This is a genomic window from Paracoccus salipaludis, from assembly GCF_002287065.1.
GTDB classification, from domain to species: Bacteria; Pseudomonadota; Alphaproteobacteria; order Rhodobacterales; family Rhodobacteraceae; genus Paracoccus; species Paracoccus salipaludis.
Map to the genome: position 1 here is coordinate 55,009 of NZ_NSJZ01000005.1, position 111,337 is coordinate 166,345.

Annotated in this window: 107 protein-coding genes and 1 pseudogene (2 of these 108 running past the window's edge); 56 read left to right on the forward strand and 52 right to left on the reverse strand. The window is 70.3% G+C overall.

From position 1 onward, the window contains the following. The 3 genes in view from CK240_RS07955 to CK240_RS07965 are tightly spaced (at most 5 nt apart) and all read left to right on the forward strand, a layout consistent with a single transcriptional unit that may run on beyond the window. Nucleotides 1-893, forward strand: the 3' portion of a protein-coding gene (locus tag CK240_RS07955) for an AEC family transporter (protein ID WP_095639816.1). Its footprint begins 34 nt before the window's first position; 893 of the gene's 927 nt are visible here — the last part of the coding sequence; its start codon lies beyond the left edge, outside the window; it ends in the stop codon at nt 891-893. 5 nt (nt 894-898) lie between these two features. Next, entirely contained in the window at nt 899-1,696 is a 798-nt protein-coding gene (locus CK240_RS07960) for a crotonase/enoyl-CoA hydratase family protein (RefSeq protein ID WP_095639817.1), read from the forward strand. Further along, nucleotides 1,693-2,490 (forward strand): alpha/beta hydrolase, encoded by a 798-nt coding sequence (locus CK240_RS07965; RefSeq protein WP_240517338.1) that lies wholly within the window; start codon nt 1,693-1,695, stop codon nt 2,488-2,490. The genes CK240_RS07960 and CK240_RS07965 overlap by 4 nt, the downstream gene beginning before the upstream one ends. A gap of 53 nt (nt 2,491-2,543) precedes the next feature. Here CK240_RS07965 and CK240_RS19440 read toward each other — a convergent pair whose 3' ends face one another. Continuing rightward, nucleotides 2,544-3,968, reverse strand: a complete 1,425-nt coding sequence (locus CK240_RS19440) for a BON domain-containing protein (RefSeq protein ID WP_167649994.1) — start codon at nt 3,966-3,968, stop codon at nt 2,544-2,546. Between the two features lie 140 nt (nt 3,969-4,108). Next, nucleotides 4,109-5,434, reverse strand: coding sequence for a 4-aminobutyrate--2-oxoglutarate transaminase (locus CK240_RS07975; protein WP_095639819.1), 1,326 nt, complete (start codon nt 5,432-5,434; stop codon nt 4,109-4,111). Between the two features lie 142 nt (nt 5,435-5,576). Between CK240_RS07975 and CK240_RS07980 the strand changes: the two genes are divergently transcribed. Then, nucleotides 5,577-6,302, forward strand: a complete 726-nt coding sequence (locus CK240_RS07980; RefSeq protein ID WP_095639820.1) for a rhomboid family intramembrane serine protease — start codon at nt 5,577-5,579, stop codon at nt 6,300-6,302. Here the strand turns inward: CK240_RS07980 and mnmC2 are convergent. After that, nucleotides 6,299-6,949, reverse strand: coding sequence for a tRNA (5-methylaminomethyl-2-thiouridine)(34)-methyltransferase MnmC2 (gene mnmC2 / locus CK240_RS07985; protein ID WP_095639821.1), 651 nt, complete (start codon nt 6,947-6,949; stop codon nt 6,299-6,301). The genes CK240_RS07980 and mnmC2 overlap by 4 nt on opposite strands. A 46-nt stretch (nt 6,950-6,995) precedes the next feature. Between mnmC2 and CK240_RS07990 the strand changes: the two genes are divergently transcribed. Then, the gene (locus CK240_RS07990) at nt 6,996-8,036 is read left to right on the forward strand and encodes an NAD(P)/FAD-dependent oxidoreductase (protein ID WP_095639822.1); all 1,041 of its coding nucleotides are present in this window, start codon (nt 6,996-6,998) and stop codon (nt 8,034-8,036) included. Nucleotides 8,037-8,137: 101 nt separating this feature from the next. Here the strand turns inward: CK240_RS07990 and CK240_RS07995 are convergent, their stop codons facing one another. The 4 genes from CK240_RS07995 to CK240_RS08010 form a co-directional block, all read right to left on the reverse strand. After that, nucleotides 8,138-8,464: a DnaJ family domain-containing protein gene (locus tag CK240_RS07995; protein ID WP_095639823.1), complete on the reverse strand. Its 327-nt coding sequence runs from the start codon at nt 8,462-8,464 to the stop codon at nt 8,138-8,140. Beyond that, nucleotides 8,461-11,520: a valine--tRNA ligase gene (locus CK240_RS08000; protein ID WP_095639824.1), complete on the reverse strand. Its 3,060-nt coding sequence runs from the start codon at nt 11,518-11,520 to the stop codon at nt 8,461-8,463. Before CK240_RS08000 ends, CK240_RS07995 begins: the two co-directional genes overlap by 4 nt. A 69-nt stretch (nt 11,521-11,589) precedes the next feature. Then, complete coding sequence (locus tag CK240_RS08005) at nt 11,590-12,393, reverse strand: VOC family protein (protein ID WP_095639825.1); 804 nt, start codon at nt 12,391-12,393, stop codon at nt 11,590-11,592. A 71-nt stretch (nt 12,394-12,464) separates the two neighbouring features. Further along, nucleotides 12,465-13,196, reverse strand: coding sequence for a DUF1428 domain-containing protein (locus tag CK240_RS08010; RefSeq protein WP_095639826.1), 732 nt, complete (start codon nt 13,194-13,196; stop codon nt 12,465-12,467). Nucleotides 13,197-13,300: 104 nt separating this feature from the next. Here CK240_RS08010 and CK240_RS08015 point away from each other — a divergent pair, with 104 nt between their 5' ends. Together CK240_RS08015 and CK240_RS08020 are read left to right on the forward strand one after the other, a co-directional pair. Beyond that, nucleotides 13,301-13,966 carry a winged helix-turn-helix transcriptional regulator gene (locus CK240_RS08015; RefSeq protein ID WP_095639827.1) on the forward strand — a complete coding sequence of 222 codons (666 nt, stop codon included), beginning with the start codon at nt 13,301-13,303 and terminating at the stop codon, nt 13,964-13,966. Continuing rightward, the gene (locus tag CK240_RS08020) at nt 13,963-14,436 is read left to right on the forward strand and encodes a VOC family protein (RefSeq protein ID WP_095639828.1); all 474 of its coding nucleotides are present in this window, start codon (nt 13,963-13,965) and stop codon (nt 14,434-14,436) included. Before CK240_RS08015 ends, CK240_RS08020 begins: the two co-directional genes overlap by 4 nt. Before the next feature lie 3 nt (nt 14,437-14,439). Here the strand turns inward: CK240_RS08020 and CK240_RS08025 are convergent, their stop codons facing one another. Beyond that, on the reverse strand, nt 14,440-14,871 hold the full coding sequence (locus tag CK240_RS08025) for an Lrp/AsnC family transcriptional regulator (RefSeq protein ID WP_095639829.1): 432 nt from the start codon (nt 14,869-14,871) through the stop codon (nt 14,440-14,442). A 145-nt stretch (nt 14,872-15,016) separates the two neighbouring features. On the opposite strand from CK240_RS08025, the gene CK240_RS08030 reads away from it, so the two are divergent. Next, a complete protein-coding gene (locus CK240_RS08030; RefSeq protein ID WP_095639830.1) occupies nt 15,017-16,174 on the forward strand; it encodes a type III PLP-dependent enzyme in 1,158 nt (385 codons plus the stop codon). Between the two features lie 45 nt (nt 16,175-16,219). On the opposite strand, the gene metF is transcribed toward CK240_RS08030, so the two are convergent. Next, entirely contained in the window at nt 16,220-17,077 is an 858-nt protein-coding gene (gene metF / locus CK240_RS08035; protein WP_095639831.1) for a methylenetetrahydrofolate reductase [NAD(P)H], read from the reverse strand. An 81-nt stretch (nt 17,078-17,158) separates the two neighbouring features. Between metF and CK240_RS08040 the strand changes: the two genes are divergently transcribed. The 4 genes from CK240_RS08040 to CK240_RS08055 all read left to right on the forward strand — a co-directional run bounded on the left by CK240_RS08040 (nt 17,159) and on the right by CK240_RS08055 (nt 20,537). Next, a complete protein-coding gene (locus CK240_RS08040) occupies nt 17,159-18,046 on the forward strand; it encodes a LysR family transcriptional regulator (protein WP_095639832.1) in 888 nt (295 codons plus the stop codon). Nucleotides 18,047-18,108: 62 nt separating this feature from the next. Then, nucleotides 18,109-18,573, forward strand: a complete 465-nt coding sequence (locus tag CK240_RS08045; RefSeq protein WP_095639833.1) for a DUF4126 domain-containing protein — start codon at nt 18,109-18,111, stop codon at nt 18,571-18,573. Nucleotides 18,574-18,668: 95 nt separating this feature from the next. Then, nucleotides 18,669-19,460, forward strand: a complete 792-nt coding sequence (locus CK240_RS08050; RefSeq protein ID WP_095639834.1) for an inositol monophosphatase family protein — start codon at nt 18,669-18,671, stop codon at nt 19,458-19,460. A 123-nt stretch (nt 19,461-19,583) separates the two neighbouring features. Then, a complete protein-coding gene (locus CK240_RS08055; protein WP_095639835.1) occupies nt 19,584-20,537 on the forward strand; it encodes a DMT family transporter in 954 nt (317 codons plus the stop codon). Here CK240_RS08055 and CK240_RS08060 read toward each other — a convergent pair. Further along, nucleotides 20,485-22,947 (reverse strand): lytic transglycosylase domain-containing protein, encoded by a 2,463-nt coding sequence (locus CK240_RS08060; RefSeq protein ID WP_205957786.1) that lies wholly within the window; start codon nt 22,945-22,947, stop codon nt 20,485-20,487. The two genes, CK240_RS08055 and CK240_RS08060, sit on opposite strands and share 53 nt — an antisense overlap. Nucleotides 22,948-23,063: 116 nt before the next feature. Here CK240_RS08060 and dapA point away from each other — a divergent pair, with 116 nt between their 5' ends. Together dapA and CK240_RS08070 are read left to right on the forward strand one after the other, a co-directional pair. Beyond that, nucleotides 23,064-23,939, forward strand: coding sequence for a 4-hydroxy-tetrahydrodipicolinate synthase (gene dapA / locus CK240_RS08065; protein WP_095639836.1), 876 nt, complete (start codon nt 23,064-23,066; stop codon nt 23,937-23,939). Nucleotides 23,940-23,949: 10 nt separating this feature from the next. Next, nucleotides 23,950-24,279 carry a DMT family transporter gene (locus CK240_RS08070; protein ID WP_095639837.1) on the forward strand — a complete coding sequence of 110 codons (330 nt, stop codon included), beginning with the start codon at nt 23,950-23,952 and terminating at the stop codon, nt 24,277-24,279. Between the two features lie 75 nt (nt 24,280-24,354). Here CK240_RS08070 and CK240_RS08075 read toward each other — a convergent pair whose 3' ends face one another. The 3 genes from CK240_RS08075 to CK240_RS08085 all read right to left on the reverse strand — a co-directional run bounded on the left by CK240_RS08075 (nt 24,355) and on the right by CK240_RS08085 (nt 27,761). Continuing rightward, nucleotides 24,355-25,452 (reverse strand): pyridoxal phosphate-dependent aminotransferase, encoded by a 1,098-nt coding sequence (locus CK240_RS08075; protein ID WP_095639838.1) that lies wholly within the window; start codon nt 25,450-25,452, stop codon nt 24,355-24,357. Between the two features lie 44 nt (nt 25,453-25,496). Further along, the gene (locus tag CK240_RS08080; RefSeq protein WP_095639839.1) at nt 25,497-27,254 is read right to left on the reverse strand and encodes a thiamine pyrophosphate-binding protein; all 1,758 of its coding nucleotides are present in this window, start codon (nt 27,252-27,254) and stop codon (nt 25,497-25,499) included. Between the two features lie 69 nt (nt 27,255-27,323). Then, nucleotides 27,324-27,761: an ion channel gene (locus CK240_RS08085; RefSeq protein ID WP_095639991.1), complete on the reverse strand. Its 438-nt coding sequence runs from the start codon at nt 27,759-27,761 to the stop codon at nt 27,324-27,326. Nucleotides 27,762-27,867: 106 nt separating this feature from the next. On the opposite strand from CK240_RS08085, the gene smpB reads away from it, so the two are divergent. The 3 genes from smpB (at nt 27,868) to CK240_RS08100 (ending at nt 30,447) form a co-directional block, all read left to right on the forward strand. Beyond that, on the forward strand, nt 27,868-28,341 hold the full coding sequence (smpB, locus tag CK240_RS08090; RefSeq protein ID WP_095639992.1) for an SsrA-binding protein SmpB: 474 nt from the start codon (nt 27,868-27,870) through the stop codon (nt 28,339-28,341). Between the two features lie 66 nt (nt 28,342-28,407). Beyond that, nucleotides 28,408-29,262, forward strand: coding sequence for a 3-mercaptopyruvate sulfurtransferase (sseA, locus tag CK240_RS08095; protein WP_095639993.1), 855 nt, complete (start codon nt 28,408-28,410; stop codon nt 29,260-29,262). Beyond that, nucleotides 29,263-30,447, forward strand: coding sequence for an amino acid aminotransferase (locus tag CK240_RS08100; RefSeq protein ID WP_095639840.1), 1,185 nt, complete (start codon nt 29,263-29,265; stop codon nt 30,445-30,447). 96 nt (nt 30,448-30,543) lie between these two features. Here CK240_RS08100 and CK240_RS08105 read toward each other — a convergent pair whose 3' ends face one another. Continuing rightward, entirely contained in the window at nt 30,544-30,735 is a 192-nt protein-coding gene (locus tag CK240_RS08105; protein WP_095639841.1) for a DUF1127 domain-containing protein, read from the reverse strand. Between the two features lie 313 nt (nt 30,736-31,048). Continuing rightward, nucleotides 31,049-31,768, reverse strand: a complete 720-nt coding sequence (locus tag CK240_RS08110) for a 16S rRNA (uracil(1498)-N(3))-methyltransferase (protein ID WP_095639842.1) — start codon at nt 31,766-31,768, stop codon at nt 31,049-31,051. 13 nt (nt 31,769-31,781) lie between these two features. Here CK240_RS08110 and ubiA point away from each other — a divergent pair, with 13 nt between their 5' ends. Together ubiA and CK240_RS08120 are read left to right on the forward strand one after the other, a co-directional pair. Beyond that, entirely contained in the window at nt 31,782-32,738 is a 957-nt protein-coding gene (ubiA, locus tag CK240_RS08115; RefSeq protein ID WP_095639843.1) for a 4-hydroxybenzoate octaprenyltransferase, read from the forward strand. Between the two features lie 64 nt (nt 32,739-32,802). Beyond that, on the forward strand, nt 32,803-34,953 hold the full coding sequence (locus tag CK240_RS08120; protein ID WP_095639844.1) for an OmpA family protein: 2,151 nt from the start codon (nt 32,803-32,805) through the stop codon (nt 34,951-34,953). Between the two features lie 86 nt (nt 34,954-35,039). Here the strand turns inward: CK240_RS08120 and CK240_RS08125 are convergent, their stop codons facing one another. Both CK240_RS08125 and msrA read right to left on the reverse strand, forming a co-directional pair. Beyond that, on the reverse strand, nt 35,040-35,918 hold the full coding sequence (locus CK240_RS08125) for a 50S ribosomal protein L11 methyltransferase (protein ID WP_095639845.1): 879 nt from the start codon (nt 35,916-35,918) through the stop codon (nt 35,040-35,042). Continuing rightward, nucleotides 35,918-36,586: a peptide-methionine (S)-S-oxide reductase MsrA gene (gene msrA / locus CK240_RS08130; protein ID WP_240517339.1), complete on the reverse strand. Its 669-nt coding sequence runs from the start codon at nt 36,584-36,586 to the stop codon at nt 35,918-35,920. Before msrA ends, CK240_RS08125 begins: the two co-directional genes overlap by 1 nt. A 155-nt stretch (nt 36,587-36,741) precedes the next feature. On the opposite strand from msrA, the gene CK240_RS08135 reads away from it, so the two are divergent. Then, nucleotides 36,742-37,710 (forward strand): P1 family peptidase, encoded by a 969-nt coding sequence (locus CK240_RS08135; protein WP_095639847.1) that lies wholly within the window; start codon nt 36,742-36,744, stop codon nt 37,708-37,710. A 60-nt stretch (nt 37,711-37,770) separates the two neighbouring features. Here the strand turns inward: CK240_RS08135 and CK240_RS08140 are convergent, their stop codons facing one another. Continuing rightward, nucleotides 37,771-38,535, reverse strand: coding sequence for a DUF1236 domain-containing protein (locus tag CK240_RS08140; protein WP_095639848.1), 765 nt, complete (start codon nt 38,533-38,535; stop codon nt 37,771-37,773). Nucleotides 38,536-38,722: 187 nt separating this feature from the next. Between CK240_RS08140 and CK240_RS08145 the strand changes: the two genes are divergently transcribed. After that, a complete protein-coding gene (locus CK240_RS08145; protein WP_095639849.1) occupies nt 38,723-40,201 on the forward strand; it encodes an NAD-dependent succinate-semialdehyde dehydrogenase in 1,479 nt (492 codons plus the stop codon). Nucleotides 40,202-40,403: 202 nt separating this feature from the next. On the opposite strand, the gene CK240_RS18655 is transcribed toward CK240_RS08145, so the two are convergent. The 4 genes and pseudogenes from CK240_RS18655 to CK240_RS08160 all read right to left on the reverse strand — a co-directional run bounded on the left by CK240_RS18655 (nt 40,404) and on the right by CK240_RS08160 (nt 43,511). Beyond that, nucleotides 40,404-41,012, reverse strand: a complete 609-nt coding sequence (locus tag CK240_RS18655; protein WP_167649995.1) for a calcium-binding protein — start codon at nt 41,010-41,012, stop codon at nt 40,404-40,406. Then, on the reverse strand, nt 40,979-41,284 hold the full coding sequence (locus CK240_RS19570) for a hypothetical protein (RefSeq protein WP_240517340.1): 306 nt from the start codon (nt 41,282-41,284) through the stop codon (nt 40,979-40,981). Before CK240_RS19570 ends, CK240_RS18655 begins: the two co-directional genes overlap by 34 nt. Nucleotides 41,285-41,370: 86 nt before the next feature. Next, nucleotides 41,371-42,102 (reverse strand): annotated as a pseudogene (locus tag CK240_RS19575) (pre-peptidase C-terminal domain-containing protein); the annotation flags it as partial. A 248-nt stretch (nt 42,103-42,350) separates the two neighbouring features. Beyond that, complete coding sequence (locus CK240_RS08160) at nt 42,351-43,511, reverse strand: thiolase family protein (protein ID WP_095639852.1); 1,161 nt, start codon at nt 43,509-43,511, stop codon at nt 42,351-42,353. An 82-nt stretch (nt 43,512-43,593) separates the two neighbouring features. Between CK240_RS08160 and CK240_RS08165 the strand changes: the two genes are divergently transcribed. Continuing rightward, entirely contained in the window at nt 43,594-43,935 is a 342-nt protein-coding gene (locus CK240_RS08165) for an STAS domain-containing protein (RefSeq protein ID WP_095639853.1), read from the forward strand. Next, on the forward strand, nt 43,932-44,486 hold the full coding sequence (locus CK240_RS08170; protein ID WP_095639854.1) for an ATP-binding protein: 555 nt from the start codon (nt 43,932-43,934) through the stop codon (nt 44,484-44,486). Before CK240_RS08165 ends, CK240_RS08170 begins: the two co-directional genes overlap by 4 nt. Before the next feature lie 3 nt (nt 44,487-44,489). Here CK240_RS08170 and uvrC read toward each other — a convergent pair whose 3' ends face one another. From uvrC to CK240_RS08185, 3 genes are all read right to left on the reverse strand, one after another. Continuing rightward, nucleotides 44,490-46,364: an excinuclease ABC subunit UvrC gene (gene uvrC / locus CK240_RS08175; RefSeq protein WP_095639855.1), complete on the reverse strand. Its 1,875-nt coding sequence runs from the start codon at nt 46,362-46,364 to the stop codon at nt 44,490-44,492. A gap of 298 nt (nt 46,365-46,662) precedes the next feature. Next, the gene (locus tag CK240_RS08180; protein ID WP_095639856.1) at nt 46,663-47,442 is read right to left on the reverse strand and encodes an SDR family oxidoreductase; all 780 of its coding nucleotides are present in this window, start codon (nt 47,440-47,442) and stop codon (nt 46,663-46,665) included. A 105-nt stretch (nt 47,443-47,547) separates the two neighbouring features. Continuing rightward, nucleotides 47,548-48,357 carry a S49 family peptidase gene (locus CK240_RS08185; protein WP_095639857.1) on the reverse strand — a complete coding sequence of 270 codons (810 nt, stop codon included), beginning with the start codon at nt 48,355-48,357 and terminating at the stop codon, nt 47,548-47,550. A 336-nt stretch (nt 48,358-48,693) separates the two neighbouring features. On the opposite strand from CK240_RS08185, the gene CK240_RS08190 reads away from it, so the two are divergent. The 4 genes from CK240_RS08190 to cysW are packed head-to-tail and all read left to right on the forward strand — an operon-like array spanning nt 48,694 to nt 52,391. Next, nucleotides 48,694-49,743: a sulfate/molybdate ABC transporter ATP-binding protein gene (locus CK240_RS08190; RefSeq protein ID WP_095639858.1), complete on the forward strand. Its 1,050-nt coding sequence runs from the start codon at nt 48,694-48,696 to the stop codon at nt 49,741-49,743. Between the two features lie 13 nt (nt 49,744-49,756). Further along, a complete protein-coding gene (gene cysP / locus CK240_RS08195; RefSeq protein ID WP_095639859.1) occupies nt 49,757-50,755 on the forward strand; it encodes a thiosulfate ABC transporter substrate-binding protein CysP in 999 nt (332 codons plus the stop codon). Then, nucleotides 50,752-51,603 carry a sulfate ABC transporter permease subunit CysT gene (gene cysT / locus CK240_RS08200; protein WP_095639860.1) on the forward strand — a complete coding sequence of 284 codons (852 nt, stop codon included), beginning with the start codon at nt 50,752-50,754 and terminating at the stop codon, nt 51,601-51,603. Before cysP ends, cysT begins: the two co-directional genes overlap by 4 nt. Then, complete coding sequence (gene cysW, locus CK240_RS08205; protein WP_095639861.1) at nt 51,600-52,391, forward strand: sulfate ABC transporter permease subunit CysW; 792 nt, start codon at nt 51,600-51,602, stop codon at nt 52,389-52,391. The genes cysT and cysW overlap by 4 nt, the downstream gene beginning before the upstream one ends. A 377-nt stretch (nt 52,392-52,768) precedes the next feature. Here the strand turns inward: cysW and CK240_RS19195 are convergent, their stop codons facing one another. From CK240_RS19195 to CK240_RS08230, 5 genes are all read right to left on the reverse strand, one after another. Then, nucleotides 52,769-53,641, reverse strand: coding sequence for a cytochrome c1 (locus CK240_RS19195; protein ID WP_420818618.1), 873 nt, complete (start codon nt 53,639-53,641; stop codon nt 52,769-52,771). 930 nt (nt 53,642-54,571) lie between these two features. Then, on the reverse strand, nt 54,572-55,897 hold the full coding sequence (locus tag CK240_RS08215) for a cytochrome b (protein ID WP_095639862.1): 1,326 nt from the start codon (nt 55,895-55,897) through the stop codon (nt 54,572-54,574). 11 nt (nt 55,898-55,908) lie between these two features. Continuing rightward, complete coding sequence (gene petA / locus CK240_RS08220) at nt 55,909-56,481, reverse strand: ubiquinol-cytochrome c reductase iron-sulfur subunit (RefSeq protein WP_095639995.1); 573 nt, start codon at nt 56,479-56,481, stop codon at nt 55,909-55,911. 196 nt (nt 56,482-56,677) lie between these two features. Then, nucleotides 56,678-57,601 (reverse strand): glycosyltransferase family protein, encoded by a 924-nt coding sequence (locus tag CK240_RS08225; RefSeq protein ID WP_095639863.1) that lies wholly within the window; start codon nt 57,599-57,601, stop codon nt 56,678-56,680. After that, the gene (locus CK240_RS08230; protein WP_095639864.1) at nt 57,598-59,160 is read right to left on the reverse strand and encodes an MORN repeat-containing protein; all 1,563 of its coding nucleotides are present in this window, start codon (nt 59,158-59,160) and stop codon (nt 57,598-57,600) included. Before CK240_RS08230 ends, CK240_RS08225 begins: the two co-directional genes overlap by 4 nt. A gap of 158 nt (nt 59,161-59,318) precedes the next feature. Between CK240_RS08230 and CK240_RS08235 the strand changes: the two genes are divergently transcribed. From CK240_RS08235 to CK240_RS08245, 3 genes are read left to right on the forward strand one after another with little or no spacing between them, the layout of a single operon-like run. Continuing rightward, the gene (locus CK240_RS08235) at nt 59,319-60,983 is read left to right on the forward strand and encodes an NAD+ synthase (RefSeq protein WP_095639865.1); all 1,665 of its coding nucleotides are present in this window, start codon (nt 59,319-59,321) and stop codon (nt 60,981-60,983) included. A gap of 51 nt (nt 60,984-61,034) precedes the next feature. Next, complete coding sequence (locus CK240_RS08240) at nt 61,035-61,319, forward strand: type II toxin-antitoxin system Phd/YefM family antitoxin (RefSeq protein ID WP_095639866.1); 285 nt, start codon at nt 61,035-61,037, stop codon at nt 61,317-61,319. Further along, on the forward strand, nt 61,316-61,702 hold the full coding sequence (locus CK240_RS08245) for a type II toxin-antitoxin system VapC family toxin (RefSeq protein WP_095639867.1): 387 nt from the start codon (nt 61,316-61,318) through the stop codon (nt 61,700-61,702). The genes CK240_RS08240 and CK240_RS08245 overlap by 4 nt, the downstream gene beginning before the upstream one ends. Before the next feature lie 100 nt (nt 61,703-61,802). On the opposite strand, the gene pncB is transcribed toward CK240_RS08245, so the two are convergent. After that, entirely contained in the window at nt 61,803-63,110 is a 1,308-nt protein-coding gene (gene pncB / locus CK240_RS08250; RefSeq protein WP_095639868.1) for a nicotinate phosphoribosyltransferase, read from the reverse strand. Continuing rightward, nucleotides 63,107-63,700 carry a bifunctional nicotinamidase/pyrazinamidase gene (gene pncA, locus CK240_RS08255; protein WP_095639869.1) on the reverse strand — a complete coding sequence of 198 codons (594 nt, stop codon included), beginning with the start codon at nt 63,698-63,700 and terminating at the stop codon, nt 63,107-63,109. The genes pncB and pncA overlap by 4 nt, the downstream gene beginning before the upstream one ends. Before the next feature lie 175 nt (nt 63,701-63,875). On the opposite strand from pncA, the gene CK240_RS08260 reads away from it, so the two are divergent. The 3 genes from CK240_RS08260 to CK240_RS08270 are packed head-to-tail and all read left to right on the forward strand — an operon-like array spanning nt 63,876 to nt 67,075. Then, the gene (locus CK240_RS08260) at nt 63,876-65,462 is read left to right on the forward strand and encodes an SLC13 family permease (protein ID WP_205957787.1); all 1,587 of its coding nucleotides are present in this window, start codon (nt 63,876-63,878) and stop codon (nt 65,460-65,462) included. A gap of 48 nt (nt 65,463-65,510) precedes the next feature. Then, nucleotides 65,511-66,392: an oxygen-dependent tRNA uridine(34) hydroxylase TrhO gene (gene trhO, locus CK240_RS08265; RefSeq protein WP_095639870.1), complete on the forward strand. Its 882-nt coding sequence runs from the start codon at nt 65,511-65,513 to the stop codon at nt 66,390-66,392. Nucleotides 66,393-66,445: 53 nt separating this feature from the next. Then, complete coding sequence (locus CK240_RS08270; RefSeq protein WP_095639871.1) at nt 66,446-67,075, forward strand: hypothetical protein; 630 nt, start codon at nt 66,446-66,448, stop codon at nt 67,073-67,075. A gap of 14 nt (nt 67,076-67,089) precedes the next feature. Here the strand turns inward: CK240_RS08270 and CK240_RS08275 are convergent, their stop codons facing one another. Together CK240_RS08275 and CK240_RS08280 are read right to left on the reverse strand one after the other, a co-directional pair. Then, nucleotides 67,090-69,372, reverse strand: a complete 2,283-nt coding sequence (locus CK240_RS08275; RefSeq protein WP_095639872.1) for an NADP-dependent malic enzyme — start codon at nt 69,370-69,372, stop codon at nt 67,090-67,092. Nucleotides 69,373-69,456: 84 nt separating this feature from the next. Beyond that, nucleotides 69,457-70,290, reverse strand: a complete 834-nt coding sequence (locus tag CK240_RS08280) for a 2-keto-4-pentenoate hydratase (RefSeq protein WP_095639873.1) — start codon at nt 70,288-70,290, stop codon at nt 69,457-69,459. A gap of 132 nt (nt 70,291-70,422) precedes the next feature. On the opposite strand from CK240_RS08280, the gene mutS reads away from it, so the two are divergent. After that, nucleotides 70,423-73,050 (forward strand): DNA mismatch repair protein MutS, encoded by a 2,628-nt coding sequence (mutS, locus tag CK240_RS08285; protein ID WP_095639874.1) that lies wholly within the window; start codon nt 70,423-70,425, stop codon nt 73,048-73,050. Between the two features lie 19 nt (nt 73,051-73,069). Here mutS and CK240_RS08290 read toward each other — a convergent pair whose 3' ends face one another. Then, nucleotides 73,070-73,813, reverse strand: a complete 744-nt coding sequence (locus CK240_RS08290; RefSeq protein WP_095639875.1) for a DUF1013 domain-containing protein — start codon at nt 73,811-73,813, stop codon at nt 73,070-73,072. Nucleotides 73,814-73,969: 156 nt separating this feature from the next. Here CK240_RS08290 and CK240_RS08295 point away from each other — a divergent pair, with 156 nt between their 5' ends. Further along, nucleotides 73,970-74,596 (forward strand): ribonuclease T2 family protein, encoded by a 627-nt coding sequence (locus CK240_RS08295; RefSeq protein WP_095639876.1) that lies wholly within the window; start codon nt 73,970-73,972, stop codon nt 74,594-74,596. A gap of 39 nt (nt 74,597-74,635) precedes the next feature. On the opposite strand, the gene CK240_RS08300 is transcribed toward CK240_RS08295, so the two are convergent. Genes CK240_RS08300 through CK240_RS08310 form a run of 3 tightly spaced genes read right to left on the reverse strand, consistent with a single transcriptional unit; the run spans nt 74,636 to nt 76,793 of the window. Next, nucleotides 74,636-75,133 carry a hypothetical protein gene (locus CK240_RS08300; RefSeq protein WP_135058810.1) on the reverse strand — a complete coding sequence of 166 codons (498 nt, stop codon included), beginning with the start codon at nt 75,131-75,133 and terminating at the stop codon, nt 74,636-74,638. Between the two features lie 14 nt (nt 75,134-75,147). After that, the gene (locus CK240_RS08305; protein ID WP_095639878.1) at nt 75,148-76,137 is read right to left on the reverse strand and encodes an NAD(P)H-quinone oxidoreductase; all 990 of its coding nucleotides are present in this window, start codon (nt 76,135-76,137) and stop codon (nt 75,148-75,150) included. Continuing rightward, nucleotides 76,137-76,793, reverse strand: a complete 657-nt coding sequence (locus CK240_RS08310) for a COQ9 family protein (RefSeq protein ID WP_095639879.1) — start codon at nt 76,791-76,793, stop codon at nt 76,137-76,139. Before CK240_RS08310 ends, CK240_RS08305 begins: the two co-directional genes overlap by 1 nt. A gap of 101 nt (nt 76,794-76,894) precedes the next feature. Here CK240_RS08310 and rpsU point away from each other — a divergent pair, with 101 nt between their 5' ends. Both rpsU and CK240_RS08320 read left to right on the forward strand, forming a co-directional pair. Continuing rightward, nucleotides 76,895-77,101 carry a 30S ribosomal protein S21 gene (rpsU, locus tag CK240_RS08315; protein WP_011748553.1) on the forward strand — a complete coding sequence of 69 codons (207 nt, stop codon included), beginning with the start codon at nt 76,895-76,897 and terminating at the stop codon, nt 77,099-77,101. 112 nt (nt 77,102-77,213) lie between these two features. Further along, on the forward strand, nt 77,214-77,618 hold the full coding sequence (locus tag CK240_RS08320; protein WP_095639880.1) for an OsmC family protein: 405 nt from the start codon (nt 77,214-77,216) through the stop codon (nt 77,616-77,618). 9 nt (nt 77,619-77,627) lie between these two features. Here CK240_RS08320 and CK240_RS08325 read toward each other — a convergent pair whose 3' ends face one another. The 3 genes from CK240_RS08325 to mscL all read right to left on the reverse strand — a co-directional run bounded on the left by CK240_RS08325 (nt 77,628) and on the right by mscL (nt 79,887). Continuing rightward, entirely contained in the window at nt 77,628-78,764 is a 1,137-nt protein-coding gene (locus CK240_RS08325; protein WP_095639881.1) for an HPP family protein, read from the reverse strand. Nucleotides 78,765-78,921: 157 nt separating this feature from the next. Beyond that, nucleotides 78,922-79,386 carry an Lrp/AsnC family transcriptional regulator gene (locus CK240_RS08330; RefSeq protein ID WP_095639882.1) on the reverse strand — a complete coding sequence of 155 codons (465 nt, stop codon included), beginning with the start codon at nt 79,384-79,386 and terminating at the stop codon, nt 78,922-78,924. Nucleotides 79,387-79,455: 69 nt separating this feature from the next. Continuing rightward, a complete protein-coding gene (gene mscL / locus CK240_RS08335) occupies nt 79,456-79,887 on the reverse strand; it encodes a large conductance mechanosensitive channel protein MscL (RefSeq protein WP_095639883.1) in 432 nt (143 codons plus the stop codon). A gap of 87 nt (nt 79,888-79,974) precedes the next feature. Here mscL and CK240_RS08340 point away from each other — a divergent pair, with 87 nt between their 5' ends. After that, complete coding sequence (locus CK240_RS08340) at nt 79,975-80,676, forward strand: glutathione binding-like protein (RefSeq protein ID WP_095639884.1); 702 nt, start codon at nt 79,975-79,977, stop codon at nt 80,674-80,676. Nucleotides 80,677-80,763: 87 nt separating this feature from the next. After that, a complete protein-coding gene (locus CK240_RS08345) occupies nt 80,764-81,462 on the forward strand; it encodes a Crp/Fnr family transcriptional regulator (protein ID WP_095639885.1) in 699 nt (232 codons plus the stop codon). Between the two features lie 5 nt (nt 81,463-81,467). Here the strand turns inward: CK240_RS08345 and CK240_RS08350 are convergent, their stop codons facing one another. The 9 genes from CK240_RS08350 to CK240_RS08390 form a co-directional block, all read right to left on the reverse strand. Further along, a complete protein-coding gene (locus CK240_RS08350) occupies nt 81,468-81,737 on the reverse strand; it encodes a nitric oxide reductase F protein (RefSeq protein ID WP_095639886.1) in 270 nt (89 codons plus the stop codon). Between the two features lie 2 nt (nt 81,738-81,739). Beyond that, nucleotides 81,740-82,288 (reverse strand): cytochrome c oxidase subunit 3, encoded by a 549-nt coding sequence (locus CK240_RS08355; protein ID WP_095639887.1) that lies wholly within the window; start codon nt 82,286-82,288, stop codon nt 81,740-81,742. Further along, a complete protein-coding gene (locus CK240_RS08360) occupies nt 82,285-84,240 on the reverse strand; it encodes a nitric oxide reductase activation protein NorD (RefSeq protein ID WP_095639888.1) in 1,956 nt (651 codons plus the stop codon). Before CK240_RS08360 ends, CK240_RS08355 begins: the two co-directional genes overlap by 4 nt. Before the next feature lie 66 nt (nt 84,241-84,306). Then, nucleotides 84,307-85,110 (reverse strand): CbbQ/NirQ/NorQ/GpvN family protein, encoded by an 804-nt coding sequence (locus tag CK240_RS08365; RefSeq protein ID WP_240517341.1) that lies wholly within the window; start codon nt 85,108-85,110, stop codon nt 84,307-84,309. 5 nt (nt 85,111-85,115) lie between these two features. Further along, nucleotides 85,116-86,510, reverse strand: coding sequence for a cbb3-type cytochrome c oxidase subunit I (locus CK240_RS08370; protein ID WP_095639890.1), 1,395 nt, complete (start codon nt 86,508-86,510; stop codon nt 85,116-85,118). A 16-nt stretch (nt 86,511-86,526) separates the two neighbouring features. Further along, nucleotides 86,527-86,979 (reverse strand): c-type cytochrome, encoded by a 453-nt coding sequence (locus CK240_RS08375; RefSeq protein ID WP_095639891.1) that lies wholly within the window; start codon nt 86,977-86,979, stop codon nt 86,527-86,529. 110 nt (nt 86,980-87,089) lie between these two features. Continuing rightward, a complete protein-coding gene (locus CK240_RS08380; RefSeq protein WP_240517342.1) occupies nt 87,090-87,971 on the reverse strand; it encodes an FAD:protein FMN transferase in 882 nt (293 codons plus the stop codon). Beyond that, nucleotides 87,968-89,137: an NnrS family protein gene (locus CK240_RS08385; protein WP_240517343.1), complete on the reverse strand. Its 1,170-nt coding sequence runs from the start codon at nt 89,135-89,137 to the stop codon at nt 87,968-87,970. Before CK240_RS08385 ends, CK240_RS08380 begins: the two co-directional genes overlap by 4 nt. Before the next feature lie 38 nt (nt 89,138-89,175). Continuing rightward, nucleotides 89,176-91,407 (reverse strand): NosR/NirI family protein, encoded by a 2,232-nt coding sequence (locus CK240_RS08390; RefSeq protein ID WP_240517344.1) that lies wholly within the window; start codon nt 91,405-91,407, stop codon nt 89,176-89,178. Nucleotides 91,408-91,579: 172 nt separating this feature from the next. Here CK240_RS08390 and CK240_RS08395 point away from each other — a divergent pair, with 172 nt between their 5' ends. The 10 genes from CK240_RS08395 to CK240_RS08440 all read left to right on the forward strand — a co-directional run bounded on the left by CK240_RS08395 (nt 91,580) and on the right by CK240_RS08440 (nt 100,948). Then, nucleotides 91,580-93,622, forward strand: coding sequence for a nitrite reductase (locus CK240_RS08395; protein WP_276304306.1), 2,043 nt, complete (start codon nt 91,580-91,582; stop codon nt 93,620-93,622). Between the two features lie 79 nt (nt 93,623-93,701). Then, nucleotides 93,702-94,487: a uroporphyrinogen-III C-methyltransferase gene (gene cobA, locus CK240_RS08400; RefSeq protein WP_095639892.1), complete on the forward strand. Its 786-nt coding sequence runs from the start codon at nt 93,702-93,704 to the stop codon at nt 94,485-94,487. Further along, complete coding sequence (locus tag CK240_RS08405) at nt 94,480-94,803, forward strand: c-type cytochrome (RefSeq protein ID WP_095639893.1); 324 nt, start codon at nt 94,480-94,482, stop codon at nt 94,801-94,803. The genes cobA and CK240_RS08405 overlap by 8 nt, the downstream gene beginning before the upstream one ends. Next, on the forward strand, nt 94,800-95,990 hold the full coding sequence (locus CK240_RS08410; protein WP_095639894.1) for a cytochrome D1 domain-containing protein: 1,191 nt from the start codon (nt 94,800-94,802) through the stop codon (nt 95,988-95,990). Before CK240_RS08405 ends, CK240_RS08410 begins: the two co-directional genes overlap by 4 nt. Continuing rightward, nucleotides 95,987-96,967, forward strand: coding sequence for a siroheme decarboxylase subunit beta (gene ahbB / locus CK240_RS08415; protein WP_095639895.1), 981 nt, complete (start codon nt 95,987-95,989; stop codon nt 96,965-96,967). The genes CK240_RS08410 and ahbB (CK240_RS08415) overlap by 4 nt, the downstream gene beginning before the upstream one ends. Further along, nucleotides 96,964-97,446 (forward strand): Lrp/AsnC family transcriptional regulator, encoded by a 483-nt coding sequence (locus CK240_RS08420; RefSeq protein ID WP_095639896.1) that lies wholly within the window; start codon nt 96,964-96,966, stop codon nt 97,444-97,446. Before ahbB (CK240_RS08415) ends, CK240_RS08420 begins: the two co-directional genes overlap by 4 nt. After that, nucleotides 97,443-97,931, forward strand: coding sequence for a siroheme decarboxylase subunit beta (gene ahbB, locus CK240_RS08425; RefSeq protein WP_095639897.1), 489 nt, complete (start codon nt 97,443-97,445; stop codon nt 97,929-97,931). The genes CK240_RS08420 and ahbB (CK240_RS08425) overlap by 4 nt, the downstream gene beginning before the upstream one ends. Nucleotides 97,932-97,943: 12 nt before the next feature. Beyond that, a complete protein-coding gene (nirJ, locus tag CK240_RS08430; RefSeq protein ID WP_095639898.1) occupies nt 97,944-99,167 on the forward strand; it encodes a heme d1 biosynthesis radical SAM protein NirJ in 1,224 nt (407 codons plus the stop codon). 22 nt (nt 99,168-99,189) lie between these two features. Then, entirely contained in the window at nt 99,190-100,734 is a 1,545-nt protein-coding gene (locus CK240_RS08435) for a nitrite reductase (protein ID WP_240517345.1), read from the forward strand. Then, nucleotides 100,691-100,948, forward strand: a complete 258-nt coding sequence (locus tag CK240_RS08440) for a hypothetical protein (protein WP_095639900.1) — start codon at nt 100,691-100,693, stop codon at nt 100,946-100,948. Before CK240_RS08435 ends, CK240_RS08440 begins: the two co-directional genes overlap by 44 nt. Here the strand turns inward: CK240_RS08440 and CK240_RS08445 are convergent. Further along, on the reverse strand, nt 100,945-102,384 hold the full coding sequence (locus tag CK240_RS08445; protein ID WP_095639901.1) for a coniferyl aldehyde dehydrogenase: 1,440 nt from the start codon (nt 102,382-102,384) through the stop codon (nt 100,945-100,947). The two genes, CK240_RS08440 and CK240_RS08445, sit on opposite strands and share 4 nt — an antisense overlap. Nucleotides 102,385-102,588: 204 nt before the next feature. Here CK240_RS08445 and CK240_RS08450 point away from each other — a divergent pair, with 204 nt between their 5' ends. Genes CK240_RS08450 through CK240_RS08480 form a run of 7 tightly spaced genes read left to right on the forward strand, consistent with a single transcriptional unit; the run spans nt 102,589 to nt 110,784 of the window. Then, nucleotides 102,589-104,463, forward strand: coding sequence for a TRAP transporter large permease (locus tag CK240_RS08450; RefSeq protein WP_095639902.1), 1,875 nt, complete (start codon nt 102,589-102,591; stop codon nt 104,461-104,463). Between the two features lie 26 nt (nt 104,464-104,489). Further along, nucleotides 104,490-105,506, forward strand: coding sequence for a TRAP transporter substrate-binding protein (locus CK240_RS08455; RefSeq protein ID WP_095639903.1), 1,017 nt, complete (start codon nt 104,490-104,492; stop codon nt 105,504-105,506). Next, the gene (locus tag CK240_RS08460; RefSeq protein WP_240517346.1) at nt 105,475-106,362 is read left to right on the forward strand and encodes an IclR family transcriptional regulator; all 888 of its coding nucleotides are present in this window, start codon (nt 105,475-105,477) and stop codon (nt 106,360-106,362) included. The genes CK240_RS08455 and CK240_RS08460 overlap by 32 nt, the downstream gene beginning before the upstream one ends. A 3-nt stretch (nt 106,363-106,365) precedes the next feature. Then, nucleotides 106,366-107,535 carry an acetyl-CoA acetyltransferase gene (locus CK240_RS08465; RefSeq protein WP_095639905.1) on the forward strand — a complete coding sequence of 390 codons (1,170 nt, stop codon included), beginning with the start codon at nt 106,366-106,368 and terminating at the stop codon, nt 107,533-107,535. Next, on the forward strand, nt 107,532-109,148 hold the full coding sequence (locus CK240_RS08470; RefSeq protein WP_095639906.1) for an acyl-CoA synthetase: 1,617 nt from the start codon (nt 107,532-107,534) through the stop codon (nt 109,146-109,148). The genes CK240_RS08465 and CK240_RS08470 overlap by 4 nt, the downstream gene beginning before the upstream one ends. Nucleotides 109,149-109,204: 56 nt before the next feature. Then, the gene (locus CK240_RS08475; RefSeq protein WP_095639907.1) at nt 109,205-110,023 is read left to right on the forward strand and encodes a PPC domain-containing DNA-binding protein; all 819 of its coding nucleotides are present in this window, start codon (nt 109,205-109,207) and stop codon (nt 110,021-110,023) included. A gap of 2 nt (nt 110,024-110,025) precedes the next feature. After that, nucleotides 110,026-110,784 (forward strand): SDR family NAD(P)-dependent oxidoreductase, encoded by a 759-nt coding sequence (locus CK240_RS08480; protein WP_095639908.1) that lies wholly within the window; start codon nt 110,026-110,028, stop codon nt 110,782-110,784. 3 nt (nt 110,785-110,787) lie between these two features. On the opposite strand, the gene CK240_RS08485 is transcribed toward CK240_RS08480, so the two are convergent. Next, nucleotides 110,788-111,337, reverse strand: the 3' portion of a protein-coding gene (locus CK240_RS08485; protein ID WP_095639909.1) for an ABC transporter ATP-binding protein. It continues 212 nt past the right edge of the window; 550 of the gene's 762 nt are visible here — the last part of the coding sequence; the start codon falls outside the window, past its right edge; its stop codon occupies nt 110,788-110,790.

Here is a 111,337-nt window from a genome sequence, read left to right on the forward strand (position 1 = left end):
TTGCGCTGATCGGGACCGGCTGGCTGGCCGGACGGCTGCGGCTTTTCTCGGCCGAGGCGACGGCGGCGCTGACGAAGTTCGTCTTCTACTTCGCGCTGTCGGCGATGCTGTTCGGCTTCGCCGCCGCGCTGGACATCCGGCAGCTCTTCGACCCGCGCTTTGCGCTGGCCTATGTGGCAGGCTCGGCCGCCCTGTGGCTGCTGGTCGCGGCCGTGGCGCGCGGCCGCGGCGCATCCCCCAGCGAGGCGGCGATGCTGGCCCACACCTCGATCATCGGGAACACGGGCTTTCTCGGGGTGCCGATGCTGGTCGTGCTGCTGGGGCAGGCCGCGGTCGGGCCGGTGCTGATGGTGCTGACCATCGACATGGTCGTGTTTTCCACCCTCATCACGCTGATCGTCGCGGCCGGGCGGCATGGCCGCATCGGCCTGGGCACGCTGCTGCCGGTCCTGCGCGGCCTGATCGGCAACCCGATGATCGTGGCGATGCTGGCGGGCCTGGGCTGGTCGGCCCTGCGCCTGCCGCTGCCTCCGCCCGCGACCGAGTTCCTGACGCTGCTGGGCGGGGCCGCGACTCCGGGCGCGCTTTTCGCCATCGGCGCGTCGCTGGCCTTGCAGCCCGCGCGGCTGCCGGCGACCGCCGCGACGCTCAGCCTCGTCAAGTTGGTCCTGCACCCGGCCGCGGTGGCCCTGGCCGCCTGGGCGCTGGCGGTCGAGCCGACCGCCGCCGGGGTCATGGTCGCCGCCGCAGCCCTGCCTGTCGCGGGCAATGTCTATATCCTCGCCCATCATTTCCGGCTGGCCGAGGAACAGGTCTCGGCGGCGATCCTGCTGTCCACGGCGGCCAGCATCCTGACGCTGCCCATCGTCATCCATCTCATCACGAAAGGCTGAACCTCATGCGGACGATCTCGGACCTGTCGCTCGACAACCTGCGCCTGGACGTTGACGACGACGGCATCGCGACCGTGACGCTGAACCGCCCCGCCAAGCGCAACGCGCTGGACGCGGCCACGGTCGAGGAACTGGTCGACGTGTTCTCGCTTCTTCCGCGTTCGGATGTCCGCGCCTGCGTGCTGCGCGGCGAGGGCACGCATTTCAGCGCGGGCCTCGACCTGGTGGAACATTACCACGCGGACCGCAGCGCCTCGGACTTCATGCATGTCTGCCTGCGCTGGCACGAGGCGTTCAACAAGATGGAATACGGCGGTGTCCCGGTCATCGCCGCGCTGAAGGGCGCGGTCGTGGGCGGCGGGCTGGAACTCGCCTCGGCCGCCCATATCCGGGTCGCGGACCATTCCACCTATTTCGGGCTGCCCGAGGGGCAGCGGGGCCTGTTCACCGGGGGCGGCGCGACGATCCGGGTCGCGGACCTGATCGGCAAGGCGCGGATGATCGACATGATGCTGTCGGGCCGCCTGTACCGCGGGCAGGAGGCCGTGGACGTGGGCCTTGCCCAGTATCTGGTCGATGACTCCGAGGCCAAGGCCTACGAGATCGCCCGCGCCGCGGCCCAGAACCCGCCCTTGTCGAACTTCGCCATCTGCTCGGCCATCAGCCACATGCAGAACATGAGCGCGCTGGACGCGGCCTATGCCGAGGCGGTCGTGGCGGGCGTCGTGAACACGCAGGAGGCCGCCAAGGCGCGGCTGGAGGCCTTTGCCAGGGGCACGGCTGCCAAGGTGAAGCCGCAGTGACCGTGCCGGGCATCACGGACTGGGACGACGCTTATGCCAACATCGTCCACATCCCCGGCGGGGCCGAGTTCCCCGACCGCTGGCTGCGTGACGCCGCCGCCTTCCGCGCCACCCGGGCGCCCGAGGCGGTGGGTGGAGGCGAGTTCCATCTTCCCGAAGGCGCGCCCCGGGGTCTGATGGTCTTCATCCACGGCGGCTACTGGATGAAGTTCGGGCCCGCGTGGTTTTCCCATCTCGCGCAGGGTGCGCTGGCGCGGGGCTGGGCGGTGCTGCTGCCGGGCTATCCGCTGGCGCCCACGGGCACGCTGTCCGGGATGCGGGATGCCGTGGCCGCCCAGGTCGCCGCGGCGGCTGAGCGGGTCGCGGGGCCGATCGCCCTGACCGGACATTCCGCCGGCGGTCACCTCGCCGCGCGGCTGATCTGCGACGACAGCCCCCTGCCCGCGCCGGTGCTGGCGCGCATCCGGCGCTGCCTGCCGATCTCGGGTCTCTTCGACCTGCGGCCGCTGCAGCAGACGGCCATGCGCGGCGACCTTGGCCTGACGGACGAGGTCGCGCGGCGGGAAAGCCCGCTGTTCCACCTGCCCGCCCGCGACCTGGACCTGCACATCTGGGTCGGGGCCGATGAGCGGGCGGTCTTTGTCCAGCAGTCGCGCCTGATCCACGCGGCCTGGGCGGGTTGGCCCGACCGCACCGACCTGACAGTTGAGCCCGGCCGGCACCACCTCGACGTCATCGACGGGCTGGCCGATCCCGCACATCCGCTGACCGAGGCGCTTCTGGGCGGTTTCTGAACGCGAAGGCGGGCGGCCATCGGCCGCCCGCCCGTGTCATCCCTGCCGTCCGATCAGCTGCGGCCCGACGAGCCCGAACCGCCCGAGGTGCCGCCGGACGAGCCCGAGGTCGGACCCGCCGAGCCCGCGCCGCTGGCGCCCGTCGTGGACGAGGCCCCGCTCATGCTGCCCGAGGACGAGCTGGCCGACCCGCTGCCGGTCCCGGTCCCGGCGCCGCCCGAGCCGCCGGAACCCGAGCTGCCCGAGCCCGAGCCGCCCGAGCCGGACCCGCCGGAACCCGAACCGGAGCCGCCGCTGCCGGAACTGCCGGAGGACGCCCCGCCCGAGCTGCCGGAGCCCGAGGACTGGTCCGACGATCCGCTGGACATGCTGCCGCCATAGCCGCTGGACGAGCCGCCGCGCCCCTTGATGCGCAGGTTGTTCTGGACATGGCTCACGCCCATCACGCGCTCGGCGACGTCCTCGGCGCGGCGCTTGTCCTCGCGGCTGTCCACATGGCCGGTCAGCGTGACCTCGCCGCCCTTGACCTCGATCTCGATGTCCGAGGCGTCGATCATGTGGTCGTCCGACAGCCGGTCCGAGACATCCTCGCGGATGCGTTCGTCCGAACGGGAATAGCCCTTGGGACCCCGCCCGCGATGGGACATCCCCTGGCCCTGGCCGCCGCCATAGGCGCCGCGGAACGATCCGTCCTCGCTCCAGGTGTCCACGCCGCGGCCGTAGCCCGCGCCCGCCGCGCCCATGCCGGAGCCCATTCCGCCCCCCATGCCGCTGCCGCGCCGCGCGCCCATGCCGCCGCCGTAGCCCGAGCCGTGTTCGCCCGAATAGGCCGAGCCATAGCCGCCCGAGCCGCCCGAATAGCCGGACGAGCCGAAGTCCGAGCCGCGCCACTGATCGCCGCGCTGGCCGCCACCCTGGCCGCCGCCACCGGCGCCGCGGCCCTGGTCGCCGCCCCCGTAGCCGCCGCCATAGCCCGCGCCGGACCCGCCGGAGGAGCCGCCGCTCAGGTTGCGGCCGGCATAGTCATGGCTGGTGGACGTGCCCCGGCCCGACTGACCGTAGCCGCCTCCACCGCCGTAGCCGCCACCGCTGCCATAGCCGCCCCCGCCGCTGCCGTAGCCGCCGCCATAGGCGCCACGGCCCTGGTCGCCGCCGGAGTCGCGTCCCGAAAAGCCGCGGTTCCCGTAATCGTCGCGGTCGCCCCCGCGGAACCCGCCGCCGCTGCTCTCGCCGCCACGATATCCGCCGCCGCCGTAATCGCCGCTGCGGCCATAGCCGCCGCCGTAATCGCCGCCGCGCGAGCTGCGACCCTGGTCATGGCGGCTATATTCCGAAGGGCCGGCCCAGTCGCGGTCGCTGATCATGCCCGGATGGTCGGGGTCGCCATAGCGGCGGCTGGCCCGCAGCTCGTCATCGCGGTCGTTCCGGCCCGGCTCGCGGCGCCGATAGCCCTGGTCGTAGCGATTGTCGTCTTGCATTGGGAACATCCTCCTTTTGCAGCGCCGCTGTGGCAGCGCCGACACGAGGACAATGTTTTTGCAGCCTGCTTGGTTTGCGGGCAGGACGAAAAAAAGGATGACGGCCCCTCTGCGGCCGTCATCCTCAAGGGCAAGGCCGCTCAGGCCTCCTGCTTGCCGGGCGCGAGGTTCCCGTCCTTCTGCACGTCCTTGCGCGAGGATACGCGGGCCGCGCGGATCGCGTCCTCGAGGATGTCCAGCGCTTCCTCGAAGACCGCATCGGGGACGGTCAACGGCGGCAGGAAGCGGATCACGTTGCCGTGAACCCCGCAGGTCAGCAGGATGAGGCTGCGGCTCAGCGCTTCTTCTCGCACCCGGTTGGTGAACTCGGGACTGGGCTTGTCGGTGCCTGCCACGTTGAACTCCACCGCGTTCATCAGGCCGGGACCGCGGATGTCCACGATCTCGGGCACGTCGTCGCGCAGTGAGGCAAGGCGCTGCTTGAGCCGCTGGCCCAGCCGCTCGGCGCGCTCGGCCAGGTCTTCCTCCTCGATCACGTCCAGCACGGCATGGGCGGCGGCAACGCCCAGCGGGTTGCCGGCATAGGTGCCGCCAAGGCCACCGGGGTTCGGCGCGTCCATGACCTCGGCCCGGCCCGTGACGGCGGAGATCGGCAGGCCGCCGCCCAGGCCCTTGGCCATGGTGGTGATGTCGGCGGCGACCCCGTGATGCTCCATCGCGAACAGCTTGCCGGTGCGCGCAAAGCCGGTCTGCACCTCGTCGGCGATCAGCAGCATCCCGTGATCGTCGCAAAGCTGGCGCAGCTTCTGCATGAAGCCCGAGGGGACGGGATAGAAGCCCCCCTCGCCCTGCACGGGCTCGACGATGATCGCAGCCACGCGGGCGGGATCGACATCGGCCTTGAACAGCTTGTCCAGCGCCGCCAGCGCGTCATCCTGCGACACGCCGTGCAGTTCGTTCGGGAAGGGCAGGTGCCAGACATCGGGCATCATGGCGCCGAAGCCCGCCTTGTAGGGCTGGACCTTGCCGGTCAGCGTCATCCCCATGAAGGTCCGGCCGTGGAACGCGCCGGTGAAGGCCACGATGGCGCTGCGGCCGGTGGCGAAGCGGGCGATCTTGATGGCGTTCTCGACCGCCTCGGCGCCGGTGGTGGCGAAGATCGTCTTCTTCGGGAAGTCGCCGGGGACCAGCCGGTTCAGCCGCTCGGCCAGGGCCACGTAGTTCTCGTAGGGAACGACCTGGTGGCAGGTATGGGTGAAGCGGTCGAGCTGGTCCTTCACGGCCTGCACGACCTTGGGATGCCTGTGGCCGGTGTTCACCACCGCGATGCCGGCGGCGAAGTCGATGTAGCGATTGCCGTCCTTGTCCCAGATCTCGGCATTCTCGGCGCGCTCGGCATAGATCTGCGTGGTCATTCCCACGCCGCGCGAGATGGCGGCGTTCTTGCGGTCGGTCATCGTGGTCATCGGTCGCTCCCTCGGCATCCGGCGGCGCTTCCCGGCGCCGGCCGGCCTCATCTGTAACCTGTGAACCGTCTTGCACAATGGGGTGTTTGCTTGGTCAAGGCCCGCACAGCCGGCCCCATTTCCGACAGCCCGAAGGCAGGCCATGTTCCCGATCCGAGACCACAACCCTTCCACGGGCACGCCCCATGTGACCCGCGCCCTGATCCTGCTGAACGTCATGCTGTTCCTGCTGACGGCGCCCTGGGCGGGCGGCATGGTGGGCCTGTGGGAAGGGCTGGCGCTTTATCCGGTCGCGGTGGTGCATGGCGAGCTGCTGTGGGGCTGGTTCACCCACATGTTCCTGCACGCGGGCCTGCTGCACCTGGGCGGCAACATGCTGTTCCTGTGGATCTTCGGCGACAACCTGGAAGACCAGATGGGTCATCTCGGCTTTCTGCTGTTCTACCTGGGATGCGGGCTGGTGGCCGCGGCCGCGCAGGTTCTGGCCGAGCCCTCCCTCGGCGTGCCGATGGTCGGCGCCTCGGGGGCCATCGCGGGGGTGATGGGGGGCTACCTGCTGATGTTCCCGCGCGCCAAGGTGGACGTGGTGGCCATCATCATCATCTTCATCAAGATGTTCACCATCCCCGCCTGGGTGATGCTGGCCGTGTGGTTCGGGGTCCAGCTCGTGTCGGGCTACGCGATGATCGGAGGCGAGTCGGGCGTGGCCTACTGGGCCCATGCGGGGGGCTTCGTCGCCGGGGTGGTGCTTGCCATCCCCCTGTTCCTGCGGCGCGGCGGACCTGCCTTCTGGCGCATCACCCAAGGCCATCCGCCGCATCCGGCGGTGGAATATGCGCCCAGCCGCATCCCGCAGGTGCGCCGCTAGGGCCTGACCCCCCGGCTCATGTGGCGCTTGCCGGCAAAGCCGGGGGCACGCTCGACGGTGAAGCCTGCCGCCGCCAGCGCCCGGCGGACATGGCCTGCGGCGGTATAGGTGGCGAAACTGCCGCCCGGCGCGGTGTGGCGGCCGATCTCGGCCATCAGCGCATCCGACCAGAGTTCCGGGTTCTTGGCGGGCGAGAAGCCGTCCAGGAACCAGGCATCCGCCGCCCCCTGCCAGGCGGGCAGCGTTTCCCGGGCGTCGCCCTGGATGACCTCGACCGTGACCTGCCCCACGCGGAAGCCTGCCCTGCCCCAGCCTGCACGCAACTCGGCCGACAGCGCGGCCAGTTCGGGGAAGGCCTCATGGGCGCGGGCAAGGTCCCCCGGCGTCATCGGGAAGGCCTCGAAGCTGGTGAAGCGCATGGGCACGGTCGCGACCCGGGCCAGCGCCAGAAGGTTCAGGCCGGTGCCAAAGCCCGTCTCGGCCACGTGAAAGCCGGGGCGCAGCCGCCGGGGAAGGTCATTCCCCGCCAGAAAGACATGTCGCGTCTCCTCCAGCCCGCCGGCGAGGCTGAAGTAGGGGTCGTCGAAGCGCCGCGAGACGGGGATCGCGCCGCGCCAGTCCAGGCCGCTCTGGTCGTCGTGGGTCATCGGCGCTAACTCCTTGCCGCGCGGCTCATGCGGAAAGGATAGGGCGATGGCAAGCACGGTGACGGTGATGGGCGCCGGGATCTTTGGCCTGTCCTGCGCCTGGGAATGCCTGAAGCGCGGCGCGCGGGTCCGGGTGATCGAGGCCGCCCGCGTCGGCGCGGGTTCCAGCGGCGGCACGGTGGGGGCGCTGGCGCCGCACGCGCCGGAAAACTGGAACGCCAAGAAGCAGATGCAGCTTAACGCGCTGGTCGCGGCCGAAGGCTGGTGGGCCGCGATCGCGCAGGCGGGCGGCACCGACCCCGGCTACGCCCGGACCGGGCGGGTCCAGCCCGCCGATCCCGCCACGCTGGACCGCCTGCGCGCCCGCATCGCGGCGGCAGCCGAGGTCTGGCCCGCCCCCTTCCGCATGGAACTGACCGACGCGCCGCAGGCCGCGCTGCTGCCGGTCAGCGAAAGCGGGCTTTATCTCACCGATACCCTGACCGCCCGCCTGTCCCCCCGCCGCGCAGGAGCCGCACTGGCAGCGGCGATCCGCGCCAAGGGTGGCGTCATCGAGGAAAACGCGGGGCCGCAGTCGCCGGATGATAGGGACGGCCCGGTGATCTGGGCCACCGGAGCCGCAGGTCTTGCCGCCCTGTCCGTTGACCTGGGACGCAGCATCGGCACCGGGGTCAAGGGCCAGTCCGCCCTGCTGGCCTACCCGGCCCCGGACGCGCCGCAGGTCTTTGCCGTCGGCCTGCACATCGTTCCGCACGCAGATGGCACCGTGGCGATCGGCTCGACGTCCGAGCGCGACTTCGACGATCCCGCCGGCACCGACGCCCAACTCGACGCGCTGGTCGAGCGCGCCCGCGTCCTCTGCCCCGTGCTGAGGAATGCCCCCGTGATCGACCGCTGGGCCGGTGTCCGCCCCCGCGCGGCCAGCCGCGCGCCGCTGCTGGGCCATTGGCCGGGTCGCCCCGGCCATTTCGTCGCGAACGGAGGCTTCAAGATCGGATTCGGCATGGCCCCCGCCATCGCCGCCCTGATGGCCGAGCTGGTCCTTCTCGACCGCGACCGCATCCCTGACGCGTTCCGCCTGACCTGAGATGGCTGCCTGCCCTGCCGCCGCCCCGCATCCGGGCAGTGGATCATGCAGCCTGCCTCGACCGCGCAACCCTTCCCGGGGCGGCCGCCTTCCGCCCGGTGCTAGTCGCGGGTAAAGCGCCGCCGCGCGTCGGCATGGATGTTGCGCTTCAGTTCCAGCAGGGCGATCTGCCGTTGCAGCCGCTTGCGCTCGACCTCGTCCTCGACCTGGTCCAGCACGGCGCGCTTGGCCTCGATGTCCTTGGCGAACTGCACCTCGGGCGGCAGGAAGCCGCCGTCCGCCATCATCCGGTGCAGCACGTCGTCGGCCGTCTCGCGCAGGCGGACAGGGTCGAGCGGCTTGCCCTCGCCTGCCAGCCCCTGAAGCTCGCCATTGGCCGCCGCCTCGTCGATGCGGCGCTGTGCGATCAGATCGAACCAGTGCGTCAAAAAGTCCTCAGCTGCTCCAGCGCGGCGCGGGTGCGGGCGATGTCCTCGTCCAGATCGGCCAGCTTGCCGCGCGTTTCCTCAATGACCTCGGGATCGGCGTTCTGGGCAAACTTGGGGTTCGACAGCCGGCCCCGCAAGCCCGAGGCGTCCTTTTCCGTCTTCGCCAGTGCCTTCTCGAGCCGTGCCGTCTCGGCGCCCGCGTCGATGACATCCCCGATGGGCAGCGCGAAGGAGGCACCGGGCGCCGCGACCGCGATCATCCCCCGGCCCGCCGTGCCATCGGCGGGCGCGTTCACCCGCGCCAGCCGCTCGAGCAGCGGCGCGTTGGCGGCCAGCGCCGCGCGGGCGGCCGCGTCGGCCTCGGTCACGACCAGGTCGAGCTTCGCGCCCGCAGGCACCCCCATCTGGGCGCGGGCGGAACGGATGCCCTCGATCAGCCCGATCACCCAGTTCATCTCGCGGTCGGCCTGCGCGTCGATCAGCTCGGGCCCGTAGTCCGGCCAGTCGCCATGCACCAGCATGGTCGAGCGGTTGCCGGTCAGCGCCCAGATGTCCTCGGTGACGAAGGGCATGATCGGGTGCAGCATGGTGATCGCCTGCTCGATGACCCAGCGCATGGTGGCACGGGTTTCGGCGGCATGTTCGCCGTCGAACAGCGGCTTGGCGAATTCCACGTACCAGTCGCAGAGCTTGCCCCAGACGAACGCGTAAAGCCCCTGCGCCGCGTCGTTGAAGCGATAGGCCCCCAGCGCCTCGTCCAGCGCCAGCCGCGCCCGTGCCGTTTCGCCCATGATCCAGCGGTTGACCGTGTGCTGCGGCGCAGGCTGTCCCGCGGGCGCGTCAAAGACGCCGTTCATCTCGGCGAAGCGGGTCGCGTTCCAGATCTTGGTGACGAAATTGCGGTTCGCCTCGACATGCTTCGGCCCCAGCTTGGGGTCGCGGCCCATCGCGGCCATGCTGGTCAGGGTGAAGCGCAGCGCATCCGCGCCGAACTGGTCGATCAGGTCTAGGGGGTCGATGACGTTGCCCTTGGACTTGGACATCTTCGCGCCCTTCTCGTCCCGGACGAGGCCGTGGACATAGACGGTGCGGAACGGCACCTCGCCCACCACGGCCAGCTGCATCATCATCATCCGGGCGACCCAGAAGAAGATGATGTCGAAGCCGGTGATCAGCGTGTCGGTAGGGAAATACTTGCGCAGCTCGGGCGTGTCCTCGGGCCAGCCCAGCGTCCCGATGGGCCACAGCCCCGACGAGAACCAGGTGTCCAGCACGTCCGGGTCGCGCCACACGGGATAAACGATGCGGGTCGGATCGCCCGTCGTCTCGTATTCGGCCAAGCCCACGGCAAAGGCGTGCAGCGCCGCGTCCCGATCCTCGACCTCGATCACCGAACCCGCCGCGATGGGGGCAGGCTGGGCGGCAAGCTCGTCGAAGAATTTCGCCCGCACCTCGTCGAAGCTGGCGGCGCAGTGCTGGATCTCGCCCGGGCGGACCAGTTGGTCGTCGTTCAGCAGGCGCAGCATCTCGACCGGGTCAAGCTCGCCGTCACCCTGGTCGTCGCGGAAGTCGGGTGCCTCCAGGTCAAGCCCGTACCACACCGGGATCTGGTGGCCCCACCAGAGCTGACGGCTGATCGTCCAGGGCTCGATGTTCTCGAGCCAGTGGAAATACACCTTCTCGTGCTGCTCGGGGATGATCCGGGTCCGGCCCTGGCGCACCGCGTCGATGGCGGGCTGCACGATCTTGGCGGTGTCCACGAACCACTGGTCCGTCAGCATCGGCTCGATCACCACGCCCGAGCGGTCGCCGAAGGGCTGCATGATCTTCTTGCGCTCGACGTAAGGCGCGCCCTCGGCGTCGGTGACGGCCAGCCCCTCGGCGTTGATCGCCTCGACCACCCGCTCACGCGCCTCGTAGCGGTCGAGCCCGCGCAGCTCCTCGGGGACGAGGTTGACGGTGGAAACGTCGCCCACGTCCTCGCCCCGGGCCGCAGCGGTCGCGATCGCGGCGCTTTCGGCATAGGACAGGCCATCCTCGCGCATCCGCGCCTGACCGTCCATCAGCGCATACAGCGGGATTCCGTTCCGCTGCGCCACGCCATAGTCGTTGAAGTCATGCGCCCCGGTGATCTTCACCGCGCCCGAGCCGAAGTCCGGATCGGGATATTCGTCGGTGATGATCGGGATCAGGCGGCGGTGTTCCCTGGGTCCGACCGGGATCTCGCAGAGCTTGCCGACAATGGGGGCATAGCGCGCATCGTCGGGGTGGACCGCCACCGCGCCGTCGCCCAGCATCGTCTCGGGCCGGGTCGTGGCGATGGAGATGTAGTCCCGCATCTCGCGCAGGGTCACGTTGCCGTCGGCGTCGCGTTCCACGTATTCATAGGTCTCGCCGCCGGCCAGCGGATACTTGAAGTGCCACATCTGGCCATCGGTCTCGCGGTTCTCGACCTCGAGGTCCGAGATCGCGGTCTCGAAGCGCGGGTCCCAGTTCACCAGCCGCTTGCCCCGGTAGATCAGGCCCTTGTCGTACATGTCCACGAAGACGCGGATCACGGCGTCGTGGAAGTTGCCGCCCTCGCCCTGCGGGGCGCCGGGCGCGCCGGACATGGTGAAGGCGTTGCGCGACCAGTCGAGGCTCGCGCCCAGCCGCCGCAGCTGGGCCGTGATGGTGCCGCCGGATTCGCGCTTCCAGGCCCAGACCTTCTGCAGGAAGGCCTCGCGCCCGATCTCGCGCCGGCCGGGTTCCTGCGCGGCGGCCATCTGGCGTTCCACCACCATCTGCGTGGCGATGCCCGCGTGGTCCTGCCCCGGCTGCCACAGCGTGTCGAAGCCGCGCATCCGGTGCCAGCGCACCAGGATGTCCTGCAGGGTGTTGTTCAGCGCGTGGCCGATGTGCAGGCTGCCGGTGACATTCGGCGGCGGGATCACGACCGAGAAGCTGGGCGCCCCCGGTTTCGCGTTCGCGCCCGCGGCGAAGGCGTTGGTCCGGTCCCATTCGGCCGCGATGCGGGCCTCGGCTGCGGCGGCGTCGAAGGTCTTGTCCATGCTCATCGGTCGGTCCCCTTGCTTGGATCGGACTTACCGAAGCAAGGGCCACGGGCCAAGGGGCAAGCGGACGGATCAGCCCGCGTGCTCGCGCGGGCCGACAAGGGCGAACCACGCGCCCTGCGGATCGGTGCAGGCGGCGATGAAGGCCCCGCCCGGCACCTCGACCGGGCCATGGGCGATTGTCCCGCCCGCGGCCTTGACCCGGCCGATCGCCTCGACGATGCCGTTCGCGCCGAAATAGGGCAGCCAGACGGGCATGGGCGCGTTCCCGAGGCCCATCATCCCGCCGATGTCCGTGCCCTTGTGGCGGAACAGCTGGTAGATGCCCATCGACCCCATGTCCATCGCCTCGCCTTTCGTCCAGCCGAAAAGCCCGGCGTAGAAGTCGAAGCCCGCCGCAGGGTCGGTTGTCATCAGCTCGTGCCAGTTCCCATGGCCCTCCTTCGCCTGATCGAAGGCGCCCTCGCCGCGTTCGGCCCTGGCGACGTCCCCGGCGCTCATGCCGTCCATGTCGGGCTCGAGGATGCCGAAGACCGCGCCCTGCGGGTCGGCGGCGATGGCGAAGCGGCCGGTGCCGGGGATGTCGGCCGGGCCGCGCATCACCCGGCCGCCCGCGCGGGTGATCTCTCCGGCGGTCCGGTCGCAGTCATCCACGGCGAAATAGATCAGCCAGTTCGGCGGCGGCGCGGCTTCCTGACCCGCAAGCGACATCATTCCCGCCACCATGTCGCCGCCCGAGCGCGCCAGCAGATAGGTGAAGTCCTTCATCCCCGCGTCGGCGACCTGCCAGCCCAGCACCCCGGCATAGAAGGCACGCGCCGCCTCGAGGTCGCCTGTCCCCAGCTCGTACCAGCAGGGATTGCCCTGATAGCCCATGTCTTTCTCCCCCCTGTCCCGCGCGGCCCCGGCGCGGGACAATGCCGCGCCGGGCTTCTGCATCGCGTCCCTCAGGCCCGGTCGCTGTCGAAGATGGTCTCGAACCCGGCCCAGATCATGCGCTTGCCGTCAAAGGGCATGTCGGGCATCGGCTTGCCCTCCATCGCGGCCCTCATCTTCCGGCCCGCCTCCTCGCAGGTGGCGCGGTCGGGCCAGCCGGCCCAGGACATGACGATGACCTCGCCATCCTTCGCATCCACCGCCCGGTACATGTCGGTCAGCTTGCCATGGGGCACGTCGTCGCCCCAGCTTTCGTGGTTGCCCAGGCAGCCGCTGGGCCGGAACATCTCCTCCCAGGCCGAATGGGCGAGCTTCTCGAACGCGTCGCGGTTGCCTTCGGGCACGGGGGTCAGGAAACCCTGGTAGTAACCGCCGCCCTTGTCGCTGCCATCGGCGACAAGGGACTGGAAGCCCCCGAAGATCATGCGCTTGCCGTCATAGGGCAACTCGCCCATCGCATTCGCGAATTCCTCGCGGTTTTCCATGATGTCGGCCCAGGCGGCGTCCGAGGTCGCCTTGTCGGGCCACTCCACCCAGGCGAAGACCACGGCCTCGTCGTCCCTGGCCTGCACCGCCCGCAGGAAGTCGGTCTGCGTTCCGGGCTGGATGTCCTCGCCCCAGGTCTCGACCATGCGCGCCGCGCCGCGCGACTGCATCAGGGGCCAGCTGCGGCGCAGGCTTTGCAGGTACTTGTCTCGCTTGTCCTTCGGCACGGGAGTGACCGATCCGGTATAGTAAGGCATCTCGCGTCCTTTCCGGTGGGATGTCGTCCGACGGGACTCAGGCTGGCACAACGGTTGCAAAAAGCAACTGAAATGTTTTATCGTGCCAGCAGGAGGCACCCGCATTGGCAGAAAACCGCAAGACCTACGGCGAGGGATGCATCGCCGCCCATGCGCTCGACCTGATCGGCGACCGCTGGGCGCTGCTTGTGGTGCGCGAGCTGATGCTGGGTCCGAAACGCTTCGGCGCGCTTCGTGCAGGACTGCCGGGGGTGGCCACCAACATCCTCACCCGCCGGCTCGAGGATCTGGAGCGCGTGGGAATCGTCCGCCGCCGCAGCCTGCCCGCCCCGGCAAGCGCCCCGGCCTACGAACTGGCGGCAAGTGGCCTTGCCCTGGCCCCGGTCCTGCGAGAACTCTGCCGCTGGGGCGCGGCCATGCCCGGCCACGACCCCGGGCTGCCGATCAGCCCGACGGCGCTGATGCTGTCGATGGAGGCGATGATCCGGCCCGCCGGACGCTTCACCGCCGGCTTCGAAATGGCGGGCGAGGCCTTCGCCCTGACCGCCGACGCCTCGGGCCTGCAGATCCGCCGCAGCGACGCGGGGACCGGAGAGATGAGCTTCGCCGGCCACCCGAACGACATGGCCTCGGCGATCTACGGCCCCGCGCCGCTGGCGGATGTCGTCGCAAGCGGGCGCATCCGCTTCACAGGCGATCTCGGGCGCGGGCAGGCCTTCGTGGACCTGTTCCGCCTTCGCCACCCCGTTCCCGCAGGAGAAGACGCATGACCCGCCTCATCCCGCATCTGTGGTACAGCGCCGAAGCCGAGGAAGCCGCCCGCTTCTACGTTTCGGTCATTCCCGACAGCCGCATCGACCACGTCTCGACGCTGCCCGTCGAAACGCCGTCAGGCCCTGCCGGCAGCGTCACCATTGTCGAGTTCACGCTGGCGGGCCAGCCTGTGACCGGCTTCACGGGCGGGCCGCTGGACCCGTTCAACCACGCCATCTCGCTGATGATCGAGTGTGACACGCAGGAAGACATCGACCGCATCTGGGACGCGCTTCTGGACGGCGGCACGCCCGAGGAATGCGGCTGGCTGCGCGACCGCTGGGGCGTCTCGTGGCAGATCGCGCCCCGGCGCCTGATGGAGATGATCCGCGGCGACGACCGCGCCGCCGCCGCCCGGACCGCCGAGGCGATGCGGGGGATGGTCAAGCTGGACCTTGCCGCACTGGAACGCGCCTTCGCGGGCTGAGCGTCACACAGCCCGGTCGAACTTGGTGGACAGGTGCACCAGGCTTTCCGAGGACCGGACCCCCGTCAGATTGCCGATGCGGTCCAGCACTTCGTCCAGCTCGGACGTCGAAGCGCAGCCGAGCTGCAGCAGAAGATCGACGCGCCCGCTGGTGGAATGCACCTTCTCGACGGCGGGAATGGCCTTCAGCCGGCCGAGGATGGCGGCCTGGGCGCGCGGTTCGATGGTCAGAAGGCAGGTCGCGCGGATGCGCGTGACCCGCGCGGCCTCGCCCAGCCGCAGGGTGTATCCTGCGATCGCGCCCGTGGTTTCCAGCCGTTCCAGCCGTGCCTGCACAGTGGACCGGGCAAGCTTCAGCCGCCGCGCCAGGACGGCGACCGACATCCGTGCATCCTGCCCCAGATGCGCGATGATCGCCCGGTCGGTGTCGTCCATTGTCCCCTCTTGTCGATCTGACGGCGCTGCCGGTCAGATTAACCGGCCCCGCACGACGATCCATCCTTTTCATCGCGCCGAATGCACCCCATAGGGCGCCGTCCGCGTTGAGCGGCCGAACCCCGGGCCATGGAAAGGATTGCGCATGGGACTGACCGAAGGCCACCAGGCCAAGACCGTCTGGGAAAACCCGGCCGAGATCGTCCGCAGCCTGCACCCCGAGAACCCGGTGATGGTCTTCGCGCCGACCGTGCTGCAGGACCGTGCCCGCGCCTTTCTGGCGGGCTTTCCCGGCCTTGTGACCTATGCCGTCAAGTCGAACCCCGACGAGGCGGTGATCCAGAACCTCGTGCAAGCGGGCATCCGCGGATTCGACGTGGCCTCGCCCTTCGAGATCGACCTGATCGGCCGCCTCGCGCCCACCGCCGCGCGGCATTACCACAACCCGGTCCGAAGCCGCGCCGAGATCGCCCATGCGGTCGGCGCGGGCATCAAGGCCTGGTCGGTGGACAGCCGGACGGAACTGGACAAGCTCTTCGAGCAGGTGCCGCCCGAAAACTGCGAGATCTCGCCCCGCTTCAAGCTGCCCGTGCTGGGCGCGGCCTATGACTTCGGGTCCAAGTTCGGCGCGACGCCGGAACTGGCGGCGGACCTGCTGCGCGCGGTCAATGACCGGGGCTACATCGCCTCGCTGACCTTCCACCCGGGCACGCAATGCACCGATCCCCACGCGTGGGAACAGTATATCCGCACCGCGCGCGAGATCGCCGACATGGCGGGGGTCCATCCCAGGCGCCTGAACGTCGGCGGCGGCTTTCCGTCCTGGCGCGTCCACGGGGTCGAGCCCGACCTGCCCGCGATCTTCGATCTGATCGGCCGCACCACGGCGGAAGCCTTCGGGGCGAACGCCCCGGAACTGGTCTGCGAACCCGGGCGCGGCCTTTGCGCCGACGCCTTCGCCATCATCACCCGCGTCAAGGCGGTCCGCGACGGGACCAGCGTCTTCCTGAACGACGGCGTTTATGGCGGCATGAACGAGCTGCCGGTGATCGGCAACCTCGACCGGCTGGAAGTGCTGACGCCCGAAGGCAAGCTGCGCGGCGAAAACAGCCACGGCCGCGTGGTCTTCGGCCCGACCTGCGATTCGGTGGACCGCCTGCCGGGCGAAATCTCGCTGCCCGACAACATCCAGGAAGGCGATTACGTCGTCTTCCATGGCGCGGGCGCCTATTCGGTCGTGACCAACACCCGCTTCAACGGCTTCGGCGAACTGCGCCAGCTGACGGTGATGGGCTTCGACTGATCCGCCACCGGGCGTCACCTCCCTTTCGGGGGTGGCGCCCCGACCTTACGCCACCTTGGCCTGCCGTGGCGCGATCCCGAGGCCCTCGCAGACCGCCAGCGTCATCTGCGGACGGTTGACCGTGTAGAAATGCAGCCGGTCCACGCCGCCCTCGATCAGGCGCCGGCACAGGTCCACCGCCATGTCGACGGCCAGCGCCCGCTCGCCCTCGGGGCCTGCCTTGGCGAAGGCCTCGTCCGCCCAGGCCGGCACGCTCGCGCCGCAGCGGGCGGCGAACTTCCGGGCGCCCGCCCAGCTCTGGATCGGCAGGATGCCGGGAATGATCGGCGCCGAAACCCCCGCCGCCGCACAGGCGTCGCGGAAGCGGAAATAAACGTCCGCGTCGAAGAAGAACTGCGTGATCCCGCTGGACGCGCCCGCCTCCACCTTGCGCTTCAGCCAGGCCACGTCGGCGGCGGTGCCGGGGCTTTCCGGGTGCGGCTCGGGGTAGGCGCCGCAGCGGATGGTAAAGCCGCCGTGCTCGGCGATCGCCTCGATCAGCTCGACCGAGTCCGCGAAGCCTTCGGGATGGGGCGCGAAGCGCGCCGCGCCTTGCGGCGGGTCGCCCCGCAGCGCCACGATCTCGCGCACGCCTGCCTTGGCGTAGTCCTCGACGATCCGCATCGTTTCCGCGCGCGAGGCATCGACGCAGGTCAGGTGCGCCGCGACGTTCAGCCCGTAGTTCGACGCCAGCGCGGTCACCGCCTCATGCGTCAGCTGCCGCGTCGTGCCGCCCGCGCCATAGGTCACGGACACGAAGTCCGGCCCCAGCGGCGTCAGGGCGTTCGCCGTTTCCCACAGCTTGAACGACTGGTCGAGGTTCCGGGGCGGGAAGAACTCGAAGCTGACAGAGGGAGTGGTCATCGCGGGTATCCTTTCACCCTTCTTGTGCCATGACCGGGGCTGTGAGACAAATTCATCTTCCACAACTTCGACATGAATTCCATGCATCTTGAACTGCGCCACCTTCGCACGATCCGCGCGATCCACGACCAGGGCGGCCTTGCCCGCGCAGCCGAGGTGCTGAACATCACCCAGTCAGCCCTGTCCCATCAGGTCCGCGCGCTGGAGGATCAGGCGGGCACCGTCCTGTTCCTGCGCCAGACCAAGCCCATGCGCCTGTCACCTGCGGGGTTGCGGCTGCTGGCACTGGCGCGGCAGGTCCTGCCGCTGGTCGAGGCGGCGGAATCCGAGATGCGCGGCGTCACCCAGGGCAGGATCGGGCGGCTGCATGTCGCGATGGAATGCCACGCCTGCTTCAACTGGCTGCTGCCCGCGCTGGACGCCTTCCGCCATCTCTGGCCGCAGGTGGACATCGACGTGCGCGCGGGGCTGGCCTTCACCGCCCTGCCCGCGCTGATGCGGGGCGAGGCGGATCTCGTCGTCTCCTCGGACCCCGAGGACCTGCCAGGCGTCGCCTTCGAGCCGCTGTTCGATTACCATCCCCTGCTGGTCGTGCCCGCCGCCCACCCGCTGGCGGGGTGCGACTTCGTGGAACCCGCCGACCTTTCCACCGAAACGCTCATCACCTATCCGATGGACCGGGCGCGGCTGGATGTCTTCTCGCATTTCCTCGATCCCGCGGGCGTCCGCCCGGCGGCGGTGCGAGAGATCGAGCTGACCGACGTCATTCTGCTGCTGGTCGCCTCGGGGCGCGGAGTGTCGGTCCTGCCCGACTGGGTGCTGCAGCGAGAGGCCGGCAACCCCGATCTCGTGACCCTGCCGCTGGGTCCCTCGGGCGTGACGCGCAGGCTTTACGCGGCGCTGCGCGAAGAGGACCGGAGGACGGGGTTCATGCAGGACATCCTGCGCCTTGCGCGCGAAGGTCGCTGAGGCACGGGAACCCGATCGCGGCGCGCGGGCGTTCCTGCCCCGGACAATCAGGGAAAAAGCTCATGCTCGCCTCGTTCCTCATGGGCCTCGTCGGGGGCCAGAGATCCATGACCCCGCTGGCCGCCGTCGCCGTCGCGGCCGCCCGGGGCGAACTGCCGCGCGACTGCGCCGCGCCGGACTTCCTGCGGGATCCGGCCGTCGCCAGCGGCGCCGTTGCCCTCGCCCTGGCGGAACTGGCGGGCGACAAGATGAAAAGCGCCCCCGACCGGATCGTGCCGGCGGGCCTTGCCGCGCGGCTGATCGTGGCGGGCTTCGCGGCGGGTGCGCTCGCGCCGCGCGGGCAGTTCTGGAAGGGCGCCGCGCTCGGGGGACTGACGGCGGTCGCTGCCTCCTATCCCGGCTGGCGCGCGCGCATGGCCGCGATGGAGGATCACGGCCAGACGCCCACCGGGCTGGTCGAGGATGCCCTGGTCGTGGGCAGCGCCGTCGCCATCCTGGCGGCCATGCGGCCCGACCCGGATGGCTGAGGGCCCGCGCTTCCCCGGCGTCAGGCGCCTTCACTTTCGGCGGCGGGCGGCCTAAAGGGGCCTGCCCCTCCCCCAAGCCCGTCAAGGAATCCCTCATGGCCAGCGCCAACCTCAACGTGATGATCAAGGCCGCGCGCAAGGCGGGCCGCAGCCTCGTCAAGGATTTCCGCGAGGTCGAGAACCTCCAGGTCTCGTCCAAGGGCCCCGGCGACTTCGTCAGCCGCGCCGACCGCGAGGCCGAGCGCATCATCAAGGAAGAGCTGCGCGGCGCCCGCCCGAACTATGGCTGGCTGGGCGAGGAAACGGGGATGGAAGCGGGCGAGGACCCGACCCGGCGCTGGATCGTCGATCCCTTGGACGGCACCACCAATTTCCTGCACGGCCTGCCCCACTGGGCCGTCAGCATCGCGCTGGAGCACAAGGGCGAGATCGTGGCCGCCGTGGTATTCGACCCCGCCAAGGACGAACTGTTCACCGCCGAGAAGGGCGACGGCGCCTTTGTCAACGACAAGCGCCTGCGCGTGTCCGGGCGGCGCGACATGAACAGCGCGATCTTCGCCACCGGCGTGCCCTTCGGCGCCAAGACCACGCTGCCCGCCACGCTGAAGGACCTGGCGCGGCTGATGCCCATCTGCGCGGGCGTGCGGCGCTGGGGCTCGGCGGCGCTGGACCTCGCCTACGTCGCGGCGGGGCGCGTGGACGGCTATTGGGAACGCGGCATCCAGCCCTGGGACGTGGCGGCGGGCATCCTGCTGGTGCGCGAGGCGGGCGGCTTCGTCGAGCCGCTGCGTGACGATGAAGGCCCCATCGCCGACGCGGGCACGGTGGTCTGCGCCAACCCGCAGCTTTTCGAAGGCTTCGCCGAAATCGTCCGCAGCCGCGACTGACGGACGCGCCAAGCGGCCTTGCGGCATCCCGGGCGGGATTTTCGGCGCAATCCGGCAGGCGGGTGCTTGACACTCGCTCCGCGCGGGTAAAGGCGCAGGGGTGATCCCTGCGCGGTGCCCCCCATGATTCACTCCAAGCCCGGCCCGGCCGCCTCGGCGTCCACCCTTTCCCCGAACCCGCCCGCGGGGCGGAGCGGCGACCGGCAGGGGCTGGCGATCCTGCTGACCTGCCTCGTCAGCCTGATCTTCGCGGTGCAGGACGCGGTGTCGCGCCACCTCGGCGCGGCCTATTCGCCCATCTTCGTGACGATGGTGCGCTACTGGTTCTTCGGGATCTTCGTCATCGCCATGGCGGCGCGCGGTCCGGGCGGATTGCGCGCGGCCAGCCGCAGCCACCACCCGCTGCTGCAGATCACCCGCGGCCTGCTGTTGGTGTTCGAGATCGTCATCATGATCGTTTCCTTCGTGAAGCTGGGGCTGATCGGGACGCATGCGGTCTTTGCCGCCTATCCGCTGCTGGTCGTGGCCCTGTCCGGCCCGGTCCTGGGCGAGCGCATCGGCTGGCGGCGCTGGGCCGCGGTCGCGGCGGGCTTCGCGGGCATCCTCATCATCCTGCAGCCGGGCGTGGGCGTCTTCTCGCCCTGGGCGATCCTGCCCCTGATCTCGGCGCTCATGTTCGCGATCTACGGGCTGCTGACGCGCATGGTCTCGGCCAGGGACAGCGCCGAGGTCAGCTTCTTCTGGACCGGCATCGCCGGGGTGGTCGGCATCACCGCCGTGGGCCTGTGGCACATGGAGCCCCTTGCGCGCGCCGACTGGCCCTGGATGGCCGCGCTTTGCGTGACCGGCACGCTGGGGCATTACCTGCTGATCCGCGCCTATTCCCTGGCCGAGGCGTCCAGCCTGCAGCCCTTCTCCTACACGCAGCTCGTCTGGGTCAGCGTGATCGGCGTCCTGATGCTGGACGAAAGGCTGGCCCCGAACGTGGCCGTCGGCATGGCCATCGTCGTGGGCGCCGGTCTGTTCACCTGGTGGCGGTCGATGCAGCGGACGCGGGCAGGGACAGCGCCCCGCTGACCGCCCCCGCGGGCCATGCAAGCGCAGACACGGGCTCGGGCGAGGCCGCGGGAACCCGCTCGGCCTGCGCGGCGGACGACACCTCGGCCGCCGGCGCAGGTTCCGGCGCGGGATCGGCGGAACCCGCGCCCGCGGAAGGAACGGCGCCCGCCCCGGCGCTCGGCGGCACCGCAGATGCCGGACGGGGCTGCGGCGCGGGCGCAAGGCCGACCTTGGGCGGGTCGAGGCTTTGCGCCACGGCGGCGATCTGCGCCTCGGGCCGGGGCGCCTCGGTCGCGGCCCCGGACAGCGCCCCGGCCACCGCCGCGATCCCCTGCGCGGCCACCTGGCCCGAGGCTGCAGGATCGGCGGCCATCGCCAGGCGCAGCGCGTGGTTCGCCGCCTCGGCCACCCAGGCGGGCGGCGCGGGCGGACGGGCCGACAGGGCCAGCATCAGCGGCCCCTCGGCCCGCTGCGGCTTCGAGACGCCCCCGCGCAGGTCCCAGCTTGGCACGAAGGGCACCGTGTGCCCGGCGATGCGGGCGCGATAGATGGGCAGCGCCTCGGCCACGCGCATGACGTAGTTGCGGGTCTCGTCGAAGGGGATCATCTCGACCCAGTCCACCGGATCGACGCCCTCGTCCCGCAGGTCGCCGAAATCCCGCAGCCAGCGCGAGGACCGCCCCGGCCCGGCGTTGTAGCCCGCCGCCACCAGCGCGACCGAATTGCCGAAGCGGTTGCGCAGCCCTTCCAGATAGGCCGCGCCCAGCCGCGCGTTGTAGCCCGCGTCCCGCGTCAGGCGCGCGAGTTCAAAGGTTTCGCCGATCACGCCCGCCATCTGCCGGGCGGTGTCGGGCATCACCTGCATCAGCCCGCGCGCGCCGACAGGGGACTTGACGGTGTGGTTGAACTCGCTTTCCTGCCGGGCAATGGCCAGGACCAGTTCCGGCGGCAGCCCGAAGCTGCCCCCCTCCAGCCCCGTCAGCGGGTAATGCAGCGCGGGATAGACGCCGCCCTTGACCGCCGCCGCCTTGGACAGCCGCAGCGCGTCCCAAGGGCGGCGCAATTCCAGCATCAGGCGGCCCATGCGGGCGATGTCCTCGGGTCCCGCGCGGTCGGTGAGATGCAGGAAGAAGCGCTGCGCCTGCGCAGGCTCGCCCGCCGCGATCAGCCACAGCCCGGCCTGGAACAGCCGGTTGCCCGACAGGGACGAGCCGCGCCAGTCGGGCAGGGACCGGGTCGCCGGTCCGGTCACGGCCAGCGCGGGCTGCATGGAGGCCCCGATCCGCTCGGCGGCCAACTGGCCGTAATAGGCGGTCTGATGCGCGGCGGCCTTTTCAAAGGCGGCGCGCGCGCCTGCCCCGTCGCCCAGCGCCTCGGCTGCGCGGCCCTGCCAGTAATGGCTCCGGGCAAGCGTGATGGGGTTGAAGCCCGTCACGGGCAGCCGGGCGAAATGCGCGGCCGCCCGGTCGGGCGCGCCCGACCGCAACGCGGCATAGCCCGCGATCCAGTCCAGGTCGACGGCATTGCCGTCGCCCGCCGGCAGGAAGTGGTTGGCGGCAAAGCGTTCGGCCAGCGCCCAGTCCCCCGCGCGCAGGGCGGCGCGGGCGTAATCCTTGCGCGGCCCCGCCCAGGCCGCCGGATCGCCCAGCGCCTCGGCCGAGGTCGAGCGTTCCAGCATCAGCTGCCGCGCCAGGTCCCCCTGCTTGGCGGCCACCCGCCAGCGGAAGCGATCAAGCGCCAGCCCGGCGTCGTTCCGCAGGTCGCCAGGCAGCGCGAGGATCAGCGGGTCCACGCCCGCACGACGGGCCTGCACGGCGATGCGGGCGCGGGCCAAGTCGGCCGTGGGGCCGGTCACGCGCGGCAGCATCCGTTCGGCCGCCGACCATTCGCCCGCGTCCAGCAGCGCCTGCAGGCGCGCGGGGTGATGCGCCGCGACCGCTGCGCCATGGGCGGCCAGAAAGGCCGTCTCGGCCGCGGCATCGAGCGCGGCCCCTTGGGTCCAGAAGCGGGCAGAGGCCTCGGCGCGCCTGTCCTCGGACTGGGCCGCGATCCAGGCGAGGGCACCGTTCAGGGTTTCGGGCAAGCGATCGCCGAACCAGGCCAGAACCTCGGGGGCGGGCAGGTCGGGGCGCAGAAGCGCCTCTCCGCGCCGGAACAGAAGCTCCATCCCCGGCCAGTCGGGGTTGCGCGCGGCAAAGTCGCGGTAATCGGGCCAGGTCCCCTGCCCCGCGCGCAGGCGCTGCCACAGGATCAGGTCGGCGGCGATGGGCCCCGACTGGCGCGCCGCCGTCTGGGCCGCCGTCCAGTCCTTTGCGGCCGCGGCCGCGAGCGCCCGGCGGATCGCGCCCGCGTCCTCGGCCAAGGCGGGCGGAACAAGGCAGGCCGTGGCCAGCGCCAGCGCGGCCAATGGGGGGATCAGGCGGTTCATGCGCGCCAATCTGGGGGCGGCAGGCCGCTGGGGCAACTCACAAGCGCGGCAGGCGCGCTTGGCAACCCGCGCGGCCGGTTGTATGCCGCCCGCGAAACAATCGTCAGGATCGTGCCATGTTCCAAGGGTCCCTGCCCGCGCTCGTCACCCCGCTGACCGGGGAGGGCAAGATCGACTGGCCCGCGCTCGAGCGGCTGGTCGAGTGGCAGATCGAACAGGGCAGCAACGGCCTGGTGCCCGTGGGCACCACCGGCGAAAGCCCGACGCTGAGCCATGACGAGCATCGGGCCGTGGTCGAGGCGGTCGTGCGCCATGCCGCCGGCCGTGTGCCGGTGATCGCGGGCGCGGGATCCAACAACACGCACGAGGCGATCGACCTTGCCCGGCACGCCTGCCAGGTCGGCGCGGACGGGCTGCTGGTGGTGACGCCCTATTACAACAAGCCCACGCAGGCTGGGCTGATCGCGCATTTCGCCGCCGTCCATGACGCGACCGACAAGCCGATCATCATCTACAACATCCCCGGTCGGTCCGTCGTGGACATGACGCCCGAGACGATGGGCGAGCTGGCGAAGCTGCCGCGCATCCTCGGCGTCAAGGACGCGACCGGCAAGCTCGAGCGGGTGTCCTGCCAGCGCATCACCTGCGGGCCGGACTTCCTGCAGCTGTCGGGCGAGGATGCGACGGCGCATGGCTTCAACGCCCAGGGGGGCCGGGGCTGCATCTCGGTCACGGCGAACGTCGCGCCCGCGCTTTGCGCGCGGATGCAGGCGGCCTGCCTTGCGGGCGACTATGCCGAGGCGCTGCGCCTGCAGGACCTGCTGATGCCGCTGCATATCGCGATCTTCATCGAGCCGGGCCTCGTCGGCGCCAAATACGCGCTGTCGCGGCTGGGCATGTGCGGGGAAACCGTCCGCCTGCCGCTGACGCCCCTGACCGCCCCTGTCCGCGCCCGCATCGACGCCGCCATGGCCCATGCGGGACTGATCTGAGGCGGCGGGCATGGCCTATGCCGTCCTGACGATCGCCATCGTCTTCGAGGTGATCGGCACCTCGCTCCTGATGGCCTCGCAGCAGTTCACGCGGCTGTGGCCGACGGCGGGCATGGCGGCGGCCTACCTCGTGTCCTTCTACTTCCTGTCGCAGGCGCTGAACCACCTGCCGCTCGGCATCGCCTATGCGCTGTGGAGCGGGCTGGGAATCATCCTGACGCTGGGAATCGGTATCTTCGTCTTCCGGCAGGTGCCGGACCTGCCCGCCGTGGTGGGCGTCGCGCTGATCCTGGCGGGCGTGGTGGTCATCAACGGCTTCTCGCAGGCGGCCGGGCACTGAGGGTCCGCCCGTCCGATCCGGCGGAGCGATCCGTGGCGCGGTCGCATGGGTATTTGGGTCAGGAAGAAACCCCGCTCAGTTCCCGGCGGCGGCAAGCGCCTTGGGCAGGGCTTCGGCGAAGGCGTCCAGTTCGGCCCTGGACCCGCAACTGACGCGGATGCAGCGGTTCTGCGGCGCGACCCACGGCATCCGCGCGAAGATCCCCTGCGCGCCCAAGGCCGCCAGCACCGCGCGGGCGAAACTGTCGTCGCCGCCGCAGTCGATGGCGACGAAGTTCGTGGCCGAGGGCAGCGCCGCAAGGCCGTTGTCGCGGGCAATGGCCGCGATACGCTCGCGCGCCTCGGCCACCCGGGCGACGGTTCGGGACAGGTGCGCGGTGTCGCCCAGCGCCGCCAGCGCGCCCGCCTGCGCGAGGCTGTTCACGCCGAAATGGTTGCGGACGCGGTCGAAGGCGCGGATCACCTGCGGCGCGCCGATGGCATAGCCGATCCGGGCACCCGCCATCCCGTAGGCCTTGGAAAAGGTGCGCATCCGCAGCACGCGCGGGTCCGCAGGGTCGATCCGCGGCAGGGCGGGCGCGAACTCGGCATAGGCCTCGTCGAGGATCAGCAGGATGTCGGCGGGCAGCGCGGCGACGGCGGCCTCGATCACCTCGGGCGGATGCCAGCCTCCCATGGGGTTGTCGGGGTTGCAGAGATAGACCATCCGCGCGCCGGTCTCGGCGGCCCTGGCCACCAGCGCGGCCGCGTCCTGCCGGTCGTCTCGGTAGGGGACGCGGACCAGTTCGCCGCCGAAGCCGGTGACGTGGAAGTCGAAGGTCGGATAGCCCCCCGCCGAGGTCACGACGCGGTCGCCCGGCGCCACCATCAGCCGCACGGCAAGGCCGAGCAGCCCGTCGATCCCCTCGCCCACGACGAGGTTTTCCGGCTCGCAGCCGCAATGGGCGGAAAGGGCTGCCTTCAGGTCGTGGTTCGTGGGGTCGCCGTATTTCCAGACCTCGGCGGCGGCCTGCCGCATTGCCTCAACGGCCAGCGGAGAGGGGCCGAAGCCGTTCTCGTTGGCGCCCAGACGCGCGCGGAAGGGGGCGCCGCGCTGGCGTTCCAGCGTTTCCGGCCCCACGAAGGGGACGGCATCGGGCAGGCTGGCGGGAAGGGGCGCGAGGGTCGGTGTCATGCGCGGATCAGAAGCGCAAATCCGCCGCCCTCGCAAGTGGTGGTTCAGCGGCCGAAGAGGCGGCCAAGGAAGCCGCGCGGCGGCTCGGGCGCAGGCGCGGGGGCCGGAACCGGGGCGGGCGCGGGCTTCTGCTCGGCCGGGGCCCGGGCGCGCAGCGCGGCCTCGCCTGCCGCGCGCACCTCGGTCAGCGTGGCGCCCGCGGTCAGCGCCTCGGGGTCCAGCCGCAGTTCGATCACGGCCAGCGTGCCTGCCGCCTGCGCGCGCTGGAAGGCCCCGGCGAAGTCCTCGTCGCGTTCCACCATCTCTCCGTGGCCGCCATAGGCGCGGGCCAGCGCGGCGAAGTCGGGGTTGAACAGGTCGGTGCCCGAAACGCGGCCGGGATAGTGCCTTTCCTGGTGCATCCGGATGGTGCCGTAGCGGCCGTTGTTGGCCACGATCACGATCACCGCCGCGCCTTCCTGAGCTGCCGTGGACAGCTCGTTCACCGTCATCTGGATGTCGCCGTCGCCCGCCACGCAGACGACCGTGCGCTCCGGGTGCCGGATCTTCGCCGCCACCGCCGCCGGAAGCCCGTAGCCCATCGACCCCGAGGTCGGCGCAAGCTGCGTGCCCACCCGCTTGAACTGGTGATAGCGGTGGATGAAGGTTGCGAAGTTGCCCGCGCCGTTGGCGATGATGGCGTCCTCGGGCAGGTTGTCCGAAAGCCAGGTCATCACCCGTTCCATCTTCACCGCGCCGGGCGTCTCCTTCGGCTGGCGCCAGGCCTCGTAATTCGCGCGCAGGCGGGCGGTCCAGTCGGACCACTGGCGCGGCGCGGGGGCGTCGGCGAGTGCCTTCAGCGCGGCGCGCGGGCAGGCGGCGATGCCGGGATCGGCGCGCCACAGGTGTCCGATCTCGTCGGGGTCGGGATAAACATGGATGATCCGGCGGCCCTGCGCGGCCGGGCTCATCAGCTCATAGCCGTTCGTCAGCGTGTCCCCCAGCCGCGAGCCGAGCGACAGGATGCAATCCGCCTCCCGCAGCGCCTCGCCCAGCTTGGGGTTCATGCCGACGCCAAGGTCGCCCACGGAATTCGGCAGGCGGTTGTCGAACAGGTGCTGGCGGCGGAAGGGCACCGCGACCGGCAGGCCCCAGGTTTCGGCAAAGCGCGCAAGCCGGTCGGCGTCCTCCTGCGTCCAGACGGACCCGCCGGGGATCACCAGCGGCCGCTCGGCCCCGGCCAGCGCCTCGGTGATCGCGGCCAGTTGCGCGTCCGAGATGCCGGGGACGGGGCGCGGCGCGGGCGTCAGGTCGGGGACGCCGGATTCGGCCGACAGCATGTCCTCGGGCAGCGCCAGCACGACGGGACCAGGGCGGCCCGACATGGCGAGGTCGAAGGCGCGGGCAACATATTCGGGGATGCGGTCGGTCGCGTCGATCTCGGCCGCCCATTTCGCGAGGCCGCCGAACATCTGGCGGTAATCGACCTCCTGGAAGGCCTCGCGGTCGCGGTCGGTGCGCGCGATCTGGCCGACGAAAAGGACCATCGGGGTGGAATCCTGTTTCGCCACATGCACGCCCGCGCTGGCGTTGGTGGCGCCGGGTCCGCGCGTGACAAAGCAGATGCCGGGGCGGCCGGTCATCTTGCCCCAGGCCTCGGCCATCATCGCGGCGCCGCCTTCCTGGCGGCAGACGGTGTTGGGAATGCCTGCGTCGTAAAGCCCGTCCAGCGCCGCAAGGAAGCTTTCCCCGGGGACCGAGAACACCCGCTCGACCCCGTGCGCCTTCAGCGCTTCCGCCAGTATCCGCCCGCCGTGCCGCATCTCGCCCGTCCTTTTCCAACCGTTCAAGCGGCGCGATCCTTGACGATGGCGCCAGCCGCCGCAAGGGCGTCAGCCGCGCGGGCGGCGGCCCTGTTCCACGCGCAGGTCACGCAGCCCTTCGACAAGGATCGCGCTCAGGATGCCGAAGTTCAGAAGGCCGTTGGCCGCGGTCATCCCGCCCATGATCCGCCATTCCGTCGGCAGCAGCACGTCCCCGAAGCCCAGGGTGGTGAAGCACACGACCGAGAAATAGACCGCCGTTTCAAGGTCGGGAAAGGCGCCCAGCGCCCAGAAGGACAGCGCCCACAGCCACACGCCGATCGTCAGAACCAGCATCGCCCACAGGCCCGAGCCGATCAGGACCACGAAGATCTTGGGCCAGTGCGGCTCGGCCACAAGCCAGCTGCGGCCGCGGGCCGAGGCGAGCTCCAGCAGGTAAAGCGCGGCGGCACCCACGGCGAGCGTCGCCACCATCACGATCGAGCCAAGCAGGATCTGCAGCGCCATCATCACCTCGGACGGGTCATGGCACCGGCATAGCCGCGCTTTGTCCGGGGGGAAAGCGGCCAAGACGGTTGCGCGGCAGGCGGCCACCGCCTATCTCACGCCGATCATGGCCCAAGCAAAATCAGACCCGAACTACAAGGTGATCGCCGAGAACCGGCGGGCGCGCTTCGATTACTTCATCGAAAGCGACATCGAGGTGGGCATCGTCCTGACCGGGTCCGAGGTGAAGGCGCTGCGGACCGGCCAGTCCAACATCGCCGAAAGCTATGCCAGCGTGGAAAACGGCGAGCTGTGGCTGATCAACGGCTACATCTCGGCCTACAAGCAGGCGGGCGTCTTCGGGCACGAGGAACGGCGCCACCGCAAGCTGCTGGTCAGCCGCAAGGAACTGTCGCGGCTGTGGCAGGCCGTGGGCCGCGAGGGCATGACGCTGGTGCCGCTGGTGATGTATTTCAACCATCGCGGCGTGGTGAAGCTGAAGCTGGGCGTCGCCAAGGGCAAGAAGAACCACGACAAGCGCGCCACCGAGGCCAAGCGCGACTGGGGCCGCGAAAAGCAGCGCCTTCTCAAGCAGGGCTGAGGGTCCGTTGCAGCGCCCGCGCGGGGGCGCTAAGGCTGGGCCCGCAGAAAGGCGCGAGGGGTGGCCATGACCGACGATCCGAAGACGCTGGTGTCGACCGAGTGGCTCGCCGCGCATCTGGACGACCCCGACCTGCGCATCATCGACGCAAGCTGGCACATGCCTGCCGCCGGGCGCGACGCCCGCGCCGAATACGAGGCCGCCCATATCCCCGGCGCGCGCTTCTTCGACATCGACGCCATTGCCGACAGCCGCAGCCCCCTGCCCCACATGGCCCCCCAGCCCGAGCTGTTCATCAGCCGCCTGCGCGCGATGGGCATCGGCGACGGGCACCAGGTCGTGGTCTATGACAACTCGGACACGCATTCGGCGGCCCGCGTCTGGTGGACCTTCCGGCTGATGGGCAAGACCGACGTCGCCATGCTGGACGGCGGCTTCGCCAAATGGCAGGCCGAGGGCCGCCCGGTCGAGGACATGCCCCCCATCACCCGCGACCGCCACATGACCGTGCAGCGGCAGGCGGCGCTGGTCCGCGACGTGACCCAAGTCGCGGCGGCGGCAAAGCTGGGCGACCACCAGATCGTCGATGCCCGCAGCGCCGCGCGCTTTCGCGGCGACGAACCCGAGCCGCGCCCCGGCCTGCGCGCGGGCCATATCCCCGGCGCCCGGAACGTCCCCTCGGGCCAGCTTTACAACCCTGACGGCACCATGAAGTCCCCCGAGGAGCTGCGCGCCGTCTTCGAATCCGCGGGCGTGGACCTGGCGCGCCCCGTCATCACCACCTGCGGCTCGGGCATCACGGCGGCCAGCCTCGCGCTGGCGCTGGAACGCCTGGGCAAGCGGGACTGGTCCCTTTACGACGGCAGCTGGACCGAATGGGGCAGCTACCCCGACCTCAAGATCGCAACCGGAGACGCCTGAATGTTCGGCAACCTGCAGCCCCAAGCCCCCGACAAGATCCTCGCCCTGATGGGCGAGTTCCGCGCCGACACGCGGCAGGGCAAGATCGACCTGGGGGTCGGGGTCTACAAGGACCCGACGGGGCTGACCCCCGTGATGCGGGCCGTCAAGGAAGCCGAGCGCCGCATCTGGGAAACCGAGACGACCAAGGCCTATACCGCGCTGACGGGCGAGCCCGCCTATCTGCAAGCGCTGTCCTCGATGGTGCTGGCCGATGCCCGGGACGACGCGCGCACGGCGATGCTGTCCACCGTCGGCGGCACGGGCGCGATCCGGCAGGCCTTCGAGATGGCGCGCATGGGCAACCCGGACCTGACCGTCCACGTGTCGGACCCGACCTGGCCGAACCACGTGTCCATGCTGAAGTTCATGGGCGTGCCTTATGTCGAATACCGCTATTTCGACGCCGAAACGCGCGGCGTCGATTTCGAAGGCATGAAGGCCGACATCGCGCGGGCCAAGAAGGGCGACCTCGTCCTGCTGCACGGCTGCTGCCACAACCCCACCGGCGCCAACCTGACGCTGGACCAGTGGGCCGAGATCGTGGCGATCCTGGACAGGACTGGGGCGGTGCCGCTGGTGGACCTGGCCTACCAGGGCTTCGGCGACGGGCTGGAAGAGGACGCGGCGGGCACCCGGCTGATCGTCCGCTCGCTGCCGGACGCGCTGGTGGCGGCGTCCTGTTCCAAGAACTTCGGCATCTACCGCGAGCGCACGGGCCTGCTGATGGTGCAGGTGGCGGCTGCGGCGCAGAAGGACCTGGCGCAGGGTGCGCTGGCCTTCCTCGGCCGGCAGACCTATTCCTTCCCGCCCGACCACGGGGCGCGGATCGTGCAGACGATCCTCGACGACGCGGCGCTGGCCGCCGACTGGAAGGCCGAGCTGGAGGAGGTGCGGCTGGGGATGCTGGGCCTGCGCCAGCAGCTTGCGGCGGAACTGCGCAGCCTGACCGGCAGCGACCGCTTCGACTTCATCGAGCGGCACCGGGGCATGTTCTCGCGCCTGGGCGCGACGCCTGAACAGGTGCGCCGGATCAAGGAAGACAACGCGATCTACATGGTGGGCGATTCGCGCCTGAACATCGCCGGCCTGAACCGCGACAGCGTGCCGATCCTGGCGCGTGCCATCGTCGAGGCAGGGGTCTGAGGGATCGCTGGCGGGGGGTCCGCCCCCCGCTTCCGGACATGAAAAAGCCGGGGTCCGCAAGGCGGCCCCGGCTTTTTGCTGGCAGGGTGGCTTGGCTCAGAGGCCGCGCGCAACCCGCTCGATGTCGCCGCGCGCCAGGCCGATGTCGCTCAGTTCGCGGTCGGACAGGGCGCTCAGCTGGCGCCGGGTTTCACGGACGTCCGACCAGTAGCGGAGGGAAGCGGAAACGCGCTCGAAAATGCTGGGGTGATGCGCCGCAGGGGCGCGGAGGGTGTCGATGGCAGCCATGTCAGAAACCTGTTGTTCTTGCGGCCCGCGCCTATCGCGGGCGATCTTCGTCGATGACGCTGATATAGGCAGATGCCGCCGTTTCGACCACGGACGAAGCCGAAAGCCAGCTATGTTGCCGGCGCATAACCTCTTGTAAGTTATAAATTCTTCACATAGCTCGCTTTTGCGTGAGGCTGCGAAGAAAAAACTCTCGGGTACGGCCGCAAAGAATGAATATTCGGCCTAAGTCCAGTTTCCGCGAACAATCCATCCCGTAGTGGCAATCTTGTCGCAGGCTCGCCCGCCCACCTCACCTGAATGGAACACTGCGTCACCGCCAGTCGCCCAGGCTGGCCTGCCACAAGGCAAGCGCCGCAACCGCCGCAGTGTCCGCCCGAAGGATTCGCGGCCCAAGGCTGATCCGGTGCACGCAGGGCATGGCCGACAGCCGGCGCCGCTCGGCTTCGGACCACCCGCCCTCGGGGCCCACCAGGATCGCCCAGGGGCCGCCCGGCAGGCCCGCCAGCGTCTCGGCCGGGCCGACCAGCGCCTCGTCTGCCCACAGGATGCGGCGGCCCTGGTCCCATCCGTCCAGCAGGCGCGACAAGGGCACCAAGTCATTCACGGCGGGCACGAAAGTGCCCCCGCATTGCTCGGCCGCCTCGACGGCATGGGCCTGCAGGCGGTCGCGGCGGATGCGTTCCGAATTGGTGTGGTCCGTCTGGACGGGCTGGATGCGCGCGGCGCCAAGCTCCGCCGCCTTTTCCACGATGAAGTCGGTCCGCGCCTTCTTGATCGGCGCGAAGACCAGCCACAGGTCGGGCGGGTCCAGTTGCGGCGCCGAAGGCGCCACCAGTTCGACGGTCCCTCCGCGCTTGGCCGCCTGCACCAGCCGCGCCGTCCATTCGCCCTGCCGCCCGTTGAAGACCGCGATCTCGGCCCCCGGGGACAGCCGCATCACCGTCGAAAGATAATGTGACTGGTCCGTGTCCAGGGGCACGGGTTGTCCCGGGTCGAAGCGGTGATCTATGTAAAGCCTGATCTTTCCCATGAGGGCGGACCCTATGCAGTCTGATGTGTCAACGCCACAGGTCACTGCAACGGTTGCGGACGCGCCGAGTGACAACTGGGTGGACCGGCTCGCCCCGCCCGCCTCGAGGCCGTGGCTGCGCCTCAGCCGCGCCGACCGCCCGATCGGGACCTGGCTTCTGCTGCTGCCCTGCTGGTGGGGCACGGGCCTTGCCATGATGGCCGACCGCCCGGCCTGGGTGGACCTGTGGGTGGTTGTGGCCTGCGCCATCGGCGCGGTCGTCATGCGGGGCGCGGGCTGCACCTGGAACGACATCACCGACCGCGACTTCGACGCCGAGGTGGCGCGGACGCGCTCGCGGCCCCTGCCCTCGGGGCAGGTCACGCTGCGGGGCGCCTTCGCCTGGCTGGGGGCGCAGCTGGCCTTGGGCGCGCTGATCCTGTTCACGATGAACTGGGCGGCGGTCCTGCTGGGGATCGCCTCGCTGGCGCTGGTCGCGGTCTATCCCTTCGCCAAGCGCTTCACCTGGTGGCCGCAGGTCTTCCTGGGGCTGGCCTTCAACTGGGGCGTGCTGGTGGCCTTTGCGGCCCATGGCGGCACGCTGCATCCCGCGCCCATGCTGGCCTATGCGGCGGGCATCCTGTGGACGCTGTTCTACGACACGATCTATGCCCACCAGGACGCCGAGGACGACGCCCTGATCGGCGTCAAGTCCACGGCACGGCTGTTCGGCAAGGACAGCCCGCGCTGGCTGCTGGGCTTTGCCGCGGGCGCGGTCCTGCTGCTGGCGGCGGCGGTGGCGGCGACGCGGCCCGCGCCACTGCCCGCGCTGATCGCGATGCTGGGCGTCGCAGGCTTCGCCGCGCACCTGTGGTGGCAGTTGCGGCAGTTCGACCCCGACAGCAACCCGCTGCTGCTGCGGCTGTTCCGGTCGAACCGGGACGCCGGGCTGATCGTCGCGGGGGCGCTGGCGCTGGCTGGGCTCGCCTGATGGACGCAGGCTTTCCGCGTTCCCACATGGGGCGAAGGACCGTCCCCGAACGAAAGGTCCGCTGATGGTCGAACCCACGCCCTCGTCTGCCCGCGCGCGCTGGCGGTCGCGCTTCCTCGGGCTGGTGCTGCTGGGCTGGGGCGCGGCGGGCGCCTACGAGGCCGCGCAATGGTCCGCCCCCCGGGTGGAACGCTGGCTGGCGGACCGGGTCGAGACCGCGCTGGCGGCAGGCGGCTTCGGCTGGGCCCGGGTGACCGGGGACGGGCTGACCGTCCGGCTGGAAGGGACCGCGCCGGACCCGGTCGCGCATGTCCGCGCCGTCGCCACAGCGACCGGGGCTGCGGCCTTCGGCCGGATCGAGGACGCCATCGCCATTCCTCCGCCGGCCGGCTCCGCCCCGCCGTCCTTCCGGATCGAGGTGCTGCGGAACGAGCAGGGCACCTCGGTCATCGGGCTGGCGCCGCGCGACACCGACCGCGAGGAGCTGATCTCCGAACTGGAACACGCCGCCGGGCCGGGCCGGCTGACCGACCTTGTCGAACTGACCGAGCTGCCCGCGCCGGAAGGCTGGCAGGAGGCTGTGGCCTTTGCCGTGCAGGCGGCCGTTCAGATGCCGCGCGCCAAGGTCTCGGTCACGCCGGGGCAGGTCCGCATCGACGCCGTGACCGACGGACAGGCCGAAAGGGCGCGGCTGGAACAGGCGCTGGCTGCCGTCGCGCCCGAGGGCGTAACGCTGGTGACGAACATTACCGCACCGCGGCCGGTCATCGCCCCCTTTGCGCTGGAACTGGTGCGGACGCCCGAAGGCACCCGCCTGAACCGCTGCGCTGCCGACAACGAGGCCGAGCGCGACCGCATCCTTTCGGCGGCGGCCCGGGCCGGCGCGGCGGAAACCGGTTGCGACCTGGGCCTCGGCGCGCCCTCGCCCCAATGGGAAGAGGCGGCGCTGGCCGGAATCTCGGCGCTGGACGCCCTGCCCGCAGGGCGGATGGAGATCAGCGGCACGCGGGTGACGCTGACGGCGCCCCATGACGTGCCGCAGCCCGATTTCGCCACCGCGCGCGACCGGCTGGCGCAGGCGCTGCCCCGCGCCTTCACCTTGACGGCGATGCTGGACCCCGCGCCCGAGACCGCGGACCCCTCGCCCCTGCGCTTCGATGCCTCGCTGAAGGATGGGGGCGTGCGGCTGCAGGGGGCAATCCCGGACGACAGCATGGGGGCGGCGCTGGAAAGCCTGGCAAGCGCCCGCTTCGGGCCCGTGGAAAGCGAACTGGCGGTGCGCGGGGACACGCCCCCGGGATGGACCGCGCGGATCATGGCGGCGGTCGAGGCGATGGACGGCCTTCAGGACGGCGCAGCCAGGGTCACGCCCGATCTGATCCGGCTCAGTGGCACGACCGGCAGTCCCACGGCCGCACAGGCCATCGCCGATCGCCTGGGGGCCCGGCTTGGAAGCGGGGCGGCCTATGAACTTGCGCTGATCTACGACCCGCGTTTGGACCCGGCGGTGGACCTTCCTTCGGGCGAGGATTGCGTGGACGCGCTGAACACCACCATGCAGCAGTCCCCGATCGGCTTCGAGCCGGACGGGGAGGCGATCGCGGGCGATGCGGCGCCGGTGATCGAGGCGCTGGCCGCCACCATGCAGCGCTGCGCGGGCTTCCGCATCGAGATCGGCGGCCACACCGACTCGCAGGGCGCCGACAGCATCAACCAGGACCTTTCCGCCGCCCGCGCGCGGGCGGTGCTGGCGGCCATGGCCAAGGGCGGGATCGACACGGCCAACCTGGCCGCCGTGGGCTATGGCGAAAGCCGCCCCCTCGCCCCCAACGACACGGAAGCGGGCCGCGAGGCCAACCGCCGGATCGAGTTCCGCCTGATCTCTCCCCATCCGGTGAACGAACGGCCCGCTGCGCCCACCCTCACCCGCGGCGTGACCGGAGGCCCTGCCCCGGCGCCCCCGACCCCCGCAGTGCCGGCAGCGGATGCGGCGGGCCCGGTACCCGCGACCGGGGACACGGCCCGGACCGGCTCCGGCCCCACGCCCGACGAGGTTGCCGCGTCCAAGGGCATCTCGATCCGTCCCGAGACGGTCACGCGCGACGGGGCGCGCCTGACCACGCCCGTCCCGCCGCCCCTGGTCGAAGGACCGGTGCTTGCGCCCGAGCCCGAGCCCGACGGCATCCGCCGCCCCCGCGCCCGGCCGGAGGAATAGGCGCGCAGTCGTGCGTGGCGGGGGGGGGGGCGATCTGCGCCCCCTGCGACGCGCCCGGAGCCCCGGTTCACGGGCAAGCGCCCGGCTCAGCCCTCGGCGGGCTTTTCGACAACCAGCGTGGTCCATTCCCCCAGGTCGTCGCGGCGCTGCACCGGCACGCCCGCTTCGGCATAGGCCTCGGCCACGGCGTCGGCCTGTTCAACCAGGATGCCCGACAGGATCGCCTTGCCGCCCGGCGCGAGGTGGCGCGCCATGTCGGGCGCAAGCTCGATCAGCGGCTGCTTGAGGATATTGGCGAAGACGAGGTCATAGGGCCCCGCGTCATGCAGCAGGGGATGGCCGAATCCCTCGGCCATCACGCATTCCACCCGGCCAGCAAGGCCGTTGGCGATCACGTTGGCCTGCGCCGTCTCGACCGCCACCGGGTCGATGTCCGAAGCAAGGACCACCCCCGGCAGCACCTTGGCCGCCGCCATCGCCAGGACGGCGGTGCCGCAGCCGATGTCGGCCACGCGATGCGGCGTCTCGCCGTCCGAAATCATGCGGTTCAGCGCCAGCAGGCAGCCGCGCGTCGTGTTGTGGTGGCCGGTGCCGAAGGCCATGGCGGCCTCGATGCAGAGCGCCTCGGCCCCGTCCGGCACCTTGTCGGCATCATGGGCGCCGTGGACGAAGAAGCGTCCGGCCTCGACCGGGGACAACTCGCGCCGGACATGGGCCACCCAGTCCACCTCGGGCAGTTCCGAGATGGCGAAGGGCTGCGCGCCATGGGCCGCCGCCAGAAGCGCCAGCGCGATCTCGTCGGGGCCTTCGGTGAAATAAACGCCGACCTCCCAGCGGTCCGAGCCGTCCTCGATCTCGAAGACGCCGCTGCCGACGGGCTCGGGGGTCAGGTCCTCGCAGTCCTCGGCCAGGGCCTCGGCGGCCTCGCGGCCCTGAAGGTGCGTCAGCGCGGTCCAGGTCGCCATCAGGCCGCACCGCCGGCTGCCACCGAGCTGCCGCCCGTGGACGAGGGCGAGGGCTCGGGGTTGCCGTCGATCTCGCCCGTGGCCGCCTCGTGCAGCGCGCTGGCCTGCGACGCCTGCACCCCCGTGCCGCGCAGGGCGCAATAGCCGTCCGGCACCTTGTGGAGGTATTGCTGGTGCAGGTCCTCGGGGGCCCGCCAGAAATGGTCGAGCGGCGCGATCTGGGTGGTGATGCGGCCATAGCCCTCGACCGCGAGGCGGTTGCCGTAATCCACCCGCGTCATCTCGGCGGCGGCAAGCTGGCTGTCGGTGGTGGTGAAGATGGCCGAGCGATACTGGTCGCCGACGTCGTTGCCCTGCCGGTTGCCCTGGGTGGGGTCATGATTTTCCCAGAAGAGCTTGAGGATCTGTTCGGTGCTGATGCGGCTGGGGTCATAGACCACGCGCACGACCTCGGCATGGCCGGTGCGGCCGCCGCAGACCTGCTTGTAGGTCGGGTTCGGGACCGTGCCGCCGGCAAAGCCCACCTCGGTCAGGAAGACGCCGGGCTGCTGCCAGAACAGCCGCTCGACGCCCCAGTAGCAGCCCATGCCCAGGACGATCTCCTCGAAGCCCGGGGGCGTGGGGGTGTCGAGCGGGCGGTTGAAGATGGCGTGGGTCGGGGTGGGCATGGCGTGCTCCTGTCGCTTTGGGGATGATCTAGGGTGCGGGGCGGTCCTGCACAACGGCTTGCGCGGGCGGGCGGTTCGGCGCGAGGTTCCGGGTGGAGAGGCCGGACCGGGGCGCTGCCCCGGACCCCGGGATATTTGCATCAAGGAGAACGACCATGCGTCCCGGACCGTTGAACCTGATCACCGACGTCGAGGGGCTGCGGGTCGGCAATGCCGGGGATGCGCGACTGAAGTCGGGCGTGACGGTGCTGACGGCCGAAGCGCCCTTTGCCTGCGGGGTGCACGTGATGGGCGGGGCGCCCGGCACGCGCGAGACGGACCTTCTGGCGCCCGACCGGCTGGTGCAGGCGGTGGATGCGCTGGTGCTGTCGGGCGGCTCGGCCTTCGGGCTGGGGGCCGCCGAGGGCGTGATGGCGGGCCTGCGCGCGGCGGGCCGGGGCTTTGCCGTGGGCGCGGCGCGAGTGCCGATCGTGCCGGCGGCGATCCTGTTCGATCTGCTGAACGGCGGCGACAAGGGATGGGAGGACAGTCCCTATCCGGCGCTGGGGCGGCGGGCCCTGGAAAGCGCGGGCACCCGCTTTGACCTCGGCACGGCCGGGGCGGGAACCGGGGCCATGACGGCGCGGTGGAAGGGCGGGCTCGGCTCGGCCTCGGCGGTGATGGAGGACGGGGCGACCGTCGGCGCGCTGGTGGCGGTCAATGCGCTGGGGTCGGTCACCGCGCCCTCGGGGCAGTTCTGGGCCGCCCCCTGGGAGATGGGGGCCGAGTTCGGCGGCCTGGGGCTTGGCGGGCCGTTCGATCCGGGCGATGAGCCGGTGCCGCAGAAGCGCCAGGGCGAGGCCACCACCATCGCCATCGTCGCCACCGACGCGGGACTGGACAAGGCGGGGCTGACGCGGATGGCGGTCGGGGCGCATGACGGGCTGGCGCGCGCCATCCTGCCCTCGCACACGCCCTTCGACGGGGACCTGGTGTTTGCGCTGTCCACGGGCCGGCGCCCGGCCGACCCGTTCCGGCTGGGCCATGCGGCGGCCTGCGTGCTGGCGCGGGCCGTGGCGCGGGCCGTCTTCGAGGCGACGCCTGCGCCCGGCGACCTCCAGCCCTGCTGGCGCGACCAAAGGTGAGAAGGGGCGAGGCCGCTGGCCCCGCCCCTATTTCGCCCTCAACAGGGAGGCTTCAGGCGATCAGCGGTAGACGTAGACGATGCGGCGGTCCTGGTTCACCAGCACCGGCTGGTCGTTCACGACCACATAGCGATAGTCCGGCTGGCCGGGGATCTCGTACAGCGTGACCGAGTCCGGGATGCCCGCGCCCACCACGACCTCGCCGTCCAGGACCACCGGCTGCTGCGGGTTGGCGGTGATGTAGGTGCGCACCTCGGGCGGCGGCTCGGGCGTCGCGGCATTGCCCGTGGCGCCCCCGATCGCCGCGCCGACCAGCGCGCCCACCGGGCCGCCCACGACCGCGCCCATGGCCGCGCCGCCCGCCGCGCCGACGGCGGTGTTCGGGGCCTCGGCGGGATTGGTCGCAGGCGCCTCGATCACGGTGACGCCGATGGTCTGGCGGTTGGGATAAAGCGGCTGCGGCTGCTCGCCCACCCTGGCGGTCAGGTAGTCGCCATAAGCCCAGCCCTGCTGGTCCTTGTAGGTGACCTGGCACCAGTTGGCGGCTTCGAGGCAGCCCGTGACCGAGACCTCGTCGCCATTGGCGATCACGCCCAGGACCGAGGCCGTCGATTGCGGGGCCGAGCGCAGGTTCAGGTCGGTCGCGGCCGTCGCTGTTGTCGGCGCCCCGGTTGCGGTGACCGCCCGGGCGGCGGGATCGGCGGCGGTCGCCGTGGCGGTGGGGGCGGCGGCATTGGGGGCGGCGGTGGGGGCCGCGGTCTGGGCCGAGGCGGCGCCCGCCAGCGTCAGGGCGGCGAGGGTGGTGGTCGCAAGCAGCTTGCGCATGGACATTCTCCGTCATGGTTCGGGCCGGGGCCCGTCGTGGGGCACAATGCCGGGCGGCGCGCCCGGGTTCATCCGCGCCCGATGACAGGCGCTCACGATCGCGTTCAGACAGGCGCTGGACATCCGCCCCCGCTGGTGCTGACCTTTGCGCGACTCGCAACAGACGCGCGACCGTCCGGAGGACGCCATGACCGCCCATGCCACCGACCTGAAGATGCTGCTCAAGGACCCCTCGCTGCTGGAAACCCGCGCCTTTGTCGCGGGCGAGTGGGTGGATGCCGACGACGGCGCGACCTTCGAGGTCAGGAACCCCGCCCGGGGCGACGTGATCGCCCGCGTGGCGGACCTGAGCCGCACCGAGGTCAAGCGCGCCATCGAGGCCGCGCAGGCCGCCATGAAGGACTGGGCCGCGCGCACCGCCAAGGACCGCGCCAAGGTCATGCGCCGCTGGTTCGAGCTGATGATGGAAAACCAGGACGACCTGGGCACCATCCTGACCGCCGAGCAGGGCAAGCCCCTGCCCGAGGGCAAGGGCGAGATCGCCTATGGCGCCAGCTTCATCGAATGGTTCGGCGAGGAAGCCAAGCGCGTCTATGGCGAGACGATCCCCGGCCACATGGCCGACAAGCGCATCACCGTGCTGCGCCAGCCGATCGGGGTCGTGGCCTCGATCACGCCCTGGAACTTCCCCAATGCCATGATCACCCGCAAATGCGGCCCGGCGCTGGCGGTGGGCTGCGGCTTCGTCGCCCGTCCGGCCGCGGAAACGCCCCTGTCGGCGCTGGCGCTGGCCGTGCTGGGGGAACGCGCGGGGCTGCCCAAGGGCATCCTGTCGGTCGTGACCTCGTCGCGGTCCTCCGACATCGGCAAGGAGTTCTGCGAGAACCCCCTGATCCGCAAGCTGACCTTCACCGGCTCGACCGAGGTGGGCCGCATCCTGCTGCGGCAGGCCGCCGACCAGGTGCTGAAATGCTCGATGGAACTGGGCGGCAACGCGCCGTTCATCGTCTTCGACGACGCGGACCTGGATGCGGCGGTGGAAGGCGCCATGGCCTCCAAGTTCCGCAACAACGGCCAGACCTGCGTCTGCGCCAACCGCATCTACGTCCAGGCGGGGGTTTATGACGAGTTCGCCAAGCGTCTCGCCCGCGCCGTGGACAAGCTGACCGTGGGCGACGGGCTGAAGGACGGCACCACCACCGGTCCGCTGATCAACGCCGATGCGGTCGAGAAGGTCGAGGAGCATATTGCCGACGCCCTGGGGCGCGGCGCGCAGATCGTCACGGGCGGCAAGCGCCATGACCTCGGCGGGTCCTTCTTCCAGCCGACCGTGGTCACGAACGTGCCCGCCGACGCCAAGGTGTCCACCGAGGAAACCTTCGGCCCCCTCGCGCCCCTGTTCCGCTTCGAAACCGAGGAGGAGGTGGTCGCCAAGGCCAACGACACGATCTTCGGGCTGGCGGCCTATTTCTACGCCCGCGACATCGGCCGCATCACCCGCGTGCAGGAATCGCTGGAATACGGCATCGTCGGCGTGAACACGGGCATCATCTCGACCGAGGTCGCCCCCTTCGGCGGCGTCAAGCAGTCGGGGCTGGGCCGCGAAGGCTCGCGCCACGGGATCGAGGACTATCTGGAAATGAAATACGTCTGCCTGTCGATCTGACGGGCAGCAGCAACGGCGCGGCAGGGGACCTGCCCCCTTTCCGCCGCCTTGCCTGCCGAAAGGCCCGGCCCGCAACCGGGCGCCTGAAGGCTATGAAGAATGCAGAACCGCCCGGAAAAGCCCCGGGCGGTTTCGCATCTGCCGAAAGGATGTTGCCTTGGAACGGGACCGGGCGGCCCCGGCCCCGCAGGGTCCGCCGGCGTCAGGCGACCAGCAGGTCGTCCTGCAGCCCGTCGACCGTGATGCCCTCGATCCGCAGCAGCCCGCCCGCAAGATGCAGGTCAACGCCGCCATCGCGCTCGGTGGCTCCTGCGATCAGCGTGGCGGCCGTCAGTCCGCGCGCCGCGCCCCCCTCGATGCGAAGCACGTCGATGTCGTCCTGGAAGTCGAGGATGCGGCCGCCCTGCCCCGCCGCGAAGACGAAGCTGTCCGCGCCGCCGCCGCCGGTCATCTCGTCCTGGCCGCCCCCGCCGGCCAGAACGTTGCGGGCGCCGTTGCCGATCAGGATGTTGTCGCCGGCATTGCCCGTCACCTGCACCGCGCGGCCGCCCCGGACCACGACCTTCTCGATATGGTCGCCCAGGATGATGTCGTCGCCCGTCATCACCGTGTCGAAGCCGCCCGAGGCAGCCTCGACGATGGTGTCGAGGGCGTCGCGCATGTAGGTGTCGTCGCCCGCGCCCCCGACCAGCCGGTCGGCGCCCATGTTGCCGGCCAGCGTGTCGTCGCCCGCCATCCCGAACAGCGTGTCCTGGCCCTCGCCGCCCGACAGGTAGTTCACCTGGCTGTTGCCCACGATGGTGTTGGCCACACGTCGTTGCCGGTGCCCCATTTGGCGAAGGACTGGATCAGCAGCAGCGCCTCGAAATGATCGGCCAGCTTGAAGTCGATGGTCGCGCGGATGCGGTCGATGCCGCCGCCCGCCAGTTCGACCAGCCTGTCCAGCGCATCGACGACGTAAAGGTCGTCGCCCATTCCGCCGACCAGCTGGTCCGCGCCCGCGCCGCCTTCCAGCGTGTCGTTGCCGCCGAAGCCCTGGATCGTGTCCGCGCCGTTCCGGCCCGAGATCCAGTTGCCGACCACATGACGGTCGCCTGCCAGCTGTCGTTGGCATAGCCGTTGTCGACGCCATAGGTGCCGCTGCCGTTGTAGGGCCCCGCATGGCCTAGGCCCAGCGCATGGCCGATCTCGTGCAGGTAGGTCTGGTAGAAATAGCTGTCGAAACCCTGGTTCGGCCCCTCGGCCCAGTCCGAGTCGATGTTGATGTGGACCGACCTGACCGTCGAGCCCCGGTAGTCCGTGACCCGCGCGGATGCGTCGTCGTCCACGTCATTCACGAAATGGATGTTGGCCGCGGCGCCCGCGCCCGAGGTCGTGTCGAAGCGGATGCCCGTCACCTCGGTCCAGGCGCTCAGGGCCATGCGCGCGACCCGCTGCTCGGCCGCGCTGAGGTCCGAGATGTCGCAGGTCAGCGTGTCCCCCGCGGTTGCCGCAAAGCTGTGGCGGGTGGTGCGGAGGTAGTCTTCCCAGAAGCCGTTCGTCAGGTAGCGCGCGATCTCGGTCATCGTGAGGCTGTCCGGACCGGTGCCGGGGCCCGGACGGTCGGACGAATAGCTGATCTGATAGCTGCCCGTGCGCATGGAAAAGCCATCCGCAACCAGATAATAGGTGCCGCCCGCCGCAGGGGTGAAAGTGAACTCGGAATGGTCGAGCGCGCCCGCGTCGTCGCTGTAGCGCACGGAAGAGCCGTAGCGGTCGACCAGGGTCAGGACCGTGTCCCCCAGCGTGATCCCGTCCATCTCGAAGGTGTAGGTCTGCCCGGCCGTCAGCCGCACCGCGATCCAGTCGCTGTCGTAGTAGGTCCCGACGCTGCCCTGGAAGACATCGCCCTCGCGCAGCACATAGGGGGTGCCGCTGCCCGAGGGCGCATCCGCGCCTTCGCGAATGGTGGCCTGAAGTGGCGCATGATCGAGGGCGAGGGGGGCGGGCGCATGGCCCCGGAACGATGCAGCAGTCAATCTAGGGCTCCGGTGAAACGAGGCGGGGGCGGACCGCGCCAATGAACCTGCGGCAGCCCCGTCTCACATAGCCGGACCAGACAAATCAGGCAATCTGCGGCACCCGCGCCCCACCTGTCCTTTCGGACAGGTCACATCAGCTCGACCGCCAGCGCCGTGCCCTCGCCCCCGCCGATGCAGATCGCGGCGACGCCCCGCTTCTTGCCCTGCTGGCGCAGCGCGTTGATCAGCGTCACGACGATGCGCGCGCCCGACGCGCCGATGGGATGGCCCAGCGCGCAGGCGCCACCGTTGACGTTCACCTTGTCGGGCGACAGGCCCATCTTCTGCATGAAGGCCATGGGAACGACGGCAAAGGCCTCGTTCACCTCCCAAAGGTCCACGTCGTCCTTGGACCAGCCGAGCTTCGCCAGCAGCTTTTCCGCCGCCGGAACCGGCGCGGTCGGGAACTCGGCCGGCGCCTGCGCGTGACCCGCGTGGCCCAGGATGCGCGCGATGGCGCCCTCGGGGTTGTCCGACAGCACCAGCGCCGCCGCACCGTCCGAGATCGAGGACGAGTTCGCCGCCGTCACCGTCCCGTCCTTGCGGAAGGCGGGCTTCAGCGTCGGGATCTTGTCGGGCCGCGCGTTGCCGGGCTGCTCGTCGGTGTCCACCACCGTCTCGCCGGCGCGGGTCGCGACCCTGACCGCCACGACCTCGTCGGCGAAGCGCCCTTCCGTGATGGCCGACTGCGCCCGGGTCAGCGAGCGCAGCGCATAGTCGTCCTGCGCCTGCCGGGTGAACTGGAACTCCTCGGCGCAGTCCTCGGCGAAGGTGCCCATCAGGCGGCCCTTGTCATAGGCGTCCTCGAGCCCGTCGAGGAACATGGAATCGATCACCTGCCCGTGCCCCAGCCGGGCGCCGCCGCGCATCTTGGGCAGCAGGTAGGGGGCGTTGGTCATGCTTTCCATCCCGCCCGCGACGACCGTGCGGGCGGACCCGGCGCGGATCGCGTCCGAGGCCGACATCAGCGCCTGCATCCCCGAGCCGCACATCTTGTTCAGCGTGACGGCGGGCACCGACTGCGGCAGGCCCGCGCCCAGCGCCGCCTGGCGCGCGGGCGCCTGGCCCTGCCCCGCGGGCAGGACGCAGCCCATCAGCACCTCGTCCACCTGCGCGCCGTCCACGCCCGCGCGGGACAGCGCCTCGGCGATGGCGGCGGCGCCCAGCTCGGGGGCGGTCAGGGGCGACAGGGCGCCCTGCATCCCGCCCATGGGGGTGCGGACGGCGGCATGGACATAGACGGCGTTCATGGGGATCTCGCGTGCTTACGGTTTGGCAAGGATTCTGCGCTAACCATGCCGGCAAGGACGGAGTCGCTGCAAGGGGCCAGCCATGAACATCACGATCGACGAGATTGACGGCGGCGTTCGCGCCCATGTGGCCGAGCCGCGGCTGGACGCGGCGCTGGCGATCCGCTTCAAGGACCGGCTGCGCGAGGTGGTGAGCCGGCACGGGCCGCTGATCCTGCTGGACCTGTCCGAGGTGAACTTCATGGACAGCTCGGGCCTGGGCGCGATCCTGGCCATCCGGCGCGCCCTGCCGCCCGGCCGGCGGATCGAGCTGACGGGGCTGACGCCCAACGTGGACCGGGTGTTCCGGCTGACGCGGATGGACATGATCTTCACCATCCATGGCGCCGGCGACGCGCCCGCCGCAACGGAGGCGGAGGCATGATCCGCGTCAGCCTGCCGCCGAACCGTTCCCATCCCCCGCGCGGAGAGCCGATGTTCCACCGCATCCTGGATGCCGACACGACCGCAGTCCAACAGGCGCTGATGGACGTCCGCGCGCGCTTCGAGGGCACCGTCCCCGACGACGCCCTGGCCCGGACGGAGCTGGTGCTGGCCGAAGTGCTCAACAACATCGCCCAGCATGGCACCGGCACGGGGAAGGAGCCCCTGCCGGGCGGGCCGCCCCGCCGGACCGTCACGATACACCTGACGGTGACCCGGCACGCGGGGGGTCTGGCCTGCGCGGTGACCGATGACGGGCCGCCCCTGCCGACCGACTGCCTGGCAGAGCCCGACCATCTTCCCTCGCCCGAACTGTCGGCGCTGCGGGCGGGCGGCTTCGGCTGGGTCATCATCCGCGACCTCACCCGCTCGCTGTTCCATTACCGCGAGATGAACCGCAACGTGCTGTGCTTCAACATCCCCCGCAGCGATGGCGGCGACATGCCGGTGCCGGACGGGGGCGCGGACAGCGCGGCGGTCGGCGCGGCCTGACGCCTACCCCTCGGGGTGGAAATGGTCGTGGATCGTCCGCGCCATCGCCGCCGAGATGCCCGGCGCGGCCTGCAGGTCCTCGAGCCCCGCGCGCGCCACCGCCTTGGCGCTGCCGAAATGCGCCAGCAGCGCCCGCTTGCGGGTTGCGCCCACGCCAGCGATCTCGTCCAGCGGGTTCGCCATGGCCTGCTTCGTGCGCCGCGCGCGGTGGGTGCCGATGGCCCAGCGGTGCGCCTCGTCCCGCAGGCGCTGGATGAAATACAGGACGGGATCGTTCATGGGCAGGGCCCGGGGGCGCTGGCCGGGACGGTGGAACTCTTCCTTGCCGTGGTCGCGGTCCTCGCCCTTGGCCACCCCGATCAGGGGAATGTCCTCGACCCCCATCTCGGCCATGATCCCGGCGACGGCGGACACCTGCCCCGCGCCGCCGTCGATCAGCAGCAGGTCCGGCCAGGCATCGGACTGGCGGTCCGGGTCCTCCTTCAGCAGGTGGGAAAAGCGCCGCGTCAGAACCTCGCGCATCATGCCGAAGTCGTCGCCGGGCGTGATCTCGGTGCCCTTGATGTTGAACTTGCGATACTGGCTTTTCATCCAGCCCTCGGGCCCTGCGACGATCATGCCGCCGACGGGGGCCGCGCCCTGGATATGGCTGTTGTCGTAAACCTCGATCCGGCGCGGGACCACGGGCAGGTCGAAGGCCTCGGCCAGCCCTTCCAGCAGCCGCCTTTGCGTGGCGCTTTCCGCCAGACGGCGCGCGAGGCTTTCGCGCGCGTTCCGCAGGGCGTTCGCCACAAGCGCCGCCTTCTCCCCCCGCTGCGGCACGCCCACGGCCACGCGGCGCCCCGCCCGGTCCGACAGCAGCCGTGCCATCAGGTCGGCGTCCTCGGTCCCGTGGCTCAGCAGGATCAGCCGCGGCGGCACCTTGTCGTCGTAGAACTGCGCCAGGAAGGCCTGCATGATCTCCTCGGCGGACTCCGAGCCGCCGGTGCGGGGATAGAAATCGCGGTTGCCCCAGCTCTGGTTGCCGCGGATGAAGAAGACCTGAACGCAGGCCTGCCCCGCCTCCATGTGCAGCGCCACGACATCGGCCTCGGCCACGCCCTTGGGGTTGATCGCCTGCACCGACTGGACGGCGGTCAGCGCCTTGATCCGGTCGCGCAGGGCGGCGGCGCGCTCGTATTCCATCGCCTGCGCCGCCTCGGCCATCTCGGCCCCCAGCCGTGCCTGGACCGCCGTGGACCGCCCCTGCAGGAAGCGTTCCGCATCCGCGACCAGCTCGGCATAGGCGTCCTGATCGATGCGGCCGACGCAGGGCGCGCTGCAGCGCTTGATCTGGTGCAACAGGCAGGGCCGCGTGCGGGACGAAAAGGTCGCGTCCGTGCAGGACCGCAGCAGGAACACCCGCTGCAACTGGTTCAGCGTCCGGTTCACCGCCCCGGCGCTGGCGAAGGGGCCGTAATAGTCGCCCTTTTCCGACTTAGCCCCGCGGTGCTTCTTGATCTGCGGAAAGGGATGCGCCTTGGACACCAGGATGTTGGGGAAGGACTTGTCGTCCCGCAGCAGCACGTTGTAGCGCGGCTTGAGCTGCTTGATGAGGTTCTGTTCCAGCAGCAGCGCCTCGGTTTCCGTGCGCGTGGTCAGGAACATCATGCTGGCCGTCTCGCGGATCATCCGCGCGATGCGCCCCGAATGGCCCGAAGGCCGGGCATAGTTCGACACCCGCGCCTTCAGGTTCCGCGCCTTGCCGACGTAAAGCACCGCCCCTTGCGCATCGAGCATCCGGTAGACGCCGGGGCTGGAATCGAGCCTGCGGCAGTAATCGGCGATCAGCCGGTGGCCGGTCAGAGGGGCTTCGGTCGGGGGTGCTGTGTCGTCCATGGGGCCTAGAAAGTGATTCCTGTCTCAGCCCGCAAGTGCGGGTCGGGCGCAACCGGATTTGTGTCCACGGAATCTGTGGACAACTTTGTGGATCGGCTGCGGACGATGATGCGCCCGGACAGGAATTCCAAGGGATTTCCACTTTTGCATAAAAATTAGGCAGATATTCAGGCCACTGTTTTTACTGAGTTTTTTCTTGAACTCGCCCAAGCCCATGATTCAGCGTGAGGATTCATGAATGTGGCGTGACACCCACCGGACGCGTGGACAAACCGCCGCAGCGTCACCCCCGCAGGGCTCAGGAGCCCAGGATGTCCGGCGTCTGCCAGCCCAGGTGCTGGCCGCCGTCCACGCAGATCAGCTGCCCCGTCACGGCCTTCGCATCGAGCAGATAGAGAAGGGCGCGCGCGATGTCCCCCGCGTCCGCCCCCCGCTGCAGGATGGTGGCGGCACGCTGGCGGGCGAAATGCACGTCGCTCTGCCGGGCGCCCTGCATCGTGGGTCCCGGCCCGATGGCGTTGACGCGCACATGGGGCGCCAGCGCCTGGGCCGAGGTGCGCGTCAGCCACCACAGCCCCGCCTTGGCCAGCGAATAGGTCATGAAGGCGGGCGTCGGCTTCAGCACCCGCTGGTCGATCATGTTGACGACCAGCCCATGCGCCACCGGCTCGCCGTCCCGCGCGGGGGGTGGCGGCAGTTGCGCCGCGAAGGCCTGCGTCAGGACGAACGGCGCGCGCAGGTTGGACCCGATGTGCCGGTCCCAACTGTCGCGCGTGGCCGTTTCCAGCGTGTCGTGTTCGAAGATCGAGGCGTTGTTGACCAGCACCGTCAGCGGCCCCAACGCCTGCACGACCGAGGGGATCAGCCCCTGCGTCTGGTCCTCGTCCAGCAGATCGGCGCGGAAGGCCTGCGCCCGGACGCCGAGGGCGCGGGCCTCGGCCGCGGTGGCCTCGGCCTCGGCGGCGGATCCGTTGTAATGAATGGCGATGTCATGGCCCCGCTCGGCCAGCGCCAGCGCCATCGCCCGGCCCAGCCGCTTCGCGGCCCCCGTGACAAGCGCCACGCCCTCAGCGGCCAAGGCGCAGCCCCAGAAGCCGCGCGATCAGGCGACGGAAGCCGGGGCCGAAGGCCAGCGCCATGGCCACCATGATCAGCAGGAACAGGATCACGGTCTTCAGCATGGTCAGCCTCCCGGCGTCAGCCGCGCGAAGGCGGCGCGCTCGGCGGCCGCGTCGATGAAGTCGTCGGCCGAGATGCCGAAGCGCCGCAGGAAGGGCACCCGCTGGCCATAGGTCTGGAAGCGGACCTTGTCGCCGAACAGGTCGCGCATCACGGGCTCCAGATGGCCGATGCCGTCGGCGAGGCCAAGGTCCACCGCCTCGCGCCCGACCCAGACATCGCCAGTGAAATAGTCGCGCGCAGGGTCCAGCCTGTCACCGCGGCGCGCGCGGACCTGCGCCTTAAAGGCCTCGTGGATCGGCTCGAGCAGGCGGTGCAGGCGGGCCACGTCCTCGGGCTTTTCCGGGCGGAACGGGTCCAGCCAGGACTTGGCGGTGCCGGCGGTATGGACGCGCCGCTCGATCCCGTGGCGGGCGATCAGGTCCGAAAAGCCGAAGCCCGCCGAGATCACGCCGATCGAGCCCAGGACCGAGGATTCATCCGCCCAGATCGTGTCGGCGGCGGTGGCGAGCCAATAGCCGCCCGAGGCCGCGACATCCTCGACAAAGACATGGACGGGGACGTGGTGGCGGTCGGCAAGCCGGCGGATGCGCGCGGCGATCAGCGAGGATTGCACGGGCGATCCGCCAGGCGAGTTCAGCGCGATGGCGACGGCCACGGGCTTGCCCCGGGTGAAGGCGCGCCCCAGCAGGGCCGCGAGCCCCGCGTCGGACAGCCCCGCGCCGCCGCCCGTCCGCGCCGCCACGCCGATGGCGCCCTGCAGTCGGATGACGGAAACGGTCGGGCGCCGGGGCGACAGGAAGGGGATGCGCATGGGTCCGAGATAAGCCCTGCGCCCCCACCCGGCAAGCCGCGTGCGGCGGATGCACGCGCGATGCAGACGCGAGGGGTTTTGCCCGCCTGCCCGTTGCGGCGCGGACGATCTGTCACCGGACCTGCCGCACGGAAGCGCAGAAAAGGAAAACGGTCCGCCCCGGGGCGTCGGGGAAACATTTCGTTCCACGTCGCGTTTAAAGCCGGATCGGCGGGCGCCGAGGGTCCGGCGGCCTGCGGAAAACGGTCCCCGGGCCGCGATTTTGCGTTCCGGGCCAATCCCTTGTTGCACGAGACCATGGGGGTTAGATGCCCTTGACCGGAAGGGAAGGCCGCCATGACCATCGAGATCGCGCAGATGACCCGGAGCTTCGGCAAGACTGCCGTGCTGCGCGGCATCGACCTGACGGTGGCCGATGGCGAGCTTGTGGCGCTGCTGGGTCCCTCGGGATCGGGCAAGACGACGCTTCTGAAGATCATCGCGGGGCTCGACTGGCCTGACGCGGGTCGGCTGACAGTGGACGGGGCGGACTGGCTGAAGCTCGACCCGCAGGACCGCCGCATCGGCTTCGTCTTCCAGAACTACGCGCTGTTCCCGCACATGACGGTGCGCGACAACATCGCCTTCGGCCTGACCGTGCGGCCTAAGGGCCAGCGCCCCGGCCGTGCCGAGATCCGGCGCCGCGTGGACGAGCTGCTGGGCTTCCTGCAGATCGGCGCGCTGGGTGACCGCCATCCGGCGCAGCTGTCGGGCGGCCAGCGCCAGCGTGTCGCCCTAGGCCGGGCGCTGGCGATCGAGCCGACGGTTCTGCTGCTGGACGAGCCCTTCGGGGCGCTGGATGCCGCCGTCCGGCGCGACCTGCGCCAATGGCTGCGCGGCGTCCATGACGCGACCGGCACCACCACGATCTTCGTCACCCATGACCAAGAGGAGGCCTTCGAACTGGCCGACCGCGTGGTGGTCATGGACCAGGGCCGGATCGTCCAGACGGGCGATGCCGCGACCATCCACGATTCCCCCGCCACGCCCTTTGTCGCGGATTTCATGGGCGCGTCGATCCAGTTGCCGGTGACGGTGCAGGGCGGGCGGCTGGCCGCGCCGGGGCTGGACGCGGGCCACCTGCCCGCCCGCCTGCCCGACGGCCCCGCGCGGCTGTTCGTCCGCCCCGAGGACCTGACCCCCGTTCCCGACCCCGGCGGCCCCTGGACGGTGGCCTCGGTGTCCAACACCGGCGCGCATCTGCGGCTGGTCCTGTCGGACGCGGCGGGCACCGAGATCCCTGCCGACCTGCGCCGGCGCAGCCCGCGCGCGGCCCAGATCGCCCCCGGCATGCGGGTCAACCTGCGCCCCGAACATGCCTCTGTCTTTCCTGCTGAAACCGCCTGAAAGGGTTCTTCCGATGAAACTGAGCGCAATCAAGGCGGCGGTGGCCGCGCTGGTGCTGGCGGCAACGCCCGCCCTGGCGCAGGACAAGCTGCTGAACGTTAGCTACGACATCAGCCGCGAGCTGTTCGAGGCGCTGAACCCCGTCTTTGCCGAAGCCTGGAAGGCCAAGTCCGGCAATGACGTGACCATCGAGCAGTCGCACGCGGGCTCGTCCAAGCAGGCGCGGTCCATTCTCGAAGGGCTGCCGGCGGATGTCGTGACCTTCAACCAGGAAACCGACGTGAACATGCTGGCCAAGGGCGGCATGGTCGCGGAAAACTGGCGCGAGGCCTTCCCGAACAACGCCTCGCCCTGGTATTCGGCACCGGCCTTCCTGGTGCGCGAGGGCAACCCCAAGAACATCCGGAACTGGTCGGACCTCGCGCGCGAGGACGTGCAGGTGGTCTTCCCCAACCCCAAGACGTCCGGAAACGGCCGCTACACCTATCTGGCGGCCTATGCCTTCGCGCTGCGCGAGAACAACGGCGACCAGGCGGCGGCGCAGGATTTCGTCCGCAAGATCATGGGCAACGTGCCGGTCTTCGACACCGGGGGGCGCGCCGCGACCCAGACCTTCGTCGAACGGGGCATCGGTGACGTGCTGGTGACCTTCGAGGCCGAGACGCGCCAGATCGCCGCGCAATATGCCGACCGCGGACTGGTGCCGATCACGCCGCCGGTCAGCCTGTTCTCGGCCTTCCCCGTCGCGGTGGTCGAGGAGAACACCGAAAGGAACGGCACCACGGAACTGGCGACCGAATACCTGAACTGGCTGTATTCCCCCGAGGCGCAGCGCATCGTGGCCGAGGGCGGCAACCGGGCGGCCAACCAGGAGGTCGCGGCCGAGTTCGCCGACAGGTTCCCGCAGGTCGAACTGCTGACCGTCGAGGACGTCTTCGGCGGCTGGGACAAGGTCGAATCCGAGCATCTCGCCTCGGGCGGCATCCTCGACCAGGTGTTCACCAACCAATGAGCCTGACTTCCGCCCCGGCCGTCCGGGCGAGGGCCGTCCTTCCCGGCTTCCGCCTGACGCTCGGCACGACGGTCCTGTATCTGTCGATCATCGTGCTGATCCCGATCATCGCCCTGGTCCTGACCGGGGCGGGGATCGGGCCGGCGCGGCTGTGGGCGATCATCACGGCGCCGAGGACGCTTGCGTCCCTGCGCATCACGATCACGGCGGCGGCGGTGGCGACGATCATCAACGCCGCCTACGGGCTGCTGATGGCCTGGGTGCTGGTGCGCTACCGCTTTCCGGGGCGGCGGCTGCTGGACGCGCTGATGGACATTCCCTTCGCCCTGCCGACCGCCGTCGCGGGGCTGTCGCTGACGGCGCTTTATTCCGCGAACGGCTGGTTCGGGTCGGTGCTGGAGCCCCTGGGGCTGCAGGTCGTCTATACGCTGGGCGGCATCGTGCTGGCGATGTCCTTCACCTCGATCCCCTTCGTCGTCCGCGCCGTCCAGCCGGTGCTGGAGGAACTGGACCCCGCGCTGGAACAGGCGGCCGCGAGCCTCGGGTCGCGCGGCTTCACCACCTTCCGGCGGGTGATCTTCCCGGCCATCATGCCGGCCTGGCTGGGGGGCGTCACGACATCCTTCGCGCGCTCGCTGGGCGAGTTCGGGGCGGTGGTCTTCATCGCGGGCAACCTGCCCTTCAAGACCGAGATCGCCTCGCTTCTCGCCTATATCCGGCTTGAGGAATACGACTACGAGGGCGCCGCCGCCATCGCGCTGGTGCTGATGGTGCTGGCACTGGTGCTGCTGTTCGTCTCGAACATGGTGCAGCTGCGCGCGGCCCGCCACGGGGCGGTGACGGCATGACGCGGGTTCTGCTGATCGGCGCGGCGGTCGTCCTGACGGCGATCATGGTCGTCGTGCCGCTGGTCTATATCTTCGTGCAGGCGCTGTCGGCGGGATGGGGGGCTTACGTTTCCAACATCCTCGACCCCGGCACGCTGCACGCGATCTGGCTGACCACGCTGGTCGCGGTGATCGTGGTGCCGGTGACGGTCGCCTTCGGCATCGCGGCCTCGTGGCTGCTGTCCAAGTTCACCTTCCGGGGACGGGGCCTGCTCATCACGATGATCGAACTGCCCTTCTCGATCTCGCCCATCATCGCGGGGATCTGCTACCTGCTGTTGTACGGGCGGCAGGGCTATCTGGGCGGCTGGCTTGCGCAGAACGACATCACGATCCTGTTCGCCCTCCCGGGCATCCTGATGGTGACGATGTTCGTCACGACCCCCTTCGTCGTGCGCGAGGTGCTGCCCCTGATGCAGGCGCAGGGGTCGGACCAGGAACAGGCCGCCGTCACGCTGGGGGCGGGCGGCTGGCAGGTGTTCCGGCGCGTGACCCTGCCCAACATCCGCTGGGCGCTGCTGTACGGGGCGGTGCTGACCACGGCCCGCGCCGTGGGCGAGTTCGGCGGCGTCGCCGTCGTGTCGGGCAGCATCCGGGGCAAGACCAACACCCTGCCCCTGCAGGTCGAACTGCTGTTCAACGACCTGAACGTGGTCGGCGCCTTCGCCGCCGCCACCGTGCTGACGCTGATCGCGCTGGTGGTGCTGGTCGCCAAGACCGTGCTGGAACGACGCGCCGGACGGCACTGACACGACCGCAGATCGCCGGCCCGGCGACAGGCTTACCACTGCCGAGCATCCTGCTGCTGCCCTGGCGGCTGGGCCACGCGCCCTGCATCCGGGCATCGGGCGGCCATGAACCGCCCCTGATCCGGCTCGGGCCTCCTGCCGGCAGGCCGTGGCGGTCTCTCGCCCGCATCCAGCACTGCCGCCCCGATCCGTTGCCCTGCACAGGGGCAGGCCCGTGCCCGCCACGCCCGTCCAGTGCCCATCTTCTTCGTCCAAATATCCCGGGGGTGCGGGGGCTGGCCCCCGCCCTTCGGGCGATCCGGAAGAATGCAGGCGCCCCCCTGAAACGAAAACGCGCCCCCGAAGGGGCGCGCTTGTTTCACCGGGGGCGGGCTGGCTCAGAAGCCGTCGCCGGGCACGTCCTTGCGGTGCTTGATCGGCCACCACAGGCGCTTGTTGGTCAGGTACAGCAGCACCGACAGCACGATCAGGAACAGCACCGAGACAAGACCCGCCTGCTTGCGCGCCATCATCTTCGGCTCGGCCGTCCACATCAGGAAGGCCGAGATGTCCTTGGCCAGGCTGTGCAGGTCGGTGGGCGAGCCGTCCTCGAAGGTCACGGCATCGTCCGACAGGGGCGGCGCCATCGAGATCCAGCCGCCGGGGAAGGCGGTGTTCTCGTAAAGCACGCTTCCCGCCTGCTCCTTCTCGTTGCCGGTATAGCCGGTCAGGATCGAGTAGATGTACTCGGGCCCGCCCATGCCGTTGACCAGCTGGCTGAGGCCGGTGCCGTAGGGGCCGTGGAAGCCGGCACGCGCCTTGGCCATCAGCGACAGGTCAGGACCCATCCCCTGGCCCACGATCTGGGGGAAGTGGTCGGTCGGGACGCGCGGACGCTCCTCGCCCGTCTCGGCGTCAACGACGCTGAGCTGCGCGGCATAGGCGCGGACCTGGTCCTCGGGCAGGCCGGGGCCGCCATGATCGGACAGGGTGCGCAGCGGCACCTGCTTCATCCCGTGGCAACCCGAGCAGACCTCGGTGTAGATCTGCAAGCCGCGCTGCAGCTGGAACTGGTCGTATTTCCCGAACGGCCCCTCGAAGCTGTAGGCGACGTCGTGGATCTCCTGGTGATGCACGGCCGCGCCGCCATCGGCAGCGACGCCGTGATCGGCGGGAACCTCGCCCTCGGCCCCTTCTGCGCCCTCGGTCTCGGTCGCGGCGGCGGTATCGACCGGCGCGCTTTCGGCCTGGGCCTCGTCGGGGTTCTGGATCGCGGCCGGGGCCTCGTCGCCCGGGGCGACCTCCAGCCCGGCATCGGCGCCGGCTTCAGCCTCGGCACCGGCTTCCGGCGCGGCCGCGGCATCCGCTCCGGCCGCGGGGGCGGCCTCGCCGGTCGCCTCGGACTGCGGATCGGCGGTGCTGCCCTCGGCCGGAGAGGCCGGGACGTCGGTGTCCGGCGCATCCGCCTCGACCGCACCCTCGGCGGCGGGGACGGGGGCGGCGGCCTGTGCCTCGGTCGCCTCGTCGGGCAGGCCGAAGCTCGGCGCGGCCGGAGGCTCGCCCGGCTCGGCGGTGGGGGTCGGGGTGATGACATCGGCGCTGCGATCCTCGACCACCTCCGGCTCGGCGCCGGTCGGCTCGGGGATGTCCGCGGCGGGCGCGGGCTGGTCGGGCGTCGCGCGCTCGTCGGCCGTGGCGTCGGCCTCGGGATTGGCGGGGGTCGAGGTCGGGCCGTCGGTCGCGCCGCCGGCATCCTCGTCGCCCACGTCCGCGCCCGAGGGCGCGCCGCCGCCCGGCGTCACGCCGGTCGTGTCGGCGGGCTCACCGGTCATTTCGCCCTGGCCGATCTGGCCGGTGCTGCCCGCGCGGGGCTGGCCCACGCGCTGCTGCACGGGACCGGTGCCGGTGGTGTCCATCGGCGCCGAGGTGCTGGGCAGGTCCGGGGTGCCGCCGGTGAAGCCGATGTCGGGCGGCTGCGGGGCGACGCCCTCGGGCCGCGGCACGGCGCCGTTCGTTTCGACCGTGCTGGTGCCGTCGGAGTCGCGGGTGACGGTGGTGCCCGGCCCCGCGGGGGCCGGCGCCTCGGTGCCGGGCTCGTTCAGCGGCACCGTCATGGTCGTCTGGGCATTCGCCGCCATCCCGAGGGACAGGGCCGCGACCGCCGTGAGCGTGACGTTTCTCAGGGACATTCGCGCCTCTCCTTACTCGGCGGGGGTGGTCAGACGCTCGTAATGAGCGTTCCAGTCTTCTTCGATGGTGTTCGGGATCGGCGACGGCCGTTCCATCACGCCGAGCAGCGGCAGGATCACCAGGAAGTAGGCGAACCAGTAGGTGGCGCCGGCCAGCGCGATATAGGGGTAGATCCCTTCCGCCGGCATCGCCCCCGCCCAGGTCAGGACGACGAAGTCGACCGCCAGGATCCAGAACCACCACTTGAAGGACGGCCGGTAGCGGCCCGAACGGACCCGGCTGGTGTCAAGCCAGGGCACCAGCGCCATCACGATGATCGCGCCGAACATCGCCAGCACGCCGAAGAACTTGGCGTCCACGATGCCGAAGGTCAGCCAGTTGACGGCCATCACCACCCAGACGTCGGCAGTGAAGGCGCGCAGGATCGCGTAGAAGGGCAGGAAGTACCATTCGGGCACGATATGCGCGGGCGTCGCCAGCGGGTTCGCCTCGATGTAGTTGTCGGGGTGGCCGAGGTAGTTCGGCATGAAGCCCACGACGGCGAAGAAGATCACCAGGATGGCGACCAGCGCCAGCAGGTCCTTGATCACGAAGTAGGGCCAGAACGGAACGGTGTCGCGGTCGGCTTCCTCGCGCGAGGTGCGGCGCACCTCGATCCCCGTGGGGTTGTTGTTGCCGGTCGTGTGGAAGGCCCAGAAGTGGACGATCACAAGCGCGGCGATGAGGAAGGGCAGCAGGTAGTGCAGCGAGAAGAAGCGGTTCAGCGTGGCGTTGTCCACGGCCGGGCCGCCCAGCAGCCAGGTCTGGATCGTCGCGCCGATGCCCGGGATCGCCCCGAACAGGCCCGTGATCACGGTCGCGCCCCAGAAGGACATCTGGCCCCAGGGCAGCACGTAGCCCATGAAGGCGGTCGCCATCATCAGGACGAAGATCAGGATGCCGATGATATAGGTGATCTCGCGCGGCGGCTTGTAGCTGCCGTAGTAAAGGTTGCGGAAGATGTGCAGGTAGACCGCGAAGAAGAACAGCGAGGCGCCGTTCGCGTGCAGGTAGCGCAGGAAATGGCCGCCGTTCACGTCGCGCATGATGTGCTCGACCGAGCGGAAGGCCAGGTCCACGTGAGGCGTGTAGTGCATCGCCAGGACGATGCCGGTGACGATCTGCATCACGAGGCAGACGGTCAGCACGATCCCCCAGATCCACATCCAGTTCAGGTTCTTGGGCGTGGGAAGGGTGGTGAAATCGACGATCAGCCGGACGATCGGCAGGCGCCGGTCGATCCAGCGCTCGGCCGAGGTCCTGGGTTCATAGTCATCGGTCGGAATACCGGCGGACATGCTCGCGCTCCTCAGCCCAGCTTGATGGTGGTGTCGTCCGTGAAGGACGCGACCGGGATATGCAGGTTCTGCGGCGCAGGCCCGCGGCGGATGCGTCCCGAGGCGTCGTAATGCGACCCGTGGCAGGGGCAGAACCAGCCGCCGAAGTCGCCCGCCCCGTCGCCGATCGGCACGCAGCCCAGGTGGGTGCAGACGCCGATCTGGACCAGCCAGCGGCCTTCCTCGTCCAGGGTGCGGTTCTGGTCGGCGGCGCTGGTGTCGGGCTTGTTGGCGTTCTGCGACTGCGTGTCGATCAGGGCCGCCCCGTCATCGGCGCGCGCGCGCTCGATTTCCTCGGCGGTGCGGTGGCGGATGAAGACCGGCTTGCCCAGCCATTTCACGGTGAGCTGCGTGCCTTCGGCGACGCCGCTGATGTCCACCTGGATCGAGGACAGCGCCTGCACGTCGGCCGACGGGTTCATCTGGTTGATGAGGGTCCAGGCGGCTGCCCCGGCCGCAACGGCGCCGGCACCGGCGGTCGCGTAATAGAGGAAGTCCCTCCGGGTGGCGCCGTGGTCTCCTGCGTGGTCTTCAGCGTGGGACACGGTCAATCTCCAATTCGGGGCCGACCTGCGGGCCGGGCCGATACGACAGGTCGGGCCGTCCATGGGACAGCCCTCGCAGCGGCGGTTCTAGCGGCACGGATTGCGCCCGTCCAGCCGCCAGCCGGTTCCGGGCTGACGCATTTGGCCGCATGTGTGGGATTTGTGACGTCCGGGGAAGCGGGGCCGTGGCCCCGGATCACAGGCATCCGACCCATTCGTCCGGCAGGCGGTAGGCGGAGGACCTGCCGCGCTTCCACAGGACGCGTCCGCCGTGCCGGGCGTAAAGCTCCATCTGCCGAATCGAGAACCGCCGCCGGTCGGCAAGGCGCAGGTCGGGACAGGGGGAGGCCTCGATGTCGGCGATCGCCTGGGCCAGGTGGCCCTCGCGATCCGTCCATGTCCCGATTCGGTGTCCGCTGCCCGCGGCATCGAAGCGGGCCACGGTTTCGCTGCGCTGCCTGCTGACCCGCAGGCCATGATCCTTGTCGGCAAAGCGCAGGTGCAGCAGCATCAGGTTGGGGTCGATCTGCATCGGCTGATCCCTCAGCCGGTGCTGGTTGCCCCCTTTCCGCGGCGGCCGGCGGAAGATGCAGGGCTTGGAATAGGCGACATGCATGAAGCCGTGGCGGCGCTGCGCGGTGATCGGACGGGTCCAGTCCAGGGCGCCCGGCTCTACGCTGGGGCGGTGGACGAGGTCGAAGCCCAGGGGCGACAGGGCCACCCCCTGCAGGTCCGCGTTGTCCAGGTAGCCGGCCAGATCACGCGCCGGCGCGCAGTCGGGCGCCGCAACAAGGAACTCGTCCGTGTCCAGCACGACGATGTGGCGGTAATAGCCCAGAAGACCCGCGACAAGGCCGAAGAACATCGCCACGCGCCGCGGCTCGAAGTCGCGGCCCTCGGGGTCATAGGGCAGGACGATCTGCGAGCAGCCCTGCGCCAGCCCGGAGATCCGAGGGTCGGAACCATGGGCCACGATGTGCAGGGCCTCGCGCGTGCCGGCCAGCGCGCCATGATGGCTGATCCAGCGCGCCAGCATCTCGTGGTCGCCGCGCACCATCGTGACGGAGGCCAGCGCGCGGCGGCTGGTGTCGGGCGCGCTGGACGCGGCCCCGTCCGTCAACCGCGCGGGTCCTCGCCTGCCGGGGCCGCGCCGCCCTCGGTCGGCGGAGCCGGGACGGCACCTTCGGCGGCGGGCCCGCCCGCTGCCGGCGGGGTCTGGGCCGCGCCCTCGCTTGAGGGATCGGCAGGCAGCGCCGCCGAGGGGGCCGCGCCCGCGTCGCCTTCCGAGGCCAGCCGGTCGTCCTGCCACTGCCCTTCGGCCACGCGGCCGCTGGCATAGCGCATGACGCCCATGCCCTGCCGCTTGCCGCCGACGAAGCTGCCCTCGTAGACGTCGCCGTTGGCATAGGTCGCGACGCCCTGCCCGTCGATCTCACCGGCCTTCCAGCCGCCCTCGTAGCGGAAGCCGTCGGGCGTCATCAGCACGCCCTGCCCTTCGCGCAGGCCCTTCACGAAGCCGCCGCGATAGGTGGTGCCGTCGGGATAGGTGGCCGCGCCCTCGCCGTGGCGCTGGCCGTCCTTCCAGGCGCCCGTGTAGACATAGCCGTCCGGGTGCGACATGGTGCCCAGCCCGTCGTTCTTCGCGTCCTTGAAGCCGCCCTCGTAGCTGAGGCCGTTGGCATAGGTCGCCTTGCCCTGCCCCTGGATGACGCCAAGGGCCCAGTCGCCCTCGTAGGCCGCGCCGTCGGGATAGGTGATCTTGCCCTTGCCGTCCGGCTGGTCGGCCTTGAGCGTGCCTTCGTAAACCGAGCCGTCGGGATACTGTATGCGGCCCTGGCCTTCCATCCGGCCGTCCACCCAGTCGCCGTCATAAAGATAGCCGTCCGTGCCGGTGAAGACGCCGGCGCCGTGGCGCTTGTCGGCGCGGAAGCCGCCCTCGTAGACGTCGCCGTTCACATAGGTCGCGCGGCCCTGGCCCTCGCGCCGGTTGGCGACCATGGTGCCCTCGTAGATGTCGCCCGAGGGCTGCACGAGCCGCCCCTGCCCCGACATCTGGCCCGCCGCCCAGACGCCTTCGTAGGACAGCCCGTCCGGCATGGTCAGCTTGCCCTGGCCCGCGCGCATCCCCGCCAGCATCCCGCCTTCGTAGACCGACCCGTCGGGATAGGTGATCCTGCCCTTTCCTTCGCGCACGCCATGCACCCAGTCGCCGTCATAGCGGTAGCCGTCGGGCTGGCTCAGCAGCCCCTTGCCGTGGTGCAGCGCCTTCTCGAACCCGCCCTCGTAGGTCGAGCCGTTGGCATAGGTCGCGCGGCCCTGGCCGGTGATCTCGCCCCCGACCCAGTCGCCTTCATAGGTGCCGCCGTCGGCATAGGTGATCTTGCCCTTGCCGTGGGGCTTTCCGTTCTCGAACTGGCCCTCGTAGACCGAGCCGTTGGGATAGGTCGCGCGGCCCATGCCCCGGACCTCTCCGTCCACCCAGTCGCCTTCGTAGCGATAGCCCGAGGGCAGCGTGTAGGTGCCGCGCCCGTGCTGCAGGCCGTTGCGGAAGGTGCCTTCGTAGACGCCGCCATCGTCATACTGCTTGGTCACCACGGCGGCCGCCTGCGCATGGGCGGAAGGGACGCCCAGGGGGATCGCCAGACCGGCAAGCGCCGCGAGGAGGATTGCGGGTTTCATCGCCTCAAGCCTTTCGTGGTCGCGGGTCTGCCGCCCGCTGTTCGGCGCCGGTCTAGCGCAGCCCGGGCCGCCGCGCAAAGCCCGAGACCGTGAGCGGGCGTCTTCCCCTTGCCCGGTCCCCGCCCTATCGTCGCGGGAAACCGACCGGAGACCCCGCGATGACCGACCGCTTCCGCCTGACCATCGCGCAACTGAACGCCACCGTGGGCGACCTTGCGGGCAACGCCGCCAAGGCCCGCGCGGCCTGGGACCAGGCAAAGGCCGCGGGCGCGCAGATGCTGGCGCTGCCCGAGATGTTCCTGACCGGCTACCAGACGCAGGACCTGGTGCTGAAGCCCGCCTTCCTGGACGACTGCCTGCGGGTGGTGGAACGGCTGGCCGCCGATTGCGCGGACGGCCCCGCCATCGGCATCGGCGCGCCCTGGCGGCTGGACGGCAAGCTGCACAACGCTTGGCTGGTGCTTCAAGGCGGGCGGATCACGGCGCGGGTGCTCAAGCACGAGCTGCCGCACAAGGAACTGTTCGACGAATACCGCCTGTTCGATCCCGGCCCGATCAGCGGGCCCTTCTCGGTCGAGGGCGTCCGCATCGGCAGCCCCATCTGCGAGGACGCCTGGTGGCCGGGCGTGGCCGAAACCTTGGCCGAGACGGGGGCCGAGATCCTGGTGGTGCCGAACGGCAGCCCCTATCACCGCAACAAGCTGGACCTGCGCATGGGCCACATGGTCGCGCGCGTGGTCGAGACGGGCCTGCCCTTGGTTTACCTGAACCTGGTGGGCGGGCAGGACGACCAGGTTTATGACGGGGCGTCCTTTGTCCTGAACCCGGGCGGCCACAAGGTCGTCCAGCTTGCCCCCTTCGAGGAGGCGGTGGCGCATATCGACTTCACCCGCACTTCCGAAGGCTGGCAAGCCGAGCGCGGCGAGATGGTCCCCCAGCCCGATGAATGGGAACAGGATTACCGCGCGATCTGCCTGGGACTGGCGGACTACGCGCGCAAGTCTGGTTTCCGCAAGGTGCTGCTGGGCCTGTCGGGCGGCATCGATTCGGCGCTGGTCGCGGCCATCGCCGCCGACGCGCTGGGACCGGAAAACGTGCGCGGCGTGCGGCTGCCGTCGGAATATTCCAGCCAAGGCTCGCTGGACGACGCCGAGGACCTGGCGCGGCGGCTGGGCATCCGCCTCGACACCCTGCCGATCAACGGGCCGGTCGGCGCGGTGACGCAGGCGCTGTCCGAGGTCATGGCCGGCACCACGCCCGACCTGACCGAGGAGAACATCCAGTCCCGCCTGCGGGGCGTGCTGCTGATGGCCTTGTCCAACAAGTTCGGAGAGATGCTGCTGACCACCGGCAACAAGTCCGAGGTCGGCGTGGGCTATGCCACGATCTACGGCGACATGGCGGGCGGCTACAACCCGATCAAGGACCTCTACAAGACGCGGGTCTTCACGACCTGCCGCTGGCGGAACGCGAACCACCGCCCCTGGATGAAGGGTCCGGCGGGCGAGGTGATCCCGACGGCGATCATCGAGAAACCGCCTTCGGCCGAACTGCGCCCCGACCAGACCGACCAGGACAGCCTGCCGCCCTACGAGGTGCTGGACGCGATTCTCGAAGGGCTGGTCGAAAAGGACGGCTCGGTTGCCGACCTAGTGGCGCGGGGCTTCGACGGCGACACGGTGCGGCAGGTCGAGCGGCTGCTTTATGGCAGCGAGTGGAAGCGCTACCAGGCCGCGCCCGGGCCGCGCGTCTCGCCCCGGTCCTTCTGGCTCGACCGGCGCTATCCGCTGGTCAACCGGTGGCGCGACCCGGCGGGCGGTTGAACGGAAGGCCCCGGTGGACTAGGTTGGGTTAGTCCACCAGAGGGTGCCGCCATGAAGACCGTCAACATGCACGAGGCCAAGACCCACCTGTCCCGCCTTGTCGAGGGCGTGGAAAAGGGCGAGCCCTTCATCATCGCCCGCGCGGGCAAGCCGGTGGTCAAGGTGACGCTGGTCGAGCAGCCCGCGCCGCGGCGGCTCGGCTTCATGCAGGGCCAGTTCGAGGTGCCCGACGACTTCGACGACATGATGGCTGACGAGATCCAGGCGATGTTCGAGGGCAAGTATGACGGCAGCGGGCTTTACGTCCCGCCCGACCGGCGGAAGCCCGAGGCGTGAACCTCCTGATCGACACGCATCTGCTGATCTGGGGTGCGGTGGCGATGCAGAAGCTTCCCCGAGATGCCGTGACGCTGATGAGCGATCCCGAGAACCGGCTGCATTTCAGCACCGCGAGCCTGTGGGAGATCGCCATCAAGTTCGCGCAGGGCCGCGCCGATTTCACGGTCGATCCGGCACCCTTCCGCGCCGGGCTGCTGGCGAACGGCTATCTTGAGCTGCCGGTCGAGGGGCGGCATTGCCTTGCCATTCCGACGCTGCCTCCGGTGCATGGCGATCCCTTCGACCGGATGCTGGTCGCGCAGGCCATGACCGAGGGGATGCAGCTTCTGACCGCCGACCGCCGGGTGGCCGCCTATGGCGGGCCGGTGCGGATGGTCTGAGGCCGGCGGGAGGGTCGCGATGCGCGAAAGCCACGTACCCTGCGCTTGCCCGCACTGAAGCCCGCAGGGTGCGCGCCCGGCACGCACCCTGCTGTTCCGCTCACACCACCAGGTCGAACCGCTGCCCTTCGGTCGTGCCGAAGACCTGCCGGTAGTGGCGGATCAGGTCGGCCGGGCCGGTCGATTTCTCGGGGTTGTCGGACAGCTTGACCGTGGGGCGCCCGTTCGCGGCGGCAGCCTTGCAGACCAGGCTGAAGGGCGCGAGCCCGTCGCCCGGCACCAGCCCCCGGAAGTCGTTGGTCAGAAGCGTGCCCCAGCCGAAGCTGACCTTGATGCGGCCGTGGAAGCGGCGGAACAGCGCCGCGATCTCGTCCACGTCCAGCCCGTCCGAGAAGATCACCAGCTTCTGCGCGGGGTCCTCGCCCCGGGATTTCCACCAGTCGATGGCATATTCGGTCAGCGCCACCGGGTCGCCCGAATCGATGCGGATGCCGGTCCAGCCGGCCAGCCAGTCGGGCGCGTTCCGCAGGAACCCCGGCGTGCCGTAGGTGTCGGGCAGGATCACGCGCAGGTTGCCGTCGTGTTCCTCGTGCCAGTCGGCCAGCACGCGGTAAGGGGCTTGGCGCAGCTCCTCGTCCGTTTCGGCCAAGGCGGCATAGACCATCGGCAGTTCATGGGCATTGGTGCCGATCGCCTCGATGTCGCGGCGCATGGCGATCAGGCAGTTCGAGGTGCCGGTGAAGCGCTCGCCCAGGCCCTCGATCATGGCCTGCACGCACCAGTCCTGCCACAGGAAGCTGTGCCGCCGCCGCGTGCCGAAATCGGCGATCCTGAGGTCGGGGCCGAGCCCCCGCAGCGCCTCGATCTTTTCCCACAGCCGCGTCATGGCGCGGGCGTAGAGCACCTGAAGCTCGAACCGGCCGAGATCCTTCAGCACGGCCCGCGAGCGCAGCTCCATGATGATGGCGAGCGCCGGGATTTCCCACAGCATGACCTCGGGCCAGCGGCCCTCGAAGGTCAGCTCGTACTGGCCCTCGCGCTTTTCCAGGTGATAGGCGGGCAGGCGCAGGTTTTCCAGGAACTCCATGAAGTCGGGGCGGAACATCTGGCGCTTGCCGTAGAAGGTGTTGCCCCGCAGCCAGGTCGACTCGCCCCGCGCCAAGGACAGGCTGCGCACGTGGTCCAGCTGCTCGCGCAGCTCGCCCTCGTCGATCAGGTCCGCAAGCCGGATGTCCTTCGAGCGGTTGATCAGCCGGAAGGTCACGTCCACGTCCGGCCGGTAGCGGAAGACCGACTGGCACATCAGCAGCTTGTAGAAGTCGGTGTCGATCAGCGAGCGGACGATCGGGTCGATCTTCCACTTGTGGTTATAAACGCGCGTGGCGATGTCGACGGTCGGGGTCATCATGAAAGCGTCACTCCTGCCGCGCGCATGGCGGCCTGCGCGGCCTCGCGCGAGCCGTTGAGGTCGATGGCGCGGGTCGCACCCTCGATCACGGTGGCCGAAAAGCCCAGCCGCGCCGCGTCGAGGGCCGACCAGGCCACGCAGAAATCATGGGCAAGGCCCACGAACCGCAAGTCCGTCAGCCCGCGGTCGCGCAGGTAGCCCGCAAGGCCCGTGGGCGTCCGGCGATCGTTCTCGAAAAAGGCGGAATAGCTGTCGATTTCCCGCCGGAAGCCCTTGCGGACGATCAGGTCCGCGCGGCGCAGGTCCAAGCCGGGGTGGAAGGCCGCCCCGTCCGAGCCGATGACGCAATGGTCGGGCCACAGGACCTGATCGCCATAAGGCAGGGTCGCGGTCCCGAAGGGCTGCGCGCCGGAATGGTTGCTGGCAAAGCTGGAATGATCCGCCGGGTGCCAGTCCTGGGTCAGCACAACGGCATCATGCTCGGCCATCAGCGCGTTGACAGGCCCCACGATCTCGTCGCCGCCCGCCACCGCCAGCGCGCCGCCGGGGCAGAAATCGACTTGAAGATCAACAACGATCAGGGCGCGCATGGGATTTCCCGGAATGGACGCCGAACCTTAGGAAGCCTGCCGGGTTGCGTCAATGTGAAGGCCGGTCGTGGCAGCCTGGGGGCGAACATTGCGGCACGCGCATGGCTGCGGCGCTGGCGGCAGGTCCGAACCGACCTGATCGATCCCGGACCCGCCGGAACCGAGGAGCAGAGGAATGACCGACCACAGCCGGATGGAAGCGTCGCGGGACCTGGAGGAGGACGTTCCCCCCGGACGCCCGGCGGCGATGATGTGGTTCCTGCGCGCGCTCGGCGTGGTCGTGGCCGTGGTCGTCCACGCCCTTCTCGGCGCGCAGCCGGACCTGACGCCCGACGCCCGCGCGGTCGCGGGAATCCTGGCGCTGATGGCGGTCTGGTGGATGACCGAGGCGGTGCCCCTGCCTGTCACCTCGCTGCTGCCCATCGTGCTGATCCCCGCGCTGACCCGGCAGTCCGTGGGGCAGACGGCCGCGCCCTATGCCAGTTCCACGATCTTCCTGTTTCTTGGCGGCTTCCTGATCGCCATCGCCATGGAGAAATGGAACCTGCACCTGCGGATCGCCCTTCTGACGCTGAGACGGGTCGGGCTGCAGCCCCGGCGGATGGTGCTGGGCCTGATGCTGGCCACCGCCTTCCTGTCGATGTGGGTGTCCAACACCGCAACCGCGCTGATGATGCTGCCCATCGCCACCTCGGTGCTGGCGCTTGTGCTCGAGCGCAGCGGCCGGGCGGCCGACGCGCAGGCGCTGGCCGCGGGCGCGTCGATCACCGCGTCCGTGGGCGACCGCAACATCGCCAATTTCGGCGTCTGCATCGTGCTGGCGGTGGCCTGGTCGGCCTCGATCGGCGGCATCGGAACGCTGATCGGCAGCCCGCCCAACGCCATTCTCGCGGGCTATGCCGCCGAAACGCTGGAGCGCGAGATCAGCTTCGTCAGGTGGATGATGATCGGCGTGCCCCTGGCCCTTGTCTTCGTGCTCGTCGGCTGGGTCCTGATGACGCGGGTGATGTACCGCTTCGACCTGCCCGAGATCCCCGGCGGCCGCGGGCTGATCGACGCGCAGATCCGCGACCTGGGGCCCCTGAGCCAGGGCGAGCGGATGGTGCTGCTGGTCTTCCTGGGCGCGGCCTTCTTCTGGACCGTGCCGAGCATCCTTGCCTCGGTCCCCGCCCTGAGGGCCGCCGCGCCCTGGCTGGGCAGTTTCGACGACACCGCGACCGCCATCGCGGCGGGGATCCTGCTGTTCATCCTGCCCGGCCGCGGCAGGACGCAGATGCTGCTGGACTGGAAGGACGCCGAGGAGGGCCTGCCCTGGGGCGTGCTGCTGCTGTTCGGCGGCGGCCTCAGCCTTGCCGCGGCGGTGTCCTCGACCGGGCTGGACGCCTGGTTCGGGCAGAGGGTGTCGGGCCTGGGCAGCCTGCCGACCGTCTGGGTGGTGGTGGCGCTGGTGGCGATCGTGGTGATGATCACCGAGATCGCCTCGAACACCGCCATGGCGGCGACGATCATCCCGATCCTGGGCGCCGTGGCGCCGGGGATCGGGATCGACCCCTTGCTGCTGCTGGTGCCCGCGACGCTGGCGCTGAGCCTTGCCTTCATGCTGCCGGTCGGCACGCCGCCCAACGCCATCGTCTTCGCCACCGGCCGCGTCACCATGGCGCAGATGGTGCGCGGCGGGGTGCTGATGAACACGGTCAGCGTCCTGCTGATCACGCTGGCGGTCTATCTGCTGGGCCCGATCGCGATGGGCGTCGCGTTCTGACCCCCTGCCCGCTTGCCTTCGGGGGCGCGGCTGGACTAGGCCGCGCCCATGTTCACCGTCGCCGCCCTTTACCACTTTGCCCCGCTGCCCGATCCCGACACCCGGCGCGAGCGCCTGCTGGCGCTCTGCCGGGCGCAGGGAGTGCGCGGCACGCTGATCCTTGCCCGCGAGGGGATCAACGGCACCATCGCGGGCCCCCGCGACGGGATCGGGGCCGTGCTGGCGCATCTTCGCGCTTGGCCCGGCTTCGAAAGCCTGGAATGGAAGGAAAGCGCCTCCGAAGCCCTTCCCTTCGGCCGGATGAAGGTGCGCGTGAAGCCCGAGATCGTGACCATGGGCCAGCCCGGCGTGGACCCCGCCGCCCGCGTCGGCCGCCATGTCCCGCCCGCCGACTGGAATGCCGTCATCTCGGATCCCGGCACGGTCGTGATCGACACCCGCAACGATTACGAGATCGCCATCGGCAGCTTCCGCGGCGCCATCGACCCCGGCACCCGCAGCTTCCGCGAGTTTCCCGACTGGTGGGCCGAAAACGCCGGGCGCTTCGCCGGCAAGCGCGTGGCGATGTTCTGCACCGGCGGCATCCGCTGCGAGAAATCCACGAGCTTCCTTGTGGGCCAGGGCGTGCCCGAGGTCGTTCACCTTCAGGGCGGCATCCTGAAATACCTCGAAGAGGTGCCCGAGGGCGAAAGCCTGTGGGACGGCGCCTGCTTCGTCTTCGACCGCCGCGTCAGCCTGACCCACGGGCTTCAGCCCGGCGGTCATGTCCTCTGCCACGCCTGCCGCAGGCCGCTTGCGCCCGGGGATACCGCCCGCCCCGAATACGAGGAGGGCGTGTGCTGCCACCTTTGCGCCGGTGAATACACCGAGGCGGACCGCGCCCGCTTCCGCGACCGTCAGCGGCAGGCCGAACGGGGAGAGCTGACTTAACCGGATATTAGACTCTGCCCTGTAAAGCGAGGGATATCCTTCAAGGGGCAACCATGACGATCCTTCCTCGCGGCACGGGCATCCGCCCGACCAGTGCCGAGATCCTGTTTCCTTTCCTCGGCGCCTCGCCCCTCCTCGTCCTCGGGGAGGATGACGACCCTGCCGGCATGGGCCGGAGGGACGGGGCGGCGGCCCCGCTCTGGGACCCTGCGGTTCCTGCAAGGGCGCAAGCGGCAGCCGTCGAGTCGGGCCATGGGGCGTGGGGTCATCCGCAGGCGCCCCGGGCGGTCGCCGACGAGGCCGGAGATCGCCCCGCGGCTGCCGTGGTCCTGTCCCGGGCCGAGGCGGCCGGCCGGCCCGGGCACGGCGTTGCAACCGACCCGCCGCACGGCATTTCACCCCGGGACTGGCCCCATGCGCAGGCGCGCCCGGACCTGCCCGAGCCATCGGACCGCGACTGGCTCGACCAGACCGCGCAGGCGGACGCCTTCATCTTCCTGCCCGGCCCGCCCAGCCGTGACCCTGCCGATGGCGCGGGCTCTCCGGCCATGCCCCTGGAGGCAGAAGCCTGGTTCGACCTGCTGGTCCTTCCGTTTGCGCCCGATCCGGGCATCGACTTCGGACCGGACGTGGTGATCATTTCCGATCACGGGCCGCTTGCGGCGGATCACGTCCTTCTTTGACGCAAGCCCGCGCCTCAGGCCACCTGTCCCACCCGGCCCGCCGCCATGGCCGCCATGTTGAGGATGTCGTTCACGGTCGAGCCGGTGCCGCAGATCTGGACCGGTTTCGGCACGCCGGTCAGGATGGGGCCGATCACCGTGGCGCCCGCCATTTCCTGCATCAGCTTGACGCTGATCGAGGCCGAATGCCGCGCAGGCACCACCAGGACGTTCGCGGGGCCCGTCAGGCGGCTGAAGGGATAGCGGGCCGCGGCCTCGGGGTTCAGGGCCACGTCCACCGTCATCTCGCCCTCGTATTCGAAATCGGCGCCCTGCCGGTCCAGCACCTTCGGCGCCTCGGCCATCTTGGTCGCCCGCTCGCTGACGGGATGGCCGAAGGTGGAAAAGGACAGAAAGGCCACGCGGGGTTCCATCCCCAGGGCGCGGGCCACATGGGCGCCGCGGGTGGCGATCAGGGCCAGGTCCTCGGCCTCGGGCCATTCATGGACCAGGGTGTCGGCGACCAGCACGATCCGGCCCTTGTGCAGCACCCCCGTGATGCCCACCGCCCCGTCCTGCGGCCGCACGTCGAAGACCTGCCCCACCTGCGCCAGCACATGCGAGGCCTTGCGCGTGGCCCCTGTCACCAGTGCGTCGCCATGCCCATGCGCCAGCATCAGCGCCGCGAAGACGTGCCGGTCGCGGCGGGCGAGCTTCAGCGCGTCCTCGCGGTCCACGCCCTGCCGTTGCAGCCGCTTGTAGAGCGTCTCGTGATACGCGTTCAGATGCGGCGAGGTGAGGGCGCTGACGACCTCGAGTTCCCGCACGGCGTCGGCCATCCCCTCGGCCGCGAGCTTCTCGGCCACGTCCGCCTCGCGCCCCACGACCAGCGCGCGGCCCAGGCCCCCGCGCTGCCAGGCGACGGCCGCGCGCAGCACGCGCGGGTCGTCGCCTTCGGCAAAGATCATCCGCGCCTGCGCCTGCCGCGCCCGCGCATGGATGCCCTGCAGGATCGAGGCGGTCGGGTCCATGCGCTGGCGCAGCGTTTGGACGTAACCCTCCATGTCGATGATCGGGCGCCGCGCCGCGCTCGTGTCCATGCCGGCGCGGGCGACCGCAGGCGGCACCACGTGGATCAGCCGCGGGTCGAAGGGAGTCGGGATGATGTAGTCGCGCCCGAAGCTGAGCTTGCGCCCGTAGGCCACCGCCACCTCGTCCGGCACGTCCTGCCGGGCAAGCTCGGCGAGTGCGCGGGCGCAGGCGATCTTCATCTCGTCGTTGATCGCGCGGGCGTGGATGTCCAAGGCACCCCGGAACAGGTAGGGGAAGCCCAGCACGTTGTTGACCTGGTTCGGATAGTCCGAGCGGCCCGTCGCCACGATGGCGTCGGGCCGGACGGCATGGGCTTCCTCGGGCGTGATCTCGGGGTCGGGGTTGGCCATGGCGAAGATGACCGGGTTCGGGGCCATGGACTTCACCATCTCCTGCGTGACCGCGCCCTTGGCCGACACGCCCAGGAAGACGTCGCAGTCCACCATCGCGTCCGCCAGCGTGCGGGCTTCGGTGGCGACCGCATGGGCCGACTTCCACTGGTTCATCCCCTCGGTGCGGCCCTGCCAGATGACCCCCTTTGTGTCGGCCATGATGCAGTTCTCGTGCCGCGCGCCCATCGCCTTGAGCAGTTCGAGGCAGGCGATCCCCGCCGCCCCCGCGCCATTGAGCACGATCTTCACGTCCTCGATGCGCTTGCCCGACAGTTCCAGCGCGTTGATCAGGCCCGCCGCGCAGATCACCGCCGTCCCGTGCTGGTCGTCATGGAAGACGGGGATGTCCATCATCTCCTTCAGACGGCTTTCGATGATGAAGCACTCGGGCGCCTTGATGTCCTCCAGGTTGATGCCGCCGAAACTCGGCCCCATCAGGCGGACCGCCCGGATGATCTCCTCGGGGTCCTCGGTGTCCAGCTCGATGTCGATGGCGTTCACGTCGGCGAAGCGCTTGAACAGCACCGCCTTGCCTTCCATCACCGGCTTCGAGGCCAGCGCGCCCAGGTTCCCGAGGCCGAGGATCGCCGTCCCGTTCGAGACCACCGCCACCAGGTTGCCCTTGGTGGTATAGTCATAGGCCGTTTCGGGGCGCTCGGCGATGGCCTGGACCGGGACGGCCACGCCGGGGGAATAGGCGAGGCTCAGGTCGCGCTGGGTCGCCATCGGCGTCGAGGGCACGATCTCGAGCTTTCCGGGGCATGGCTCGAGGTGATAGGCCAGCGCCTCCTCGGGCGTGATGCGCGATCGCTGCGGCTGGTTGCTGTCGGTCATGTTTCCCCTTCCCCGTTCCTGTCGCGCCAGAATGGCCGCAAGCGCCTGCGCTGCGCAATGCGTCCCGGCGCCCCTTGTCCGTGCCTAATCCGCCAGCCGCGCCGACACCGTCATGGGCCTGCCGCCGATCCGGTAATCCGCCGTCACCGTCAGGCCGGGCTTCGCCTCGACCAGCGGGCTGAGCGAACCCAGCGAGATCATCTGCCCCGGTTCCAGCCGCGCGCCGCCATGGCCGATCAGCCACAGCACCACGTCCAGAGGATGGCCCAGCAGCATCTCGCCCGTGCCGGTCACGGGTTCCGCGCCCCCGGCCTTCAGGCTGACCGTCAGCGCGGCGAGGTCGGCCACCGGGTCCGGCAGGTCGGCCATGGCCACCCCCTGCCCGATCACCCCGCGCCAGGGGATCACCCCATAGGCGGCCATGATCGGCCCGGTGGGCTTCACGCCCTCGGCCAGCGCCATGTCGGGCAGTTCGATGAAGGGCCGCACGTCGGACAGGCTGGCCGCGACCTGTTCCCGCGTGGTGGCCTCGTTGATGGCGGCGTCGGCGACGGTCACGACCAGGTCCGCCTCGTAGAAGGGCGAGCGGCTGCCCGCCAGGGACACCTCGGACCCGTCCTTCAGGATCATCGGCGCGAACAGCGCCCCCGCGACGGGGGCGGTGACGCCGAAGCGTTCCTGCGCGGGCTTCGAGGTGAAGCCGACCTTCCAGCCGACGGGCGACCCCATCTCGGCCTGAAGCACCTGGCGATAGGCATCATAGGCGCAGGCGGCATCCTCGACGGTGGCGGCGCCCGGATCGGGCAGGCGCTCGCCCGCCAGCCAGGCGCGCGCGGCCTCCTGCATCTGCGCGGGCGGCGGGCAGTCGGCCAGCGCCGGCCCCGCGGCCAGCACCAGCGCGGCAGCGATCAGTTTCATGGGAACCTCCCCTTTCCCGTTCCGGTCAACGCTGCCAGCGGGCCCCGCCCCTGTCCAATGGAATCCGGCAGCCCGGTTCCAAAGCCGCGCTGGCCCCTCTAGAACGGCAAGGTTCCGTGTGAAGGCCCGACCATGACCGACCAGCCGACCCCGATGATGGCCCAGTATCTCGCGATCCGCGAGGCCAACCCCGGCGCGCTGCTGTTCTACCGGATGGGCGATTTCTACGAGATGTTCTTCGAGGACGCGGTTTCCGCCGCCGCCGCGCTGGACATCGCCCTGACCAGGCGCGGCACGCACGGGGGCGAGCCGATCCCCATGTGCGGCGTCCCCGTCCATGCCGCCGAAAGCTATCTGCTGACCCTGATCCGCAAGGGCTTCCGCGTCGCCATCGCCGAGCAGATGGAGGACCCGGCCGAGGCGAAGAAGCGCGGCTCCAAGTCGGTCGTCGCCCGCGACGTGGTGCGGCTGGTGACGCCCGGCACGTTGACCGAAGAATCGCTGCTGGAAGCGCGGCGGCACAACTTCCTCGCCGCCTTCGCCACGGTGCGGGACGATTGCGCGCTGGCCTGGGTGGACATTTCCACGGGCGCGTTGCGGGTCGCCCCCTGCCCGCAGGTGCGGCTGGGGCCGGAGCTCGCCCGCCACGCCCCGCGCGAGTTACTGGCGCTGGACGGATCACGGCTGGACGACATCGCCGCCGAGGCCGGCGCCGCCCTGACCGAGCTTTCGGCGGCGAGCTTCGACTCCACTGCCGCCGTGCACCGGCTTTGCGTGCTTTACGGGGTCGAGACGCTGGACGGCTTCGGCCAGTTCACCCGGGCCGAGCTGTCGGCCATGGGGGCCATCGCGGATTACCTGATGTTGACCCAGCGCGGCCGGATGCCGCGCCTGTCGCCGCCCGTGCGCGAAAGCGGCGCGGGCGCCATGCAGATCGACGCGGCCACCCGGCGCAACCTGGAACTGACGCAGGCGCTGTCCGGCGGGCGCGAGGGGTCGCTGCTGGCCGCCATCGACCGCACCGTGACCGCCCCCGGCGCGCGCCTGCTGGAGCGCCGCATCTCGGCGCCTTCGCGCGACTTGGCCCTGATCCACCGGCGGCAGGCGGCCGTGGCGGCGCTGGTCGAGAACGCCCGCCTGACCGCCGACCTGCGCGACACGCTGGCGCGGGTGCCCGACATGGACCGGGCGCTCTCGCGGCTGGCGCTGGAGCGGGGCGGGCCGCGCGATCTCGCGGCGATCCGCAATGGCCTGACGGCGGCGGTGCGGATCGCCGCGCTGATCGGCGGTGACGATCCGCTGCTGGCCGAGGCGGCGAGCGACCTCGTCGGCCATGACGCGCTGATCGACCTGCTGGACGAGGCGCTGGTGGCGGACCCCCCGCTGCTTGCGCGTGACGGCGGCTTCGTCGCGCCGGGCTTTGACGCCGAACTGGACGACACGCGGGCGCTGCGCGACGAGGGGCGCGGCGTGATCGCCCGGATGCAGGGCGATTATGTCGCGGAAACCGGCGTCTCCAGCCTGAAGATCAAGCACAACAACGTGCTGGGCTATTTCATCGAGACCACGGCCACCCATGCCGAACGGATGCTCGCGCCGCCGCTGAACGCGCGCTTCATCCACCGCCAGACGACGGCGAACCAGATCCGCTTCACCACGGTCGAGCTGTCGGAACTGGAAACCCGCATCCTGAACGCCCGCGACCGCGCCCTGGAACTGGAGCGCGCGGTCTTCGACCGGCTGCTGCGCGCCGTGCTGGACCAGTCCGCCCGCATCGGGCAGGCGGCACGCGCACTGGCCGAGATCGACGTGGCCGCCGGTTTCGCGGACCTCGCGGCCGGCGAGGGCTGGACCCGGCCCCTCGTGGACGACAGCCGCGCCTTCGTGATCGAGGGCGGCCGCCACCCGGTCGTGGAACGGGCGCTGAAGCGGAAAGGAGAGCCCTTCGTCGCCAACGACTGCGCCCTGACGGACGGCAAGACCCCGGCGATCTGGCTGCTGACGGGGCCGAACATGGCGGGGAAATCGACCTTCCTGCGGCAGAACGCGCTGATGGCCGTGCTGGCGCAGGCAGGGGCCTTCGTGCCCGCCGCCCGTGCGCATATCGGGCTGGTGTCGCAGCTTTTCAGCCGCGTGGGGGCTGCGGACGACCTCGCGCGCGGGCGGTCGACCTTCATGGTCGAGATGGTGGAAACCGCCGCCATCCTGAACCAGGCCGATCCGGCCGCGCTGGTGATCCTGGACGAGATCGGGCGCGGCACCGCGACCTGGGACGGCCTGTCGATCGCCTGGGCGGTGCTGGAGCATCTGTACGGCGCGAACCGCTGCCGCGCCCTGTTCGCCACCCACTACCACGAGATGACCCAGCTTGCCGCCAAGCTGGAGGGCGTCGAGAACGCCACCGTCGCCGTCCGCGAATGGAACGGCGAGGTGATCTTCCTGCACGAGGTCCGCAGGGGCGCCGCCGACCGCAGCTATGGCGTGCAGGTGGCGCGGCTGGCCGGGCTTCCCCCGGCGGTGGTGGAACGCGCGCGCGAAATCCTCGACGCGCTGGAAGCGGGCGCCCGCGACGGTGCGGCGCGGCCGGCGGCGCTGATCGACGACCTGCCGCTGTTCCGCTCGGCCCCGCCCGCGCCCGTTCCCCAGCCCAGGTCCTCGGCGGTCGAGGAGCGGCTGCAAGGTCTCCAGCCCGACACGCTCAGCCCACGCGAGGCGCTGGATCTCGTCTATGAACTGGTGACGCTGGCGCGCCCCGCCTGAAAGGGGCGCGCGGGACCGGTCAGCGGTTGCCGGCCTCGTCCTCGTCGTCGCCCTCGTCGCTGTCGGGCAGGTTGAAGAAGCTGTCGGCGTCGAGATCCGCCTGCGGCTTCTCCTCGTCGCGGGTCAGCGAGAAGTTCTCCAGCCCCGCGATCGAGGACGGCAGGCGCGGCTCGTCGGGCATGGCCAGGCTCGATTCGGTGGACACGAGCTTGCGGCGCTCGTCGTCCGACATGACCTCGGTCTTGGACTTGGCGGCCTTCTGGACGGCGGCGTCCAGTTCCGACTGGCGGCAGAGGCCCAGCGCCACCGGGTCGATCGGCGCGATGTTCTGGATGTTCCAATGCGTCCGGTCACGGATCGAGGCGATGGTGGGCTTGGTCGTCCCGACCAGCTTGGCGATCTGCGAATCGGCCAGTTCCGGGTGAAACTTGACCAGCCACAGGATCGCGGCGGGGCGGTCCTGGCGCTTGGACAACGGCGTGTAGCGCGGGCCGCGGCGCAGCTCCTCGCCCTCGGCGGCGGGGTTGTGCTTGAGCTTCAGCTTGTAGGCCGTGTCCTTCTGGCCCTTCTCGATCTCGACAGGGTCAAGCTGGTTCGAGGCCACGGGATCGAAGCCCTTGACGCCCGCCGCGACGTCGCCATCGGCGATGCCCTGCACCTCGAGCTCGTGCATCCCGCAGAAATCCGCGATCTGCTTGAAGCTGAGCGTGGTGTTGTCGACCAGCCAGACGGCGGTCGCCTTGGCCATCAGCGGCTTGTTCATGGGTTGCTCCTTCGCAAAATCTCTCTCGGCCGGGAAACCGGGTCGGCCGCGTGGCCAGTCCACAATTTCGGGGGGAATTGCCGCCCCATATACGCTTCGACCCCCGCCGTTTGAACCCCCTTTTTCGTTGAACGCGCGGGCCCTAGGTTCGGACGCATGAAGCGCCTTGCCCTTTTCGCCCTGCTGACGCCGCTGCCGCTGGCCGCGCAGGACGGGGCGGGCGAGTTCGACTATTACGTCCTGTCGCTCAGCTGGTCGCCAAGCTGGTGCGCCACGGAAGGCCGGACGCGCGACGCCGCGCAATGCGCGCCCGGCCGGCGCGTCGGCTTCGTCGTCCACGGCCTATGGCCCCAGCACGAACGCGGCTGGCCGGACTGGTGCGAGACGCGCCAGCGCGACCCGTCCCGCCGGGAAAGCCGCGCGATGGAGGACATCATGGGCTCGGCGGGGCTCGCCTGGTACCAGTGGCAGAAGCACGGCCGCTGTTCCGGCCTTTCGGGGACAGACTACTACCAGGCGACCCGGGAGGCCGCGGAATCGGTCGGGATTCCTCCCGTGCTGCGCCTGCTGCCGCGCGACGTCCGGGTTGAGGCCGCGATGGTCGAGGACGCCTTTCTCGACGTGAATCCCGGCCTGACCCGCGACGGCATCACCGTGACCTGCGACGAGGGGCGGCTGGACGAGGTTCGCATCTGCCTGACCCGGGACCTGCAGCCCCGCGCCTGCGCCCCGGACGTCCGGCGGGACTGCCGCGCGCGGATGCTGATCGAGGCGCCGGGCTGAAGGACCACCCACCCGGCCCCATGCCTTGCGAAACCGCGTTCAGGCCGTCTGGCCAGCGGGTGCAGAAAGGCTCAGGCTGGTTTGCCCACCTTGACTGCTGGGAACGCGCGCTAGGGTGACCCCCCAACGGTCGCGTGTCCCTGGCAGGGCGCTGTTGTGCCAGAGCACGAAGATGTCCCAGCCAAGCTCGTTGCCGTCCTCGACCATCAGGCCCGGGAAATCCTTCGCCACGGCCTCTCGCACAAGGGTGTGGAGTTCGGCGGCTTCAGCGTCGGAAAGGGGGGCGATGATGTCCGTGACGGCGCATGTTCTGCCTGCGTGTTCAACAACAAGACGGCTTCGCGGATCACCCCAGTATTCCCGGGCATTGTCTATCCGCAGCTGGCGCAGCGGCGACCGAGGCTGCACCGGCATTGCCGCGCGGGCGAATGGGACACAATGGTCCCGGAACAAGGTCAGCATCGCCTCGGGACGCGAGGGCTCCCATGCAGCGCGCCCGAGCCACCCCGCAGCCAACCCGGCCGCGACGACGGACACCAGAACAGCAGCCCTCACTCTCCCACACGCAGCACGATCTTGCCGATGTGATCGCCCGCTTCCATGTGGGCATGGGCGGCTGCGGCCTCCTCCAGCGCGAACTCGGCGTCCATGACCGGGCGCAGCTTGCCGGCCGCGATCATCGGCCAGACATGGGCGCGCAACTCCTCGGCGATCCGGGCTTTCGCCAGATCGGACTGCGGCCTGAGGGTCGAGCCGGTGATCGTCAGCCGCCGCATCATCACGGGGGCAAGGTTCAGCGTGACCTTCGGCCCGCCCAGGAAGGCGATGAAGACCAGCCGCCCGTCATCCGCCATCGCCCGGATGTTGCGCGAAACATAGTCGCCGCCCACCATGTCGAGGATCAGGTCCGCGCCCCCTTCGGCCCGCAGCGCCTCGACGAAGTCCTGTTCGCGGTAGTTGATCGCCGTGGCGCCGAGGCGCGCGCAGGCGGCGCATTTCTCGTCCGAGCCGGCCGTGGCCCAGACCCGCGCGCCCAAGGCCGCCGCGATCTGGATCGCGGTCGTCCCGATGCCGGAGGACCCGCCATGGACCAGGAACCGCTCGCCCGCCTGCAGCCCGCCGCGCATGACGATGTTGGACCAGACGGTGAAGCAGGTCTCGGGCAGGCAGGCGGCCTCGGCAAGGCTCAGGCCCTCGGGCACCGGCAGGGCGTGATCGGCCGGTGCCAGCGCATATTCGGCATAGCCGCCGCCCGGCAGCAGCGCGCAGACGACATCGCCCACCTGCCAGCGGGTGACGCCCGCGCCCACGGCCGCCACATGGCCCGCGCATTCCAGCCCCGGCAGGTCCGAGGCGCCGGGCGGCGGGGCATAGTTCCCCTGCCGCTGCAGCACGTCGGGGCGGTTCACCCCGGCATAGGCCACGCGGATCAGGATCTGCCCGGCGCCGGGCGCGGGAAGCGGGCGGCGGGCGGGCTGCAGGACATCGGCCTCGCCGGGACGGGTGATCTCGACGACCGTCATCTCGTGGGGCAGCGACATCAGGCGCGCCCCCGGTGGCCGGGCGCCGGGGCGGGCCGGGGCTTGCGGATCCAGCCGGTCGCCAGCTTCGTCAGGGGTGCCGCGCCCGGAAGATCACGCAAGCCGGCCTTGAGCCTTTCGATCCGCATGACGTCGCCGATCCGGCGGTCGATGAAGGCGCGGGTGTCGGCATGGCCTGCCGAGTTGTCGCCCAGCCAGTACAGCACCGCCGCGCTGAAGACGGGCGCCAGCGTCGCGCGCTTGGTCCACCAGTTCACGTCGTCCGAGGAATCGCCCAGCCCGTTCCAGATCGTGTCCGCCGTTTCCCACATCAGCCGCGCGCCCAGAGCCGCGTTCTGGGGCAGGGCCATGACCGTCGCGCCCGCGCGCACAAGCTCGGGATCCGCCAGCGCCAGCCGCTGCCAGATCGCGTCGGCGATGCGGTCGCGGATGCGCCCCGTGCGGGGGCCTGCCGCCAGCGCGCGGGCCAGCGCCGCGTCGCCCTGACGGTGGTAGGCCGCGGCAAGGCTCGCGCCGCCCTGGGGGAAATGGACGCGCGCCAGGTCGGGCGACATTCCCAGGTCGCGGGCCCCTGCCAGCAGCGCGCGGTCGTTCATCCCCTCGAAAGGCACATGCGTCAGCGCGGCCTCCAGCAGCCGGTCGCGGTCGTCTTGCATCCGAAAAACCTCCGTCAGGGTGGACAAGCGGGGCACGCTGCGCTAAGGGGCTGCGTCCTGCAATCAAATCAACTCTAACCTAGGAAGGTGGTGACAACCACATGCAGGTGAGCGTTCGCGACAACAACGTCGAACAGGCGCTTCGTGCCCTGAAGAAGAAACTTCAGCGCGAAGGTGTCTTCCGCGAAATGAAGCTGAAGCAGCATTTCGAGAAGCCGTCGGTCAAGAAAGCCCGTGAAAAGGCCGAGGCCGTCCGCCGCGCCCGCAAGCTGGCCCGTAAAAAGGCCCAGCGCGAAGGCGCGCTGTAAGGCGCAAGCGAACCGGATGGTTCAAGGGACCCCCGTGGCCATGGCCGCGGGGGTTTTTCTTTGGGCGGCATGGTGCGGCATGATAGGCTGGGTCGCAGCAGGTGGTGCGCCGATGCCGAGCGTCAGCATCAGTTTCGCGAATGTCCCGGGGACCGAGGCCGCGCTGGGCCGGGCGGGCAGCCACACGGTCATCGCCGACCGGCCCGAGGGCATGGCCGGCGGCATGGGGCTGGGCTTCAACGGCGCGCAGCTGCTCGCCCTCGCGATCGGCGGCTGCTTCTGCAACGACCTGCGCTACATCTCGCATCGTCAGGGTCGGCGGATCGCCTCGATCTCGGTCGAGGTGACGCTGGAGATGGAGGGCGATCCCCTTGTCGCCACCTCGGTCGGGATGCGCGTGCGCTGCGAGACGGACGACGGCCTCGACGCCTCGGACCTGGTCGAGGAGGCCGGGCGGGGCTCGATGGTCGGGCTCTCGCTGCCCCGCGGGATTGCGGTGACGGTGACGGCGGAATGACCCTGCACCCTATCCCGCCCGCAGGCTCTGCCGCGCCAGCGCCGCGATCAGGTCGGTCTGGGTGACGATGCCCACGATCTCGTCGCCCTGAAGGATCGGCACCGCGTCGGTGCGGTGGGTGGCCAGATAGGGCAGCAGCGCCGCGATGGGCGCATCCGGCGGGACGCCGGGCGGGGCGGCCTCCATCACGTCGGCGGCGCACGTCGCCGTGCCCCGGCGCGGCAGCAGCTTCCTCAATCCCCTGACCGGAAGCGCCCAGTCGCTGGCGATCAGGTGAAGCTGGAAGATGACGCCGAGGAAGCGGCCGTCCTTCCCCACCACCGGCAGCGAGGTGAAGCCGTGGCGCGCGAAAAGCCCGGCCACCTCGCGCAGGGGCGCTTCGGGGCCGACGGTCACCAGGTCGCGCGACATGATGTCGGCGGCGGTCTGGACATCCGTGCGGTGGCTCGCGGCCTGGATCTCGGCGGCCGCGATCAGGCGGGCCAGGTCCTCGACGCCCAGGTTCATCGACTGGCGATAGCGGACAAGGATGTCCGACAGTTCCTGCTCGGTCAGGCCCAGACGCTCGACGGCCGGGGGATCGGTTGTGCCGTTCGGGTTCGGCTCGTGGAACTGGCGGAAGGGATAGCGGCGGCCCGTGGCGCGGGCGTAAAGCACCGCGACCAGAACCAGCAGCGCCGTGCCGGCGGCCACCGGCACCAGCGCGAAACCCAGGCCCAGGGGCGCGATCCGCTCGGCCCCCATCGCCACCGTCATGGCGACGGCCCCGCCCGGGGGATGCGTCGCCCGGCACAGCGCCATGACCACGATGGCAAGGCCCACCGACAGCGGCACGCAAAGCAGCGGGCCGGACACGAGGCGGCCGACCAGGATCGCCGTCACCGCGGCCACGGTGTTGCCGACGATGGCCGCCCATGGCTGCGCCAGCGGGCTGTTCGGCGCCGCGAACAGCAGGACCGACGAGGCCCCGAAGGGCGCGATCAGGTAGATGCCCAGCCGCAGGTCGGGCGAGAAGGCCAGCGCGCATCCGGTCGCCACCGCCAGCCCCAGCGCCGCGCCCAGGCCCGCCCGCAGCGCCTCGCGCAGGGGAACCGCGGCGATCGAGGGGCCGAGGGCGCGAAGTCGGGAATGGGCGGCTGGGGGCATGGAGCGCCTCATCGGAAGATGACGCAGCGGGGTAATGCGCCGGGCGGGAGGGTTGCAAGCCTGTCCGGGCGCAGGACGGCGACACGAGGCGCGGCGGGCCCGCTGGGGCAGGCAGCCTCCATGGCCGGGGATCGGGGAATTCCCCGGGGTTATCGCCTCAGACCGGCAATGCCGTGGATTGCAGCACCACCCTCAGCGCAAAGGAGGATTGCATCTGGGCGACGCCCGGCAGCCGCGCGAGGTGCTGGCGGTGGATGCGGGCGAAGTCGTCGGTGTCGGCGGCCAGCACCTTCAGCAGGTAGTCGGCCGAGCCCGCCATCAGGTGGCATTCGAGCACCTCGGGGATGGCGCGGACGGCCTTTTCGAAGGCGTCGAGCGTGGCGTCGCCCTGACCCGACAGGGTGATCTCGACGAAGACCGTGGTGGTCCGCCCCAGTCGGCGGGGGTCCAGAAGCGCCACATAGGCCGCGATGAAGCCCCCTTCTTCCAGCCGCTGGACGCGGCGGTGGCAGGCGCTGGCCGACAGGTTGATCCGCGCCGCGAGGTCGGCGTTCGAGATGCGCCCTTCCTTCTGCAGCACCGACAGGATGCGGCGGTCGGTCGGGTCGAGGTCAGGGCTCATCGGTCGGTCTTTCGGCGGCTGCGGGGCCAAGCCTAGCGGTGCCGGCAGCGGTCGCCAGAGGCAAAGTGATCAGCGTTCCGGGCGGGCGGCCAGCAGGTCGCGGATCTCGGCCAGCAGCGCCTCGGTCGAGGGGCCGGCGGCCGAGGACTCCGCCACCTGCTTGCGCAGGGCCGCGTCCTTGATGCGGTTGACGCCCTTGACCAGCAGGAAGACCACGAAGGCGATGATGAGGAAGTTGATCACCGCCGTGACGAAGCTGCCATAGGCGAAGACGGGGGCGCCCGCGTCGCGCGCGGCCCGCAGGGTGGGATAATCCTCGCCGTTCAGCGCCAGGAACCAGTTGGAGAAATCCGTGCCCCCCGTCGCCAGTCCCAGCACCGGCTGCAGGAGGTCGTCCACCATCGAGGCCACGATGGCGGTGAAGGCCGCCCCGATGATGATGCCGACGGCCATGTCCATGACATTGCCCTTGGCGATGAAATCGCGAAACTCCTTGATCATGACCTGTCCTTCCGCGGTCGGGTGTCGCTGGATCCAGACTGCCATGCAGACCGTTCACAACCAAATGTTTCACCGAGGAGCAGCCGAATGTTCGACCTGAGTGGCTTTCCCGTCACGAGCCGCTGGGCGCCCCGGCGCCCGGACGCGATCCAGCTTTACACGCTGAACACGCCCAACGGGTTCAAGGCGTCGATCATGCTCGAGGAATGCGGCCTCGACTACGACGCCCACCGCATCAGCATCGGCGACCCCGAGGACCAGATGACGCCCGAGTTCCTGTCGCTGAACCCCAACAACAAGATCCCGGCGATGATCGACCCCGACGGGCCGGACGGCAAGCCGATGGGCCTGTGGGAATCCGGCGCGATCCTGATCTATCTCGGCGACAAGACCGGCCGCTTCCTGCCCCGTGAAGGGGCGGCGCGCTATCAGACGATCCAGTGGCTGATGTTCCAGATGGGCGGGGTCGGGCCGATGTTCGGGCAGCTCGGCTTCTTCCACCGCTACCGCGGCTCGGAGATCGAGGACAAGCGCCCGCGCGACCGCTACGTGAACGAGGCGCGGCGGCTGCTGGGCGTGCTCGACCGCCAGCTTCAGGGGCGCGACTGGATCACGGGCGACTATTCGGTCGCCGACATCGCCACCGCCCCCTGGGTGCGGACGCTGACGGTCAACTACGAGGCGCAGGACCTGGTGGGGCTTTCCAGCTTCGCCAATGTCGCCGCCTGGATGGACCGCTTCCTGGCGCGTCCCGCCGTCCAGCGCGGCCTGACCGTGGGCGCGGCCTGAGGCCCGGGAACGCGGCGGCCCCGCGGTTGCCGCGCCCCCTGCGCGCCGCTATTGTCCCCGTCCTGTCCCTTCCCTGCCGGAGAGATCATGACGCCTGCCGACCTCGACACCGCACGGCAGTCCGCCCTGCTGGCCGCCCTGCCCGAGCCCCAGCGCGCCCGCGTGCTGGAAGGGGCGCAGGTCCAGTCCGTCGAGACGGGGCAGACGATCTTCCTGCAGGACGATCCGGCCGACGCGCTGTTCATCGTGCTGGACGGCTGGGTCAAGCTTTACCGCATTGCCACCAGCGGGACCGAGGCGGTGGTCAGCGTGATGACGCGCGGCCGCAGCTTCGGCGAGGCGGTGGCGCTGCGGGGCCTGCCCTATCCGGTATCCGCCGAGGCGATCACGCCAGCGCGGCTTCTGCGGCTGGACGCGGCGCGGCTGCGCCACATGCTGCATTCGGACCCGGCGATGGCGGCCTCCATGCTGGCCGCCGTCTTTGTCCATCTCCAGCATCTCGTCGGCCAGATCGAAGGGCTCAAGGCGCGCTCGGGCGTGCAGCGGGTGGCCGAGTTCCTGCTGGACCTGTCGGCGGGGCGCGAGGGCGAGGTGTCGGTCGCCCTGCCCTACAACAAGGCGCTGATCGCCGGGCGCCTGGGCATCAAGCCCGAGACGCTGTCGCGCGCCTTCGCCCGGCTGCGCGACCACGGCGTGCGGATCGAGGCGGCGATGGCCCATATCGAGGACGTGGACCGCCTGCGCGAGCTTGTGGCCGAGGACCCCGCCAAGGCCTGGCTGCGCTAAGGGCTTCAGCCCAGCGCGTAAAGCACCAGCGCCGCCAGTGCGAAGGCCCCGAGCCCCGCACCGAAGCCGCGCCGCGCGCCCGGCACACCGGCAAGCCCGAGGTAGCGGTTCAGGATCACCCGCGCCTTGAGCCATGCCAGCACCAGGATCGCCGCCCCCGCCACCGTCGCCGCCCAGGGGGGCGCATCGGGCCGCAGCAGCGACACCCCGGTTGCAAGGGCCGAGAGCGCGACAAGGGCAAGCCAGGCCCGGATCAGGGGATCGGAAGGGCGCATCGTCACAGCAGGTAGATCACGGGAAACAGCAGGACCCAGACGAGGTCCACCATGTGCCAGAACTGGCCCGCCGCCTCGACCGCATCCGCTTGGGCGCGGATGGCGACGATGCCCAGCAGGATCATGCCCGCCAGCACATGGGCTGCGTGGAACAGCGTCAGCAGCCAGTAGAAGGTGAAGAAGACATGGGTTTCCAGCCCGATCCCGCGCCGGGCGGCATCGGCATATTCGACGCCTTTCAGAACAAGGAAGACCCCGCCCAGCAGGATCGCCGCCGCGAGCCACCGCCGTGCAAGCGCCCGCTGCTCCGCCTCGGCGGCACGCACCGCCAGTGCCGCGACCAGCCCCGAGGTCACGAGCACCATCGTGTTCACCCCCGCCGACAGCCGGTGCAGCTGGTCCTGCGCCGCGGCGAAGCCCGCCGGATCGCCCAGCCGCAAGACCAGGAAGATCAGCAGCGCCGCGCCGAAGACAGCCAGTTCGCTGACGATCAGCACCCACATGATCAGCTCGCCCGGCAGACCGGTGCGGGGATGGACGGCCTCGGTCATGCGCCGACGAGCTGGCGGTAGATCTGCGGCAGCGCCTCGGTCAGCCTGTCGGGGTGCGGGATCAGCGCGTGCCCGCCCTGACCGAAGATGCGCGGGAACCAGGACTTGCCGTCGCGGTCCACGGTGATGCCGAAGACGGAATGGCCCGCGCGGCGCGCCTCGCGCACGGCCATGGCGCTGTCCTCGATGCCGTGGCGGCCCTCGTAATGGTCGAGGTCGTTCGGCTTGCCGTCGGTGATGACCAGAAGCAGCCGCCGCCTGCGCCCCTGCGCCGCCAGCGTGGCGCCGGCATGGCGGATGCCCGCGCCAAGGCGGGTGTAGAAGGCGGGCCGCAGCGCCGCGATGCGGGATTCCACTGCCGCCGACATGGGCTCGTCGAAGCGCTTGCAGGTCGTCACGAACACCCGGTCGCGTTTCAGCGAGCAGAAGGCCTGCACCCCCACCTGGTCGCCCGTCGCATCCAGCCCCCAGGTCAGGGCCGCCAGCGCCTCGCGCTCGATGTCGATCACGGCGCGCCCCGTCACGGCGCTTTCGGTGGAGCGCGAGATGTCCAGCAGGATGGACACGGCAAGGTCGCGGTTCTGCGGGCGCGACTGCTTCCAGACGCGGTCCGAGCCCTCGCCCGCGACCTTCAGCCCCACGCGGGACCGGACGGTCGCGTCCAGGTCCAGTTCGTCCCCGTCGCGGTGGCCCGTGGTGATGACGCGGCCCGGGCGCATCGCCTCGAACTGCCGGCGCACGGCGCGGATGCGGCGGCGCGCGGCCTCGTCGAAGGGATGCGAGGCCGCGGGATCGGCCGCGGGATAGCTGTCCAGCACGCGGGCATGGGCAGGCAGGTAGCGGCCTGCCTTCGCGTCCCATTCGGGATAGGTGAAGACGCCCGACAGCGCCTCGCGGTCCACGTCCTCGGGCGACAGGTCCAGGTGGACCTTCAGCCGCGTGGCGGGAGCCTTGCTGACCTGGCCGAGGCTCAGCTCCTCCTGGTCGTCCAGCGCCTTGCGGGCGGAATCCTCGTCATCGTCGTCCACCCGGCGGTTGAGGTTCAGGAACTCGGCCCAGCTGAGGATCGCCTCGAACTTGTTGATGATCAGGCTGTCCCTGCGCTCGGCCGCGTCGGCCTTCTTGCGGCGGGCGCGCAGGGTGCGTTCCTGGTGCTCGCCGGTTTCCAGCGCCTCGCCCTCGGCCTCGCGCGTCTCGACCCGGTCGGGAGAGGACGCCGCGCCCGCTTCCGTGACCACCCAAAGGGGCACGGGGCGCATCGGCTGATAGCGCCGGGGCGCTGCAAGGTCCGACAGGTCGCCGTCCAGCACCGCCAGCATCTCGGCCGCGCGAGGGGGCAAGGGAGTCTCATCGCCCAGCAGATGCCGCGCGACGGCCTCGACCGCCGCCTCCTCGGGTGGCAGGGCGGGACGCGGGCGGGCAGCCAGCACCAGCCCGCGCAATTCGTCGTAAAGCCCCGTCAGCCCCGGCGCGCTGTCAGCCACCCGCGGCACACTCGCCCGCGCAGCGGCCAGCCGCGCCAGGTCGCGGCGCAGGGGATCGTCGCCCACCTCGCGGGGGGCCACCAGATGCGCGGCAAAGGCGGCAAGCCACAGGTAAAGCGCCCCGTTCGCCTCGGGCGTGGGCAGGATCGCCAGCGTCGCGGGCAGGCGCAGGATGCCGCCGTCGAACTCGGCCGCAGGCAGCGCCTCGGCCTCGGTCCCCAGTCGCCGCCGCCAGCTCAGCCGGTGGCGGCTGACGCGGTCGGCGGCGGCCCGCATCTCGACGGAGTGGTCCCCGCCCAGACCCCGGAACAGCACCGCCAGACGCCCCGCGACCTCGGACAGGTCCACCCGTGCATCCTCGTGCACGGGCAGCGTATCAAAGCCGCTGGCAAGCCCGTGCCACAGCTTGCCGATGCTTTCCTCGGGCTCCCACGGCTCGATCTCGCGCCAGTCCACACGCGCGGCCATGACTGCACCTTTCTTCTTTGCACAAATATCCCGGGGGTCCGGGGGCTGGCCCCCGGCCCTCAGGTCTCAGCCCAGCACCGCCACGACCAGGTCGGCCAGGCCGCGCTTGATGTCGGCGTCGTCCGTCAGCGGCTCGATCATGGCGACCGAGATCGCCCGGTTCAGGTCCATGCCGCCCGCCACCAGCGTCGCCGCATAGACGACAAGCCGGGTGGACACGCCCTCTTCCAGGTCCTGCCCCTTCAGCGCCCGCAGCTTGCCCGCCAGCCGCACCAGCAGGGCGGCGCGGCGTTCGTCCAGCCCGCTTTCCTGCACGACGATTGCTGTTTCCTGCGCGGCGGGCGGGAAGTCGAACTCCATCGCCACGAAGCGCTGGCGGGTCGAGGGCTTCAGCGTCTTGAGGATGTTCTGGTAGCCGGGGTTGTAGGAGGCGACCAGCATGAAGCCTGGCGCGGCCTCCAGCTCCTCGCCCGTGCGGTCGATGGGCAGGATGCGGCGGTCGTCGGTCAGCGGATGCAGCACCACCGTCACGTCCTTGCGCGCCTCGACCACCTCGTCGAGATAGCAGATCGCGCCCTCGCGCACGGCACGGGTCAGCGGCCCGTCCACCCAGACCGTCTCGCCGCCCTTCAGCAGGTAGCGACCGATCAGGTCGGATGCCGACAGGTCGTCATGGCAGGCGACCGTGTAAAGCGGCCGGCCCAGCCGCGCGGCCATGTGCGACACGAAGCGGGTCTTGCCACAGCCGGTCGGGCCCTTCAGCAGCACCGGCAGGTCGTTCCTGGCCGCCGCCTCGAAGACCGCGACCTCGTCGCGCTGGGGCAGGTAGAAGGGGGCGTCTGCCCCCTCCGGTTTCGCATGAGCGTTCATGGACATCACTCCGCCGGGTGCCGGTGGGCCAGCTGGTCGCGGTGGACCTGCGCGGGTCCGGGCTCGACGACCTCGCGCCGCACGACGACGATCGAGTAGATGAACAGCAGCGCCCCCAGCACCACGGCGATGCCCGACCCGAAGCGCATCCAGTAGAAGATGCCCAGCTGGTCCTGCACGTCCATGTAGGCCTCGCCGTTCACCCGCTGCAGGTGCGTCTGCACCGTGCCCGCGAAGGTCAGCGTGAAGGTCATGAACAGCATTCCGCCCGACATCAGCCAGAACGAGGCCATGTTCAGCACCTGGTTATAGGGGTCGCGGTTACGCAGGATGGGCGCAGCATAGGTGATGATCGCCAGCACCAGGCAGACATAGGCGCCGTAGAAGGCCAGATGCCCGTGCGCCGCCGTGATCTGCGTGCCGTGGGTGTAATAGTTCACCCCGTGCAGCGTGTGCAGGAAGCCCCAGACGCCCGCGCCGAAGAAGGCCAGGACCGAGCAGCCGAGCGACCACAGCAGGGCGGCCTTGTTCGGATGGTCGCGCCGGCCCTTCCAGACCATGATGAAGGCGAAGGACATCATCGCGAAGAAGGGCACGATCTCGAAGGACGAGAAGATGGACCCCACCCACTGCCAGTAGGCCGGCAGGCCGATCCAGTAGTAATGGTGCCCGGTCCCCAGGATGCCCGAGAAGAGCGCGGTGGCCACGATGACGTAAAGCCACTTCTCGACGACCTCGCGGTCCACGCCCGTCAGCTTCAGCATCAGGAAGGCCAGGATCGAGGCCATGATCAGTTCCCACACGCCTTCCACCCACAGGTGGATCACGTACCACCAGTACTGCTTGTCCAGCACGATGTTGTGGGGGTTGTAGAAGGCGAACAGGAACAACAGCGCCAGTCCCCAGAGACCCAGCAGCAGCACGTTCGAGATGGCGGTCTTGCGGCCCTTCAGCACCGTCATGGTGACGTTGTACAGAAACAGCAGCGCGGCCACGACGATGCCCACCTTGACCCAGGTCGGCTGTTCCAGGAACTCGCGCCCCTGCGTGCCCAGGAAATAGTTCCCGGCGAACCAGTTGAAGATGTAGGTCAGCACCGCGCCCAGTGTGCCCACGACCATGATGACCAGTTGCAGCCAGGCGATGGCGGGCGAATGGATCTCGCGCTCGGCTTCTTCGGGAAGCAGGAAATAGGCCGCGCCGAAGAAGCCCAGCAGCAGCCACACGACCAGCGCGTTGGTGTGCAGCATCCGGATGATGTTGAAGGGCAGGATCTCGGCCAGGAAGTTCGGCTGGACATAGACATAGCCCATGGTCAGGCCGAAGATGACCTGCAGCGCGAACAGCGCCATGGCCACGCCGAAATAGGCGAAGGCGATCTTCTGTGTTGCGTATCTCATGATTGTCCCTCTCGCCTCAGCCCGCGTCGTTCGGCGGCCATTGCTGGGTGTTCACCGACCCCACGAACAGCAGGAAGTCGGAAAGCGCGCGATACTCCTCGTCCGTGAGGTTGAACTGCGGCATCTGCCGCCGCCCCTCGATCCCCGTCGGCATGGCGTCCATCCAGGCCTTCAGCGTTTCCATCGCGGCGTCGGGGTCGTCCTGCACCCCCCAGCGGCGCATGACATTGCCCAGCTCGGGCGCGAAATAGGCGCCCTCGCCCAGCAGCGTGTGGCAGTTGATGCAGGCCTTGTTCTCCCACACCAGCTTGCCCGCGGCGACGCTTTCGGTCAGGGCGGCTTTGTCCGTCGAGACGTTGACGGCATAAAGGTGGCTGTGGACGGACATCGCGCCGAAGATCGCGATGAAGAACAATGACCCGCCATAGAAGACGTTGCGGGCCATGCTCTTGGTCATGACGTCGCTCATGGCGGCGGTCCCTTCGAGCAGTTAACACAGGTCTACGGATAGCGGCAGCGTGGGACGAGGCCTTGCCCAAAGTCAACGGACCGTGACCTGGCCGTGATTTTCCCGCGCCGTCAGAGCGGCAGCAGCGCCTCGAGCCGCGCCTGAGGAAAGGCGCGCAGCGCGGCGTCGAGGGCGGGACGCTCCATCAGCACGGCGGCGGTGGACAGCGCATCCGCCACGGCGGCGCTGTCCGCGCTGACCGAAACCAGCGCCCAGCGCGGCCCCTGCCCGCGCGGCCCGAGGATATGCGCGCGGTCCCCCGCCGGACCGATCCGCGTTCCGAAGGGGGCCGAGGTCGCCAGCGCCCGGCCCCGCAGCGTGAGCTCGCGCAGCCGCTCGCCGGCGGGCGTCTCGATTCGCGCCTGCCAGCCCGAGGTGCCCAGCGCCCGGACCTCGCCCGCGTCGATCAGCACCTCGGCCAGCCGGTGACGCGCGGCCACCTCGGCCAGCCGGTCGGCGGCGAACCCTTGCGCGATCCCGTTCAGCGTCAGCGCCATGCCCGGCCGCGCCAGCCGGATCTCGGCCGGGCCGGCGCGCAGCCCTTCCCAGCCGACCAGCGCAAGCGCGGGCGCTTCGTCCTGCCCCAGCCGGCGCGCCTGCCACAGCGGCTGCACGGTCGGGTCGAAGGCGCCGCCCGTCGCGGCATGGACGCGCCCGGCCAGGTCCAGAAGCGCCAGCATGTCGTCCGAGGGATGGGCCAGCCGCCCCAGGGCATTCAGCCGCATCAGCTCGGACCCGCCGAACAGCGAGAACTGCCGCTCGACCGACCGCAGGGCGCGTTCGGCCTCGGCGAAGAAGGCGCGGGCGGCGGCGGGGGTGCCGCCCTCGACCGTCAGCGCGACATCGGCGCCCAGCGCCACGCCCTGCCAGTGGTGGCGGGTGGGCGCAGCGGCGGCGGGCAAGACCAGCGCGCAGGCCGAAAGGGCAAGGAAACGGCGGCGGGGCAGGATCATGAGGCGTCCCCCTTGACCGGGCGCGGCGAGGTCCAGACGGGCCACAGCGCCAGAAGGTAAAGCACGAAGGCCAGGATCCACAGCGCCCCCGCGCCCAGCGTGCCCGCCGCGTGGAACGAGCCGGGCCAGGCCGAGGCCGCCCAGCGCAGCAGGGTGGCCAGCGGGATCAGCCCGTAGGCCAGCGCCACGGTCGCGGGGGCGCGCAGGGGGCGGCCCGAATGGCCGATGCTGGCGCGGCTCATCACCGCCAGCGTCATGCCGCCGATGGCGCCGACGCCCAGAATGTGCAGCGCCCCGATCTCGGACCCGAGGCCCAGCAGCGCGAGGCCCCAGGCCAGCAGCCCCAGCGCCAGCATGGCATAGCCCGCGTGCAGCGCCCAGACGATCGGCTCGCCCAGCGTGGACAGCCCGCGCCAGCCCGCCAGCCGCAGCCCCGCCGCGATCCCGGCGGCGGTGGCGACGGCGCCGGTCGGCAGGTCGGGCGCGCCCGCAAGCGCCAGAAGGGCCGTCAGGATCGGCAGGGCGACGCCCGCGATCTCAAGCGGCTTGCGCGACACCGGGACCGGGGACGCGGGATTCCCGCGCAGCAGCGCGTTGCGGGTGAAGGCCGGGGTGACGCGCCCGCCCAGCACCGCGATCATGGCCGAAACCGTCAGCAGCCCGCCGCGCATCCCCTGCGCCTCGGTCGCGCTCCAGCCGATCCAGTCGAGGTGGACCAGGAGGTTCGAGGTCCAGAACAGCGTCAGCAGCGCGATGAACATCAGGTTCTGGGGCTTGGGCCTGATCATCAGCATCGCCACCATCCGCGCGCCCAGAACCGGCACGAAGGCCAGGTCCAGCAGCGCCACCACCCCGGCGGGCAGCGCGCCCGAGAACCAGACCGCGACACGCCCCGCCAGCCACAGCCCCGCGACCAGCGCCACGAAGCGGTCCGTGGGCGCGGGCGCGCCGGTCCAGTTCGGCACCGCGGTCAGGAAGAAGCCGCCCAGCGCGGCGCTGGCGAAGCCGAAGACCATCTCGTGCGCGTGCCAGGCGATGGGGCCGGGGGCGAAGGGCAGCTCGGCCGCGCCCGCCGTCCACAGCAGCCAGACGGCGATGGCGGCCACCGCGTAAAGCCCTGCGGCCATGAAGAAGACGCGCCAGCCGTCGCGGAAAAGGATGGGCAAGGACGGGGTTGGGGTTGGGGTGGAGGAAGCGGTCATGGTCATGACGTCACCTGCTGGGACCGGAAGGCCGGCGGTTGTTCGGAGCCCGGCGCCGCTGCGCCGGCATGGGCGCCCGCGGGCACCTGGGTGGGTTCGATGGGCGGCGGCACGGGGCCGGTCGCGGGCGCGGTGGGGACGGGCGGCGCCTTGAAGCCGCCCGCGCCCCGCGCCCGGCGCTTGAGGACGGGACAGGTGTTCTCGTCGTCCATGATCGTCTGGCAGCGCAGGCACATGACGCATTCGTTGGGGTTGATGCGCCCCAGCGGGTCGATCGCGCCCACCGGGCATTTCGTTTCGCACAGCCGGCACTCGCGCCCGCACTGGGGGCGGCGCTTGAGCCAGTCGAAGATCTTCAGCTTGGCCGGGATCGCCAGTCCCGCTCCCAGGGGGCAGACATAGCGGCAGAAGAAGCGCTCGATGAAGAGCCCCGCCCCCAGCAGGGCCAGCGCGTAAAGGACGAAGGGCCAGGGCCGCAGGAAATACATCGAGATCGCGGTCTTGAAGGGCTCGGCTTCGGCAAGGACCAGCGACCTTTCCATCGAATAGAAGGACAGCGCCACGATCGCCACGAACAGCGTGTACTTGATAACCCACAGCCGCTCGTGCAGCGCCTGCGGCACGGCGATCTGGCGCAGGCCCAGCCTTTGCGCCGCGGCGTTGGTCAGTTCCTGCAGCGCGCCGAAGGGACACAGCCAGCCGCAGAAGACGCCCCGGCCCCAGAACAGCATCCCCAGGGCAACCGCCGACCACAGCACGAAGATCAGCGGCGCCACCAGGAAGGTTTCCCAGTGGAAGCCTGACAGGAGCGCGTGCAGGAAGGCCACAACCTGCACGATGGACAGTTGCGCGTTCAGGCCCCAGCCCAGCACGACCAGCGTGACGAACAGATAGGCCAGCCGCACGCGCCGCCACAGGCCCGCGCGGCGCACCAGCCATTCCTGCCCGAAGAGGATCAGCCCCAGCAGGCCCAGCATCGCGCCCACCACGGCGACCTGGGGCTTCTTGGCCTGCCAGAACTGCTGCCACAGCGGGATCTCGGGCACGGGCGGGGCCAGGCGGAAGGCCTCGGGGACGCTGACCTGCGCAGACAGCGGCAGGGCAAGGGTGCCCCCGTCCCCGGCGGCCGGGCGGGTCGCGGTGACGGTTACGGTGAAGGGCTGCGTCAGGTCGATGCCGCCGCGTTCCGGGTCGGCGTTGATGCGGAACACGCTGCGTTCCGTGAAGGACGGCGCGCCCTCGGCGGCGATGCGGTTGACTTGGGCATAGCCCTCGGCGGCGGGGGTCAGGGTGACCTCGCCCTGGGTCACGGCGATCCGCTCGAATGTCCCGGCGCGCTTCCATCCGGTGCCGCGATGGCCCGTAGCCCCGCGCGAGAAGACCGCCAGCAGCGCCTCGCCCGAGGCGCGCGCGCCCGCGACCGCATTGAAGGGCTGCTGGCCCAGCAGGCTGCGGCCCGCGGTGGGGGTGTCGATGATGCCGGCCCAGAATTCCAGGAACGGCTCGTCCGAGGGGGTGGGCACCTGCCGCGCCCCGGCGAAGGCCCGGGCGGCGTCGGCCATGCTGGCGCGGGCATGGGACAGCGCCCCCATGGCCTCCAGCGCCGCCCAGTCGGCGGGCTGATAGGCCACGCGGTCGATCACGCCGCCCTCGCCCTGCGCGGCGCCCAGGATGCGCGCGGTCCGCAGGACGCCGTCCCGGATCACCCCGGTCGAGACGGTGGCGCGGGAAATCACGTCGGGAAGGCCCTCGGCGTCCTCGCCGGGGCGGGTCGTGTCATAGCCGCGGAAGCCGTCCACATAGGCGGCGATGTCGGCGTCCGAGATGCCCAGCGTCAGCACGGGTTCCGCATGGCGCATCAGCCGCGCCCCCGCCACGCGCCCGTCCGGCGCGACGGCCACAAGCACGTCCAGCGGGCGCCCCGAATAGCCGGTCGAGTTCGCCAGTTCCCAAGTCGAGCCGATCAGGCCCAAGGGCTGGCCCTCGGCCTCGACCCGCCAGCCGGGAACCGGGGCCTCCTGCCGCGCCACGCCGGGCTGGCGGTCCGGCGGCAGTTGGAACAGCGCGGCGGCAAGGGCCGCGTCGGGGGACGCGGGCGCGCTCGCCTCGGCGGACGCGGAGAGCCCCGTGCCCCCCTCCCGCGCCAGGGCCGGAACGGCCCCCCAGCCCAGAGCCGCCAGCGACAGCATGGCGGCGGCGCGGGCAAGGCGGCGAAGGGGTGCGGACAGCTTCATGGACATCCCCCCGATGGACCCAGCGAGTTCGCGGCGGCGGTCAGGCGCTGCAACCGCGAGCAGAGCGTCACAGTCGCCGGAAACTTCACAGCGTGCCTTAACCGAAGTCAAAGACTTGTGATCGAGGGACGCTAACCTCATCCTCGCCTCACCAGCAGAATGGAGAATCTTCATGAAGTTTCCAGCGCATACAGCCAGGACATCGCTTCTGGCGTCTGCGGCTCTGGCCATGGTGTTCGGCGCGGGCATCGCGGCGGCCCAGACCGCCGCGCCTGCCCCCGCCGCGCCGGCCGAAGCAACGGCACCCGCAAACGACAGCGCCGCACCCGCCGCCGCGGCCACGACCGAGGCCGCCCCGGCCGATGCGCAGGACCCCACCGACGCGACCGCCGGGACCGAAGCCGCCCGCGACACCGCGGGGACGGAAGCCGCGGCCGACATCAACGAAGTCGAAGGGCCCAAGGCCGGACCCGACACCCCGGTCGAGGAACTGCCGCGCTCGGAAGGCGCGCAGCTGCCCAGCGAAGAACAGAAGACGCTGAAGTCCGACGTCCAGGACCACACCTCGAAGCCGCAGGACCAGTATGAGCCGGCCCTGACGACCCTGTCGCAGGAATCGATCCCCGCCCCCGGCGCCCCCGAGGGCATCCCGGCGCTGACCCAGGCCCAGTTCGACGAGGCCAACACCATCTACTTCGAGCGCTGCGCGGGCTGCCACGGCGTGCTGCGCAAGGGCGCGACCGGCAAGCCGCTGACGCCCGACCTGACGCGCGAGCTGGGCTTCGACTACCTGCACAGCTTCATCGAATACGGCTCTCCGGCCGGGATGCCGAACTGGGGCACCTCGGGCCAGCTGACGCCGGAACAGGTGACGCTGATGGCGAACTACCTGCTGCTGGACCCCGCCGCGCCGCCCGAATGGGGCATGCCGGAAATGCGCAACTCGTGGAAGGTCATCGTTCCGCCGGAACAGCGCCCGACCGAGAAGCAGAACGACTGGGACCTGGAGAACCTGTTCTCGGTCACGCTGCGCGACGCCGGCCAGATCGCCCTGATCGACGGCGGCACCTACGAGGTCCGCAAGGTGCTGGACACGGGCTATGCCGTCCACATCAGCCGGATGTCGGCTTCGGGCCGCTACCTGTTCGTGATCGGCCGCGACGCCAAGGTGGACATGATCGACCTGTGGATGGAGGACCCCTCGATCGTCGCCACGATCAAGGTCGGCGCCGAGGCCCGTTCGGTCGAGACCTCGAAGATGGAGGGCTGGGAAGACAAGTACGCCATCGCCGGGTCCTACTGGCCGCCCCAGTATGTCATCATGGACGGCGCCACGCTCGAGCCGCTGAAGATCGTCTCGACCCGCGGCAACATCTATGACGAGCAGACCTACCACCCGGAACCCCGCGTGGCGGCGATCCTGTCCTCGCACTACCGGCCCGAGTTCCTGGTCAACATCAAGGAAACCGGCAAGATCCAGCTGGTGGACTACACCGACCTGAAGAACCTCAAGGTCACGGAGATCGAGGCCGAGCGCTTCCTGCATGACGGCGGCCTCGATTCGACCAAGCGCTACTTCATCACGGCGGCGAACGCGCGCGGCAAGCTGGTGGTCATCGACACCAAGGAAGGCAAGCTGGCGGCGATCACGGAAACGGGCGGCGAGACCCCGCACCCGGGCCGGGGCGCGAACTTCACCCACCCGGTCTTCGGGCCGGTCTGGGCGACCTCGCACCTGGGCGACGAGTCGGTGGCCCTGATCGGCACCGATCCCGAAGGCCACCCGGACAACGCCTGGAAGATCGTGGACAGCTTCCCGGCGCTGGGCGGCGGCTCGCTGTTCGTCAAGACGCACCCGAACTCGAAATACCTGTATGTTGACGCCACGCTGAACCCCGACGCGGCGGTGTCCGGTTCGGTCGCGGTCTTCGACACCACGCAGATGAAGGGCGACGGCTCGGACCCCGAGGTCATCACCCTCAACATCGCGGAAATGGCCGAGATCACCGAAGGCCAGCCGCGCGTGGTGCAGGGCGAGTTCAACAAGGACGGGACCGAGATCTGGTTCTCGGTCTGGAACGGCAAGGACCAGCAGTCGGCCATCGTCGTGATCGACGACAAGACGCTGGAACTGAAGCACGTCATCAAGGACGAGCGGCTGGTCACGCCGACCGGCAAGTTCAACGTCTACAACACCCAGAACGACATCTACTGATCGTTCGATCCGGAAGGGGCGCGCGGGCCAGCCGCGCGCCCCACCCATCCCCAGCAGAAAGCCGCAAGGGAACAGGCACATGGCGGGCAAGGTCTATCTTATCGGCGCAGGACCGGGCGACCCCGAACTGCTGACGGTCCGCGCGATGCGCCTGCTGCAATCGGCCGAGATCGTGGTCCACGACCGGCTGGTCAGCCCCGAGATCATGGCGCTGATCCCCCCCGCCGCCCGCCGCATTTCCGTCGGCAAGTCCGCGGGCTTCCATTCCGTCCCCCAGGACCAGATCAACGGGCTTCTGGTGGCCCTCGCGCGCGAGGGCCACACCGTCCTGCGCCTGAAGGGGGGCGATCCCCTGATCTTCGGCCGCGGCTCGGAAGAAGCCGAGGAACTGGCCGCGGCGGGCATCTCCTATTCCTATGTCCCCGGCATCACCGCCGCGCAGGGCGCGGCCTCCTCGACCGGCGTGCCGCTGACCCACCGGGGCCTTGCGACCGGAGTGCGCTACGTCACCGGCCACCGGGCGCGCGACGAGGTGCTGGACCTCGACTGGTCGAGCCTCGCGGACCCCGACACCACGCTGGTCGTCTACATGGGCGCCGCCAACATGGCCGAGATCGCCGCCCGGCTGATCGCCGCGGGGATGCCCGTGGACCTGCCGGTGCTGGCCGTCGCCCATGCCACCACCCCGCGCGAGGCGCGGATGCTGTCGGACCTGACCCATATCGGCGCCGACCTGGCCCGCGCGCCGATGGAGGCGCCGGTCCTGTTCATGATCGGCCGCGTCGCGGGCCTTCATGAAACCGCCGCCCTGCCCCTGCCGCGCGATTTGCGCGCCGCGCACCTGCGGGTCGTCGGGCATGGCTGAGACGGGCCTGATCGCCGCGGCCGTTCTGGCGGCTGCGGCCTCGGTTTCGCTGGCGGCCGACATCTCGCCCCAGCGGCAGGCCGAACTGGAGCACATGGTGATCCAGGACTGCGGATCGTGCCACGGGCTGACGATGAAGGGAGGCCTGGGCAAGCCCATCACCCCCGAGGCGCTGGCGGGCTACGATCCCGAGGGTCTTGCCGCGATCATCCTCGACGGCGTGCCCGGCACGGCGATGCCCCCCTGGCGCCCGCTGATCGCCGAGGCCGAGGCCCTGTGGATCGCCGAATACCTGAAGACGGAGAAGACCCCATGATCCGTGCCTGCCTTTCCGCGCTGGCCCTTGTCCTGCCCCTCGCCGCCCATGCGCAAGGTGGCGTCGGGTCCGCCCTGCCCGGCACCGCCGCCGAGGCGCGCGGCACCGGCGACCTGGGGGTGGTGATCGAGCGGGCGACGGGATCGGTCCTGGTCGTGGACCAGTCCGACCGCGCGGCGCTGTGCCGGGTCGAGGGACTGGGGGACCTTTCCCATGCCTCGCTGACCTTTTCCCCCGACGAGCGCTTCGCCTATGTCTTCGGCCGCGACGGCGGGCTGTCCAAGGTGGACATCCTGACCTGCACCCTGGAAAACCGCGTCGTGCAGGCGGGCAACGCCATCGGCGGGGCGATCTCGGACGACGGGAAACTGGTCGCGGTGTCGAACTATGAACCCGGCGGGGTCAAGGTCTTCGACGCGGACACGCTGGAACAGGTCGCGGACATCCCCATGGGGTCCAAGACCGTGGGGCTGGCGGATGCGCCGGGGTCCCGTTTCGTCGTCGCCACCTGGGACACGGGCGAGGTCTGGGTGCTGGACCATTCGGCCGATCCCGCCGATCCGCAGGTCACGCAGGTGAAGGGCGTGGGGGCGAACCCCTATGACGCGCTGATGACGTCGGACGGACGGACCTACATCGTCGGGCTTTTCGGCGAAAAGGGCCTGACCACCATCGACCTGTGGGCCGACCCGCCCCGGCCCCGCCGCATCCTGCCCGATTACGGCAAGAACCAGCCCGACCTGCCGGTCTACAAGATGCCGCATCTTCAGGGCTGGACGCTGGCGGGCTCGACCTATGCCCTGCCCGCCGTGGGGCTGCACCAGGTGCTCTGGGCGGACGCCGCCAGCGGCGCGGAAACCGGCCGCACGGATGTCGCGGGCCAGCCCGTCTTCGTCACCGCCCGCCCCGACGGGCGCGAGCTGTGGGTGAACTTCGCCACCCCCGACAACGGCACCGTGCAGGTGATCGACGGCATGACCCGCGAGGTGAAGCAGACGCTGCAACCCGGCAAGGGCATCCTGCACATGGAATTCACCCCGCGCGGGCGCGAGGTCTGGCTGTCGGCCCGCGACGACGACAAGGTCGTGATCCTCGACACCCGCACCTACGAGAAGCTGGGCGAGATCGAGGCCCGGGCGCCTTCGGGCATCTTCTTCACCACCCGCGCGCACAGGACCGGCCTATGACCGAGCTTTCGCCCGACTGTCTCGATACCCGCCTGCTGGACGAGTTCCAGCGCGACCTGCCGCTGGTCCCCCGCCCCTTCGCCGCGATGGCCGAGGTCCTGGGAACCACCGAGGCGGATGTGCTGGAACGGCTGGAACGCCTGCAGGACTGCGGCCGGATCAGCCGCGTCGGCGCGACCTGCCGTCCGAACACGGCGGGCGCCTCGACGCTGGCCGCGCTGGCGATCCCCGCGGCGCGGATCGAGGAGGTCGCCGCCATCGTCGGCGCCGAGCCGGGGGTGAACCATTCCTACCTGCGCGAGGACCGCTGGAACCTGTGGTTCGTCGCCACCGCGCCGTCCGAGGACGAGCTTGCCGCCTGTCTGGCCCGCATCGAGGCGGCCTCTGCCCTGCCCGTCCTGTCGCTGCCGCTGGTCCGCCCCTTCAACATCGACCTCGGCTTCCGCCTGCGCGGGCCGCGCGAGCCCCTGGGACTGGACCGCGCGCCCGACATGGAGGCGCTGCGCGAGGACGACCGTCCGCTGATGCAGGCGCTGTCCGAGGGGCTGGACCTCGTGCCCGCCCCCTTCGCCGCCCTGGCGGACCGGCTGGGTCATGACGAAACCGAGGTCATCGCCCGCATCCGGGCGCTGGCGCGGGCCCGCATCCTGACCCGCGTGGGCGTCATCGTGCGCCACCGGGCGCTCGGCTGGGCGGCCAATGCGATGGTGGTCTGGCAACTGCCCGAACCCGGCATCGAGGCGGCGGGCCGGGCGCTTTCGCAGGTGCCGGGCGTGACGCTGTGCTACCAGCGCCGTCTGGTGCCGGGCGTCTGGGACTGGCCGCTCTTCTGCATGATCCACGCCCGCTCGCGCGAGGAGGCGCTGGAAGTGCTGGACCGCGCCTGCGCCCTGCCGGACCTGGCCGGGGTTCCCCACAAGATCCTGTTCTCGACCCGCTGCTTCAAGCAGCGCGGCGCATTGATCGAGGCCGCATGACCCGCCCTTCCCGCACCGTCCTGCCGCCCGAGGCACTGGACCCCACCGACCGCGCCATCCTGAACGCGCTGCAGGACGGCTTCCCCCTGACCCCCTGCCCCTATGACGATGCGGCCGCCGCGCTGGGCATCACGGGCGAGGACCTGATCGCCCGCCTGTCGCGTCTGCGCGATCTCGGCGCGATCACCCGCTTCGGGCCCTTCTTCGACGCGGCCGCCATGGGCGGGGCCTTCTGCCTCTGCGCCATGGCCGTGCCGGCCCGTCGGTTCGACGAGGTCCTGACCAAGGTCAATGCGCACCCGGAGGTCGCGCATAATTATGAGCGCACGCACGCGCTGAACATGTGGTTCGTGCTGGCGACCGATTCGCCCGAAGGGATCGAGCGGACGGCGCAGGCGATCGAGGGCGAGACGGGGCTGAAGGTGATGCTGTTTCCCAAGCTGGAAGAATATTTCATCGGCTTCCGGGTGCAGGCATGACCGCCACCCTGGACCCCATCGACCGTGGCATCATCAAGGCCACGCAGGCCGGGCTGCCGCTGGTGGCCGAACCTTACGCCGCCGTGGCCGAGGCCGTCGGGCTGACCGAGGCCGAGGTGATCGACCGCATGAGCGCCATGCAGGCGCGCGGCATCATCCGCCGCATCGCGGTCGCCCCGAACCATTATGCGCTGGGCATGACCGCCAACGGGATGAGCGTCTGGGACGTGGCCGACGACCGCATCTCGGACCTGGGCGCGCGGATCGGGGCCTTGCCCTACGTGACCCATTGCTACCAGCGCCCGCGCGCCCTGCCCGACTGGCCCTACAACCTGTTTGCCATGCTGCATGGGGAAAGCCAGGAAGAGGTCGAGGCGAAGCGCGCCGAGGTCGCCTCGATCCTGGGCGCGGCCTGCCGGGGCCACGACATCCTGTATTCGACCCGCATCCTGAAGAAGACCGGGTTGCGGCTGCGCGATGAATAAAAGGGGGCGCCGATGTTCCGCCTGACCCAATACATGCACCAGCTTGTCGAGCCCACGCCCGTCCGGCGGCGGGGCACGCCCGGCTCGGTCAAGCCGGTGGTGATCTGGAACCTGACCCGGACCTGCAACCTCAAGTGCCGCCACTGCTACACGGTCAGTTCGGACCACGTCTTCCCGGGCGAACTGACGCATGAGCAGGCGCTGGGCGTGCTGGACGACCTGTCGGCCTTCCGCATCCCCGCGCTGATCCTGTCGGGGGGCGAGCCGCTTTCCCGCTTCGACTTCTGGGACCTCGCGGAACGCGCGCGGGCCTTGGATTTCCGCCACCTGTCGCTGTCCACCAATGGCACGAAGCTCGGCGAGCCGGGCGTGGCCGACCGCGTGGCGGCACTGGGCTTCGATTATGTCGGCATCTCGCTTGACGGGATCGGGGCCACGAACGACTGGTTCCGGGGCGTCGAGGGCGCCTTCGCCAATGCCCTGGCGGGCGTGCGCGCCTGCAAGGCGCGGGGCGTCAAGGTGGGCCTGCGCTTCACCATCACCAGGGACAACGGCGACCAGCTGCCGCTGATGCTGGACCTGTGCGAATCCGAGGGCGTGGACAAGTTCTACCTGTCGCATCTCGTTTATGCCGGCCGCGGCGACAAGCACCGGGGCGAGGACCAGGAGCACGCCCACACCCGCCGCGCCATGGACCTGCTGATCGAGCGCGGCTGGGACGCCGTGTCGCAGGGCCGCCCGCTGGAGATCGTGACCGGCAACAACGACGCCGACGCCGTGTGGTTCATGCGCTGGGCGGAACGGAACTTCGACGCGGCCACCGTGGCCCATGTGCGCGAGCATCTGGTGGCCTGGGGCGGGAACTCCTCGGGTCTGGGCGTCGCCAACATCGACCCGCAGGGCAAGGTCCATCCCGACACCTACTGGTCGGACTACACGGTGGGCTCGGTGAAGGAAAAGCCCTTCAGCCAGTGGTGGACCGGGGACGACCCGATGCTGGCCACGCTGCGGACCCGGCCGCGCCCGCTGAAGGGGCGCTGCGGCGCCTGCGCCTTCAAGGACGTCTGCGGCGGCAACACCCGCATCCGCGCCCTGCAACTGACCGGCGACCCCTGGGCCGAGGACCCGGCCTGCTACATGTCCAATGCCGAGATCGGGGTCGAGGACGATCTCGAACGCCTGACCGTGAGACCCTTCCGTGGAAAAAGCCATGACCCCGCGCATCGTTTCTTCTGAAAGACGCCTTCGGCGGGGGTATTTGGGTCAGAAAGAAGTCCTGTGGGCGGCGGCCCTGGCGCTGGCGCCGCTGGCGGCAGGGGCGGACGCGGCGGCGGATTACGCCGAGCATTGCGCGTCCTGCCACGCCGAGAACCGGCTGGGCGGCACCGGCCCCGCGCTGATCCCCGAAACGCTGGCGCGCGCGAAGAACCTGGACCAGGTGATCGCGCATGGGCGGCCGTCCACGCAGATGATGGGATTCGCGGACGAGCTGTCGCCCGAGCGCATCGCCGCGCTGGTCGGGTTCATCAAGGCTCCGCTGGCCGAGACGCCCGTCTGGACCGCCGACGACATCGCCGCCAGCCGCGAGATGGTGGCGGACTACGCCCCCGCCGGAAAGCCCGTCTTCACCGCCGATCCCATGAACATCACGCTGGTCGTGGAAACCGGCGACCACCATGTCAGCGTGCTGGACGGCGATACCTTCGACGTGCTCGACCGCTTCGGCACGCCCTATGCGGTGCATGGGGGACCCAAGTTCAGCCCCGACGGGCGCTTTGTCTTCGTCATGTCCCGCGACGGCTGGGTCGAGAAATACGACATCTGGTCCCTGCGGGAGGTCGGCCGCGTCCGCGCGGGCCTCAACAGCCGCAACATCGCCATGAGCCATGACGGCAAGTGGCTGGCCGTCGCCAACTACCTGCCGCAGACGCTGACGATCCTGTCCACCGAGACGCTGGAGCCGGTACGCGTCATCAACGTCAAGGCGCAGGATGGCACCCCCAGCCGTGTCAGCGCCGTGTATCAGGCACCCGAGCGGAAAAGCTTCATCCTCGCGCTCAAGGACGCGCCCGAGATCTGGGAGGTCGCGACCGATCCCGAGGCGGGGCCCTATTACGACGGCTATGTCCACAGCTTCGAGAAGGACGCGACCGAGGCCTTCGGCGCGCAGGAGGGGCTGTTCGCCCGCCGCCGCATCCGCACCGAGGAACCCTTGGACGATTTCTTCTTCGATCCCGGCTACAGGAACCTGATCGGCACCAACCGCGAGGGCACCAAGGGCGTGGTCATCAACCTGACCAGCGGCGGCAAGGTGGCCGAGCTGCCCTTGCCGGGGATGCCGCACCTGGGGTCCGGGATCACCTGGGACCGGAACGGCCACAAGGTCATGGCGACACCCCATCTGGACGAGGGCGTGCTGTCGGTGATCGACATGACCGACTGGACGCTGGTCAGGCAGATCCAGACAAATGGCCCCGGCTTCTTCCTGCGCAGCCACGAGACCAGCCCCTATGTCTGGGCCGACGTGTTCTTCGGCCCCCACAAGGACGAGGTCCATATCATCGACAAGCAGACGCTGGAGATCGTCAAGACCGTGAACCCCGCCCCCGGCAAGACCGTGGCCCATACCGAGTTCACGAAGGACGGCAGATACGCGCTGGTGTCCATCTGGGAGGACGAGGGCGCGGTCGTCGTCTATGATGCGAAGACGCTGGAGGAGGTCCGGCGGCTGCCGATGAGGAAGCCCTCGGGGAAGTACAATGTCTGGAACAAGATCACCTTCTCGGACGGAACCAGCCACTAGGCGCAACCTGCTGCGGCTGGGGCTGATCCTGTCGCCCTTCGTCTGGGGGGCGGTGGCGATCAACCTGTTCATGCTGGGGCTGATCTCGGCCTCGGTCGGCTGGCCGAACCTGTCGCCCGTCGCCACGCTGATCGTGGCCGTGCCGCTGACGCTGCCCGCCACGTGGCTTGCGGCGCGCTGGGTCGGCGGGCTGATGGATCAGGCGGAACGCTAGCGCCGGGCCGCGCGCCGGGCGAAGGCCAGCATGGCGCCGATCAGCCGCCTGCGCGCCCCCCAGGGCGGCCGGGCAAGGCCCGTGCTGGCCAGGCGCGGCTGCACCATCACCGGGCGCTTCTTGGAAAACCGCGCGAAGCCGTCGAAGCCGTGGTATTCGCCTGTTCCGCTGGCCCCGACGCCGCCGAAGGGCAGGTTCAGCTGGCCCACGTGGAACATGCAGTCGTTAAAGGTGACGCCCCCTGACATCGTCCGCGCCAGAACCTCGTCCTGGCGCGCCCCGTCCTCGGCGAAGCAGTAGAGCGCGAGCGGCCTTGGACGCGCGTTCACGAAGGCCAGCGCGTCGTCCAGCGTGGGCGCGGGGATGACCGGAAGGATGGGGCCGAAGATCTCCTCGCGCATGAGGGCGCTGTCCTCGGGCGCGTCGAAGACCAGCATCGGCGGCATCAGGCGGCCATTCGGCCCGGCAGGGACGGGAGCCAGTTCCACCACGCGCGCGCCGCCCTCGCGCGCCTCGGCCACGAGACCCTTCAGCCTTTCGAGGTGCCTGTCCGAGATGATCCGCGTGTAATCCCCGTTCAGTCCGTTCGGGAACAGGGCGGCGACGGCGCGGCGGGCCTCCGCCTCGAACTCGGCCATGCGCGACGGCGGGACCAGCGCATAGTCGGGTGCGACGCAGGTCTGGCCCGCATTCAGCAGCTTGCCCGTCATCAGCCGGGGCACGGCGCGGCCCAGGTCGGCGCTGTCGTGCAGGATGGCGGGCGACTTGCCGCCCAGTTCCAGCGTGACGGGGGTCAGGTTGTCGGCGGCGGCCCGCATCACCTCGCGGCCGACGCGGGTCGAGCCGGTGAAGACCAGGTGATCCAGCGGCAGGCGCGTCAGGGCCCGGGCCAGCGCCGCATCCCCGGTGACGACCGCGACCTGTCCGGGCGGAAATGCCTCGGCCACCAGCGCGGCCAGCGCCTCGGCGGTCCGGGGTGCCAGCTCGGACGGCTTGACCAGCACGCGGTTGCCGGCGGCCAGCGCATCGACCATGGGCCCTAGTGTCAACAGGACCGGATAGTTCCAGGCGCCGATCACCCCAACCACGCCTAAAGGCTGGTATTCGTAGAAGGCCCGCGCCGGCCACAGGAAGCGCGAGCCCGCGACCCGGCGGCGGCGCATCCAGCCGCGCAGATGGCGCCGGGCATGGGCGATCTGGTCGTAAAGCGGCAGCAGTTCCAGCAGGCGCGTTTCGGCGGCGGTGCGCCCGCCGAAATCGGCGTCCACGGCGGCGATCAGTCCGTCTTCGTGCCGCCCCAGCGCCCGGGCCAGGGCCGCCAGCGACTTGCGGCGGTCGGTCACGTCGGGACGCGGTCCGGCCGCGTCCGACAGGTGCCGAAAGGCCAGCGCAAGCGCCGGGTGGTCGGGGTCCAGGGAGGCTGTCGTCTGGCTCATCGCGTCCGCGGGTTCAGGTGGCACCAAGCTTAGCGCCCCAAGGTCGAACCGTCGAGATGATGCTGTTCCACCGGATAGAACGCAACAAACGTGAAAAAGATGCTTGTTTTGTGAAACAATGTCGGGTCTTGTGCCGCAGGGAAGGAAAGAAGCCGGAAACACGGTCCGCATGACGGAACGCACCGGCCAAGCGGAGGAACAGGCATGGAACTGGCCGAACAGCCCGGCGCCGAGGTGGCGCTCGGGGGGATCGAGACCCTGACCGAGCCGAAGAAGGCCGAAGCCTGGATGCGGCCGGTCGAGCTTGTCGCCGCCGCCCTCCTGGCGGTGATGATGGCCACGGTGCTGGCCAATGTCGTCTGCCGCTATGTCCTGAACCAGCCGCTGGTCTGGGGCGATGAACTCGCCTCGCTGGCCTTCATCTGGATGGCGATGCTGGGCGCGGCCATCGCCGTGGACCGGCACGAGCACCTGCGCCTGACGATCTTCCTGCCGCTGATCCCCGAACGCCTCCGGGGGTGGATCGAGGTCGCGGGGCTGGTCGTCACCTGCATCCTGCTTCTGCGCCTGCTGCCCGAGGCGGTGAGCTACGCCTACGAGGAGTCCTTCGTCACCTCGCCCGCGCTGGGGCTGCCGATGTCCTGGCGCGCCTCGGCCCTGCCCGCGGGGATCGGGCTGATGGCGCTGCTGATGGTGCTTGCCACGCTCCGCACCCGGAACTGGGGCGCGATCCTGTCCTCGCTGCTGCTGGTCGGGGCCGTCGGAGGGCTGTTGTGGGCGGGGAAGCCCGGCCTTGCCGCCATCGGCAACTGGAACCTGCCGATCTTCCTCGGCCTCGTGGTCGCGGTCCTGCTGGTGATCGGGGTGCCCATCGCCTTCTGCTTCGCGACGGGAACGCTCGCCTACCTGACCTTCGCCAGCCACGCCCCCGTCTTCGTGATGATGGGCCGCATCGACGAGGGGATGTCCTCGCTGATCCTGCTGTCGGTGCCGGTCTTCGTCCTGCTGGGCTGCATCCTCGATGAAACCGGCATGGGCCGGGCGATCGTCAACTTCCTCGCCTCGCTCCTGGGGCATGTGAAGGCGGGGATGAGCTATGTGCTGCTCGGCTCGATGTTCCTTGTTTCGGGGATTTCGGGGTCCAAGGTGTCGGACATGGCGACGGTGGCCCCGGCGCTGTTCCCCGAAATGCGCAGGCGGGGCCATTCCCCGGCCGAGATGACGGCGCTGCTGGCCACCGGCGCGGCGATGGCCGACACGGTGCCGCCCTCGATCGTGCTGATCGTGCTGGGTTCCGCCGCGGGCGTGTCCATCGCGGGGCTGTTCAAGGCGGGCTTCGTCATCGCCATGGTGCTGCTGCTGGTGCTGGCGGCTCTTGCGCGCTGGAAGGCGCGGGACGAGGACATGACCGGCGTCCGCCGCGCCCGCCCCGGCATCATCGGCCGCACCCTGCTGGTGGCCGCGCCCGCGCTGGTGCTGCCCTTCCTGATCCGCAGCCTCGTCGGCGGCGGCATCGCCACCGCGACCGAGGTTTCGGCCATCGCCGTGGTCTATGCCTTTGCGATCGGCGTCGTCCTGTACGGCGGCATCCCGCGCCGCCGGATCGTGCCGATGCTTGTGGAAACCGTCGCCATGTCGGGGGCGATCCTGCTGATCCTCGGGACCGCCTCGGCCATGTCCTGGGCGCTGACGCAATCGGGCTTCGCCCGCGACCTGACCGCGACCATGACCGCCCTGCCGGGGGGCGCGGCGATCTTCATGCTGGCCTCGGTCGCCATTTTCCTGGTTCTCGGCTGCGTGCTGGAAGGGCTGCCCGCCATCGTCCTGCTGGCGCCGATCATGTTCCCGCTGGCCCGGGCGCTGGGACTGAACGACATCCATTATTCCATGGTGATCGTGACCGCGATGAACATCGGGCTGATGGCGCCGCCCATCGGCATCGGCTTCTACATCGCCTGCAAGATCGCCAATGTCTCGCCCGACGCCGTCATGGGCCGGATCTGGCCCTACCTCGTCGCGCTGCTGGTGGGCCTTGGCGTGATCGCCGCCGTGCCCGCCATTTCCACCGCCTTCATCTGAAGCTGATCTCTGGGAGGAGAGAACCCGTGAAAACCAACCGCCGCACCCTGCTGATGGGGGCTGCCGCCCTCGGCCTTGCCGCGCCCTTCATCCGGCCCGGCGCCGCCCGCGCGGCCGAGTTCACCTACAAGCTGGCCAACAACCAGCCGATGACCCACCCGACCAACATCCGCGCGGCCGAGGCCGTGGCGAAGATCCTCGAGGAATCGGACGGGCGCGTGGACATCCAGGTGTTCCCCTCGAACCAGCTGGGCGCGGACACGGACGTGCTGGGCCAGCTGCGCTCGGGCGGGGTCGAGTTCTTCCTGCTGTCGCCCCTGATCCTGTCCACCCTGATCCCGAACGCGGCCGTCAACGGCGTGGGCTTCGCCTTCCCGGACTATGACGCTGTCTGGTCCGCCATGGACGGAGAGCTTGGCGCCTATGCCCGGTCGCAGATCGAGGCGGGCGGCCTGATCGTGCAGGAAAAGATCTGGGACAACGGCTTCCGCCAGACCACCTCGTCGCGCGGGCCGATCACCACGCCCGCCGATTTCGAGGGCATGAAGATCCGCGTGCCCGTGTCCCCCTTGTGGACCTCGATGTTCACGGCCTTCGGCGCGGCGCCGACCTCGATCAACTTCGCCGAAACCTATTCGGCGCTGCAGACGGGCATCGTGGACGGGCAGGAAAACCCGCTGGCCATCATCTCGACCTCGAAGATGGCCGAGGTGCAGAAATACTGCTCGCTGACCAACCACATGTGGGACGGCTTCTGGATGCTGGGCAACCGCCGCGCCTGGTCCGCGCTGCCCGAGGACCTGCAGCAGATCGTCTCGAAGAACTTCAACGAGTCGGGCATGGCGCAGCGCCAGGACGTCATGGCGCTGAACAAGTCCCTGCGCGGCGAGCTCGAGGCGGCGGGCATGACCTTCAACGAGGTCGATCCGGCGCCCTTCGAGCAGAAGCTGCGCGAAGCGGGCTTCTATGCCGAATGGAAGGGCAAGTTCGGCGACGAGGCCTGGGCGATCCTTGAACGCTCGGTCGGCCGGGCACTGGCCTGACATGGGGACGCAGGCGCCCCTTTCCGCGGCATCCCCTGCCCTTGCGGGCGGGGCGCAGGCCGTGGACCGGGCGCTTGCGCTGCTGGCCGCGGTGGGGCGCGCCCCGCCCGAGGGCGCGCCCCTGTCGGCGCTGGCGCAGGCGGCGGGGGTGGCCAAGCCCACGGCCCGGCGGCTGCTGATCTCGCTGATGGGGGCGCATCTGGTCGAACAGGACGCGGGCACGCGCGCCTATCACCTGGGCGCGGGGGCCTTTCTTCTGGGACTGCGCGCCGGGCGGCGGCACGACATGGCCGAACAGGCCGCCGATTGCGTGGCGCGGCTGGCGCGGGACAGCGGCGACAGCGCCTTCCTGCTGGTGCCGCAAGGCGACGAGGTCGTCTGCCTGATGCGCGAGGAAGGCGCCTATCCGATCCGCACCCATGCCCTGCTGGCGGGCGACCGCAACCCGGCGGGCGTCGGCGCGGGCGGCATCGCCCTGCTGGCCGCCCTGCCGCCCGACGAGGCCGCCGCCACGCTTGAGCGCATCGCCCCCGCCACCGCCGCCCGGATGGGCGAGGCCGCGGCGCACCTGCCCGCCGACGTGGCGCTGGCGCGGGAACGGGGCTGGGCGCTGAACCCCGGCCGGGTCGTGCCGGGAAGCTGGGGCGTGGCGGTCCCGGTGCTCTGGCCGGACGGCCGCCCCGCCGCCGCCCTGACCGTCGCCGCCGTCGAGGCCCGCATGGGTCCCCTGCGCCAGGCCGAGCTGGTCCGCATGATGCAGGCCGAGGCCGCGCTGATCGGGGCGCGGCTGGCGCGCCCCCTCACCCCCGGCGCAAGCCCTGCGCCGCAACCGACGCTTCGCACCGCGAAAGGATAAGCCATGACCGAGCCGCTGATCGTGGGCTGGGCCCACACCCGCTTCGGCAAGTCCGAGGCCCCCGACACCACCGCCCTGATGGCCGAGGTCGCGGGCCCGGCGCTGGCCCATGCCGGCGTGACGGCAGATCAACTGGACGGCATCTTCGTCGGCGTCTGGAACAACGGCTTCTCGCGCCAGGACTTCCAGGGCGCGCTGGTGGCGATGGGGACGCCGGAACTGGCGGGCGTGCCCTTCATGCGGACGGAAAACGCCTGCGCCACCGGCTCGGCAGCGCTTTACGCCGCCGCCGACTTCATCGCCTCGGGGCGGGGCCGCGTCGCGCTGGTGATCGGGGCCGAGAAGATGACGGCGACCCCGGTGGCCGAAGTGGGCGACATCCTGCTGGCCGCCAGCTACGTCCCCGAGGAGGCGGACGTCGAGGGCGGCTTCGCGGGCGTCTTCGGCCAGATCGCCAACACCTATTTCCAGCGCCACGGCGACCGGTCCGAGGAACTGGCGATGATCGCCGCCAAGAACCACGAGAACGGCACCCGCAACCCTTACGCCCACATGCAGAAGGACTTCGGGGTCGAGTTCTGCAACACGCCGTCCGACAAGAACCCGCGCGTGGCGGGGCCGCTCAGGCGCACCGACTGTTCGCTGATCTCGGACGGGGCGGCGGCCATCGTGCTGGCGGATGCCGAGACGGCGGAAAGCCTGTCCCGCGCCATCCGCTTCCGCGCCCGGGCGCAGGCGGGCGACGTGCTGGCCCTGTCACGCCGCGACCCCATCGCCTTCGCCGGCGCGCATCGCGCCTGGGCGCAGGCGCTGGACCAGGCGGGCGTCGGGATCATGGACCTCGATCTGGTGGAAACGCACGACTGCTTCACCATCGCCGAGATGATCGAATACGAGGCGATGGGCCTTGCCGCGCCCGGCGAGGGCTGGAAGGTCGTGCGCGACGGCACCACGCGGATGGGCGGCGCGCTGCCGGTGAACCCCTCGGGCGGGCTCAAGTCGCGCGGTCATCCGATCGGGGCCACGGGCGTTTCCCAGCACGTCATGGCCTGCCTGCAACTGGCAGAGGAAGCGGGCGAGATGCAGGTGCCGGGCGCGAAACTGGCCGGTGTCTTCAACATGGGCGGCGCGGCGGTCGCCAACTACTGCTCGATCCTCGAGAGGGTGAAATGAACGACGCGACCCTGCCCGCCGCGGGGGTCGCGGCGGCGGCCCTGCCGGTGTCCACGCGGGTGATGAACCTCGCCACCTTCCTCACCCAGTCCGCCCGCCGCCTGCCCGATCAGGTTGCGCTGGTCATGGGCGAGCGCCGCTGGACCTGGGCCGAGTTCGAGGCCCGCACCGATGCGCTGGCAGTCGCGCTTCAGGACCGGCTGGGGCTGAAGAAGGGCGACAGGGTGCTGTGCCAGTCGCAGAACTGCCCCGAGATGATGCAGGCCATGTTCGCCGTCTGGCGCGCGGGCGGGGTCTGGGTGCCCGCGAACTTCCGCCAGACGCCCGAGGAAGTGGCCTATCAGGTGCAGGCCTCGGGCGCGGTGGGGCTTGTCTGCAACGCGGCCTTCCCCGACCACGCCGCGGCCTGCGGCGATCTGGGCTTCACGCTTTCCATCGGCGGCGGTGCCTTCGGCACCTCGCTGGAAGCGCTGACCGAGGACTACATGGGCCAGCGCCCCCGGGTGGCGGTGGTGGACCGCGACGATCCCTGCTGGTTCTTCTTCACCTCGGGCACCACGGGGCGGCCCAAGGCATCCGTTCTGACCCATGGGCAGATGGCCTTCGTGGTGACGAACCATCTCGCCGACCTGATGCCGGGGCTGACGCCCGCCGACGCCTCGCTGGTCGTGGCGCCCTTGTCGCATGGCGCGGGCGTCCACCAGCTGACGCAGGTCGCGCGCGGGGTGAAGACCGTGCTGATGCCGTCCGAAAGGTTCGACGTGGACACCGTCTGCGCCCTTATCGCGGAATGGCGCGTGTCCACCATCTTCACCGTCCCCACGATCCTCAAGCTGATCGTCGAGCATCCCGCGGCGGCCACGGCCGACCTGTCCTCGCTGCGCTATGTCATCTACGCCGGCGCGCCCATGTACCGCGAGGACCAGAAGCGCGCGCTGGAGGTGCTGGGCCCGGTGCTGGTCCAGTATTTCGGCTTGGGCGAGGTCACGGGCGCGATCACCGTCCTGCCCACGTATCTGCACAGCGCCACGGATGACGGCCTGACCGGCACCTGCGGCTTTGCCCGCACGGGGCTTGAGGTGCAGGTGCAGGACGACAGCGGCGTTGAGGTCGCGCCGGGCGAGACGGGCGAGCTTTGCGTGACCGGCCCCGCCGTCTTCGCGGGCTACTGGAACAACCCCAAGGCCAATGCCGAATCTTTCCGCAACGGCTGGTTCCGCACCGGCGACCTCGGCCACATGGACGCGCGCGGCTTCTTCTACATCACCGGGCGCAAGTCCGACATGTTCATCTCGGGCGGCTCGAACGTCTATCCGCGCGAGGTCGAGGAGAAGATCCTGACCCATCCCGCCATCAGCGAGGTCGCCGTGCTGGGGATGCCCGATCCCCTGTGGGGCGAGGTCGGCTGGGCCGTCTGCGTCCCGCGCGAGGGCGCGGCGGTCACGCCCGAGGACCTGGCCGCGCATCTGGACGGCAAGCTGTCGCGCTACAAGCTGCCGCGCCGCTTCGTGATGTGGGACGCCCTGCCGAAGTCGGCTTATGGCAAGATCACCAAGAAGATGATCCGCGAGGAGTTGGAACGGCAGGGCTTGGCCGGGGACGCGCAGGCATGACCCCGGACGCAGCCGGGGCCCGGACGGACACGGAGCCTTCCGGGCGGAAGGCCCGCATGGTCCACCCCGGCCCGCGTGCGGCCCGGCGGGTGCAGGCGGCGCGGACGCGGCTGGTGCCGGTCGCGGGCACCCTCCTCGCGGGCGAGACGGTGATGGCGGGGGTCGCGCGGCTCTTCGCCGAGGCGGGCTGTCCGGGGGGCGTGGTCTTCCTGGACGGCGTGACCTGCGATCCCATGCGCTATGTCCTGCCGGCGCTTTCCCGTGACGCCTCGCACGCGGCATGGTATTCGGACACCTTCGCCCCCGAAGGCCCGGTGCGGATCGAGAGTGCCACCGCCAGCGTCGGCCAGCGCGAGAGCGCGGCTTTCCTGCATTGCCACGGGATCTGGGGCACGGGCGAAAGCAAGACCATGGGTCACCTGCTGCCGCTGGACAGCGTTGTCGCGCAGGATGCGCCCGTGACCGGCATCGGCGCGCGGGACGCCTGGTTCGACTCGCGCCCGGATGCCGAGACGAACTTCACCCTGTTCCAGATTTCGGGCGGCCAGTCCGGCGCCCATGGCCTTCTGGCCCGCATCGCGCCGGGCGAGGATGTCGTGACCGCCGTCGAGGCCCTTTGTGCCGGTGCAGGGTGGAGCGATGCCCGCATCCACGGCCTCGGCAGCATCGACCATATCCTGTTTCAGGACGGCACCCGCGTCGATTGCCTTGCCACCGAACTGCGCTTCGCGGGCGCGCGGGTCGAGGGCGGCCGCGCCCATCTGCCGATCGACGTCGTGGACATCGACGGCACCATCTCTCACGGCGTGCTGGCGCGCGGGGCGAACCCCGTGGGCGTGACGCTGGAAATCCTGATCGAACCACCCAAGGACTGACCATGACCACCAAAGTTGCCCTCGTCACCGGCGCCGCGCGCGGGATCGGCCTTGCCGCCACCGAGATCTTCCTGGAACGCGGCTGGCAGGTCGCCATGGTGGACCGCGACGGGGACGAGCTGGCCACCGCCTCGGGCACGCTGCAGGGCGTCCATCCCATCGTGGCCGACGTGTCCATCCCCGAGCAGGTCGAGCAGATGCGAGACCAGGCGCTGGCCCGCTTCGGCCGCATCGACGCGCTGGTGAACAACGCCGGCGTGGCGCTGTTCTCGCGCGCGCCGTCCGTCAGCTTCGCGCAGTGGCGCGAGGTGATGGCCACGAACCTCGACGGCGTATTCCTGTGCACCCAGGCGCTGACGCCCGCGCTGGCCGAAACCAAGGGCGCCATCGTCAACATCGCCTCGATCTCGGGGCTGCGGGCCTCCACGCTGCGGGTGGCCTATGGCACCTCGAAGGCCGCCGTCATCCACCTGACCAAGCAATATGCCGCCGAACTGGGCGAGTTGGGCATCCGCGTGAACTGCATCGCCCCCGGCCCCGTCCGCACCAAGCTGGCGATGGCCGTCCACGCGCCCGAGATCATCGCCGCCTATTACGACGCGATCCCGCTGAACCGCTATGGCGAGGCGCGCGAGATCGCCGAAGGCATCGTCTTCCTGTGCTCGGACAACGCGAGCTTCGTCACCGGCCAGACCCTGGCCGTGGACGGGGGTTTCGACGCGACGGGCGTGGGCCTGCCCGCGCTGCGCCGGGGCGACTGAGGCTCAGGCCCGCTGGTACTGCGAGGCCGCGATCAGGTGGCGGGTATAGTCGCTGCCTGACCGGCCCGCCCGCAGGTCGGCCACGTCCAGCCGGTCCACGATCCCGCCCGCCTGCATCACCGCCAGCCGCTGGCAGAGATGGCCGATCACCGCAAGGTCGTGGCTGACCATCAGGTAGGTCAGCCCGCGATCCGCCCGCAGGTCGGTCAGCAGGTTCAGGATTTCCGCCTGCACCGACACGTCCAGCGCCGAGGTCGGCTCGTCCAGCAGCAGAAGCTCGGGTTCCCCGGCCAAGGCCCGGGCGATGGCGACGCGCTGGCGCTGGCCGCCCGACAGCTGGTGGGGATAGCGGAAGCGGAAGCCGCGCCCCAGCCCCACGTCGTCCAGCAGCCGCACGATCCGGCGGTCGATGTCGTCCATCCCCTGCAGGGTCAGCGTCTCGGCCAGCACGCGGTCCACCGTGTGGCGGGGGTGCAGGCTGGCATAGGGGTCCTGGAAGACCATCTGCACGCGGCGGTGGAAGGCCGCGCTGCGGCGGGCGCCCGACAGGGAT

Coding starts and splice junctions, on each gene's coding strand:
- CK240_RS07960 (WP_095639817.1), top strand. CDS start 899: ATGCGGACGATCTCGGACCTGTCGCTCGACAACCTGCGCCTGGACGTT.
- CK240_RS19440 (WP_167649994.1), bottom strand. CDS start 3,968: ATGCAAGACGACAATCGCTACGACCAGGGCTATCGGCGCCGCGAGCCG.
- CK240_RS07975 (WP_095639819.1), bottom strand. CDS start 5,434: ATGACCACGATGACCGACCGCAAGAACGCCGCCATCTCGCGCGGCGTG.
- CK240_RS07980 (WP_095639820.1), top strand. CDS start 5,577: ATGTTCCCGATCCGAGACCACAACCCTTCCACGGGCACGCCCCATGTG.
- mnmC2 (WP_095639821.1), bottom strand. CDS start 6,949: ATGACCCACGACGACCAGAGCGGCCTGGACTGGCGCGGCGCGATCCCC.
- CK240_RS07990 (WP_095639822.1), top strand. CDS start 6,996: ATGGCAAGCACGGTGACGGTGATGGGCGCCGGGATCTTTGGCCTGTCC.
- CK240_RS08000 (WP_095639824.1), bottom strand. CDS start 11,520: ATGAGCATGGACAAGACCTTCGACGCCGCCGCAGCCGAGGCCCGCATC.
- CK240_RS08005 (WP_095639825.1), bottom strand. CDS start 12,393: ATGGGCTATCAGGGCAATCCCTGCTGGTACGAGCTGGGGACAGGCGAC.
- CK240_RS08010 (WP_095639826.1), bottom strand. CDS start 13,196: ATGCCTTACTATACCGGATCGGTCACTCCCGTGCCGAAGGACAAGCGA.
- CK240_RS08020 (WP_095639828.1), top strand. CDS start 13,963: ATGACCCGCCTCATCCCGCATCTGTGGTACAGCGCCGAAGCCGAGGAA.
- CK240_RS08025 (WP_095639829.1), bottom strand. CDS start 14,871: ATGGACGACACCGACCGGGCGATCATCGCGCATCTGGGGCAGGATGCA.
- CK240_RS08030 (WP_095639830.1), top strand. CDS start 15,017: ATGGGACTGACCGAAGGCCACCAGGCCAAGACCGTCTGGGAAAACCCG.
- metF (WP_095639831.1), bottom strand. CDS start 17,077: ATGACCACTCCCTCTGTCAGCTTCGAGTTCTTCCCGCCCCGGAACCTC.
- CK240_RS08040 (WP_095639832.1), top strand. CDS start 17,159: ATGCATCTTGAACTGCGCCACCTTCGCACGATCCGCGCGATCCACGAC.
- CK240_RS08045 (WP_095639833.1), top strand. CDS start 18,109: ATGCTCGCCTCGTTCCTCATGGGCCTCGTCGGGGGCCAGAGATCCATG.
- CK240_RS08050 (WP_095639834.1), top strand. CDS start 18,669: ATGGCCAGCGCCAACCTCAACGTGATGATCAAGGCCGCGCGCAAGGCG.
- CK240_RS08055 (WP_095639835.1), top strand. CDS start 19,584: ATGATTCACTCCAAGCCCGGCCCGGCCGCCTCGGCGTCCACCCTTTCC.
- CK240_RS08060 (WP_205957786.1), bottom strand. CDS start 22,947: ATGAACCGCCTGATCCCCCCATTGGCCGCGCTGGCGCTGGCCACGGCC.
- dapA (WP_095639836.1), top strand. CDS start 23,064: ATGTTCCAAGGGTCCCTGCCCGCGCTCGTCACCCCGCTGACCGGGGAG.
- CK240_RS08070 (WP_095639837.1), top strand. CDS start 23,950: ATGGCCTATGCCGTCCTGACGATCGCCATCGTCTTCGAGGTGATCGGC.
- CK240_RS08075 (WP_095639838.1), bottom strand. CDS start 25,452: ATGACACCGACCCTCGCGCCCCTTCCCGCCAGCCTGCCCGATGCCGTC.
- CK240_RS08080 (WP_095639839.1), bottom strand. CDS start 27,254: ATGCGGCACGGCGGGCGGATACTGGCGGAAGCGCTGAAGGCGCACGGG.
- CK240_RS08085 (WP_095639991.1), bottom strand. CDS start 27,761: ATGGCGCTGCAGATCCTGCTTGGCTCGATCGTGATGGTGGCGACGCTC.
- smpB (WP_095639992.1), top strand. CDS start 27,868: ATGGCCCAAGCAAAATCAGACCCGAACTACAAGGTGATCGCCGAGAAC.
- sseA (WP_095639993.1), top strand. CDS start 28,408: ATGACCGACGATCCGAAGACGCTGGTGTCGACCGAGTGGCTCGCCGCG.
- CK240_RS08100 (WP_095639840.1), top strand. CDS start 29,263: ATGTTCGGCAACCTGCAGCCCCAAGCCCCCGACAAGATCCTCGCCCTG.
- CK240_RS08105 (WP_095639841.1), bottom strand. CDS start 30,735: ATGGCTGCCATCGACACCCTCCGCGCCCCTGCGGCGCATCACCCCAGC.
- CK240_RS08110 (WP_095639842.1), bottom strand. CDS start 31,768: ATGGGAAAGATCAGGCTTTACATAGATCACCGCTTCGACCCGGGACAA.
- ubiA (WP_095639843.1), top strand. CDS start 31,782: ATGCAGTCTGATGTGTCAACGCCACAGGTCACTGCAACGGTTGCGGAC.
- CK240_RS08120 (WP_095639844.1), top strand. CDS start 32,803: ATGGTCGAACCCACGCCCTCGTCTGCCCGCGCGCGCTGGCGGTCGCGC.
- CK240_RS08125 (WP_095639845.1), bottom strand. CDS start 35,918: ATGGCGACCTGGACCGCGCTGACGCACCTTCAGGGCCGCGAGGCCGCC.
- msrA (WP_240517339.1), bottom strand. CDS start 36,586: ATGCCCACCCCGACCCACGCCATCTTCAACCGCCCGCTCGACACCCCC.
- CK240_RS08135 (WP_095639847.1), top strand. CDS start 36,742: ATGCGTCCCGGACCGTTGAACCTGATCACCGACGTCGAGGGGCTGCGG.
- CK240_RS08140 (WP_095639848.1), bottom strand. CDS start 38,535: ATGCGCAAGCTGCTTGCGACCACCACCCTCGCCGCCCTGACGCTGGCG.
- CK240_RS08145 (WP_095639849.1), top strand. CDS start 38,723: ATGACCGCCCATGCCACCGACCTGAAGATGCTGCTCAAGGACCCCTCG.
- CK240_RS08160 (WP_095639852.1), bottom strand. CDS start 43,511: ATGAACGCCGTCTATGTCCATGCCGCCGTCCGCACCCCCATGGGCGGG.
- CK240_RS08165 (WP_095639853.1), top strand. CDS start 43,594: ATGAACATCACGATCGACGAGATTGACGGCGGCGTTCGCGCCCATGTG.
- CK240_RS08170 (WP_095639854.1), top strand. CDS start 43,932: ATGATCCGCGTCAGCCTGCCGCCGAACCGTTCCCATCCCCCGCGCGGA.
- uvrC (WP_095639855.1), bottom strand. CDS start 46,364: ATGGACGACACAGCACCCCCGACCGAAGCCCCTCTGACCGGCCACCGG.
- CK240_RS08185 (WP_095639857.1), bottom strand. CDS start 48,357: ATGCGCATCCCCTTCCTGTCGCCCCGGCGCCCGACCGTTTCCGTCATC.
- CK240_RS08190 (WP_095639858.1), top strand. CDS start 48,694: ATGACCATCGAGATCGCGCAGATGACCCGGAGCTTCGGCAAGACTGCC.
- cysP (WP_095639859.1), top strand. CDS start 49,757: ATGAAACTGAGCGCAATCAAGGCGGCGGTGGCCGCGCTGGTGCTGGCG.
- cysT (WP_095639860.1), top strand. CDS start 50,752: ATGAGCCTGACTTCCGCCCCGGCCGTCCGGGCGAGGGCCGTCCTTCCC.
- cysW (WP_095639861.1), top strand. CDS start 51,600: ATGACGCGGGTTCTGCTGATCGGCGCGGCGGTCGTCCTGACGGCGATC.
- CK240_RS08215 (WP_095639862.1), bottom strand. CDS start 55,897: ATGTCCGCCGGTATTCCGACCGATGACTATGAACCCAGGACCTCGGCC.
- CK240_RS08230 (WP_095639864.1), bottom strand. CDS start 59,160: ATGAAACCCGCAATCCTCCTCGCGGCGCTTGCCGGTCTGGCGATCCCC.
- CK240_RS08235 (WP_095639865.1), top strand. CDS start 59,319: ATGACCGACCGCTTCCGCCTGACCATCGCGCAACTGAACGCCACCGTG.
- CK240_RS08240 (WP_095639866.1), top strand. CDS start 61,035: ATGAAGACCGTCAACATGCACGAGGCCAAGACCCACCTGTCCCGCCTT.
- pncB (WP_095639868.1), bottom strand. CDS start 63,110: ATGATGACCCCGACCGTCGACATCGCCACGCGCGTTTATAACCACAAG.
- pncA (WP_095639869.1), bottom strand. CDS start 63,700: ATGCGCGCCCTGATCGTTGTTGATCTTCAAGTCGATTTCTGCCCCGGC.
- CK240_RS08260 (WP_205957787.1), top strand. CDS start 63,876: ATGACCGACCACAGCCGGATGGAAGCGTCGCGGGACCTGGAGGAGGAC.
- trhO (WP_095639870.1), top strand. CDS start 65,511: ATGTTCACCGTCGCCGCCCTTTACCACTTTGCCCCGCTGCCCGATCCC.
- CK240_RS08270 (WP_095639871.1), top strand. CDS start 66,446: ATGACGATCCTTCCTCGCGGCACGGGCATCCGCCCGACCAGTGCCGAG.
- CK240_RS08275 (WP_095639872.1), bottom strand. CDS start 69,372: ATGACCGACAGCAACCAGCCGCAGCGATCGCGCATCACGCCCGAGGAG.
- CK240_RS08280 (WP_095639873.1), bottom strand. CDS start 70,290: ATGAAACTGATCGCTGCCGCGCTGGTGCTGGCCGCGGGGCCGGCGCTG.
- mutS (WP_095639874.1), top strand. CDS start 70,423: ATGACCGACCAGCCGACCCCGATGATGGCCCAGTATCTCGCGATCCGC.
- CK240_RS08290 (WP_095639875.1), bottom strand. CDS start 73,813: ATGAACAAGCCGCTGATGGCCAAGGCGACCGCCGTCTGGCTGGTCGAC.
- CK240_RS08295 (WP_095639876.1), top strand. CDS start 73,970: ATGAAGCGCCTTGCCCTTTTCGCCCTGCTGACGCCGCTGCCGCTGGCC.
- CK240_RS08305 (WP_095639878.1), bottom strand. CDS start 76,137: ATGTCGCTGCCCCACGAGATGACGGTCGTCGAGATCACCCGTCCCGGC.
- CK240_RS08310 (WP_095639879.1), bottom strand. CDS start 76,793: ATGCAAGACGACCGCGACCGGCTGCTGGAGGCCGCGCTGACGCATGTG.
- rpsU (WP_011748553.1), top strand. CDS start 76,895: ATGCAGGTGAGCGTTCGCGACAACAACGTCGAACAGGCGCTTCGTGCC.
- CK240_RS08320 (WP_095639880.1), top strand. CDS start 77,214: ATGCCGAGCGTCAGCATCAGTTTCGCGAATGTCCCGGGGACCGAGGCC.
- CK240_RS08325 (WP_095639881.1), bottom strand. CDS start 78,764: ATGCCCCCAGCCGCCCATTCCCGACTTCGCGCCCTCGGCCCCTCGATC.
- CK240_RS08330 (WP_095639882.1), bottom strand. CDS start 79,386: ATGAGCCCTGACCTCGACCCGACCGACCGCCGCATCCTGTCGGTGCTG.
- mscL (WP_095639883.1), bottom strand. CDS start 79,887: ATGATCAAGGAGTTTCGCGATTTCATCGCCAAGGGCAATGTCATGGAC.
- CK240_RS08340 (WP_095639884.1), top strand. CDS start 79,975: ATGTTCGACCTGAGTGGCTTTCCCGTCACGAGCCGCTGGGCGCCCCGG.
- CK240_RS08345 (WP_095639885.1), top strand. CDS start 80,764: ATGACGCCTGCCGACCTCGACACCGCACGGCAGTCCGCCCTGCTGGCC.
- CK240_RS08350 (WP_095639886.1), bottom strand. CDS start 81,737: ATGCGCCCTTCCGATCCCCTGATCCGGGCCTGGCTTGCCCTTGTCGCG.
- CK240_RS08355 (WP_095639887.1), bottom strand. CDS start 82,288: ATGACCGAGGCCGTCCATCCCCGCACCGGTCTGCCGGGCGAGCTGATC.
- CK240_RS08360 (WP_095639888.1), bottom strand. CDS start 84,240: ATGGCCGCGCGTGTGGACTGGCGCGAGATCGAGCCGTGGGAGCCCGAG.
- CK240_RS08365 (WP_240517341.1), bottom strand. CDS start 85,110: ATGAACGCTCATGCGAAACCGGAGGGGGCAGACGCCCCCTTCTACCTG.
- CK240_RS08370 (WP_095639890.1), bottom strand. CDS start 86,510: ATGAGATACGCAACACAGAAGATCGCCTTCGCCTATTTCGGCGTGGCC.
- CK240_RS08375 (WP_095639891.1), bottom strand. CDS start 86,979: ATGAGCGACGTCATGACCAAGAGCATGGCCCGCAACGTCTTCTATGGC.
- CK240_RS08380 (WP_240517342.1), bottom strand. CDS start 87,971: ATGATCCTGCCCCGCCGCCGTTTCCTTGCCCTTTCGGCCTGCGCGCTG.
- CK240_RS08390 (WP_240517344.1), bottom strand. CDS start 91,407: ATGAAGCTGTCCGCACCCCTTCGCCGCCTTGCCCGCGCCGCCGCCATG.
- CK240_RS08395 (WP_276304306.1), top strand. CDS start 91,580: ATGAAGTTTCCAGCGCATACAGCCAGGACATCGCTTCTGGCGTCTGCG.
- cobA (WP_095639892.1), top strand. CDS start 93,702: ATGGCGGGCAAGGTCTATCTTATCGGCGCAGGACCGGGCGACCCCGAA.
- CK240_RS08405 (WP_095639893.1), top strand. CDS start 94,480: ATGGCTGAGACGGGCCTGATCGCCGCGGCCGTTCTGGCGGCTGCGGCC.
- CK240_RS08410 (WP_095639894.1), top strand. CDS start 94,800: ATGATCCGTGCCTGCCTTTCCGCGCTGGCCCTTGTCCTGCCCCTCGCC.
- ahbB (WP_095639895.1), top strand. CDS start 95,987: ATGACCGAGCTTTCGCCCGACTGTCTCGATACCCGCCTGCTGGACGAG.
- CK240_RS08420 (WP_095639896.1), top strand. CDS start 96,964: ATGACCCGCCCTTCCCGCACCGTCCTGCCGCCCGAGGCACTGGACCCC.
- ahbB (WP_095639897.1), top strand. CDS start 97,443: ATGACCGCCACCCTGGACCCCATCGACCGTGGCATCATCAAGGCCACG.
- nirJ (WP_095639898.1), top strand. CDS start 97,944: ATGTTCCGCCTGACCCAATACATGCACCAGCTTGTCGAGCCCACGCCC.
- CK240_RS08440 (WP_095639900.1), top strand. CDS start 100,691: ATGTCTGGAACAAGATCACCTTCTCGGACGGAACCAGCCACTAGGCGC.
- CK240_RS08445 (WP_095639901.1), bottom strand. CDS start 102,384: ATGAGCCAGACGACAGCCTCCCTGGACCCCGACCACCCGGCGCTTGCG.
- CK240_RS08450 (WP_095639902.1), top strand. CDS start 102,589: ATGGAACTGGCCGAACAGCCCGGCGCCGAGGTGGCGCTCGGGGGGATC.
- CK240_RS08465 (WP_095639905.1), top strand. CDS start 106,366: ATGACCGAGCCGCTGATCGTGGGCTGGGCCCACACCCGCTTCGGCAAG.
- CK240_RS08470 (WP_095639906.1), top strand. CDS start 107,532: ATGAACGACGCGACCCTGCCCGCCGCGGGGGTCGCGGCGGCGGCCCTG.
- CK240_RS08475 (WP_095639907.1), top strand. CDS start 109,205: ATGGTCCACCCCGGCCCGCGTGCGGCCCGGCGGGTGCAGGCGGCGCGG.
- CK240_RS08480 (WP_095639908.1), top strand. CDS start 110,026: ATGACCACCAAAGTTGCCCTCGTCACCGGCGCCGCGCGCGGGATCGGC.